The organism is Peribacillus sp. S4, assembly GCF_046715815.1.
In the GTDB taxonomy this organism is placed as follows: domain Bacteria; phylum Bacillota; class Bacilli; order Bacillales; family DSM-1321; genus Peribacillus; species Peribacillus frigoritolerans.
On sequence record NZ_CP175708.1, the window covers coordinates 3,183,575 to 3,298,917 of the forward strand.

At 38.1% G+C, this 115,343-nt stretch carries 114 protein-coding genes, 4 pseudogenes and 2 riboswitches (2 of these 120 running past the window's edge); of the genes and pseudogenes, 28 read left to right on the top strand and 90 right to left on the bottom strand.

What is annotated here, in order from left to right; genetic code table 11:
* Together mtnW and ACJ9PY_RS14990 are read right to left on the bottom strand one after the other, a co-directional pair.
* Positions 1–395: the 5' end (the start) of a 2,3-diketo-5-methylthiopentyl-1-phosphate enolase gene (gene mtnW / locus ACJ9PY_RS14985; protein ID WP_411738462.1), read on the bottom strand. 838 nt of this gene lie to the left of the window's left edge; only the first 395 of its 1,233 coding nucleotides appear in the window; its start codon is at positions 393–395; its stop codon lies beyond the left edge, outside the window.
* A gap of 108 nt (positions 396–503) precedes the next feature.
* A riboswitch (SAM riboswitch) is annotated at positions 504–657 on the bottom strand.
* Between the two features lie 118 nt (positions 658–775).
* Positions 776–1,948 (bottom strand): pyridoxal phosphate-dependent aminotransferase, encoded by a 1,173-nt coding sequence (locus tag ACJ9PY_RS14990; RefSeq protein WP_411738463.1) that lies wholly within the window; start codon positions 1,946–1,948, stop codon positions 776–778.
* A 99-nt stretch (positions 1,949–2,047) separates the two neighbouring features.
* Here ACJ9PY_RS14990 and ACJ9PY_RS14995 point away from each other — a divergent pair, with 99 nt between their 5' ends.
* The 3 genes from ACJ9PY_RS14995 (at position 2,048) to mtnA (ending at position 5,397) form a co-directional block, all read left to right on the top strand.
* Positions 2,048–2,830: a carbon-nitrogen family hydrolase gene (locus ACJ9PY_RS14995; RefSeq protein WP_411738464.1), complete on the top strand. Its 783-nt coding sequence runs from the start codon at positions 2,048–2,050 to the stop codon at positions 2,828–2,830.
* Between the two features lie 71 nt (positions 2,831–2,901).
* Positions 2,902–3,055: riboswitch (SAM riboswitch) on the top strand.
* Positions 3,056–3,133: 78 nt separating this feature from the next.
* A complete protein-coding gene (gene mtnK, locus ACJ9PY_RS15000) occupies positions 3,134–4,336 on the top strand; it encodes an S-methyl-5-thioribose kinase (RefSeq protein WP_411738465.1) in 1,203 nt (400 codons plus the stop codon).
* Between the two features lie 14 nt (positions 4,337–4,350).
* On the top strand, positions 4,351–5,397 hold the full coding sequence (gene mtnA, locus ACJ9PY_RS15005; protein ID WP_096337444.1) for an S-methyl-5-thioribose-1-phosphate isomerase: 1,047 nt from the start codon (positions 4,351–4,353) through the stop codon (positions 5,395–5,397).
* A 174-nt stretch (positions 5,398–5,571) separates the two neighbouring features.
* Here mtnA and ACJ9PY_RS15010 read toward each other — a convergent pair whose 3' ends face one another.
* From ACJ9PY_RS15010 to qoxA, 11 genes are all read right to left on the bottom strand, one after another.
* Complete coding sequence (locus ACJ9PY_RS15010) at positions 5,572–6,459, bottom strand: LCP family protein (RefSeq protein ID WP_411738466.1); 888 nt, start codon at positions 6,457–6,459, stop codon at positions 5,572–5,574.
* Between the two features lie 113 nt (positions 6,460–6,572).
* Positions 6,573–8,033 carry a S41 family peptidase gene (locus ACJ9PY_RS15015; RefSeq protein ID WP_411738467.1) on the bottom strand — a complete coding sequence of 487 codons (1,461 nt, stop codon included), beginning with the start codon at positions 8,031–8,033 and terminating at the stop codon, positions 6,573–6,575.
* Positions 8,034–8,313: 280 nt separating this feature from the next.
* Positions 8,314–9,018 (bottom strand): purine-nucleoside phosphorylase, encoded by a 705-nt coding sequence (deoD, locus tag ACJ9PY_RS15020; RefSeq protein ID WP_034307509.1) that lies wholly within the window; start codon positions 9,016–9,018, stop codon positions 8,314–8,316.
* A gap of 231 nt (positions 9,019–9,249) precedes the next feature.
* On the bottom strand, positions 9,250–9,420 hold the full coding sequence (locus tag ACJ9PY_RS15025) for a YozD family protein (protein WP_064505166.1): 171 nt from the start codon (positions 9,418–9,420) through the stop codon (positions 9,250–9,252).
* A 171-nt stretch (positions 9,421–9,591) separates the two neighbouring features.
* Positions 9,592–10,299, bottom strand: a complete 708-nt coding sequence (locus ACJ9PY_RS15030; RefSeq protein WP_411738468.1) for a hypothetical protein — start codon at positions 10,297–10,299, stop codon at positions 9,592–9,594.
* 150 nt (positions 10,300–10,449) lie between these two features.
* A complete protein-coding gene (locus tag ACJ9PY_RS15035; protein ID WP_106027680.1) occupies positions 10,450–12,216 on the bottom strand; it encodes an ATP-binding protein in 1,767 nt (588 codons plus the stop codon).
* Positions 12,217–12,230: 14 nt separating this feature from the next.
* Complete coding sequence (locus tag ACJ9PY_RS15040) at positions 12,231–12,473, bottom strand: YozE family protein (protein WP_034307512.1); 243 nt, start codon at positions 12,471–12,473, stop codon at positions 12,231–12,233.
* 944 nt (positions 12,474–13,417) lie between these two features.
* Positions 13,418–13,705 carry a cytochrome aa3 quinol oxidase subunit IV gene (gene qoxD / locus ACJ9PY_RS15045; protein ID WP_057277337.1) on the bottom strand — a complete coding sequence of 96 codons (288 nt, stop codon included), beginning with the start codon at positions 13,703–13,705 and terminating at the stop codon, positions 13,418–13,420.
* A gap of 2 nt (positions 13,706–13,707) precedes the next feature.
* Positions 13,708–14,304 (bottom strand): cytochrome aa3 quinol oxidase subunit III, encoded by a 597-nt coding sequence (gene qoxC, locus ACJ9PY_RS15050; RefSeq protein WP_063575880.1) that lies wholly within the window; start codon positions 14,302–14,304, stop codon positions 13,708–13,710.
* Positions 14,295–16,250 carry a cytochrome aa3 quinol oxidase subunit I gene (gene qoxB / locus ACJ9PY_RS15055; RefSeq protein ID WP_057277335.1) on the bottom strand — a complete coding sequence of 652 codons (1,956 nt, stop codon included), beginning with the start codon at positions 16,248–16,250 and terminating at the stop codon, positions 14,295–14,297. The genes qoxC and qoxB overlap by 10 nt, the downstream gene beginning before the upstream one ends.
* 50 nt (positions 16,251–16,300) lie before the next feature.
* Positions 16,301–17,242, bottom strand: a complete 942-nt coding sequence (qoxA, locus tag ACJ9PY_RS15060) for a cytochrome aa3 quinol oxidase subunit II (protein ID WP_411738469.1) — start codon at positions 17,240–17,242, stop codon at positions 16,301–16,303.
* Between the two features lie 279 nt (positions 17,243–17,521).
* On the opposite strand from qoxA, the pseudogene ACJ9PY_RS15065 reads away from it, so the two are divergent.
* Positions 17,522–17,631 (top strand): annotated as a pseudogene (locus ACJ9PY_RS15065) (hypothetical protein); the annotation flags it as partial.
* A gap of 326 nt (positions 17,632–17,957) precedes the next feature.
* On the opposite strand, the gene ACJ9PY_RS15070 reads toward ACJ9PY_RS15065, so the two are convergent.
* The 10 genes from ACJ9PY_RS15070 to ACJ9PY_RS15115 all read right to left on the bottom strand — a co-directional run bounded on the left by ACJ9PY_RS15070 (position 17,958) and on the right by ACJ9PY_RS15115 (position 27,843).
* Positions 17,958–18,239: a YokU family protein gene (locus ACJ9PY_RS15070; protein WP_063575878.1), complete on the bottom strand. Its 282-nt coding sequence runs from the start codon at positions 18,237–18,239 to the stop codon at positions 17,958–17,960.
* A gap of 1 nt (position 18,240) precedes the next feature.
* Positions 18,241–19,644 (bottom strand): lysine 2,3-aminomutase, encoded by a 1,404-nt coding sequence (gene ablA, locus ACJ9PY_RS15075; RefSeq protein ID WP_411738470.1) that lies wholly within the window; start codon positions 19,642–19,644, stop codon positions 18,241–18,243.
* A gap of 118 nt (positions 19,645–19,762) precedes the next feature.
* Positions 19,763–21,142 carry a sigma-54 interaction domain-containing protein gene (locus ACJ9PY_RS15080; protein WP_411738471.1) on the bottom strand — a complete coding sequence of 460 codons (1,380 nt, stop codon included), beginning with the start codon at positions 21,140–21,142 and terminating at the stop codon, positions 19,763–19,765.
* A gap of 82 nt (positions 21,143–21,224) precedes the next feature.
* Positions 21,225–22,073: a putative beta-lysine N-acetyltransferase gene (gene ablB / locus ACJ9PY_RS15085; RefSeq protein ID WP_098864281.1), complete on the bottom strand. Its 849-nt coding sequence runs from the start codon at positions 22,071–22,073 to the stop codon at positions 21,225–21,227.
* A gap of 77 nt (positions 22,074–22,150) precedes the next feature.
* The gene (locus ACJ9PY_RS15090) at positions 22,151–23,422 is read right to left on the bottom strand and encodes a peptidase (protein ID WP_411738472.1); all 1,272 of its coding nucleotides are present in this window, start codon (positions 23,420–23,422) and stop codon (positions 22,151–22,153) included.
* 9 nt (positions 23,423–23,431) lie between these two features.
* Positions 23,432–24,097, bottom strand: a complete 666-nt coding sequence (locus ACJ9PY_RS15095; protein ID WP_098185832.1) for a 3-oxoacid CoA-transferase subunit B — start codon at positions 24,095–24,097, stop codon at positions 23,432–23,434.
* Entirely contained in the window at positions 24,064–24,774 is a 711-nt protein-coding gene (locus tag ACJ9PY_RS15100) for a CoA transferase subunit A (protein ID WP_098185859.1), read from the bottom strand. The genes ACJ9PY_RS15095 and ACJ9PY_RS15100 overlap by 34 nt, the downstream gene beginning before the upstream one ends.
* A gap of 2 nt (positions 24,775–24,776) precedes the next feature.
* Positions 24,777–26,141 carry an aspartate aminotransferase family protein gene (locus tag ACJ9PY_RS15105; protein ID WP_264638832.1) on the bottom strand — a complete coding sequence of 455 codons (1,365 nt, stop codon included), beginning with the start codon at positions 26,139–26,141 and terminating at the stop codon, positions 24,777–24,779.
* A gap of 180 nt (positions 26,142–26,321) precedes the next feature.
* Positions 26,322–26,651 (bottom strand): hypothetical protein, encoded by a 330-nt coding sequence (locus ACJ9PY_RS15110; protein ID WP_034307530.1) that lies wholly within the window; start codon positions 26,649–26,651, stop codon positions 26,322–26,324.
* Between the two features lie 217 nt (positions 26,652–26,868).
* On the bottom strand, positions 26,869–27,843 hold the full coding sequence (locus tag ACJ9PY_RS15115; RefSeq protein WP_411738473.1) for a S66 peptidase family protein: 975 nt from the start codon (positions 27,841–27,843) through the stop codon (positions 26,869–26,871).
* Positions 27,844–27,999: 156 nt separating this feature from the next.
* Here ACJ9PY_RS15115 and ACJ9PY_RS15120 point away from each other — a divergent pair, with 156 nt between their 5' ends.
* Positions 28,000–28,149: a hypothetical protein gene (locus ACJ9PY_RS15120; RefSeq protein WP_230137084.1), complete on the top strand. Its 150-nt coding sequence runs from the start codon at positions 28,000–28,002 to the stop codon at positions 28,147–28,149.
* A 1-nt stretch (position 28,150) separates the two neighbouring features.
* Here ACJ9PY_RS15120 and ACJ9PY_RS15125 read toward each other — a convergent pair whose 3' ends face one another.
* Complete coding sequence (locus ACJ9PY_RS15125; protein WP_098185828.1) at positions 28,151–28,312, bottom strand: YjcZ family sporulation protein; 162 nt, start codon at positions 28,310–28,312, stop codon at positions 28,151–28,153.
* A gap of 294 nt (positions 28,313–28,606) precedes the next feature.
* On the opposite strand from ACJ9PY_RS15125, the gene ACJ9PY_RS15130 reads away from it, so the two are divergent.
* Positions 28,607–29,695: a GDSL-type esterase/lipase family protein gene (locus ACJ9PY_RS15130; protein WP_411738474.1), complete on the top strand. Its 1,089-nt coding sequence runs from the start codon at positions 28,607–28,609 to the stop codon at positions 29,693–29,695.
* Between the two features lie 51 nt (positions 29,696–29,746).
* Here ACJ9PY_RS15130 and msrB read toward each other — a convergent pair whose 3' ends face one another.
* Positions 29,747–30,175, bottom strand: coding sequence for a peptide-methionine (R)-S-oxide reductase MsrB (gene msrB / locus ACJ9PY_RS15135; RefSeq protein ID WP_057277324.1), 429 nt, complete (start codon positions 30,173–30,175; stop codon positions 29,747–29,749).
* Positions 30,165–30,707 (bottom strand): peptide-methionine (S)-S-oxide reductase MsrA, encoded by a 543-nt coding sequence (msrA, locus tag ACJ9PY_RS15140; protein WP_411738475.1) that lies wholly within the window; start codon positions 30,705–30,707, stop codon positions 30,165–30,167. Before msrA ends, msrB begins: the two co-directional genes overlap by 11 nt.
* Before the next feature lie 183 nt (positions 30,708–30,890).
* Here msrA and ACJ9PY_RS15145 point away from each other — a divergent pair, with 183 nt between their 5' ends.
* A complete protein-coding gene (locus tag ACJ9PY_RS15145; RefSeq protein ID WP_411738476.1) occupies positions 30,891–31,631 on the top strand; it encodes a DUF4397 domain-containing protein in 741 nt (246 codons plus the stop codon).
* Between the two features lie 54 nt (positions 31,632–31,685).
* On the opposite strand, the gene ACJ9PY_RS15150 is transcribed toward ACJ9PY_RS15145, so the two are convergent.
* The 11 genes from ACJ9PY_RS15150 to ACJ9PY_RS15200 form a co-directional block, all read right to left on the bottom strand.
* A complete protein-coding gene (locus tag ACJ9PY_RS15150) occupies positions 31,686–32,270 on the bottom strand; it encodes a YpmS family protein (RefSeq protein WP_057277322.1) in 585 nt (194 codons plus the stop codon).
* Positions 32,267–33,109 (bottom strand): SGNH/GDSL hydrolase family protein, encoded by an 843-nt coding sequence (locus ACJ9PY_RS15155; protein ID WP_411738477.1) that lies wholly within the window; start codon positions 33,107–33,109, stop codon positions 32,267–32,269. Before ACJ9PY_RS15155 ends, ACJ9PY_RS15150 begins: the two co-directional genes overlap by 4 nt.
* A gap of 278 nt (positions 33,110–33,387) precedes the next feature.
* Complete coding sequence (locus ACJ9PY_RS15160; protein ID WP_411738478.1) at positions 33,388–33,978, bottom strand: SCO family protein; 591 nt, start codon at positions 33,976–33,978, stop codon at positions 33,388–33,390.
* 153 nt (positions 33,979–34,131) lie between these two features.
* Positions 34,132–34,974, bottom strand: a complete 843-nt coding sequence (locus tag ACJ9PY_RS15165; protein ID WP_411740286.1) for a DegV family protein — start codon at positions 34,972–34,974, stop codon at positions 34,132–34,134.
* 226 nt (positions 34,975–35,200) lie between these two features.
* Positions 35,201–35,464 carry a DUF2535 family protein gene (locus ACJ9PY_RS15170; protein ID WP_306804680.1) on the bottom strand — a complete coding sequence of 88 codons (264 nt, stop codon included), beginning with the start codon at positions 35,462–35,464 and terminating at the stop codon, positions 35,201–35,203.
* 135 nt (positions 35,465–35,599) lie between these two features.
* On the bottom strand, positions 35,600–36,346 hold the full coding sequence (gene tatC, locus ACJ9PY_RS15175; protein WP_034307555.1) for a twin-arginine translocase subunit TatC: 747 nt from the start codon (positions 36,344–36,346) through the stop codon (positions 35,600–35,602).
* 85 nt (positions 36,347–36,431) lie between these two features.
* On the bottom strand, positions 36,432–36,623 hold the full coding sequence (gene tatA, locus ACJ9PY_RS15180; RefSeq protein ID WP_034307557.1) for a twin-arginine translocase TatA/TatE family subunit: 192 nt from the start codon (positions 36,621–36,623) through the stop codon (positions 36,432–36,434).
* A gap of 193 nt (positions 36,624–36,816) precedes the next feature.
* Positions 36,817–38,085 carry a threonine ammonia-lyase IlvA gene (ilvA, locus tag ACJ9PY_RS15185; RefSeq protein ID WP_411738480.1) on the bottom strand — a complete coding sequence of 423 codons (1,269 nt, stop codon included), beginning with the start codon at positions 38,083–38,085 and terminating at the stop codon, positions 36,817–36,819.
* Between the two features lie 150 nt (positions 38,086–38,235).
* A complete protein-coding gene (locus ACJ9PY_RS15190; protein ID WP_034307562.1) occupies positions 38,236–38,721 on the bottom strand; it encodes a dihydrofolate reductase in 486 nt (161 codons plus the stop codon).
* Entirely contained in the window at positions 38,718–39,512 is a 795-nt protein-coding gene (locus ACJ9PY_RS15195) for a thymidylate synthase (RefSeq protein WP_048686772.1), read from the bottom strand. The genes ACJ9PY_RS15190 and ACJ9PY_RS15195 overlap by 4 nt, the downstream gene beginning before the upstream one ends.
* A gap of 57 nt (positions 39,513–39,569) precedes the next feature.
* Positions 39,570–40,283 carry an anthrax toxin lethal factor-related metalloendopeptidase gene (locus ACJ9PY_RS15200; protein ID WP_411738481.1) on the bottom strand — a complete coding sequence of 238 codons (714 nt, stop codon included), beginning with the start codon at positions 40,281–40,283 and terminating at the stop codon, positions 39,570–39,572.
* A gap of 224 nt (positions 40,284–40,507) precedes the next feature.
* Between ACJ9PY_RS15200 and ACJ9PY_RS15205 the strand changes: the two genes are divergently transcribed.
* Positions 40,508–40,750, top strand: coding sequence for a hypothetical protein (locus ACJ9PY_RS15205; RefSeq protein WP_048686776.1), 243 nt, complete (start codon positions 40,508–40,510; stop codon positions 40,748–40,750).
* A 1,412-nt stretch (positions 40,751–42,162) separates the two neighbouring features.
* Here the strand turns inward: ACJ9PY_RS15205 and ACJ9PY_RS15210 are convergent.
* Together ACJ9PY_RS15210 and ACJ9PY_RS15215 are read right to left on the bottom strand one after the other, a co-directional pair.
* Positions 42,163–42,933, bottom strand: coding sequence for a TerC family protein (locus tag ACJ9PY_RS15210; RefSeq protein ID WP_057277316.1), 771 nt, complete (start codon positions 42,931–42,933; stop codon positions 42,163–42,165).
* 195 nt (positions 42,934–43,128) lie between these two features.
* Positions 43,129–43,746 (bottom strand): YpjP family protein, encoded by a 618-nt coding sequence (locus tag ACJ9PY_RS15215; RefSeq protein ID WP_411738482.1) that lies wholly within the window; start codon positions 43,744–43,746, stop codon positions 43,129–43,131.
* 436 nt (positions 43,747–44,182) lie between these two features.
* Here ACJ9PY_RS15215 and ggt point away from each other — a divergent pair, with 436 nt between their 5' ends.
* Positions 44,183–45,871, top strand: a complete 1,689-nt coding sequence (ggt, locus tag ACJ9PY_RS15220; protein ID WP_223255913.1) for a gamma-glutamyltransferase — start codon at positions 44,183–44,185, stop codon at positions 45,869–45,871.
* Here the strand turns inward: ggt and ACJ9PY_RS15225 are convergent, their stop codons facing one another.
* From ACJ9PY_RS15225 to ACJ9PY_RS15265, 9 genes are all read right to left on the bottom strand, one after another.
* Positions 45,872–46,651 (bottom strand): class I SAM-dependent methyltransferase, encoded by a 780-nt coding sequence (locus ACJ9PY_RS15225; RefSeq protein ID WP_369314926.1) that lies wholly within the window; start codon positions 46,649–46,651, stop codon positions 45,872–45,874.
* Positions 46,652–46,729: 78 nt separating this feature from the next.
* Positions 46,730–47,158, bottom strand: coding sequence for a BrxA/BrxB family bacilliredoxin (locus ACJ9PY_RS15230; protein WP_057277313.1), 429 nt, complete (start codon positions 47,156–47,158; stop codon positions 46,730–46,732).
* Positions 47,159–47,331: 173 nt separating this feature from the next.
* Positions 47,332–49,002 (bottom strand): dihydroxy-acid dehydratase, encoded by a 1,671-nt coding sequence (gene ilvD / locus ACJ9PY_RS15235; protein ID WP_034311212.1) that lies wholly within the window; start codon positions 49,000–49,002, stop codon positions 47,332–47,334.
* A gap of 281 nt (positions 49,003–49,283) precedes the next feature.
* Entirely contained in the window at positions 49,284–50,420 is a 1,137-nt protein-coding gene (locus ACJ9PY_RS15240; protein WP_400448155.1) for a conserved virulence factor C family protein, read from the bottom strand.
* Between the two features lie 130 nt (positions 50,421–50,550).
* The gene (locus tag ACJ9PY_RS15245) at positions 50,551–52,428 is read right to left on the bottom strand and encodes an ABC-F family ATP-binding cassette domain-containing protein (protein WP_411738483.1); all 1,878 of its coding nucleotides are present in this window, start codon (positions 52,426–52,428) and stop codon (positions 50,551–50,553) included.
* Positions 52,425–53,069, bottom strand: coding sequence for an HD domain-containing protein (locus ACJ9PY_RS15250; protein WP_145504780.1), 645 nt, complete (start codon positions 53,067–53,069; stop codon positions 52,425–52,427). The genes ACJ9PY_RS15245 and ACJ9PY_RS15250 overlap by 4 nt, the downstream gene beginning before the upstream one ends.
* Positions 53,070–53,122: 53 nt before the next feature.
* A complete protein-coding gene (locus ACJ9PY_RS15255) occupies positions 53,123–53,968 on the bottom strand; it encodes a DegV family protein (RefSeq protein ID WP_145504779.1) in 846 nt (281 codons plus the stop codon).
* Positions 53,969–54,109: 141 nt separating this feature from the next.
* Positions 54,110–54,586: a glutathione peroxidase gene (locus tag ACJ9PY_RS15260; protein WP_034307586.1), complete on the bottom strand. Its 477-nt coding sequence runs from the start codon at positions 54,584–54,586 to the stop codon at positions 54,110–54,112.
* A gap of 78 nt (positions 54,587–54,664) precedes the next feature.
* Positions 54,665–55,198: a hypothetical protein gene (locus ACJ9PY_RS15265; protein WP_098185915.1), complete on the bottom strand. Its 534-nt coding sequence runs from the start codon at positions 55,196–55,198 to the stop codon at positions 54,665–54,667.
* Positions 55,199–55,365: 167 nt separating this feature from the next.
* Between ACJ9PY_RS15265 and metA the strand changes: the two genes are divergently transcribed.
* On the top strand, positions 55,366–56,274 hold the full coding sequence (gene metA / locus ACJ9PY_RS15270; RefSeq protein ID WP_057277307.1) for a homoserine O-acetyltransferase MetA: 909 nt from the start codon (positions 55,366–55,368) through the stop codon (positions 56,272–56,274).
* A 108-nt stretch (positions 56,275–56,382) separates the two neighbouring features.
* Here the strand turns inward: metA and ACJ9PY_RS15275 are convergent, their stop codons facing one another.
* From ACJ9PY_RS15275 to ACJ9PY_RS15320, 10 genes are all read right to left on the bottom strand, one after another.
* Positions 56,383–57,078: an AIM24 family protein gene (locus tag ACJ9PY_RS15275; protein WP_411738484.1), complete on the bottom strand. Its 696-nt coding sequence runs from the start codon at positions 57,076–57,078 to the stop codon at positions 56,383–56,385.
* The gene (locus ACJ9PY_RS15280; protein ID WP_063575858.1) at positions 57,078–57,773 is read right to left on the bottom strand and encodes a class I SAM-dependent methyltransferase; all 696 of its coding nucleotides are present in this window, start codon (positions 57,771–57,773) and stop codon (positions 57,078–57,080) included. The genes ACJ9PY_RS15275 and ACJ9PY_RS15280 overlap by 1 nt, the downstream gene beginning before the upstream one ends.
* Positions 57,774–58,003: 230 nt before the next feature.
* Positions 58,004–58,432 carry a transcriptional regulator MntR gene (gene mntR / locus ACJ9PY_RS15285; RefSeq protein ID WP_048687667.1) on the bottom strand — a complete coding sequence of 143 codons (429 nt, stop codon included), beginning with the start codon at positions 58,430–58,432 and terminating at the stop codon, positions 58,004–58,006.
* A gap of 102 nt (positions 58,433–58,534) precedes the next feature.
* Complete coding sequence (locus ACJ9PY_RS15290; RefSeq protein ID WP_411738485.1) at positions 58,535–60,718, bottom strand: DNA topoisomerase III; 2,184 nt, start codon at positions 60,716–60,718, stop codon at positions 58,535–58,537.
* 147 nt (positions 60,719–60,865) lie between these two features.
* A complete protein-coding gene (locus ACJ9PY_RS15295) occupies positions 60,866–61,546 on the bottom strand; it encodes a hypothetical protein (protein ID WP_411738486.1) in 681 nt (226 codons plus the stop codon).
* 176 nt (positions 61,547–61,722) lie between these two features.
* The gene (locus tag ACJ9PY_RS15300; RefSeq protein WP_411738487.1) at positions 61,723–62,454 is read right to left on the bottom strand and encodes a hypothetical protein; all 732 of its coding nucleotides are present in this window, start codon (positions 62,452–62,454) and stop codon (positions 61,723–61,725) included.
* A complete protein-coding gene (locus tag ACJ9PY_RS15305; RefSeq protein WP_411738488.1) occupies positions 62,447–64,303 on the bottom strand; it encodes a hypothetical protein in 1,857 nt (618 codons plus the stop codon). Before ACJ9PY_RS15305 ends, ACJ9PY_RS15300 begins: the two co-directional genes overlap by 8 nt.
* A 5-nt stretch (positions 64,304–64,308) precedes the next feature.
* Positions 64,309–66,939: a DNA-binding protein gene (locus tag ACJ9PY_RS15310; protein WP_411738489.1), complete on the bottom strand. Its 2,631-nt coding sequence runs from the start codon at positions 66,937–66,939 to the stop codon at positions 64,309–64,311.
* Positions 66,917–68,272 (bottom strand): hypothetical protein, encoded by a 1,356-nt coding sequence (locus tag ACJ9PY_RS15315; RefSeq protein WP_411738490.1) that lies wholly within the window; start codon positions 68,270–68,272, stop codon positions 66,917–66,919. Before ACJ9PY_RS15315 ends, ACJ9PY_RS15310 begins: the two co-directional genes overlap by 23 nt.
* Positions 68,273–68,539: 267 nt before the next feature.
* Positions 68,540–68,890 carry a helix-turn-helix domain-containing protein gene (locus ACJ9PY_RS15320; protein ID WP_411738491.1) on the bottom strand — a complete coding sequence of 117 codons (351 nt, stop codon included), beginning with the start codon at positions 68,888–68,890 and terminating at the stop codon, positions 68,540–68,542.
* Between the two features lie 132 nt (positions 68,891–69,022).
* Between ACJ9PY_RS15320 and ACJ9PY_RS15325 the strand changes: the two genes are divergently transcribed.
* Positions 69,023–69,721 carry a DGQHR domain-containing protein gene (locus tag ACJ9PY_RS15325; RefSeq protein ID WP_411738492.1) on the top strand — a complete coding sequence of 233 codons (699 nt, stop codon included), beginning with the start codon at positions 69,023–69,025 and terminating at the stop codon, positions 69,719–69,721.
* A gap of 130 nt (positions 69,722–69,851) precedes the next feature.
* On the opposite strand, the gene ACJ9PY_RS15330 is transcribed toward ACJ9PY_RS15325, so the two are convergent.
* On the bottom strand, positions 69,852–70,076 hold the full coding sequence (locus ACJ9PY_RS15330) for a hypothetical protein (RefSeq protein ID WP_411738493.1): 225 nt from the start codon (positions 70,074–70,076) through the stop codon (positions 69,852–69,854).
* Positions 70,077–70,778: 702 nt separating this feature from the next.
* Between ACJ9PY_RS15330 and ACJ9PY_RS15335 the strand changes: the two genes are divergently transcribed.
* The 3 genes from ACJ9PY_RS15335 (at position 70,779) to hutH (ending at position 75,482) form a co-directional block, all read left to right on the top strand.
* Positions 70,779–72,275, top strand: coding sequence for a helix-turn-helix domain-containing protein (locus ACJ9PY_RS15335; protein ID WP_411738494.1), 1,497 nt, complete (start codon positions 70,779–70,781; stop codon positions 72,273–72,275).
* A gap of 172 nt (positions 72,276–72,447) precedes the next feature.
* Complete coding sequence (locus ACJ9PY_RS15340) at positions 72,448–73,818, top strand: MFS transporter (protein ID WP_411738495.1); 1,371 nt, start codon at positions 72,448–72,450, stop codon at positions 73,816–73,818.
* Between the two features lie 131 nt (positions 73,819–73,949).
* Positions 73,950–75,482 (top strand): histidine ammonia-lyase, encoded by a 1,533-nt coding sequence (gene hutH / locus ACJ9PY_RS15345; RefSeq protein WP_411738496.1) that lies wholly within the window; start codon positions 73,950–73,952, stop codon positions 75,480–75,482.
* Positions 75,483–75,743: 261 nt separating this feature from the next.
* Here hutH and ACJ9PY_RS15350 read toward each other — a convergent pair whose 3' ends face one another.
* Entirely contained in the window at positions 75,744–76,241 is a 498-nt protein-coding gene (locus ACJ9PY_RS15350) for a hypothetical protein (protein ID WP_230176865.1), read from the bottom strand.
* A 241-nt stretch (positions 76,242–76,482) separates the two neighbouring features.
* Complete coding sequence (locus tag ACJ9PY_RS15355; RefSeq protein ID WP_101226114.1) at positions 76,483–76,824, bottom strand: hypothetical protein; 342 nt, start codon at positions 76,822–76,824, stop codon at positions 76,483–76,485.
* Positions 76,825–77,208: 384 nt separating this feature from the next.
* Here ACJ9PY_RS15355 and ACJ9PY_RS15360 point away from each other — a divergent pair, with 384 nt between their 5' ends.
* From ACJ9PY_RS15360 to ACJ9PY_RS15370, 3 genes are all read left to right on the top strand, one after another.
* Positions 77,209–78,156: an IS110 family transposase gene (locus ACJ9PY_RS15360; RefSeq protein WP_411738497.1), complete on the top strand. Its 948-nt coding sequence runs from the start codon at positions 77,209–77,211 to the stop codon at positions 78,154–78,156.
* A 92-nt stretch (positions 78,157–78,248) separates the two neighbouring features.
* Positions 78,249–78,440, top strand: coding sequence for a hypothetical protein (locus ACJ9PY_RS15365; RefSeq protein WP_101226107.1), 192 nt, complete (start codon positions 78,249–78,251; stop codon positions 78,438–78,440).
* A gap of 302 nt (positions 78,441–78,742) precedes the next feature.
* Complete coding sequence (locus ACJ9PY_RS15370; protein WP_411738498.1) at positions 78,743–79,564, top strand: STAS domain-containing protein; 822 nt, start codon at positions 78,743–78,745, stop codon at positions 79,562–79,564.
* Positions 79,565–80,429: 865 nt separating this feature from the next.
* Here ACJ9PY_RS15370 and ACJ9PY_RS15375 read toward each other — a convergent pair.
* The 3 genes from ACJ9PY_RS15375 to ACJ9PY_RS15385 form a co-directional block, all read right to left on the bottom strand.
* Positions 80,430–81,203, bottom strand: coding sequence for an SDR family oxidoreductase (locus ACJ9PY_RS15375; protein WP_264640507.1), 774 nt, complete (start codon positions 81,201–81,203; stop codon positions 80,430–80,432).
* Positions 81,204–81,415: 212 nt separating this feature from the next.
* Complete coding sequence (locus ACJ9PY_RS15380) at positions 81,416–81,679, bottom strand: shikimate kinase (protein WP_411738499.1); 264 nt, start codon at positions 81,677–81,679, stop codon at positions 81,416–81,418.
* Between the two features lie 165 nt (positions 81,680–81,844).
* The gene (locus tag ACJ9PY_RS15385; RefSeq protein WP_411738500.1) at positions 81,845–82,354 is read right to left on the bottom strand and encodes an N-acetyltransferase family protein; all 510 of its coding nucleotides are present in this window, start codon (positions 82,352–82,354) and stop codon (positions 81,845–81,847) included.
* A 501-nt stretch (positions 82,355–82,855) separates the two neighbouring features.
* Here ACJ9PY_RS15385 and ACJ9PY_RS15390 point away from each other — a divergent pair.
* Positions 82,856–84,232 carry a DUF2254 domain-containing protein gene (locus tag ACJ9PY_RS15390; protein ID WP_411738501.1) on the top strand — a complete coding sequence of 459 codons (1,377 nt, stop codon included), beginning with the start codon at positions 82,856–82,858 and terminating at the stop codon, positions 84,230–84,232.
* Between the two features lie 337 nt (positions 84,233–84,569).
* On the opposite strand, the pseudogene ACJ9PY_RS15395 reads toward ACJ9PY_RS15390, so the two are convergent.
* The 3 genes and pseudogenes from ACJ9PY_RS15395 to ACJ9PY_RS15405 form a co-directional block, all read right to left on the bottom strand.
* Positions 84,570–85,030, bottom strand: a pseudogene (locus tag ACJ9PY_RS15395) (GNAT family N-acetyltransferase).
* A gap of 225 nt (positions 85,031–85,255) precedes the next feature.
* Positions 85,256–85,708 carry a hypothetical protein gene (locus ACJ9PY_RS15400; RefSeq protein WP_411738502.1) on the bottom strand — a complete coding sequence of 151 codons (453 nt, stop codon included), beginning with the start codon at positions 85,706–85,708 and terminating at the stop codon, positions 85,256–85,258.
* A 62-nt stretch (positions 85,709–85,770) separates the two neighbouring features.
* Positions 85,771–86,160 (bottom strand): VOC family protein, encoded by a 390-nt coding sequence (locus ACJ9PY_RS15405; protein WP_411740287.1) that lies wholly within the window; start codon positions 86,158–86,160, stop codon positions 85,771–85,773.
* Between the two features lie 492 nt (positions 86,161–86,652).
* Between ACJ9PY_RS15405 and ACJ9PY_RS15410 the strand changes: the two genes are divergently transcribed.
* From ACJ9PY_RS15410 to pcp, 3 genes are read left to right on the top strand one after another with little or no spacing between them, the layout of a single operon-like run.
* Complete coding sequence (locus ACJ9PY_RS15410) at positions 86,653–87,327, top strand: DUF969 domain-containing protein (protein ID WP_098178254.1); 675 nt, start codon at positions 86,653–86,655, stop codon at positions 87,325–87,327.
* A gap of 35 nt (positions 87,328–87,362) precedes the next feature.
* Positions 87,363–88,325 carry a DUF979 domain-containing protein gene (locus tag ACJ9PY_RS15415; protein ID WP_098178255.1) on the top strand — a complete coding sequence of 321 codons (963 nt, stop codon included), beginning with the start codon at positions 87,363–87,365 and terminating at the stop codon, positions 88,323–88,325.
* Positions 88,326–88,336: 11 nt separating this feature from the next.
* Positions 88,337–88,984 (top strand): pyroglutamyl-peptidase I, encoded by a 648-nt coding sequence (gene pcp / locus ACJ9PY_RS15420; protein ID WP_252434158.1) that lies wholly within the window; start codon positions 88,337–88,339, stop codon positions 88,982–88,984.
* 385 nt (positions 88,985–89,369) lie between these two features.
* Here pcp and ACJ9PY_RS15425 read toward each other — a convergent pair whose 3' ends face one another.
* The gene (locus ACJ9PY_RS15425; RefSeq protein WP_411738503.1) at positions 89,370–89,819 is read right to left on the bottom strand and encodes a CBO0543 family protein; all 450 of its coding nucleotides are present in this window, start codon (positions 89,817–89,819) and stop codon (positions 89,370–89,372) included.
* A gap of 898 nt (positions 89,820–90,717) precedes the next feature.
* Here ACJ9PY_RS15425 and ACJ9PY_RS15430 point away from each other — a divergent pair.
* Positions 90,718–90,942 carry a hypothetical protein gene (locus ACJ9PY_RS15430; RefSeq protein WP_411738504.1) on the top strand — a complete coding sequence of 75 codons (225 nt, stop codon included), beginning with the start codon at positions 90,718–90,720 and terminating at the stop codon, positions 90,940–90,942.
* A 302-nt stretch (positions 90,943–91,244) separates the two neighbouring features.
* On the opposite strand, the pseudogene ACJ9PY_RS15435 reads toward ACJ9PY_RS15430, so the two are convergent.
* Positions 91,245–91,820: pseudogene (locus ACJ9PY_RS15435) on the bottom strand (multicopper oxidase domain-containing protein); the annotation flags it as partial.
* 329 nt (positions 91,821–92,149) lie between these two features.
* Between ACJ9PY_RS15435 and ACJ9PY_RS15440 the strand changes: the two are divergent.
* Positions 92,150–92,500: pseudogene (locus tag ACJ9PY_RS15440) on the top strand (DDE-type integrase/transposase/recombinase); the annotation flags it as partial.
* Positions 92,501–92,678: 178 nt separating this feature from the next.
* Here ACJ9PY_RS15440 and ACJ9PY_RS15445 read toward each other — a convergent pair.
* The 3 genes from ACJ9PY_RS15445 to ACJ9PY_RS15455 are packed head-to-tail and all read right to left on the bottom strand — an operon-like array spanning position 92,679 to position 96,464.
* On the bottom strand, positions 92,679–93,782 hold the full coding sequence (locus ACJ9PY_RS15445) for a Ger(x)C family spore germination protein (protein WP_411738505.1): 1,104 nt from the start codon (positions 93,780–93,782) through the stop codon (positions 92,679–92,681).
* 5 nt (positions 93,783–93,787) lie between these two features.
* Positions 93,788–94,879, bottom strand: coding sequence for a GerAB/ArcD/ProY family transporter (locus ACJ9PY_RS15450; protein ID WP_411738506.1), 1,092 nt, complete (start codon positions 94,877–94,879; stop codon positions 93,788–93,790).
* A 10-nt stretch (positions 94,880–94,889) separates the two neighbouring features.
* Positions 94,890–96,464 (bottom strand): spore germination protein, encoded by a 1,575-nt coding sequence (locus tag ACJ9PY_RS15455; protein ID WP_411738507.1) that lies wholly within the window; start codon positions 96,462–96,464, stop codon positions 94,890–94,892.
* Positions 96,465–96,638: 174 nt separating this feature from the next.
* Between ACJ9PY_RS15455 and ACJ9PY_RS15460 the strand changes: the two genes are divergently transcribed.
* Positions 96,639–97,235, top strand: coding sequence for a hypothetical protein (locus ACJ9PY_RS15460; RefSeq protein ID WP_411738508.1), 597 nt, complete (start codon positions 96,639–96,641; stop codon positions 97,233–97,235).
* 312 nt (positions 97,236–97,547) lie between these two features.
* Here ACJ9PY_RS15460 and ACJ9PY_RS15465 read toward each other — a convergent pair whose 3' ends face one another.
* From ACJ9PY_RS15465 to ACJ9PY_RS15485, 5 genes are all read right to left on the bottom strand, one after another.
* On the bottom strand, positions 97,548–98,288 hold the full coding sequence (locus tag ACJ9PY_RS15465) for an SDR family oxidoreductase (protein WP_230162545.1): 741 nt from the start codon (positions 98,286–98,288) through the stop codon (positions 97,548–97,550).
* 62 nt (positions 98,289–98,350) lie between these two features.
* Entirely contained in the window at positions 98,351–99,484 is a 1,134-nt protein-coding gene (locus ACJ9PY_RS15470) for an NADH-dependent flavin oxidoreductase (RefSeq protein WP_411738509.1), read from the bottom strand.
* Positions 99,485–99,713: 229 nt separating this feature from the next.
* Positions 99,714–100,082 carry a MerR family transcriptional regulator gene (locus tag ACJ9PY_RS15475; protein WP_098371712.1) on the bottom strand — a complete coding sequence of 123 codons (369 nt, stop codon included), beginning with the start codon at positions 100,080–100,082 and terminating at the stop codon, positions 99,714–99,716.
* A 482-nt stretch (positions 100,083–100,564) separates the two neighbouring features.
* Positions 100,565–101,119, bottom strand: coding sequence for a GNAT family N-acetyltransferase (locus ACJ9PY_RS15480; RefSeq protein ID WP_411738510.1), 555 nt, complete (start codon positions 101,117–101,119; stop codon positions 100,565–100,567).
* A 345-nt stretch (positions 101,120–101,464) separates the two neighbouring features.
* Positions 101,465–101,959 carry a DinB family protein gene (locus ACJ9PY_RS15485; RefSeq protein WP_057276098.1) on the bottom strand — a complete coding sequence of 165 codons (495 nt, stop codon included), beginning with the start codon at positions 101,957–101,959 and terminating at the stop codon, positions 101,465–101,467.
* Between the two features lie 404 nt (positions 101,960–102,363).
* Here ACJ9PY_RS15485 and ACJ9PY_RS15490 point away from each other — a divergent pair, with 404 nt between their 5' ends.
* On the top strand, positions 102,364–103,311 hold the full coding sequence (locus tag ACJ9PY_RS15490; protein WP_411738497.1) for an IS110 family transposase: 948 nt from the start codon (positions 102,364–102,366) through the stop codon (positions 103,309–103,311).
* 92 nt (positions 103,312–103,403) lie between these two features.
* Positions 103,404–103,595 (top strand): hypothetical protein, encoded by a 192-nt coding sequence (locus ACJ9PY_RS15495; protein ID WP_101226107.1) that lies wholly within the window; start codon positions 103,404–103,406, stop codon positions 103,593–103,595.
* A gap of 262 nt (positions 103,596–103,857) precedes the next feature.
* Here ACJ9PY_RS15495 and ACJ9PY_RS15500 read toward each other — a convergent pair whose 3' ends face one another.
* Both ACJ9PY_RS15500 and ACJ9PY_RS15505 read right to left on the bottom strand, forming a co-directional pair.
* The gene (locus tag ACJ9PY_RS15500; RefSeq protein ID WP_411738511.1) at positions 103,858–105,093 is read right to left on the bottom strand and encodes an MFS transporter; all 1,236 of its coding nucleotides are present in this window, start codon (positions 105,091–105,093) and stop codon (positions 103,858–103,860) included.
* Positions 105,094–105,311: 218 nt separating this feature from the next.
* A complete protein-coding gene (locus ACJ9PY_RS15505; protein ID WP_411738512.1) occupies positions 105,312–106,574 on the bottom strand; it encodes an FAD-dependent oxidoreductase in 1,263 nt (420 codons plus the stop codon).
* A gap of 132 nt (positions 106,575–106,706) precedes the next feature.
* Here ACJ9PY_RS15505 and ACJ9PY_RS15510 point away from each other — a divergent pair, with 132 nt between their 5' ends.
* The gene (locus ACJ9PY_RS15510; protein ID WP_411738513.1) at positions 106,707–107,597 is read left to right on the top strand and encodes a LysR family transcriptional regulator; all 891 of its coding nucleotides are present in this window, start codon (positions 106,707–106,709) and stop codon (positions 107,595–107,597) included.
* Positions 107,598–107,966: 369 nt separating this feature from the next.
* Here ACJ9PY_RS15510 and ACJ9PY_RS15515 read toward each other — a convergent pair whose 3' ends face one another.
* The 7 genes from ACJ9PY_RS15515 to ACJ9PY_RS15545 form a co-directional block, all read right to left on the bottom strand.
* Entirely contained in the window at positions 107,967–108,104 is a 138-nt protein-coding gene (locus tag ACJ9PY_RS15515) for a hypothetical protein (RefSeq protein ID WP_167555975.1), read from the bottom strand.
* Positions 108,105–108,563: 459 nt separating this feature from the next.
* Complete coding sequence (locus ACJ9PY_RS15520; RefSeq protein WP_411738514.1) at positions 108,564–109,004, bottom strand: hypothetical protein; 441 nt, start codon at positions 109,002–109,004, stop codon at positions 108,564–108,566.
* Positions 109,005–109,177: 173 nt separating this feature from the next.
* Positions 109,178–109,528 (bottom strand): hypothetical protein, encoded by a 351-nt coding sequence (locus tag ACJ9PY_RS15525; RefSeq protein WP_411738515.1) that lies wholly within the window; start codon positions 109,526–109,528, stop codon positions 109,178–109,180.
* A 788-nt stretch (positions 109,529–110,316) separates the two neighbouring features.
* Positions 110,317–110,493 carry a DUF4083 family protein gene (locus tag ACJ9PY_RS15530; protein ID WP_230162682.1) on the bottom strand — a complete coding sequence of 59 codons (177 nt, stop codon included), beginning with the start codon at positions 110,491–110,493 and terminating at the stop codon, positions 110,317–110,319.
* 170 nt (positions 110,494–110,663) lie between these two features.
* Positions 110,664–110,933, bottom strand: coding sequence for a hypothetical protein (locus tag ACJ9PY_RS15535; RefSeq protein WP_411738516.1), 270 nt, complete (start codon positions 110,931–110,933; stop codon positions 110,664–110,666).
* A gap of 256 nt (positions 110,934–111,189) precedes the next feature.
* Entirely contained in the window at positions 111,190–111,981 is a 792-nt protein-coding gene (locus tag ACJ9PY_RS15540) for a putative protein N(5)-glutamine methyltransferase (protein WP_411738517.1), read from the bottom strand.
* A gap of 183 nt (positions 111,982–112,164) precedes the next feature.
* Positions 112,165–112,527 (bottom strand): YrdB family protein, encoded by a 363-nt coding sequence (locus ACJ9PY_RS15545; RefSeq protein ID WP_002144369.1) that lies wholly within the window; start codon positions 112,525–112,527, stop codon positions 112,165–112,167.
* Positions 112,528–112,891: 364 nt separating this feature from the next.
* Here ACJ9PY_RS15545 and ACJ9PY_RS15550 point away from each other — a divergent pair, with 364 nt between their 5' ends.
* Positions 112,892–113,329, top strand: a complete 438-nt coding sequence (locus tag ACJ9PY_RS15550) for a MarR family winged helix-turn-helix transcriptional regulator (RefSeq protein WP_411738518.1) — start codon at positions 112,892–112,894, stop codon at positions 113,327–113,329.
* Here the strand turns inward: ACJ9PY_RS15550 and ACJ9PY_RS15555 are convergent.
* The 4 genes from ACJ9PY_RS15555 to ACJ9PY_RS15570 all read right to left on the bottom strand — a co-directional run.
* Complete coding sequence (locus ACJ9PY_RS15555; RefSeq protein ID WP_411738519.1) at positions 113,248–113,631, bottom strand: aminoacyl-tRNA deacylase; 384 nt, start codon at positions 113,629–113,631, stop codon at positions 113,248–113,250. The genes ACJ9PY_RS15550 and ACJ9PY_RS15555 overlap by 82 nt on opposite strands.
* 107 nt (positions 113,632–113,738) lie before the next feature.
* A complete protein-coding gene (locus ACJ9PY_RS15560) occupies positions 113,739–114,113 on the bottom strand; it encodes a nuclear transport factor 2 family protein (protein WP_063590811.1) in 375 nt (124 codons plus the stop codon).
* 98 nt (positions 114,114–114,211) lie between these two features.
* On the bottom strand, positions 114,212–114,847 hold the full coding sequence (locus ACJ9PY_RS15565; protein WP_411738520.1) for an NAD(P)H-binding protein: 636 nt from the start codon (positions 114,845–114,847) through the stop codon (positions 114,212–114,214).
* A 190-nt stretch (positions 114,848–115,037) separates the two neighbouring features.
* Positions 115,038–115,343, bottom strand: partial view of an SDR family oxidoreductase gene (locus ACJ9PY_RS15570; protein WP_249598195.1) — the 3' end only. It continues 438 nt past the right edge of the window; the window shows 306 of its 744 coding nt (coding positions 439–744); its start codon lies off the right edge, out of view — the gene reads right to left on this strand; its stop codon occupies positions 115,038–115,040.

A 115,343-nucleotide genomic window follows, 5' to 3' on the forward strand; every position in this document is an offset into this window, starting at 1 on the left:
CTTATGCCTTCAATGCCAAATTGCGGCCCGGGAAAAGCTTTTTGAATATCACCGACAAAATCCAAGTCTATAAGTTTTATTTCACCGTCCAATGAAAGTTTGCCGAAGACCGTCGTAAGGATTGCAGGTAAATCATTGGAGAAATTCCTTGCCGGATAGGCAATTTTAATCAGCGAACGGTATACTTTCCGATTAAAGTAGCTGTTTGCCCTCTCTTCTTCAGATAGGGGGGTCACCGATACGACGCGTCCCTTATGTTTTTCCAGTTGTTTCTGTACCAAATGCGGCAAGTCCGTCCATGTCCCGACAGTCAGACCCAAGGCAATGCTCTCTGCTTTTTTCTCATGATTTCCAATAAGGTCATGAATTAAATAAGTAGCGACTATCTCGCTCATCTGATCACTCCTATAACACGTTAGTAAACTCTCGATGTCACTATTGGTCTGAGATGGTCTCAAAATGGCAAAAGCCCCTTCATAAAGAAGAGGCTTTAAAAAGCCATCTTCTTATCTCCCAGCCATCGGCTGCAAGAATTAGCACCGTGCCTTGTGGATTTCAAAAAAATCCGGCGGAAGGATTCCGCCCCATTTTACAATGGAATTACGGTCGGTTGCTGGGCTTCATCGGGCTAGTCCCTCCACCTGCTCAAAATAAGAAAACGCTGATATATAAGTTGCATCCAAGTATCGAAAGATTAAGAATTTATTTTGTATTCTGACAGGTAATTCCTACTTTGTCAATAAGTTTTAACTATTTAAAGGTGAACCTTATTGCATTAAAATAAGTTTAATGTCCGTATTCGTTCCACAGCCTCTTGCAGCCGTTCTTCCGAAGTCAGTAGCCCTACCCTGACATAACCTTCGCCAAATTCACCGAACCCATTCCCTGCGGCAACAGCTACATGGGCATGCGTTAATAAATAGTCCGCAAAACTCTCGGACGTAAAACCTCCAGGTACCTTGAGCCAGGCAAAAAACGATGCCGCTGGAGCTTTGACTTCCCATCCGATGGACCTCAATCCCTCAATGAAAACATTCCTTCGCCCCTCGTACATTTGCACTAACTGCTCTACACAGGTCTGTGAGTCAAGCAAAGCGCTTGCCGCAGCTTCTTGTATCGCCGGGAAAAGACTCACATAAAGATGGTCTTGTAATAGTTCAAGAGCTTCTATTACACTCTTATTGCCCACTGCGAAGCCGACTCTCCACCCTGCCATATTGTATGTTTTCGATAGAGTGTATATTTCAACTCCTACATCCTTCGCTCCCTCCGCCTGGAGAAAGCTTATCGGTTTTTTTCCGTCGAATCCGATCGCCCCATAGGCGAAATCATGGACCACACAAATTGAATGTTCTTTTGCAAAGGAGACGGTTTCATCAAAGAAACTTTCAGTTGCAGAAGCGCCTGTGGGATTATTCGGATAATTCAAGAACATCATTTTGGCTTTATCAAGAACTTCTTTATGTATGTCATCGTATTTCGGAAGAAAATCATTTTCTTCTGTCAAGGGCATCAGTTCGGTCTTTGCCTGGGCTAAAACAACACCGGATAGATAATCCGGATAGCCGGGATCTGGAACAAGGATTGTATCACCTGGATTCAATAAACACTGCGGAAGTTCGACAAGACCTGCCTTTCCCCCGAAGAGAATCGCCACTTCACTATTCGGATCCAGCTTGACACCGTATTCCCGTTCATAAAAGACGGCAGCAGCATCTTTTAAATATTGATGTCCCCGGAATGGCGAATATTTATGATTAATCGTTTTTTCAGCGGCAGTTTGCAAACTTTTGATGATATGTTCCGGCGTCGGCTGATCAGGGTTTCCCTGGCCTAAATTAATGACATCATGTCCTTGCTCCGTGATTGCATTGACTTTTGCGACCAGTGAAGCAAAAAACTGCTTGGGCAGGTCCTGAAGCAGTCCGGATTTTTCGAATTGCACCATTTATACACCTTCTCTGAAATTTCTTGAAATTCTAGTCACAAATGATATATGTTTATCGTAGTCTTGTAAAGCATTTTTTACATGTAGGGGGTTTAAACGATGAAGTGGAAAATAGCTTGTATTCAAATGGATATAGCTTTCGGGCAACCAGATATCAATTTTCAGGTTGCAGAACAATGGATGGAAAAAGCAGCTCGGTCCGAACCCGATATCGTCATATTACCAGAGCTTTGGACAACCGGATACGACTTGACCAGGCTGAATGATATTGCTGATCAAGAGGCAGAAAAAACGATTGAATTTCTTAACACACAGGCACAGAAACACCAGTTTCACATCATCGGCGGTTCCATTGCGAAAAAAACAAGCAAGGGAATCTATAACACCATGATCATCATCGATAAACACGGAAAGCTCATTAAAGAATATGATAAGCTTCACTTATTTCAATTAATGGATGAACATCATTTCCTGCAGCCAGGTGAAAAAGATGGTTTATTTACCCTTGATGAAAAAATATGTGCCGGGTTCGTTTGTTATGACATTCGTTTCCCTGAATGGCAGCGAGCCCATACCGTTCAAGGCGCGGAAGTTCTATTCGTTACGGCTGAATGGCCAAAGCCGAGACTCGATCACTGGAGAGCCTTATTGATAAGCCGTGCCATCGAGAACCAAGCCTATGTTGTAGCCGTTAATCGTACAGGTTCGGATGTCAATAATATATTTGCGGGCCATTCCTTGATTATTGATCCATGGGGGAATATCATAAGTGAAGCCGGAGAAGGAAACGAACTATTGACAGGCACTTTGGACTTCAACAAAGTTACGGAAGCACGTAACAAAATACCTGTATTCGAGGATCGCCGTCCTGACTTTTATTAATTTACCCATTGACAAACTATTTAAAAAGTTGATATTATTTTCCCGAAGATTAAAATTTCAGAAAACATTTACTCTTATCAAGAGCAGGCTGAGGGATAAAGGCCCTATGAAGCCCAGCAACCGACTGTAATACCATTGTGAAATGGGGCGGATCTTCCGCCGGATTATTAAATCCACAGAGCACGGTGCTAATTCCACCAGAATTCATTTTCTGGAAGATAAGAGGTCCGAAGTCAAAACTTCTGCCTCTTTCTATATGAAAGAGGCTTTTTTATTCTTATTTTGAATCTGGAGGGGAAAAGAATGACTCAAAACCATTCAAATTTTAAGAGATTGACAAACGAAACAGCTATAACCCTTGCAAAAAAACTTGGGTTGGTCAATGCGGATGCAAGTTTGAAATGTAATGAAATCGGCGATGGAAACTTAAATTATGTTTTTCATATTACAGACACGGTCACAAACAAAGGTCTAATAATCAAACAAGCGGTCCCTTATGCCAAGGTACTTGGTGAAAGCTGGCCGCTGACATTGAAAAGGGCAGCCATTGAAGCGAATGCGCTGATTCATTTCAGAAGTTATTGCCCCGAATTCGTACCGCAAGTCTACTATTCGGATGAACAGCTTGCCATCACAGTCATGGAGGATTTATCGCACTTGAAAATCGTTAGAAAAGGATTGATCGATGGCGATTCATATCCATTGCTTTCACAGCATATTGGTGAGTATGTTGCGAAGACGGCATTTTATACATCCGATTATCATTTAGAACCCTCTTCGAAAAAGGAGGTGGCCCGACACTTCACGAATCCCGAACTCTGCAAAATCACTGAGGTCTTTATTTTCACGGATCCATTTTTTGAGGAACTCCCTGGAGATTTCGAGGTGGAATTGAAAGATGCCGCCAAAAAAATATGGAATGATCAAGAAGTGATACTTGAGGTCGCCAAGCTGAAGCAAAGCTTTGAAACCGAGCAGGAAGCCTTGCTTCATGGAGATTTACATACTGGAAGTATATTTGCAAGTGTAACTGAAACAAAGGTTATTGACCCGGAATTCGCTTTTTATGGGCCAGTTGGTTTTGATCTTGGTCAATACACCGCCAATCTTCTCTTTCAGGCAGTCACACGCAATGGCGCTGGAAAGGAAGAGATTTTCACGCTCCTTCATGAATTTTGGAATGCCTTTGAAGAAACTTACACCAAATTATGGGAGGTCCAAAATAAAAGTCCATTCCGCCATGTGAAGGGTTATCTGCCTTATTTACTGACAAAATTCAAAAAAGATGCATTCGGCTTTGCCGGCTGCGAACTGATTCGGCGAACCATTGGCCTTTCCCATGTAGCCGATTTAAACGTCATTGAAGATAAAGAAACAAGGATCGCAGCCAAAACGGCAACATTGGAAATCGGTACTTTTTTAATTAAAAAACGGGGAGAATTGGATGTTCCAGCCGTCATTGAAGCGTTGAAGCAACGGACACTGCCATCTTACTCAACCATTTAAAAGGAGACCTGCACATGACTACACTAGCACCCTTACCATATTCGGTACATTGGGATGATACCCATATTACATTATTAAATCAACAAGCCCTTCCTTCCATAACTGAATTTATTGAACTTCATTCTGTTGATGATGTATATGACAGCATTTTGTCATTAAAAGTTCGCGGTGCCCCAGCAATTGGGCTGACGGCAGCATTTGGTGTTGCACTTGGCGCCAAGAAGGAAACAACCGCTGAATTAGGGGAATTCAAGAAAAATGTAACGAGGCATATTGAAAAACTCGCCTCTTCACGGCCTACTGCAGTCAACCTTTTTTGGGCGTTAAGGAGGATGGAGAACACCTTGCAGGCTGCTCAAAGCATTTCAACTGCCAAGGAAGCACTTGTATCGGAGGCTAAAGCCATCTTTGCTGAAGATGAAGAAATGTGCAGGAAAATCGGGGAACATGGTTTATCCCTATTCAATAGAGGAGATTCCATTCTTACTCATTGCAACGCTGGCGGAATCGCCACGGCTCGGTATGGCACAGCCTTGGCTCCCTTCCACCTGGCTAAAGAAAGGGACTTTCCGCTAAAAGTGTACGCATGTGAAACAAGGCCTGTCCTGCAAGGGGCGCGTTTGACGGCTTGGGAATTGATGCAAGCGGGAGTTGACGTCACTTTAATTTCTGATAATATGGCTGCCCATACGATTCACCAGAAAGGAATAAAGGGAATTATCGTCGGGGCCGACAGGATTGCGGCAAATGGAGATACTGCCAATAAAATCGGGACGTTGGGATTGGCCATATTAGCCAAGCACTTTGGTATCCCCTTTTATGTGGCCGCACCATCAAGCACATTCGACCTTTCTATCGAATCCGGCACATCCATCCCGATCGAAGAACGGAATGGAACGGAAATCACCTTCATTCAAGGTGTAAGGATCGCTCCGGAAAACGTGAAGACTTTCAATCCAGCCTTCGACGTTACACCGAATCATCTAATTACAAGCATCATTACCGAAAACGGCATCATAACACCGGATTTCTTCAAAAACATTCCGCATTTTGTTAATTGATCCAGGTTCCTTTTATGGTGTTAAAAAACGAGAAGGATTTTTTATCCCTCTCGTTTTTTAAAGGTGATCGTATTAAGATTATTCTTGCGAGGTCTATAATACAATATTTAAATTTGAACATCTTCAGTTAATATTAGGATGTCTTCGATAATAAAAGAGCATAGGACATTCTTATTATTTTGAAAAGAACTCCTGAAGTGCCTTTTTATTTTCGGTACAGTCCATTTCCAAAACGGCTCCGGACTGGGGATATATTTCATCTTTAAAGCTTCCTTTCACTGGAACCCTTAAGGTCTCGACCGTGTCCGGTGTATGGAAGACGGCTTTGGGACCCATTTCCATTATTGTTTTCAGTCCAATATCCGTATCCAAGTACGAGAGTCCTTGTTCGATTATACTAGGAAGGGCTGCCAAACCTTCGAAGGATGAGATTTGATTTATAAACGCTGTTTTTAATTGAACCATTACTTCTTGTTGACGCTCAACCCTGCCAAAATCACTTTCATCGTCATGTCTAAAACGGACATATTTCAATAATTCCTCACCATGTAAAACATTTTTACCGACGCTTGCTTGGATGCTCATATCATCTATGATTTCCTGATCCACATTCACCGCCACCCCCTCAGGGGCAAGTAAATCCACCATCTTCACAAATCCCTTAAAGTCGATTACCGCTACATGGTCGATCTTGACATCGAAGTTTTCCTGTATGGTTTTCTTGAGCAATTCCCTTCCACCATAATAATAAGCAGCATTTATTTTGTTATATCCTGATTTATTCCCGGGGATTTTCACATAACTATCACGCATAATCGAAGCCAGCTTCAGTTTCTCCTGCTCAGGAAAGTATTTTGCCAGGATAATCGCATCTGAACGAGATTTTTGCTCTCCCCTTGTGTCAACACCAATTAACAGAAATGTTTTATCGCTTTCCTTAGTCTCTTCATTGGTTAGTTTTTTTTCCGTACCTTCATTTCCATTTTGTTTGGGTAAAGGGGCATAGATGCAGCCTGCCAGAATCAAGACCAATAGATATATGAACAATACCTTTTCTTTCATTACCTCACCTCATCGGAAAATTACCCCTATTCTCTGCCTAATTTTGGAATTCTATGCATGAAACGAAAAAAAAGCCTGCCAACGATAACCGCTGACAGGCTTTTCAATCAAAATCATTTATTGATTTCTTTCTTTAATACTTCCACTGCCTTTTTCACTTGTGTGTCGTTCTTAAGGATTTTCTCCTGGATGACCTGCATCAATTTCACGGTAGTATCATCCTTAATGGTGCCGGTTTCTTTAATTTTTTGTTCCCTTTGGAATGCTGTGACCGCATTCTTGGTTGCTTCATCGAAGAATCCATCTATCTTCCCTGGATCATGGCCTGCTTCCTTCAGCATCTCTTCAGCTGCTTTCACTTCACTCGAAGAATCGGATGCTTTCAATTCCTTATCAGGCGAAATGTACGGAAGGCTGGCATAATCAGGAAGCTTCACAGTAATATCCGGCTTGATCCCTTTTTTATGAATCCAATTGCCTTCAGGAGTCAACCATTTAGCTACCGTATATTTGAAGTTAGATCCATCTTTAAAGTCTTTGGCTTGCTGCACTGTCCCTTTCCCAAATGACTTGACACCGATCAATGGAATGTCCGCAGACTCACTGACAGCCGCTGCAACGATCTCAGAAGCACTGGCACTTCCATCATCAATCAACACGACTACCGGGATTTTCAGTTCTCCATCATTCTCCGATTTATAGACATCTTTTTTCCCGCTGCGATCCTCAACTTGAAGGACCACTTTCCCATTAGGTATGAACAGGCTTGCCATTTCTATTGCTTGATCAAGAAGTCCTCCTGGGTTTCCTCGCAGATCCAATACGAGACCCTTCATGTCCTTCTTCGACATTTCTTCAAGCGCCGTTTTCAACTCTTGGACTGTATGTTCGGAAAAACTGGTCACTTGAATTTTTGCAACTCCATCATCAAGCATTTCCGCATATACCGTTTCAATCGGAATTGTGTCCCGTTTAATGGTGAGCTCAATCGGTTCCGACTCACCAGCTCTTGAGATGGATAAATCCACTTTCGTTCCCTTTTCGCCCCTGATTTTCAGGACAGCTTCAGAAGAGCTGAGTCCTTCAACACTTTTACCGTCCACACTTAATATGATGTCATTCGGTTTTACCCCTGCTTTTTCTGCTGGGGATCCTTTTATCGGTGAGACCACCATGATTTGTCCATCCTGCTCCTGAATCTCAGCACCGATTCCTTCAAAAGATGAAGAGATGCTCTCACGGAAACTCGATGCTTCCTTTTTATCCATATAAGCAGAATAGGGATCATCCAATGATTTGATCATTCCATTAATTGCGCCGTCAACCAGCTTTTCTTCATCAACCTCTTCATAATAGTCATCTTTTATCTTATCGTATGTAGAATACAGCTTTTCAAATTCCGCATGCTTATCCGGTGCTAATGACTCTACTTTTTTATCTCCAAAGGTCAAGGCTATTGTAGTAATCCCTGCAGTTAGAAATATGACTAAGAAAATCCCCATAATGAACGTAAACTTCTTTATTTTTATGAATTTCCCTGCCTCTTTTGTCTGTTTTTGATTTTCTTCTTCCACTGAAGCCTCACCACTTTCATTCTTCATGACGATATAAACGATTTCATTCCTATTTTATCAGCTTTCTTGCCAATCGAAAAATAATAGTTATCAAAAATAACAACTTATAGCCATATGTATTTTTTAAAAAACTTCAAATCATGGAGAATGCTCCAAGGACAACTGGCATCTCCTGATATTACAAAAATGCGGATACCTGGAACAAATGAGCCTGTATCCAACATGCTATTATACAGCATCACTTATTCCTGGTCACCCGCCTGTCATTTACATAAAATTATCAGTCCTGGATAGCTGCTTCCAATGCCACTTCAACCATTTCGTTAAAGGTTGACTGGCGCTCATCCGCCGACGTTTCCTCACCAGTTAAAATGTGATCGGAAATGGTCAATACGGATAAAGCTTGGCGTCCAAATTTAGCAGCAAGCGTGTAAAGGGCCGCTGATTCCATTTCTATCGCAAGTATTTGGTATTTTGCCCATTTTTCCAATTCACTATTATCGTTATAAAACTGATCGGCCGTAAATACATTACCGACCTTCAATTGCAAGCCCTTTGCCGTGCCGGCGTCATAAGCTTTTCTAAGTAATTCGAAATCCGCGGTCGGGGCAAAGTCCACCCCGCCGAAAGTCATGCGGTTCATTTGGGAATCGGTGGAAGCACTCATGGCAAGGATCACATCCCTGACTTTTACATCTTTTTGAATCGCTCCTGCAGTTCCCACACGAATCAACTTCTGGACATTATAGCTATTCATCAATTCATTCACGTAAATCGAAATGGATGGGACACCCATGCCTGTACCTTGTACAGAAATTCGTTTTCCTTTATATGTCCCTGTATATCCAAACATGTTACGAACTTCATTATAAAGTTTAGCATCCTCTAAAAATGTTTCAGCAATATATTTTGCACGCAACGGGTCCCCAGGAAGTAAGACCGTTTCCGCAATTTCATTCTCTTTTGCACCAATATGTACGCTCATACGACTATGTCCTCCTTAACTTGTGGTTGAAATGATATTCAAAAACTACTATACCATATCAACCACAAGTTAGGAAAATCGAACCTTATCTGGAACTTGAAAAACTGGAAATCACGAAACGACTTTTGGCACCCTTCCTAAATCGCAAACAAAACGGCGGAGGTCCGCCGTCTTTTTTTTAATGGTTAATAAAATTAAGGGAAAGGAAGCTGCTAACCGTCTTATGACAGGTTACTCATCGACTTCTTCATCAATTATGCATTTTTCAAGAAGATATTCGAATGTGATGTCAGCAAGATCTTCAACTTCAGCTTCTGTTGGAAGATAGCCCCGTCTTATCAATTCTTGAAAAAAGAATTCCGCTATCTCTTCTGTATCAATAAAAACCTCAATTTCTCGCAAATCATCGCCCCCTTATTTAAAGGTCTATGAATGTGTAGAGACAAATATACCAGTAAGGCATCCCTTAATGGAAAAACATATGAAGGGTCTATCGTTATCAAGTTCCATTCTTGTTCAATTTGAATGGATACTTCTATAGGGAATTTGGAAATTGCCCTTTATAGGTGTCTTTCACTTCGTTTGCTTCTTTTTATGATCTGGATAAATTTCCTCTGCCGCCTTTTCTATTTTAGCAAGGGCGATTTTCATGATGTGACGATATTCATCATCGCCAAAATGTTCGTAGAGCTTACAATAATCATTATATAAATCCAACAGGCCATCAATCATTTCCTTTTTTTCATCTTTTGTCATTGTCATTTCTCGCTCACCTTTACCAGGGTTGTTTTGTTTAGCAATGATAGCAAGCTCATTTTTCTTTTGAGGAAGGAGCAGACCCAACTTTTTAATGATTCCATCTGCACGTTTAGCATCGGCAATCAAAGTCAGTTCTTCTTCATGCGCTTCAAGCCATTCACTATCAGAGATTCTTGATAACTCATAGATTACATCCTCCCAGGCATTTTCCTTATAGCGCCAAATTTCCGTTCGATAGCCGATAATCTTGAAATAATCCTGTTCATATCCATCCACTTGGACCAAGTCACCTAATAAAAATTTATATTCAATATCGATTTGTTCTTTCGGATAAAGGATTTCTCCTTCATATTCATTTATCGATTGCAATGTTTTTTCGATATAAAGACCTTCACTATAGTTCACTTCATACACATAAGCACCATCGAGAAATTTTACATCGGTTATATTCCCGACTGTCCCATACATTGTTATTACGACTGTATCGCCTAATTTAAATTTCGGCTGTTTTTTTTTGCCCATAAGAGACATCCCCCAATATGGTCCTTATCGTTTGATTAGTAAATTATATGCACAAACAAACATGGAGGTTAATGGAATTAAGCGGGCATATTGCTCATTTAGCTAATTAACCGGCCCATTTATTTAAGGGCACTACAACCAAAAACCGCCTCATTTAATGAGACGGTTCGTAGTGGGGATAGTGAGCGTCACTTTCGTTCCTTCGTCGGGGACGCTCTCAATTTGGAATTTCCCTTTTAATTCCTCCATTATCTGAATGCATGTCGCTACACCTAATCCGTTTCCATCCGGTTTGGTGGTATAAAAGGGCATACCGATATTTTTTAAATTCTCGGGACTTATACCTTTTCCATCATCACTGATCACTAATCTTATATATTGGGAGATGGAATCGTGATGCAGTTCAATCTGCCCCCTTGCTTCGATGGCTTCACATGCATTATTCAAGACATTCAGAAGAACCTGCCTTAACCGGTTTCTGTCTGAATAAACAATGACGGATTGTGTCATGCCATTAATTATTCTTACATGAGAACTCGGAATTGAGGAAGTATAGGTATCCATAATTTCATCAAGGAAATCCTTTAAATCGATTTTCTCCCATTCCAGTTGATGCGGTTTTGCCAAATCAAGAAGTTGTGTTACAAATACATTGACCCGATCCACTTCATGAAGCATGACATCGCTATATTTTTCTATCAATGATTTATCATGATCCTGGCTCTTCAATAATTGGAAAAAACCCTTTATTGTCGTCAATGGGTTCCTGATTTCATGGGCGACACCGGCAGCAAGCTGGCCTACATACTTCAATTTTTCCGTACGGACGATTTCCTTCTCACGATCTTCTATCGTTTCCATCATTCTTAGAAAGGCAAGGTTCAATTTTTCCATTTCCTCGAAGCTTCTTTTATCGGAAATGATGAATTCCTTTCCTCCTATGAAATCCTCTGTTGCTTCGACAAGTTCTTGAACTGGCCGAACGAGGGTCTTTGTTAGTAAATAGACAGCCAGAATGATAGAAACAAAAACGATGCTGTAGATGGTCAGGTACCGTGTCAATAGGTCATTCAAAGGCTGAAACACCTGCTTCTTATCAGCACCCACAACAACAAACCATTTATTCTCTGTTTGGGCTATCGTATGGACAGGCTTGATGGAATATATTTTTTCCCCATTCTCTGCACTGTACAAATCATCCGATAACGAAGCTTCCATCAGCTTATCTTTTGTTAATCCCATTTCTCTCAAGGCAGAATCCTGCATAATGCCATGTGGGTCTTTTTTCGAAATCATGATGCCTTCCTGGTTGATCATGAAAAAGTTCACTGGGTATTTATCACTAATTTCATCAGCTTTTTTTTCCATCATCTCCCACAACCCTTCCAAACGGAAAGCTGTGGATACGACTCCGATCATTTCCCCTGCATGATCATATACCGGCGTACTCAGAGCTATAATCGGTTCTGAGAAAGCCCGGGTTTTATATACGTCTGAAAGGAACTCATGACCTTCTATTGCCTCTTTGAACCATATTCTCTTCGCGAGGTTATCCCCGATCATTTTATTGGATGTATCTGCAATGACATTGCCTTCCATATCCAAATGCATAACTCCGTAATAATTTCCTTTTGCATCGATAAACTTTTTTAGTTCATCTGACTTCTCTTCTTTTGAGTGGCCAGGATTGATGATTGCAGAATTTGCACTCATTAATTTCACATCACTGATCCGTTCGTTCAAATAGCTGTATGTTTCATTTACAATATTCAGTGAACCTGCATTCAGGGCATTTTTTGCTTCCTTCTCCAGAAGGGAGCGTTGTGATCCATAGGATATGATTCCCAAAATCAGAAGAGGAACACTTGCAATAAGTAAAGAATAAAGCAAAATTCGGGTTTGAAGGCTTTTTAACATCCTTCCAATCCTCCCTATTCCTGATCTCCCAATATGAGCCCTTCTTCTATTTGGACATACTGTTCCCACGCTTGATCGAATACTGACATACTTTCGAGATAGTCTGCATTCAATTCTAAATAACTGCTCAGTTCATTATAATCAGTCGATTGTTTTGGGAAGCCATGATCCTCATAGGCATAATTGGCAAATTTAGTGATTGCATCAATCTCCTTTGGTTGTCGAAATTTCATTAAATATAAATAAAATGGTCTCATGATGTCGAGCCCCCCTAAAATAACTATGATTTCTGCTTTAATATATCGGAAACTTTCGCTTCCGTCCACTTTTTTAAAAAACAATTTGGTTTTTTCTTCCTCACTTTATGAAATCCACGATTTTTCAACACAAAACGCATTCGTTTTATTACGGAATTACACTAAAATATCGTACTCTTTCCTTAAAACGGAAAATTTCTTTATTTTTTACGATATCGTTCTAAATATGTTCGATAAAGGAGACGAAGTTCTTCAACTGGTATCAATCAATGCCCAAGGCCTATAATAAACATGCGGTGCACGGTCTGTCATTCCGCATGAAGGGTGACGGAATGATTTCAAAAACCTTCAATTTCCCGCAGGCTATAGTTTTCTGAAAGGAAAAATCAAATCCCCTTCATCGATAGAAATAGTGGTTTACACTGTTCTGTCTAAAATGAGGGGATTTATTCATTCATATTATATGGAACAATTTATTGCTTTTGTTTGCTGTAAAAAATCCAGTCTTTTCACTATCGCCTTACACCTCTTACGAATAGTATGAAGAACATATTACTCACGAGTAGGATTTTCACGATGAAGTTCTTGATAATGATATGCTTTCATTGCATCTGGAGAAATAGGGAATTTCTTTTTGGTACTCTTCCCAGCCATCAAACACCTTGCTATTACTTTTCCCTAATAGTTTATAAAACATTTTTTTAGATGGCTATCTGAATCCGCACGATCAGTTGCTATTTCCCCCATTCTCATTGGGATTGGAAATAACCTTAAAAGGGAATTTCAATAGCCGTATCCCTTAAATGAAGGTCTTTTTAAAATTGGAATTTATCAGCAGTTATATTGTGATAGGGCTTTATAAGCTTTTCCCTATTCATAGCTCATTGTCCCTATTTCAACTTCAATTACTCATCATACGCCTTCTGTTCCCAAGCTGTATCATATCAATAACTCCAACCCCAGATCATACATAGTATTGTACCGAAGACAGTAATTAGAGCTAGGAATATAGCGCAATATAATGTCATAAAAATTGATTTGCTATCATCAGTTTCACGAGCATGCATAAACACAACTAGTTGAACAGCTGCTTGTATGAATGCTGTCAATATAAAAATCGTCATGCCTGTTGCTTTTGACATATTGAAGAAGTAAACCAAAATAGCTACAAACGTCAAAATCAATGAAAATACAAACCCCCATACTTGCTTAGCCGGGAATAATTCCTTCATGTTCATGTCATCCCTTTCATGTAGATAAAGGTGAAGATGAAGATCCAAACGATATCTAAGAAATGCCAGTAAAGAGAGAAAATGAAAGATTTATTGGCTGTTTCAGGTGTCAACCCGCGTTTTTTCACTTGAAGGATAATAAATAACCCCCAGAAAAGCCCTAATGTAACATGTGCTCCATGTGTCCCTAATGTTGTAAAAAGCATCGATGTAAATGCACTAGTTTGCAGTGTAGCTCCTTCGCGATAATAGGTAATGAACTCAGTAATTTCAAATCCTATAAATCCTAATCCAAGAAGGAGAGTGATTACGAAAAATGTCAACATAGCTTTCTTGTTGCCAATTCGCATGGCATGAATTCCAAGCCCGATGACAAAACTGCTTGTTAAGAGCAAGAATGTTTCAGCAAGTACTGGAGTGATTTCAAATAATTCTGCTCCTGCAGGTCCATTACCCGTACGATCAACTAATGTAAAGTATGATGCAAAGAGTGTTGCAAAAAGCATAATTTCGGCTCCAAGGAAAATCCAGAAGCCTAAAATATTTAGACGATTTTGTTCCGTACTATATTCAAGAGGTTGCGAGTGATCTATTTCCATTTATTAACACCTCCGAATTTTGCTTCTGTCTCTTTAATTTCTTCTACAGAAATGTAATGCCCATGATCAATTTCGAATGAACGATGAGCCATGCAAACAAAGATACCGATTAACCCAATAATCGCAAGAAACCATATGCTGAATACTAACGCAAATCCAAAGACAAAGAAGATACAGGACAGGATAAACGGTCCCCCGCTGTTATTGGGCATATGAATTTTTTCATAGTCACCCTTGAATAATTCATGACCATTATATTTAGCATCCCAAAACGTTTCCCTTGAGTTCACTTGTGGAATAATAGCAAAGTTATATTCTGGTACTGGATTATGAGTAGCCCATTCAAGGGAACGTGCATCCCACGGATCATCACTAACATCTCTTGGAGCATGGCGAATGCTATAGTAAATCGTATATACGATTAATACAAAGCTGATTGCCATTAAAGCTGCCCCGATAAACGAAATCATATTCAATGGTCCAAATCCAGTCGATTCAGAGTATGTGTACATACGACGTGCTTGACCATCTAAACCCGTAATATACATAGGGAAGAATGCTAAGCAAAAACCAATGGTTAGAAACCAGAACGCCCATTTCCCAATCCTTTCATTCAACATGAAACCAAACATTTTCGGCCAGTAGTAAGTTCCGGCACCAAGCACAGCAAATACTACACCCGGAATAATGACATTGTGGAAGTGAGCTACTAAAAACATTGTATTATGGTATTGATAATCCGCCGCTGACATCGCAAGCATAACCCCGGTAACTCCACCGATTGTGAAAAGAGGTATGAAACCTATTGAATAAAGCATAGGTACGGTAAATCTGATTCTGCCTTTCCACATCGTGAACAACCAGTTAAAGATCTTGATTCCAGTCGGGATAGCGATTACCATCGTTGTAATCGAGAAAATACTATTAACATATGCTGCTTGCCCCATTGTAAAGAAATGGTGCGTCCAAACGAAGAATGAATATATAGAGATAAATACCATTGAAGCAACCATTGATCGATATCCATATAGGTTACGTCGTGAAAAGGTTGGGATAATCTCACTAAAAAGACCAAATGCAGGCAAAATTAAGATATAAACTTCAGGATGTCCCCAAACCCAGAACAGGTTAGCCCAAAGCATATCCATACCCCCATCAGTCATTGTGAAAAACTTGGTTGCAAATAGTCGATCCATTGTTCCCATGATCAGCGCCACTGTTAATACAGGGAATGCGAAAATGATAATAATGCTTGTGACTAAAGCAGACCATGTAAACATTGGCATTTTCATTAATGTCATACCGGGTGCTCTCATTTTAAGAATAGTCGTCAAAAAGTTAATCCCCGTCATTAATGTACCTATTCCGGCTATCTGAATACCAATCATATAATAATTCGTTCCAACATGCGGGCTAAATTCATTACCTGCAAGCGGGAAATAAGATGTCCACCCTGCATCAGGCGAACCACCAATTACAAAAGAGATGTTGAATAGCATCGCACCCATAAAAAATAACCAGAAACTTACGGCATTTAGACGTGGGAATGCTACATCTCGGGCTCCAATTTGTAATGGCACTACGAAATTCATTAAGGCCATAATGTACGGCATCGCCATAAAGAGAATCATCACAACCCCATGTGTTGAAAAAATTTCATTATAGTGCTGTGAATCTAATAATTTGTTATCCGGTACGGCAAGTTGCGCACGCATCATCACAGCATCTACCCCGCCACGAAATAGCATTAGCAAAGCAGATATTAGATACATAATACCTATTCTTTTATGATCGACGGTTGTTAGCCAGCCACTCCATAAAAAAAACCATTTTTTAAAGTGGGTTAAACCAACAATGATCAAGAGAACAGTAACACCAATGGCCACCATTGATGAGTAAATGACGGGACTAGGATTAGGTATAAGAAATCTAGAAAAAAAACCCATACTTTTGTGTTTCCTTTCTGAAAATATTTTTCTCGAGATAGACTAAGCAATTATTCATGATTGTGTACTGGTTTTTCTTTACTATTACTTGACTTATGATCATGTTCCATATGTTCGCCTTTTGAATTCGCGTTAGAGTCACTTGAGCCATGATGATGTCCAGCATTTTCACCTTCTGGAGCTGGTGAGAAGTCTAAATGAGTTCCAGTAAACGTTAACTGTCCTTCATGACCCGGTTTTAATAATTCATTGAATCTTACTTCAGTAATGGGTTTCGCAGTTTCTTTAACTTCCTTTACCCATTCATCAAACTTATCTTGAGACATCGCTTCGACGTTGAACATATTTTCAGCGAATCCTTTCCCACTAAAGTTTGCATTTCGTCCCATCATTTCCCCTGATTCGTCCGCTGCTAAGTGTAATGTGGTCACCATGTTAGACATGGCATATTTTTGACCGCCAAGTTGTGGAATCCAGAAACTCGTGATAGGCCCGAATGAATAAAGTTTAAATTCAAGTGGTCGATTTGTTGGAATATACAAGTAGTTAACTGTCTCGATATCGTTTTCTGGATAACTAAAATGCCACTTCCAGTCTGATGACGAAGCGTAAATAACTAATGGATCTTGACCCTTGTACCCTTCCGGAGTGGCTTCCACTTTATTGTTGGAAATTACAGAAACAACGGAGAAGAAAATGACGATTAAAATTGGGACCCCAACAATAATCGTTTCAACAACATGATTCCCTTCAATGTAGGGTGGTTCATAATCTTTAGGTAGTTTAGAGTCACGGTATTTCGTTAACACAAAGACTAAAATAGCACAAACAACTATAACAATAACCGCCATGATCGCAATTGATAGCCAAATCACATTGGCCTGCGTTTGGGCTTGAGGTCCTTTAGGGTCTAAGACCGCTAATGATTCACAGCCAGAAAGCACATTGACGATGGTAGAAAGAATAGCTAATGTAACCCATTTTATTTTCATATATGTACCCTTTCTTTTAAGATTCATTTCTAAGTTATCCACAAAAAATGAAGTTATCCCAAAAAATGCTTATTAAGAATGGTAATTTCTCACAATCATACTTATAGGCGGGATATATATATGAATTCATTTGGGGGATGTTCAGAGAAACAGGTAATCTAAATACCTACTTGCTTTGAAAAGAAATTTGAATATGTGAGGAGGAGATACTGCATGGATTTTTTTATTCCTAGTGGTCAAAGTACGGGAGTGAAGATGAAGATTTAAAATGGTTGAGAATTGTCCTTGATAGGGGTTGGCTGCACTATTGGTACTGGATTTTTTCTTGGACCGGCCATTGATGATATAAAATAACAGGCCCTTCAATTTTCCTTTCCTTTACAACAGCCGCAGGGATTTTAATTTTGTACGATTGGTCTTTCATTATTATTTCTGCTCTTCGTATTTTGAAAATAAAATTTAGTTGTTTTAACAGTGCTTTTTCATCTACCCTAATACCCTTTGAAGAAATTTAAAAAGACCCCTCCAAAAGAGGCCTCCAAAATAATATATCTCAATATACCGCTTGCTTCCTTCAGAATTCCGCGTCACTACGGAAAGCAACCGCTAATAATGCCTTCACTGTTCGAGATGTGCACCCTATCGACTGCACCGCCGGGCGCACAGAAAAACCTCACCAAAAAAAGTAGATGATGAGGTAACTTCTAATTATTTTTTATTTCCCAAAATCAAAATAATTCCGCTTTAACAACCGCTTCATCTTCAATAACTCGTCATACGTCGTCTGTTTCCCTAACTCTTTCGTATCAATTAAAAACAGCTGGTCTTCAATCTCTTTAGTCGTTTCATCACTCTGAAATAGCGCATGGCAATTATCACAATAGAACGATGGCGTTTCATCAATTTCAACCGCTCTCGATCCATCTGGCAACTCCCAAAACACTGTATCGGTTACCGATTGTAATGTTCCGACCTCACACCATGGACACGTCTCCATGCTATTCATCCCCCTTAGGAGTGCTCTTTTTTTGCTGTGCCTGGAATTTCTTTTCTTTTAACAAATCTCGCTTTTCACGTTTGTTCTTCAATGAAGCATGCTCTGGATTGGTCACGTAATTTTCCCGACGGTTCATTCGCTTCAGCCCTTCAGGCACTAAATTGAATTGCTTGTCGTTCATTAAACCAGATACACCTATATCTGACTGTTTTTCTTCCATATCAGGATATACCCCTTTGAAATAATCATCTGCAAGTCCTGGTGTATATTGCTCAGGTTCAGGATATGTGGTTATCACACCTTCAAAATTGCGCAGCACCGTTTTTGTTGGAGATTGTGAAAGGATATAATTCGGCTGCAGGGTGATTTTCCCTCCCCCTCCTGGAGCATCGACGACGAAGGTAGGCACTGCATACCCGGATGTATGGCCCCGGAGCCCTTCGATGATTTCAATTCCTTTTGAAATGGGTGCCCTGAAATGACCGATTCCTTCAGAGAGGTCGCACTGATAGATATAGTAAGGGCGGACACGGATCTTAACAAGATCATGCATCAGCTTTTTCATGATTGCGACACTGTCATTTATCCCCGCTAAAATAACTGCCTGGTTACCTACAGGTACACCCGCATCGGCAAGCATCTCACATGCTTTCTTTGACTCTTCGGTAATTTCTATCGAGGTATTGAAATGAGTATTCAGCCAAACCGGGTGATATTTTTTTAAAATGGCACATAAATTTTCAGTGATTCTTTGAGGAAAAACAACCGGTGCCCGTGTACCTATCCTGATTATTTCAACATGAGGAATTTCCCTTAAGTTTTTGAGGATATATTCAAGGATCGTGTCATTGATCAATAATCCGTCCCCGCCGGAAATAAGGACATCCCGAACTGCCGGTGTGTCACGTATATAACCGATTGCTGCGTCCAATTGTTTTTTTGGCACGCCCATGCCAATTTGGCCTGAAAAACGTCTTCGCGTACAATAACGGCAGTACATGGAACATTGATTCGTCACCAAAAAAAGAACGCGATCCGGATATCTATGGGTCAATCCCGGTACAGGGGAGTCCTCATCCTCATGCAGGGGGTCTTCCATGTCATATTTGGTTTTATGCATTTCTTCCGAGATTGGGACCGATTGCATTCTGATTGGACACCTTGGGTCATCTTTATTCATTAACGAAGCATAGTATGGGGTGATATTCAATGGAATGGTTTTCGTGGAAATCCTCACGCCTTCCTCTTCATCCGGAGTCAGGTTTATCACTTTTTTCAAATCATCAACTGTTCGGATCGTATTTGTAAGCTGCCACAGCCAGTTGTTCCATTGTTCTTCGGTTACATCTTCCCATAGCTCTATATCTTTCCAATTGCGGTCTGGCTTATATAAGTCAAATAACATGGTTATACCTCCTGAGTTATGATAGTAGTATTAAATGCAAGAAGGATGCCAAAATGACCCAAAAATTCGAATGCCCATAAAAAAAACCGGACTGCAGGCTGCATCCGGATTTTTTCCATCAAATATGTTTTTTTATTTTATATTGCAAGGTCTGTCTTGGAATTTGCAATAGCTTCGATGCTTGGAAAACGTTACCGTTCGTTTGAAGAAGGGCCTCGGTAATCAATTTTGTTTCCATCTCAATCATGGCCTCACGAAGCGGAAGTATTTTAGCGGATGGGTTGCGCTTCTTTAAAAACTGGGGCAAATCTTCAAGGTTCAATACATCATTCTCCGTATGGTTCATCATGAATTCTATCGTATGTTTAAGTTCCCTTACATTTCCAGGCCAGTCATATTTCCGAAAAAAATCCTTTGTCTTCTCATCCATGCCTTTTATGGACAGTCCTAATTTACTGTTAAATATTGATATGAAATGTTCAGAAAGAAGCTCTATATCATCAATCCGCTCCCTTAGCGGAGGCAGCTCGTAGCTCAATACGTTCAATCGGTAAAATAAATCCGGCCTTAGCCTATTTTCCGATACGGCCTTTTTCGGATCAATATTCATCGCTGCCATGATCCTGACATTCACCTGTACACTTTTTGTGCCACCTATCCTCCTGATGAACCCATCTTCAAGCACGCGCAGAAGCTTTGCCTGCAAGTCAATCGGCATCGATTGCAATTCATCCAAAAACAAGGTTCCGCCGTTGGCCAATTCAAACAATCCCTGTCGCTCCACAGCACCAGTGTAGCTTCCTTTTGCCGTACCGAATAGAAGCGATTCCAATAAACTTTCTGGTAAGGCCGCACAATTTTGAGCGATGAAAGGTTCATTACTGCGGCTCGATTCCTGGTGGATGCTTTGAACAAAAAGCTCTTTTCCTACACCGCTTTCCCCATAAACCAATACCGATGAGGTGGAGCGGGCAGCCTTTTTACCTTGGGATATCAAACTTTTAAACCCCTTATCACTTGTCAGGATTTCAGTGAAAGAATACAATCCGCCGTTCCCAGTCGTTTTCCTTTGAGGACTTTTGATTGTCTTGAGCGAGCTTTCCAGATCAGCTAACCTTTCCGATAATTGCTTCAAGCTTGAATAATCCTTTGCAATCTCGATTGCACCTATCATAAACCCATCTACATATATGGGTAGAGTAGTATTTAGCGTCTCAATGATACGCCCATGAGCATTTACATACGATTGACTATAGTTATAGATTGGTTTTTCAGATTTAATGACCCGGAGTAACGTCGATGATTTGTGATTCAAAGAAGGGAACGCTTCAAGCAACGGTTTCCCGAGCACTTCACTTCTTTTCATCCCATCATGATTGGCGGCCACTTCGTTATAAAAGATGGTCTGTCCTTTTGGATCTATCACATGAATGCCTTCATCAATGGTTTCTAATATCGCTTCCAACACTTCACTTGTATTAAAAAATTCACTAGGCAAGCTATCCCTCCTCAATACCTTCTTGCTAGATGTATATGAGGAAATGCCAAAAACTTGTCATGAACCGCCTAAAAATGAGCATTCAACTAAAGTTTTTCACCCAAAGATTCATATCTTCCAGCTTATCAAAGATATAACAATTATTGGCCAAACGTCCGCGGTACGAGTATCCATGCTGATGCAATGCAGCATTCATGCCGAACGAGAGCGACCGGGCAATCGAATAGATACAATAAATGCCGTGTGAAATAAGATAGTCTTCAAGCGCGGAAATCAAGTGTTTCATCAAGCCGTACTGCCGATGTTCCGGCAATGTCGCACAGTCAGTGATTTCTGCATTATGGTAAAAGGAATTAATTTCTGCGGAAGCAGCACTGACGATCCTCTCTTCATGGACATAAATATAAAAAACCGTTCCCATTTCCATGCACTTTTTCACATAAACCGGATCATTCATGGGTGTGGGATACACCTCGAAAACCTTCCCATACAGTTGGGCCAGCTGAAGTGCATCTGCCACTTCAGCTTTACGTCCTTGATAGGCTGACGGCGGTTCATCCAGTCCGGATTTAATCGGCAGCATCTGAACATCGGTAAGGATTTGATCTTCCCTTTCCCATTCAGCACTATTGCGCCTTTCATTCCGGTTATATTTAACAAGGAAGAAACAATCGCTTCCCAAAAAGAATTTATCGATGCTTCCTTCATATAGGAAGCCCTGAGCAAGCAATGCCATAACGTTTTCCTTGCGGGACTTGAAGATGATTTTTTCTGCTGATATGCTTTTAGCCACCTTCAAGGTTTCCTCCACGCATTCTTTAAAATGCCCTAGATAATCATCAACCCTGATTCGCTTATTAAAATGGTCGATCGTAATATGTATGGTGCACATTGGCTTTCGAATTCTTTTTTCGATGATTCCAGCCTCCATTTGTCCCGCTCCTTTCACATCTTCGAAAATTGTTGCGAAAGGCCTGACCCTTCCCGGATCAGACCTTGGAAAAATGATTATTCCTGGTCCACCCCACACCATTCAATAATGGTCAAAGCGATGATTTCCGCAACTTCCAACATTTTATCCACCTCTATATATTCGTTCGAATCATGGGCCATCTTCGTTTCCCCTGGTCCAAACACAACGACGGGGGTAGAACCAACCGATGAAAGATACCCTCCATCCGTCGCCCATGGTGAAGCTTCGACAAGCGGTTCTTCCCCGACCACTTTTTCATAGTATGTGCCAATTGTCTTCATGAGCGGGTGATTGATTTCGAGATTGCCAGGCAGCCATCTGGCCCCAAACCATTCTAATTCAATAGGTCTTTCTTTGAACCATGCATCACTCTCGTTTAAAGCATCTATTCGCTCCTTCAGCGATTCTTGTGCATCTTCCATGGTTTCTGTAGGGGCGATGCCGAATCTTCCTTCCAGGACGGCTGTATCCGGCACGGAGGAAGGCCAATTCCCGCTTTGAATGCTACCAATATTGATTGGAATGGGGATAGGGACATTTTTATAGAGTGAATGACGGAGTGACTCATTCCGTTCTTGTTCAAGCATCTTGATTTCTTTCATTACAACAACTGCTTTATCAATTGCACTGACTCCTTCATACCTAGTGCCTCCATGTGCAGACTTGCCTTTTATTCTCAGTCGAAACCACATCGAACCTTGCTGTAATGGGAATAGTTTCATATTTGTAGGTTCCGGAATGATTGCACCATCAGCTTTATACCCGCGTATGACTGCCGCAAGTGTGCCGGCACCACCGCTTTCCTCTTCAATCACACTCTGAAATATCAAATCCCCCTTCAATTGGATTCCAGATTCGACGATCGCTTCAATGGCCAGCAATAAAGATACATTGCCGCCTTTCATATCCGTCGTTCCCCGCCCGAAAACTTTCCCGTCCATCAACTTGCCGCTATAGGGTTCATCATGCCATGCTGCATGATCACCTTCAGGAACTACATCAATATGTCCGTTTAAAATAAGGGATTTCCCCTTGCCTGTTCCTCTTCTAATGGCCACAAGGTTCGGATTTCCTTTAAAATCCCTGCGGTCGCAATAAAAATGGGGATGTTTTCTTAATTGTTCATCCCCGATTTCCCATAGGTCTATTTCCAGACCAAGTTGTCTGCACTTTTCGACCACTATTGCTTGTGCACTTCCTTCTTGGCCCCTTTTGCTCGGTTCCTGAACCAGTTTTTGCAAAAGCTGAACCCCATTCATCCGATGTTCATTCAGCCATGTTCTTATTTTTTCCTCATACATATCCATTCTCCTCTCTCATTCTTTTAATTTGTGGATGTTTTCAGAGACGGTAAACAAGGCTTCGGTCCGATTCCTGATTTCCTCAATGCTGGACGTATCAAATACATCAGTTAATAGAAGGCCCTCCGAAGTTACGGAAAACACGCCTAATTCGGTGATGATCATATGTACGCATTTTTGGGCTGTTAACGGCAACGTACATGTTTTGACTAATTTAGACATGCCCGCTTTATCGTTATGTTCCATCAAGACAATGACCTTTTTTGCCTTTGCAGCCAGTTCCATTGCACCGCCCATGCCTGGTACCCGCTTTCCCGGAACAATCCAATTTGCGAGATCCCCAGCTTGACTTACTTGAAGGGCTCCTAGAATCGTGATATCCACCCTGCCGCGGCGTATCATTCCAAATGCAACAGTACTGTCGCAGTAAGAAGCCCCGGCTCTAATGGTGATCGGCAATCCCCCAGCATTGCAAAGATGCGCATCTTCCTTCCCCGTTTCAGGAGTACTGCCAATTCCCACAAGGCCATTTTCTGCATGAAACATCACTTTATGATCATCCCAAAGATGATTCGGTACAAGTGATGGAATGCCAATTCCCAAATTGACCAGCATCCCATCGCTTATTTCTGCTGCTGCCCGTTTCGCTATTCTGTTTCTATCCCCTGTTCCCAAACCCATTTCCAATCGACTCCTTTTGATGGAATGATATAATCCACAAAGGCCCCCGGTACAATGATGTTCTCTGGATCCAAAGTGCCCAGCGGAACGATTTGCCTGACTTCGACTATAGTGATCTGTCCGGCCGCAGCAACGATTGGATTCGTATTCCTGGCACTTTTATCGAATAGAAGATTTCCATAAGGATCAGCCATTTCTGCGTAAACAATGGCGATGTCTGCAGTTAATGCCGATTCCACCAGATAATTTTTCTTGCCTAGCTTAACGGTTTGCTTGCCGTCCCGGACGATATCGGCTTCCATTCCAATATCGGTCAATATCCCGCCGAGTCCCATCCCTCCGGCCCGGATGCGTTCGACAAGTGTCCCTTGCGGACAGAACTCCACTTCGAGTTCACCATTGTTCATTAATAGTCCTGCATTGGGATTGGAACCGATATGGGAAACGATGACTTTTTTCGCTCGGCGCTGGGTGACCAGTTTTCCGATTCCGATATTTGGGAAACCTGTATCGTTCCCAATCAAGGTTAAATCCTTAATACCTGATTCCAAAATCACATTGATCAATCCCGGAGGCGTCCCTATGCCACCGAATCCCCCAAATAGGATGGACTGTTTATCTTTAAAGTGATGGCGGACATCTTCCAAACGACAAATCTTCTGGAATGTATTTTCCACCACTATGACTCACTTCCTTGTTGTGATGATCGTTTACCTATCGATTCATTAAATTGCCCAAAGGTTATATCGACCCTCATTAACAATTCAGCACACTCCTCTTCCGATATCGTTAGCGGCGGGGAGATGATGAGGGCTGCCCCGGTTACACCGTCAAGGCCTGCAGCTGCGGGATAAAGAAGGATTCCGTTCCTCATTCCCAATTCAATGATTTCATTGGTCACATCTGCATCCTTCGGAAATGGGGCCTTCGTTGCTTTATCCAGGACAAATTCGATGCCAATCAATAAACCTCTCCCGCGTATATCACCGATAAAGGAATACTTCCCTGCCAACTTTTTCAAGCCCCTAATCAGGTAATTCCCCCTGTCGGCTGATTTTTCGACAAGTTCATTCCTTTCGACATAGTCTAAAACCGCCAAAGATACCGCACACGATAACGGATTTGCACTTAAAGTATGACCTCCTATAATTGACTTCGATCCTTTCATTATGGGTTCCATCACGTTTTTGGTCATTACTGCCGCCGCTATTGGGGTATACCCCCCACTCATACCTTTTCCTAATGTCACGATATCAGGTTCCACATCCCAATATTCGGAAGCAAGCATCTTACCGGTACGTCCAAATCCGGTCATTACTTCATCCGCAATGAATAAAATATCATTCTCTTCGCAAATTTTCTTGAGTTTTTGAAAATAACCGTCAGGAGGAACAATGGCCCCTCCGGCTGCGCCGATAACAGGTTCTGCAATGAACGCCGCTATATTTTCACTGCCAATGCGCCGGATTGATGCTTCCAATTCCGAAGCACAGGCCATTCCGCAAGTATGTTGGTCAAGTTGAAGTGGACATCGGTAACAATATGGAGGAGATACAGAAGGATATGATTCAAGCAAAGGAGTAAAGCGTTCCCGGCGAATCGGATGTCCAGACATTGAAAGAGCTCCCATCGTGATGCCATGGTAGCTCATCCATCTCGATATGATTTTCTGTTTCTTTGGCTTCCCTTTTTCCTGCCAATGCTGAATGGCAATTTTCAATGCCGTTTCAGTCGCCTCGGAGCCGCTGTTTACAAAAAAGCTGTATGTCAGTTCCCCTTTGGTCAATTCTGCAATTTTTCCGGCGAGTTTCTCTGCAGCATCGCTGGTAAATTGGGAACGATATACAAACGAAACCTGTTTAGCCTGTTTTACCATAGCCTCAATAATTTCCTGGACTCCATGGCCAATATTGGCTGTAACGGCACCGGAAGAAGCATCGAGGTAATCCTTTCCATTTTTATCGTATAAAAACACTCCCTGACCATGACTGATAGTCGGGTAGGCTCCTCCCAGGACCGGTTTGATCAATGAAGACTGCTCCATAAGCCCACACACTCCTTCTCTTTAAAAACAAATGCCATATAGTAAAGTGTATGTCCAGATGAAGGCAATCTTGCTAAGGAAATTGGCCTAAGCATGTATACGGATAATTTCTTGGTTTCATGGGTGATTGTCCAAAAATGGCGACAAAAAAAGTGTATCCGCGAGAGATACACTTTTTTCTTACAATACGCTATTTAGTTTTTCTTCACGAATGGATTCCAAAAAACTTTCATCCTTTAAAACAGCCAACACATTTTTATAAAAAGCCGTTTTATCGATATTTGAAGTATGTACATATTCATACTCTTTTAAAGAAGGATGACGCAAAACATTTTTCATGCAGGAATGACAAACTTTTTTAGTTCCTAACTTATAGTAGTTCAAGTTACTTGCATCCCCGTTAGAAGTGTCTTCGTTACAAACGGAACATGTATGGCTCACACGGCCTTTTTTATTATACTCGGCCAAAGCCCCTTCTAAACGAATGGATGCTGGAATTGTTAATAACACATAATCACCTTTTCTATTTTAAATCTCTTAGTATTATATCAGAAAAATAAAGAATTTGAACTATTAGACTCATATTCCCTAATAATGCTTATAAAATAGGACAATTTCCAGGGCTGACAAGAGGAAAGACTCCTAATATACACCATAATGAAAACCATATACATACACCTAACAGATGAAAACACCGTCCATTTTTTGAACGGCGTCTTCAAACTGTTCATGGATGGATCTGGATCGTCGCTTTTCCGTTCTTCACCTTCATTACTGCTTTTGAACCAACCGGCACAGTTACAAAAGGATGAACATGACCAAAGTTGGCATTAGCGATCACGGGTATGCCACTTATCTCCTTTTTGGAGGCGATGATTTCCTGCAAAGCATATTCAGTCATTCCTGAATCCTTTTGGAAACGGCCGATGACTATTCCTTTAATCCCGCTTGCACCTGGCTGATGGAGCAAGGATTGTAAATACCGGTCAAAACTGAATGGATGGCTTTCTTCGTCATCTTCTATGAAAAGGATACTGTCCTTTAAAGATGGCATGTACTCTGTACCTTGTAATAGATTGAGTGTACAAAGATTTCCCCCAATGATTGTCCCGGCAGCTTCACCTTCCTGAATGACCATGTATCCAGCATTCGGGTGGAAAGTTCTGTCATCCTGTTCCAAATGCCAAGAATCATCACTCCACGTTTCACTTGGTTCAAGATAAAAGCCTTCACTTTCAATTACAGCCTTTTTAAAATATTCCATCGTATATTCCAGACCAGCCTTCATCCCGAACGTCGAGAAATGAGGACCTGAATATGTAGTTAAGCCTGTTTTATTATAAATGGCCAATAAAATGGCGGTTATATCACTATACCCCATCAACACTTTTGGATTTTCCTTAATCAAATCATAATCGATATACCGTAACAATTGGTTAGCGTTATACCCCCCGATGCTTGTGAAAATCCCCTTAACATTCGGATCCCTGAACGCATCATGCAAATCCTCGATCCGGTCTTCGATCGAATTCGAGAAAAAGTCATCATGGAACAAAACCGTTTTACCATATGTCACTTTAAAACCAAGCTCAGTCAATCTTTCTTCTGCCAATCTGCGTTGTTCCCCTTTGACAATCGCCAAGCTTCTAGAAGGAGCAATTACGCGAATTTCATCCCCTGCTTGTAAACGGGAAGGTTTCATATCTTTATCCCCCTAAATTAATTACATTCTGTCGTTATTTTAGCAGAAATGGTTTACAAAGAAAACTAAGTCCCTTATCGTATGTCATTCACCGAGCTATTTTCTTTGAATTCTTACGTCATTCCCTATGTACTGAAATCAGGATTTAAAAAAGGAATGGCTGTGTATCGCCTGTCCCATTATCACCTGGATTTATCCATGACGATTCAGTCAGCAACCATGGAATTGGAAAAGTCCACCGTCAAACCACCAATTTCCATACATAAAGAAAAGACCAGCTTTATCAACTGGTCTTTGGGTTATTGAATTAGCAGCAGAATGAAGCACCGATGATAATCAATAGAATGAACAAGACAACGATTAATGCGAAGCCTGATCCAAATCCGCAGCCACCGCAGCCACCGCCGCCGTATCCACCTCCACCATAACCGTACCCTGGTCCTGCAGCATTTCCACCATATCCGTACATTAAGTTTCACTCCTTTTAGAATTCTGTTTTCTCTTTACACCTTACCATATGTCGATACGCCCGCCTTGGTCTGTGCATTTGCCTATTTTTTTGGATTTAAGAAAAAACTTCAATCAACACCATCTTAAGCGTTATTCATTCAATGGCTGAAATCCCACGAGTAACCATGAAAATTGTCACAAATTTATTGTGTTACTTTAAAATTGGGATATAATAAGGAAAAAACAATTCTTAGCCTCTTTAAGCTATCTCATACCTACATGGATACATAAAAGGCAATACGGGGGAACATAATTGAAAACGAACGTAAAATCCTTCATTCCTTTCGCTGCAATCGCCACGATCCTTCTAATCAGCTATATCCTTCAAAAAGTTCCTAAAACATATGGATCAGATGATTCGATAAATGTTTATCAAAAATTCCAATCAGGCCAGCCCATACAGTATCTCGTCATTGGTGACAGTATCGGAAGAGGATCGGGAGCTGAAAATCCTAATCTAACATGGTTCAAACAGCTAGAAAATAAGATGAATGATGCCAATGATATTCCGTTACACGGTGACTACGTGATCCAAAGCGGATCAACTGCTTTTGAGGGTCTATTCAAGCTTTCCCAAAGAAGGAAGCATGATCATAAAGATCTGATTTTCTTCGTTTTTGGTGAAAATGACCGCAAATATATGAATGTCGATGATTTTACCATGACATATGAAGCGTTAATGAGAAAGGCAAAACGGCTCCACCCTAATGCTGAGTTATTCACAATAACAGAGAGTTCCTTGAAATATGAGGAATTTGCGTCAGCCATTGGACTTTTATCCAAACATTATGGTGCTACAAATGTGGATATGCGGCCGATATTCAAAAATTCAGGATATACGGAAAAACAGCTGACCAAAGATTTGGTACATCCAAATGGGCTGGGGTATAAATTATATGCCGATGCCATTTATAAACAGTTCCTGGATAACATCAAACAAGAGAAGGCTGTAGCGGGTCTTCCAACTAAGCTGCATGCCCGTTCCGGTTTTGAATTATCGGAAATTGACCACTATGAAAAAATGAGCGGTTTCCGGCCAATGGGCGGCTATTTCACTAGTAGTGAAAAGGGCAGTGTGATTCAATATACCTTCAAAGGGAGTATGCTTGGTGTGAAACTGCTTAGAAGTCCTGATGGCGGGGAAGTGAATGTCTGGATCGACGGAAATGAAATCACGACTTTGAATACATGGTGGCCATTTGCCCGTGAAAGATATTTATTTGTCACTAATGGGCTTCGCCCCGGTTCACATACTGTCCGTTTTGAGGTGACTGGCAGGACTAAAGCAATGGACCTGACCGACATTCCATATGTCCGGATCGCGTCAATCATCACAGATTGAATATTACTCAATAAATAACCCCCTATCATAATCTGATAGGGGGTTTTCCAATCACTCAAAAAGCTTTTTATATTCCCCGTATCCCTCTTTTTCAAGATCTTGGAGCGGGATGAACCTTAAAGATGCAGAATTGATGCAATAGCGTAATCCTGACGGTCCCGGCCCGTCATTGAAAACATGTCCCAGATGAGAATCGGCAGTTTTTGAGCGGACCTCGATCCTTCTCATGCCATAACTCGTATCGAGGTTTTCCACCACTTCCTCTTCTTTAAGCGGTTTAGTGAAGCTTGGCCAACCGCAGCCTGAATCGAACTTTTCCTTTGAAGTGAAAAGAGGATTGCCTGAAACGATATCCACATATAATCCTTCCTCCTTCAAATTCCAATATTCATTGTTAAAGGCTGGTTCCGTTCCATTATTTTGCGTGACTTCATATTGAATCGGAGTGAGCTTCTTTTTTAATTCTTCTTTACTTTTCATTTTTTTCCCCCCAGTGATGTTGTATAAATGCTTTACGTCCTGAGCCAATCGAATATCTTTCATAATGTTCAGGTTGCTTTTTATAGTAATGCTGGTGGTATGTCTCGGCTGGATAAAACGTTTTGGCCGGTATAATCGGGGTTACGATCGGTCCGGAAAACTTCCCGCTCGCCTGCAGCTTAGCTTTGGATGCTTCTGCAATTTCACATTGGTTTTCGTCATGATAAAAAATGGCCGTTTGATAAGAACTTCCCCGGTCATAAAATTGCCCTCCAGGATCTGTCGGATCAATTTGCTGCCAAAATAACTCAATTATCTTCTCATATGGATATACGTTTGGATCAAAGGTGATCTGAACAGCTTCATAATGTCCCGTGGTTTCAGAACAAACCTCTTTGTACGTGGGATTTTCCGTAGTCCCGCCTGTATAGCCCGAGATAACGGATTCGATGCCGGGCTGTTCATCGAACGGTTTCACCATGCACCAGAAACATCCACCTGCGAATGTTGCTTTCTCTAATTGCTTTGTCAATGAAAATCCTCCTTTTTTACAAACCATCCATTGAATGCATTTTAACGTTTTTATATACCCCTGTAAAATAATATGCCGAGAGCCTTTTCACGAAAATGTTACCTTTCTTTTTAAAAAGGAGACACACGCCCAAGCATGATTACATATGTTAACAACATGATGGAAAAATGAGAGGTGTTGGAAATGAGCGATAAACAATCATATCCACAAAAATCGGAAACATATGATTTACTATCGTCTTATAAAAACAGCGATTCGGAATTTCATGATTATTATTACCATAAACATTTGAAAAGTCTCGAAAATTCAACATACAGAAATGAACAAATAACTGTCCTACTGCCTGCACAAGTCCGCTTCTTACATGCTGCCCCAACAGCTCACCCATTTGATGTTCATGTAAATGAAATGAGTATCCTCAAAAATTTCTCGTATAAAGAGTGCAATGGTTATTCACCACTGCCCCCTGGCAAGTACCAATTGGATATATACCGCAGTGGGCAAAACACCTCACCTCTATTAAGCTGTAAAGTGGCTCTCGAAATCGGAGGTTCCTATACCATTGCTCTAGCACCTACCGTGGCTAACGAATCGTTGAAAATTTTACCTTTCGAGGATAACCCATCTGTTCCTCCAAATGAAGCAAAGGTCCGATTCATCCAGCTTTCACATGAATTACCCTCGGTGGACATTGCGGTCAAAGGCGGAGATGTCGTCTTTGATCAACTCCATTTCAGGAAAGCAAGCGAATATCTCAATATTCATCCCATGATAGTTGACTTCGAAGTGAGGAAAGCTGGAACAAAAGAAATCGCACTCCCTTTGCCAAACAAAGCATTTCAAGAAAATACTTCCTCTACCATTTATATAATCGGATCGAATCGGGAATCATCCTCACTAGAAACCCTAACGCTCTCCCCATAAATGAATAAAAAACCAGGATGCATCGATCCTGGTTTTTTATTCATTTATTCACGATCACTGTAATGATGATGGGATGGTCAATAAAAATGAAATATCATCATTTTTCAGATCGAATTCTTTCGCCTTCACCCTTATATCGCTTTTCAGTTCCATATCCTGTAATGACACATAAATACTTTTATCATTGGGGCTTATGCTAACCCATTCAGGCATATTATATCGCTCATTAATCAAATTCATTACATATGAAACAGGAAGGTTCATTTTACCGACTGCAATTGATTTTTGCTTAAGAATCAAATCCCCATTCTTTTGGGCAATTGGTTCAAAAGTCAATTTCATTTCCACTTCACGGTTGAAAAATGGCATTGTTCCGTATAGCTCCACCTCATCCGTTAAATACACTTCATAGTGAATGGATCCCGTTAACCCCTCTTTATCCAGATACTGGTTGATTAACCTTGTCAAATCTTCCCGATTCGTGTGAATTTGAAATTGGATATCTTCTTCGCGGCTTACTTTGGGTATCAGCTCTTTATCTTTAGTCGGCAGATTAACTAAAATCGTTACAAACAGGATGACCAGGATGTTTAAGGCTAATAGGGAAATAAACAAAGTCTTCCATTTGACATTTGTCATTCTTGGTCATCATCTCCTTTGGCACTCGCTTCCAATGTATCCTTTCCGATAGTGGTAATATCCATATCATTATAGATTCTTGTCGCGATTAATTCATATCCGCGGTCATTTGGGTGAAAATAATCCTCGGCATAAAGCAAATCTTCTTTGGGATTCTCGAAAATGTCTGCTATTTCAATAAAATATGCTGAATCATATTCTTCAATGATCTCTTTTCCACTTTCATTCCAATCATTCATGATCATATCAAGTTCATAAAAATCTCCGAACCATTTGGAAAATGGATTATAGACGCCTACAAGGTATATTTGCGCAGAATCATTTTCGGAGCGAACCTTATCAAGTATCTGCCTTAATCTTTTTTCATACCCTATTTTTGCCGAATCAAACTGATTCAGTTCCAGATTGGAGAAATTCTGTTTAAAGACCTTCATGATATCATTTCCACCGATTGTAACGACAATCGAGTCAGCTTGCTTTATGTCCTCTTTAATCCTAGTCTTATCCAGTCTTTTCAATAGTTGGTCGGTCCTATTTCCACGTATGCCATGATTAATCATCTCAACGGAAGTAATCGATGGTTCTTTTTCCAGCTTATTTTGTAAATAAGGCAGATACCCGCCATTATCTTTACTATCACCGACACCTTGAGTCAAGGAGTCGCCAATTGACACGATTTTCACAGGGTCCGGAAAAAAGCTGGCAGGAATGGTATCCTTTTTACTCAGCTCAACTATGCTTTTCTGCTGAACAGATGGCTGATTTGAGGCTGTTTCATTTTGACTGCAGCCTGAAATCCAAACTAGGCATATGAAAAGACAGGTGATTTTGTACCTCATGACCCTCACCTTCCTACCCATATATTATATCATGCAGAAAACGAAAAATTGCAAACAATATACCTTCATTGTACTTCCAAAATTGAGCATTCCTTACTATACAATATGAAAAACGCTGTGAATTAAAGCTAGTCCTATAAAAATTAGCATGTTACTTAGCATGTAAAATCATTCTTCACTACCGCTGTTTCTTCAAAAACTTATTGCTCATTTTCACCATCGATAAAGCCCGGTAATTAAGATGGATGAAAACAGAAAGAACAGGTCATTTAACCTGTTCAATAATTCTGTAAAATTTTAATATGCTTAATGATTTCATCAAACGGAATATCCTGCAGACCTGTATAATCCATGATGATCTTTCCTTCTTGATCAATCAGAAAAAAACTGGTCCCATGAATCACCTGATCTTCCGCTTCTGGTTTTTTGACGATCATTTTAAAGTTATCCAATACAAACTGCTCGATTTCTTCCTGTCCATAACCGGTCAGAAAATGCCAGTTGCCGTAATCCACATTAAATTGGTCACCAAATTTTTTTAAAACATCAGGTTTATCAATTTCCGGATCCACGGAAAATGAAACGAACTCTACATCCTTAATCCCTTCATCCTTCAATTGCTGCTGCAGCTTCGTCATATTCGAAGTCATGGGGAGACAGACCGTCTCACAGCTCGTGAATATAAAATCCGCTACCCAAACCTTTCCTTTAAGATCGCTTTTTGAGAAAGGCTTCCCCTCCTGATCGATATAACTGAAGTCTTCAAGGTCCCAATTTTTAGCATCAGGTACACCATTGGAACCGCATGCTGTCAACAGCAATAAAATTGACGCTCCCATAGCTGCCATAAGCAATTGCAGCTTTCTCATCCCTACCCCGTCCTTTATGTATAAAATATTCTGTTACTTCATTTATTCTAACAGACCATCCGGAATGAGGACAGCAACTATTTCTACGAATTAAAGACAATTGTAAAAGTGACGAAACCGCCGCCAAACGCAGTTTCATATGGTATATCCTTATCAGTCCCAATAATACATGATCGCCATGGCGCCTTCACCTGTATGGGTACTGACAACGGCAGTCGTTGCTTCTATCTTTATGTCTTGATATCCTGTTAAGTCTGCAATGGCCTGGCGGACCTTATCCGCTATTTCAAGGCCATTCGCATGTACAAAACCGATGCCTCTAATCTTTTTGCCTTGAGTCTCTTCTTTGAATTTCTTGATGATGAACTTGACGACCTGTGACTGGCTCCTGGCTTTGGATACAGGGTTCAGTACACCATCATCAAGAAGTGCAATCGGCTTTATGTGCAGCAATGAACCGATAAAAGCAGAAACTTTGCCAATCCTTCCACCCTTAACGAGGTTATCAAGTGTTTCTATGACAATGATTAAACTTGACTGCTTTTTAATATGTTCCAATCGTTCAATTATCTCGGCTACGGACTTCCCTTCCTTCGCCATCTTCGCTGCCTCGATCACCTGAAATGACATCGCTTTTGAAATGAATTTCGAGTCAAGAACGGTAACCTTCGTTTCAGACATGCTAGCTGCGCTTTCCGCTGAACGAACAGTACCGCTCATGCCACCTGTCATATGTATGGAAATAATCTCGCTGCCGTCTTTTCCGAGTGCATCATATACCTCCACAAAGGTACCTACGGCCGGTTGTGAGCTTTTTGGCAGTTCTTTTGACTGGTTCATCCTTTTCAGGAATTCTTCTTGTTCGATTTCGACCTTATCCAAAAAAGTCTCCCCATCTATAAAGATCGATAAAGGGACCATTGTAATATCATAAAATTCCAATTCCTCTGGTGTCATATCTACTGTCGAGTCTGTTACTATCTTTACTTTATTCATCATTACACATCCCTAAATTAACATATCTATTGTATTATACCTATTCAAGATAAGCATTCAAACCAAAGGTTTCATTTTTCGGCTGAAGTGATACTTATCTTTTGAAATGAATACACAAAAAAAGACCGTTCCATGAGCTAACCTGAACACATGCCGATACATTCGATATTGCATGGCATTCGTGTCATCTCTTTTAACGGAGATGTTAGCTATGGAACAATCCGCATTAAGCATTATTGAGTAAACTTCCAAAAAAAAGCTTGTTGTAAACGGGCCATTTGAGTACGGATGCTAAATAATGCTTAAATGAGTAATTTTCTTTATGATCTTTATTGGCAAAAACCTTCTTAACAAATACTTCCAAACGCACGGTCAACATAAAAAAATTCGGATCACTAGGCAGTAAGACAGGTATTTCTGAAATGGTGACCTTATGTCCAAAACAATCTTTGAATTCCAAGCATTTGAACATCAAAATATCAATCCTCATTTTTAACCGATTGCTTACATTATACACAATAAATCCAAAAGTATAAATATTCAAATGTGTAAAAAAACAGAGAAATCAGATTGATAATCATAAAAAAAAGACCCATAAGGGCAAAATGCCATTATGGGCTTCTTCTTATAAACCTTCCTCGTAGGTGTCTTCCCGCAAGCTTTCACGTCTCACCCTTCGTTTATAGACGACTTTAGATAATGAAATACTGATTTCGTATAATAACAGCAATGGAACCATCACCATAAAGTCTGACATAAAGTCAGGCGGCGTAATCGATATCGCTATGACAACCAGTACAAAGTATGCATACTTCCTTAATTTTTGAAGCACATAAGGATTTATTATGCCAAGGGAGGTCAAAAACATGGTAACGACAGGAAGCTCGAATAAAACAGCAAAAGGTATCGTCATATTAAATACGAATGAAAAGTACTTATCAGCTGTAAAACTGGTTATGAACATCCCATCACCCAATTCAATCAAAAATTGAAGAATGGTCGGGAAGATGACAAAATAACCGAAAGCAAGCCCTCCGATAAAAAGCAGGAAAAGTGCTGGAATATAGGCAAGGGTCGCCCTCACTTCATTTGGCATCAAAGCGGGTTTAACGAATAACCAGATTTGCAGGGCAATTACCGGTATCGTTGCCGCAATGGCTACGACACCTGCAAGCATGAAGTAAATCCAGATAATATCACTCGGTCCCAATACCATCAGGTCAAAATCGAGATCTTTCACGAACCAATTATAAATCTCCTCAACATAAATAAAGCTGGCGATAAAAAAGATGACAAAAGCAACAGCTGTAATGATGAGCCGTTTTCTCAATTCATCGAGATGATCGATGATATTTAATTCCTTATCTTCCAAAGTTGATCACGCCTTCATCTGAAAATCCGTATCTTTGTTACAGCGTAAAGGCGCAAGACGATTCCATCTTACGCCCAGCATTCAATCATTCATGATTTTTTTGTTGTAGCTTCTTATCTTCTTCATAATCACCTTTTGTTAAATCACTTGTGGATTTTTTAAACTCACGAAGCGTTTGTCCAAAAGCACGGCCAATTTCTGGAAGTTTCTTCGGACCAAAGATAATTAATGCCAAAATTAAGATTAGAATTAGACCAGGTACTCCAATGTTCGACATGGATACATCCCCTTTGGTGTTGTAATTAGACCTACTCCGATTATAATACCATTTCCAACCAATTGAAAGGGAACTGGCAATTCGTCATAGAATGGTAACAATTATCGACAGTATGCCCATATACGACTGGGCCGGCAGATAAAATGTAAAAACATAGGTATTATTCTATCCTAATTTAACATTTTATCCATGTTTAAATCAACAAGTGAAATAAATTACTGTCTTTATTGACCTCTACGAAAGAGAATCCTTTCTTGTTCATCCTTTGGATGAGCCCTTCATAATCATTTTTATCTTTTAGCTCTATACCAACCAGGGCCGGCCCGCTTTCTTTATTATTTTTCTTCGTATATTCAAAACGGCTTATATCTTCATTCGGTCCTAACACTTCATCAAGGAATTCCCTTAAAGCGCCAGCACGTTGTGGGAAATTCACGATAAAATAATAAAGCAGCCCTTCATATAATAAGGATTTCTCTTTAATTTCCTGCATGCGCCCAATGTCGTTATTCCCTCCGCTGACCATGCAAACAACCGTTTTTCCTTTGATTTGTTCTTTATATGAATCCAACGCGGCTACAGATATAGCACCTGCCGGTTCAGCGACAATCGCATGCTGATTATACAAATCGAGAATCGTCGTACAGATTTGGCCTGAAGGTACGACAACGATATCTTCCAAGTTTTCCTTACAAAGCTGATATGTTAACTGTCCCACACACTTGACAGCTGCTCCATCAACGAATGTATCTATTTTTTCGAGTTCAGATACTTTTCCTTCCTTGAAGGAGTATTCCATCGAAGCAGCACCTTGCGGCTCAACTCCAATGCATTTCGTATTTGGGGAAACCGATTTGAAATAACTCGATACTCCGGCCATTAACCCGCCGCCGCCCATAGCGGCAAATACATAGTCGATTCCATCTTCACAATCGTTCAGGATTTCTACAGCCGTTGTACCTTGCCCGGCGATTACCTTTTCATCGTCAAATGGATGGATAAAGGAACGCTCTTCTTTTTCACAGCATTCCATCGCCATGGCAAATGCATCATCGAATGTATCCCCTATTAGGATGATCTCCACATTATCCCTGCCGAATAGCTGAACTTGATCGACTTTTTGCCTTGGAGTTGTAGCAGGCATATAAATTTTCCCGTGAATGCCCAATTGGCTGCAGGAAAAAGCAACACCCTGTGCATGGTTTCCTGCACTGGCACAAACGACTCCGTTCTTCGTCTCTTCCTCGGTCAGGCTTTTCATTTTATAGTAAGCCCCTCTTAATTTAAAGGAACGTACGTGTTGTAAGTCCTCGCGTTTTAAATAAACATTACAATCATATTTTTCAGAGAGCCTCTGATTTTTTTGTAAAGGTGTATGTAAAACGATTTCTTTCAGTTCTCTATAGGCAATTAGAATGTCTTCCAATTGAATCCCCCTATTCTTAGATGCAGTCTGATTCATAACAATCCCTCATTTCCTTTCTGATGAATTCAATCATTATAGCACTTTACTGTTATTAATGTAATTGATTTTTCTAAAAATTCATTCTTTTGGTTGTCCCATACCAAAAAAATCCGATTATGGTCATTTCCCCATAATCGGATTAGCACTTTATTTTTTTTGTAGAATAATAAAATCATGTGCAAATCGATTTTTTTCATCGATGTTGCCTGGGTTTGAGGAAATTTCATCCCATTCATTTTCATCAATCTCGGGAAAGAAAGTATCCCCTTCGAAAGTTTCATGAATTTCCGTAATATACAGGCGGTCGGTAAAAGGAAGGATTTCCTTGAAGATTTCGGCTCCGCCAATTACGAAGACTTCCTCTTCATGGTTATCTGCGAACATTTTGATTTGTGCAATATCATGTAATACTACGCAGCCTTCCGCTTTAAATTCCTGATTGCGGGTGACGATGACATTTTCGCGGCCAGGCAGGACCCTGCCGATCGATTCAAATGTTTTTCGCCCCATGACGATTGGATGGCCCATCGTCACTTTTTTAAAGTACTGCAGATCTGCTGGTAAATGCCATGGCAGTTTATTGTTTTTACCTATCACACGATTTTGATCCATAGCCACTATCAACGATATCATATGCTAACCTCACCTTTTATATGGGGATGGGCTTCGTAATTTTCCAAAACGAAGTCCTCGAAGCTAAAATCAAAGATATTTTTCACATCTGGATTGATTTTCATGATTGGCAATGGTTTCGGGTCACGAGTCAACTGCAGTTCCACTTGTTCAAGGTGGTTAGAGTAGATGTGGACATCCCCGAAAGTATGTACAAATTCGCCAACTTCCAAATCACACACCTGGGCGATCATCATCGTTAAAAGCGCATACGAAGCTATATTAAAAGGAACACCTAAGAAGACGTCCGCTGAACGTTGGTATAGCTGACATGAAAGCTTGCCATCAGCAACATAGAATTGAAAGAAAGCATGGCAAGGCGGCAAGGCCATTTCATCCAGTTCTCCAACATTCCAAGCACTGACTATCAATCTTCTTGAATTTGGATTCGTCTTGATTTGTTCGATCAATTCACTGATTTGGTCGATTTGCCTTCCATCGGCCGTTCCCCAGGAACGCCATTGATGACCATAAATCGGACCTAATTCCCCCTTTTCATCCGCCCATTCATTCCAGATGCGCACACTGTTTTCCTGAAGGTACCCAACGTTTGTATCACCCTTCAAAAACCATAATAGTTCATGGATAATCGCTTTTAAACTAACCTTTTTCGTTGTAAGTACAGGGAATCCATCTTTTAAATTGAATCTCATTTGATATCCAAAGGTACTGATCGTTCCTGTCCCCGTACGATCACCTTTTTGCGTTCCATTTTCGAGTACATGCTTACATAAATCTAAATATTGCTTCATGATAAACCACCTTTTCTACTTTCATTCTCCTTATTTTAACGTATTATTGCCCAATGTTTAATCTAATTGTTTAATAAAATTATAAGTCTCGGGTGCTTTTTGTCTAAGCAATTGATTTTGTTCATGGTTCACATAAAACATGGCGAACGTTTCTGCAAAATATTCCTCAGGGTAGTTGGAAAAATACGTAATCCCTGGAAACAGCCCATCCACTTCCTTACCCCAAATCTTCAAATAATCCATGTCATCACGGATTCCATCAAACACTATATTATCAATGGAGTGCCCCAGCTCATGCAGTTCCAAATTAACCGAGCCATGCCCGTTGCCCTTGTCACTCGCCCCGATTTTAACCAATACCGTATGTGATCCGCCCATACCAGGCACATCATCCCAAGTTGTTTCTTTATTCAAATAACCACGCGGAGTTTTCCCCTTTAATTTGGCCGCGGATTGATTTTCCGTTATATCGCCATCGAATAGTTTGATCCTCACACCACTTTCCGCTGTTTTCACCAAAAGTGAATGAGGCAATTTATTAATGGTTCCAGCAATTTTCAGTGCTTCCCCTTGATCGTACTCCTCTTCTGGAAATAAAAATATTCTTTGCAATTCTTTATTTCCCTTAAAAAGTTCAGCTTGTCTTAAAATATTATCTTTGGGTAAATTCCGCCATTTTACCCCATCATCTTTCGCTAATGAATAGGAGAGCATTGAGAGTAAAAAGACAAACAATGCAAGTATGGATAACCACCATTTCTTCCTTTTCATACTCTTCTCCCCTTTCTTCATTCTTCATGTATCGTTAGGAAAATATATGTTATTTAAAATCTCTAAATCTTACATACTATTATATTAGTATAACATATTGCCTGAATGTAAAAGTTCTATGTTTTTTTGGTAATTTTGGTTGCACATTCATCCTGAGAAGAACCATTGATCCGCGGTTTTCATATATCAAATATATATAATCGTAAAAGGTTTAAGGTGATCGCATGGAAACCAATAATAAAAAAGCCATCTTGAATGAGCAACATGAACTTGCTGAAGAAGTCCTTGATATTTACAGTTTAAAAGTGTTTATCATTCTCGACCTTTTTCTGTTCTCCATTTTCTTTGGCATACTGCTGCATCCGCTACTATCTTCTCTATGGCTTAACTTTTTATTGCCTTTGCTTTTTTTCACTACATTTACCGCTCTTCTTCAAATACTTGATATTTTCCATAAAAAAAGCTGACATCATATTTGATGTCAGCTTTAAACTGTAGGTGATTTCGAAGAAAAAGCATTTCACCTCCAAATTTTACTTTGTATTAAAATTTCGGTTGATTTCAGAAATCCGCTCCCTTTCCGCCGACTGACTGCCAAGCCTCCTCGACGCAAGCGTCTGTGGGGTCTCGGCTAGCCAGTTTTTCGGCAGGAGTGTTGCAAATTTCTTCAATTCTATGAGGGTTTCGTCCATATAAAAAAGTAAAAACATGAAGAAAAATTCTTAAATCATATTAGGGTGGGACCCTTTCGGACCAAGTTTATTGACAGATTGAGACAACCGCAAAGCTGATGATTTCGAAGAAAAAGCATTTCACCTCCAAATTTTACTTTGTATTAAAATTTCGGTTGATTTCAGAAATCCGCTCCCTTTCCGCCGACTGACTGTCAAGCCTCCTCGACGCAAGCGTCTGCGGGGTCTCGGCTAGTCAGTTTTTCGGCAGGAGTGTCGCAAATTTCTTCAATTCTATGAGGGTTTCGTCCATATAAAAAAGTAAAAACGTGAAGAAAAATTCTTAAATCATATTAGGGGGGACCCTTTCGGACCAAGTTTATTGACAGATTGAGACAACCGCAAAGCTGATGAATTCGAAGAAAAAGCCTTTCACCTTCAATTTTTTCTTTGTATTAACATTTCAGTTGATTTCAGAAATCCGCTCCCTTTCCGTCGACTGTCTGCCAAGCCTCCTCGACGCAAGCGTCTGTGGGGTCTCGGCTAGTCAGTTATTCGGCAGGAGTGTCGCAAATTTCTTCAATCCTATGAGGGTTTCGTCCATAAAAAAGCAAGACAAAGTTTGTTTTAAAATTATGGTTAGGGTTGAGACCATTCAAATCGCCAGACTGAAGACAATTTAGAAGAAAAGCGAGTTACCCTGTAGTTTTCATTTAAAAAACATTCCAGTTGATTGGAACGTAAGGTACGAGACTCCTGCGGGAAAAGCGTGGCCAAGGGAGACCCCGCAGGCGAGCGCCGAGGAGGCTCCCGGACCGCCCGCGGAAAGCGAGTGCCTGGAGTGGAAATCAACGCTCAGATTTACTAACCCTCAAAAAAACGTTCCAGTTGATCGGAAGAGGTGTACGAGACTCCTGCGGGCGAAGAGAGTGATTATTTTTTAATATAATGAATTGTTTTTTCATCAATCTACAGATCCCTCTCGGAACATAAACTTGATATTTCTTCATTTAAACCATCTTGTCATCCCATTGATACTTCCTCAAGGGAAAATACAATTACTAACAAGAATAATTCTTCACTTAATTTGATTCTTAAACAATGAACTTTTTTATGAAAAATCGGGAAAGGGCTTCGGGATGAGACCATTCCGAAGCTTTGGCGAAAAAAAGCTGACATCATTTTGATGACAGCTTTTTAAATGGCGCTCAGCCATGTTCCTTGACCTTTTTCCCTTTCTTCAAATGATAGACGATTGTAGTGCCGAAAATCAGTAATATAAAGACAAAAAAGATCGCAGGCGGGATTTCGATCCCTGCAACTGCCATTAACATTTTTATTGCTATGAATCCGATAAGGACATAAGCGGCAGTTTCCAATTCTGGAACCTTATCTATCAATTTTAGAAATACTCCGGCCACTCCCCGCATCATCAAGACACCAATCATTCCGCCTGTCAAAAGGACCCAGACTTTTTCACTCACTCCGAAAGCGGCCAAGACACTATCGACAGAAAATGCTATATCCATCAATTCCACTGCCGCAACCGTTCCCCATAAAGTACCAAACATTCGGATCAGTATGCTGTTTTTACTCATTCCCTGGATATCTTCGTCGATCCCAGCTTGTTTTTTTCTTTTATCCCTAAAGTATTTAAACGAGAGCCAACCAAGGTAGGCGGCTCCAATCACCTTCACCCACCAAAGCTTTATGAGGAAAACGCCGATTCCAATCGCTATAAATCTAAAAGCATAAGCACCAAACAAACCGTAAAATAATGCTTTTTTCCGTTGTTTTTGAGGAAGGTGCCTGACCATCACAGCTAATACCAGTGCGTTATCCGCTGATAGCAATCCTTCCATTAAGACGAGCGTTCCGATCAACCCCCAGCTCACAGGGTCGGATAAAACCTCCACCCACATATGCCAGTCAAAAAATTGAGCATACGTTTGCACGATGTTATTTAACAACTCTGACATGATAAAGACTCCTCTGTTCCTATAACAGCAAAATTAGAAAACCTTTTAAAATAACATTGTTCCCAGTTATGATAAAAACTTTACTTTAAGTTTTAACACAAAATAAATACGTTGCAGGACAACGTATCATTCGATGCTTATTAAGTTTCATTTCATCATACTCTTCCACTTAAATAAAATCAACGAAATCCACCACTATGAGAGCTTTTGTTTACCTGTCCACTCTGGCGGCGTATTTTTATCCCAATATATTTTCCCTATATTATAATGGGTGGCAAATGAATCATGATGAGTATGATAGTGAAAATCGAACCAATGTCCTTCCAATGGGGGATTTTCCTGCCTTACATGGAATCTGATGATATCCTTGCCGCTGATTGAATCATAAATATGGAATATCTTCTCGGCCCTGCCGGCACTCGGCTGCTCAGTGATGGTCAATTGCTGTAATTTTTCATCCGGAAATTGTGCAGCCATTTCTGTAATGGCTTCTTCCATTTTTGGTAATATGACCATTTTGAATTCATCGCCAATTTTTGGATTGATCTTATCGCCAAATTTCATAAATGCGTTTTCCTCTGCCTTATTCAGGATGTCCGATAAAAATTCTTCCCGGTTGAATTCTTCCTCAATTTCAGTTGAATTCTGCGAAGGAAGATAGGCTAATCCCTCTTCTTCCACTATTCCCTTTTTAGTATCCTTTAACGAATCGGCTTCCGCTAACCACGCCAGATCTGAAGGAGTGACAAGACCAAACGTCAAAACGGATACTAAAATGACGAGACTTTTCCTGAACCAAACCGCTGCTTTCAACTCACACTCCCCCTCCTTTTTTGTATTGTCTTTATATTTAGTATACTTTTATTTTTTGGTAATTACGAATATATAGTTACCCATGTTTTAAAAATCAAAAAAAAGGATAAATACCTATATAAAGTTTAATGAACTCGAACTTTTTAATAAATATCAATAAATTTACATTTAAATGAAGGATTTTGACGATTTTTGGAGAAATTAATTAGATTCAAGTCTTTTTAAGGAGGGGTCTTATATGGCTTCGACTGCCATGGTGGCTTTATGTCTTGTTACATTAGCATTTTTCGTATATTTATCATTTGCTGATTAAGAATAAATGAATACCTACGAAAAATCTCCTTGTCATTTTTCTACAATGACAAGGTTTTCTTTTCACTCAAACATAAGTTTACCTTATTGGCAGATAAAAGGACTAAATAATGGAGGAATCATTTTGGAAAACAACAATGAGAAGATAAAAGATAAGGATTACAAAAGGGAAACTGCGAAAGGGAGCTCCGGAATGGTCGTTACAGCTCATCCTGTCGCAACTTCAATAGGGGAAAAAATATTACGTGAAGGTGGAAATGCTGTCGATGCGGCCGTCGCCATCCAATTTGCCCTAAATGTTGTTGAACCAATGATGACTGGTATCGGCGGAAGTGGTTTTCTTATGGTATATAATGCAAAAGATAAGGAAACTAAAATATACGACGGCCATGTAAGGGCACCTAAAGCCGCACATCGAGACATGTTTCTTGATGAAAAAGGGGAAGTCATCCCTTTTAAAGAGAGATCTATCAAAGCAACAGCGGTTGGCATTCCTGGAATACTGAAAGCTATGGATGAAGCACTCGCCGAAAATGGCAGCAAGCCATTGGCAGAACTTATCGAGCCATCCATTGAATTTGCTGAAAAAGGAGTTCCCGTCAATTGGGTTCTATGCGATGCTCTTAAAAACTTTGAATATCGATTGGGCGATGAAGCGCGTAAGTTCTTCATACCAAACGGAAAACCCTATCAGGATGGCGATTTGCTGATTAAAGAAAAATTGGCGAATACCTATCGGATATTACAACGTGAAGGAATTTCCGCTTTTTATGAAGGTGAAATCGGAGAGGGCATCATTTCCTGCATACAAGAACTTGGAGGGTTCATGGAGCTTTCTGATTTAAAGGGCTATAAAGCTACTATCGATGTACCAATGTATGGGACTTATAAGGATTATTTAATTGCTTCATCAAATGCGCCAAGTGCCGGCGGATTCACGGTCATTCAAATCCTGAAAATTTTGGAAAGCTTCCAAATCGAACAATATGACGCCCGTTCTTGGGAAAAATATTATTTAATCGCAGAAGCGATGCGTCTGGCATTTACAGATAAAAAAGCATTTCTCGCTGATCCCGAATTTGCCGAATTGCCATTGGCGGGCCTCATGCATGATGAGTATATAGCTAAACGCCGCTCATTCATTAATTTCAAGTCAAGAAATAATGCCATTGACTTCGGAAACCCTTGGATTTATGATTCCGTGCAACAAAGGGAAGTCATTCCGCAACCTAATGAAGAAGAGATCAGTGAAACGACGCACTTCACTGTCCGTGACAGATGGGGTAATATCGCAGCATGCACTTCTACAGTGGAACATCCATTCGGATCAGGCATCATGGTTTCCGACTATGGTTTCATGCTGAATAACGAACTGACTGATTTTGATTCCATTCCTGGCGGCATGAATGAAGTGCAGCCCAATAAACGCCCAGTCAGCTGTAAAAGCCCGACCATCATCTTTAAGGACGGCGAGCCGATCTTGACGTTAGGGTCACCAGGAGGACCAACCATCATCAGTTCAGTCGTACAAACGATCATTAATGTACTCGATTTAAAAATGGATTTGAAAGCAGCCATCGAAGAACCTAGAATTTTCACTCCGATGGGGCCTCATATTGAATGGGAGCCTGGAATGGATATGACTAGCAAAGGCCACTTGGAAGCAATGGGCTTCGCCTTTAATGAAGTTCCCCACTCAATAGGGAATGTCCAAGCGATTCAAATCAACCCCGATGGCTCGAACTATGGTGCTGCCGATTCAAGCCGGGAAGGCTGTGCCATGGGTCTGGACGAAACAGATTATAAATCGTGATCACTGGATGGAAATGAAGCCAAAATGGAATTTGGATGTTTTTCTTTTTAGTACCTCAAATCCAAATTCCTCAAAGCGGGAGCTGCGGTAATGGTCTTTCAACACGACTCTATTGCGCGCAACCCGCTTGGCTTCTTTCATTATTTCAACCGATAGATCCTTACCATCCGCAAAATGAGTCAGTCCCCTGATACCATTCGATTCCTGAATCGTTTCTTCAAACATGGGATCGAAATATACGACATCAAAATGATTATCCGGCATTGTTTTCAATATTTCGTAATGGTCACCCTGCCTGACCTCTATTCTTCTCATCGCAGAAATCATTTTTTCTTCTGCATCCTCCCATGTTTTCATTCCACGGTCCACGAGCAAGGCCAAATATTGATTTCCTTCCAATCCGACAACCCGTCCATGTTCACCCACCGCGAAACTTGCGACAATCGCATCAGAGCCCAATCCCAAGGTACAATCAAGCACAGTGTTCCCTTCATTTATATCTCCGGCAATGAGAAATGGATCACTCTCTCCGCGCATTATTCTTTTTATACGGATCATCGCCAGGTTCGGATGAAAAAAGAATGGTTCTTTTTCCTGATATCGATATAACTCCATCCGCTTTTTACCAAAAACAAGGCAATCATCTTCATTATGTTCCGCTTGGATATCACTCACCGATCGTTTTCTTCTTGCTATAAAGGGGATTTGCAATTCTTCAGCTAACCTTTTGGCTAATATCATCGTTTCTTTATCGGCTCTTCCTACTGTTGTGACAAACATGAATCCTACCCCTTCATACTCTCTTAAAATTTGAAAAGAATGCCCTGTTTTACCAGGACATTCCGCTTCATCACTTATTTACTTACTGAACGCTGCCAATAAATTTTCCATGATGGCTTCCATTGGCTGTCCTTCTATATCATGGCGAGGAATGAAATGTACGACCTCTTTGCCCTTTAAAAGAGCCATGGATGGTGAAGAAGGTTCTATTCCATCGAAGTATTCGCGCATTTTAGCTGTCGCTTCCTTATCTTGGCCTGCGAATACAGTTACCAAATGATCTGGCTTATTGTCCGCTTGGAGTACGGCTTGAGTAGCAGCTGGACGGGCTAACCCGGCAGCACAGCCGCAAACTGAATTCACGACCACAAGTGTCGTACCTTCCACCGATTCCATAAAGTTTTCAACCGCTTCAGCGGATTCCAACTCATCAAAACCTGCCTGCACCAGTTCCGCACGCATTGGTTTCACCATTTGTTTCATATATTCATCATATGCCATCGACATAAAAAAACCTCCTTGGTTACAATTCTTCAATTAGTATAATGATACTATATTCTTCAGTACATATGCAAAAATGACGCTTAAAGCTTTGTAAAATTTCATTTTTCTTCACAAAGAAACATGGTGACAGAAATCCAGTTTCCTTCTGCCACCATGTTTTAGTCTTCCCTTTAAACTTAAACTTTCATCACTCCGCCTGAGCTGGCATTCGTCACAAGTTTGGAATACCGTGCTAAATAGCCAGTCCTGACCTTTGACTCGAAGCCTTTCCAATTGGCTTTGCGTTTTTCGAATTCTTCATCGGAAATTTCCAATTGGATTTTACGATTATTCAAATCCAATTCGATGATATCTCCATCTTCAACAAAGGCGATCGGGCCTCCCTCAGCTGCTTCGGGGGAAATATGACCAATGCTGATGCCTCGCGATGCTCCTGAAAAGCGGCCATCAGTGATCAAACCGACTTTCGCTCCAAGTCCCCTCCCGACGATTTGGGAAGTGGGTGCCAACATTTCCGGCATTCCCGGCCCACCTTTAGGCCCTTCGTAACGAATGACCACTACATCCCCTTCTTTAACCTTTCCGGTAATGATTCCGGAAAGTGCATCTTCCTGGGAATCGAAACAAATGGCCGGACCCCTGTGATAGCCACCAACTGATGCGTCAACGGCGCCCACTTTTACGATGGAGCCTTGAGGAGCAAGGTTACCGAACAATACCGCAAGCCCGCCACGCTCAGAATGCGGATTATCCAATGGATGGATTACATCCTTGTCCAATATTTCACAACCGGCAACATTTTCGCGGAGCGTCTTACCTGAGACAGAAAGGCAATCTCCATTAAACGCACCTGGTTTTTTGAGCAACTCATTAATGACGGCACTTACACCACCGGCATTATGTACATCTTCAATATGGTAATCGGATGCCGGTGCAATTTTCGCTAGATGCGGTACGCGGTTAGCTATTTCATTTATGCGTTCCATCGGATATTCAAAACCTGCTTCATGTGCCAATGCAAGCGTATGAAGCACGGTGTTCGTCGAACCGCCCATCGCCATATCCAAGGCAAATGCGTTATCAATTGCATCAATCGTCACGATATCACGAGGCTTGATATCCTGTTTGATTATCTCCATCAACTGTTTAGCGGATTTCTTAACGAATTCCTTACGTTCTTCTGCTACCGCCAAAATCGTTCCATTTCCCGGTAGCGCAAGTCCCAATCCTTCAGCCAGGCAGTTCATGGAGTTTGCTGTGAACATTCCTGAACAAGAACCGCAAGTAGGGCATGCAACTTGCTCGATCTCCTGCAAATCCTCTTCATTGATATTACCTGCTTGATAAGCACCCACCCCTTCAAAAACGGATGTTAATGAAAGAGATTTACCATTTTTATCTTTACCTGCTTTCATGGGTCCGCCGCTTACGAATATTGTAGGAATATTGACACGAAGTGCTCCCATCATCATTCCCGGCGTTATCTTGTCACAGTTTGGAATGCACACCATACCGTCAAACCAATGTGCCGATACAACAGTTTCCACGGAATCTGCGATGATTTCACGGCTTGGCAAGGAATAGCGCATACCAATATGACCCATTGCAATTCCATCGTCTACCCCGATCGTATTAAATTCGAAAGGAACACCGCCCGCTTCGCGAATCGCTTCCTTCACAATTTTTCCGAATTCCTGAAGGTGGACATGACCTGGAACGATATCGATGTATGAATTACAAACCGCGATGAACGGTTTACCGAAATCTTCTTCTTTAACCCCTGCTGCCCGCAACAGACTTCTATGTGGAGCTCGATCGACCCCTTTTGTAATCATGTCACTTCTCATATTTGATGTAGACATTTGTTGTACCCCCAATTTCCGCTAAATGTTTAATGATTCAGAATAATATAATTTTTAGTATACTCTAAAAATTCTAACATATTTATAGACAAATGCAACCATTCTTCACTAAATATCTACAAAAATCATTTTACTAAAATAATAGAGTTCCAATTTATAGATTCGACCTCAGGGGAACCCCTTTCAAACGATTGGAAATGATCCTAAAAAAATAATAAGGCATGCGGGTTATATCAGCCGCATGCCTTTTTCCGGGTCATTTCAAATCACTTGTCATTCGCTTGTCTTGATTCTGTCATTTGCTTCCAAACCGAACCTTTTGCTTCTTCGCCATTTTCTATACGGTCTATGGCCATCTTGACCTGCAGGGCAACTTCGAATTCAGGATCCTGTTCCGCTTGTTTAAGATAAGGGAGGGTCGTTTCATTTCCCACTTCGTATAAAAACATCGCGGCCCGCCATCTAACCAATTTATTTTTATCCGAAAGTGATTGAGACATTTCTCCCATCGCTTCTTCAAAGCCAAGATCTGATAAACAATCACCAGCAGTACGTCTTACGGCCGCGCTTTTATCTTTCAAGGCTTTATACAAGCTCGGAAGCACTTTTCTATCTTCAATCATACCCAAGTATACTACCGCGAGCCTTCGAATGGAGACTTTACTGTCGGAGAGTGCCATATCCAATACTGGAATATCATCAACCGTAGGATCTTCCATTTGTTCTAAAGCCTGATAACGCTTTTCCCAACTTTCATCATTCAGCATTTCTGCAGTCAGTTTAATTTTTGGACGTTTCAAAATTGCTTCCTTCGTATCGACCATTTCTTGTGCAGCTGCAACTAGCCGATTAATTCGATCTTCCGGATAAGCTGCGATCAGTTCATCCGATACTTCCTTCACGATATCTTCCATATCACCATATCTTACGCCATAATCCTTCCATTTTCGAAGCAGGACTACATTATCATCTTCTTTTTGGGCAGCGGCAATGCCCTTTATGAAATATTCCGGTAAGGCAAAACGTTTTTCGTGTTGACTATCACTTGCTTTAATTTGCATCGGAATGCCCTTGAATTGTTGAATGGCAACAGTTACTTCACCGTAATGTTCATTTAATGCCCCTTGTTGATTTTTTTCCTCGGTTTTTTCTCCAAAGACCTGACGGATTTGGACCAAGATATCTTTCCAATCATATTTCGCGTTTCGCTCAACGGCTAAGAAGTCCGCAACATGATATACCCCTTTCACTCCCTCGATCGTAAATAAATCCCTTATCAGCTTGGGTGCCTGGTCAGCTTGATCTTTCTTATAATTATTGCTTTTACCAGCTAATAGCTCTTCTGTTAAATTGATTTTCATTGTATTCGGACTTGGTGTAGGTTCTATCGACTTTATTTTCAATGCATTTCTCTCCTTTTACAAGACGTTTCCATGTACTAGATATTATCACATCGCAAACAGATTCTCATGCAATTGAGATTGGCAAAAAAAAGACTGATCCAAGTTTACATCCTTGGACCAGTCACCACGCTCATTCTTCTTCCAATTTTTCCGCTAAATACGCCCATCTTTCCATCAAATGGTCTAATTTATCCGTTAGTTCCTTTTCTTCTTCAAGAAGCAGGCGGACTTTTTCAAAATCGCTTCCCGCTGCTGACATTTCTGATGTTATGTCTTTCAAGCGCAGCTCGGCCCGCTCCATGTTCCCTTCTATCTCTTCCCATTCCTTACTTTCCGCATAGGTCAGTTTTTTCTTTTTCTTTTCGGTCCGGTTCATCTGTGGCTCTGTTGCTTTTACTGGCACAGCCTCTTCCGTCTTGTCTTCCAAGAACTCTGAATATGAGCCGTAATAAAAGTCAATGTCACCTTTATTCTTGAAAACAAGAAGCTGGTGGCACGTTTTATCCAAGAAATACCTATCATGTGAGACAGTAATGACTACACCTGAAAATGTTTCTAAATAATCCTCAAGAACGGTCAAGGTTTGCGTGTCCAAATCATTCGTCGGTTCATCCAAAAGCAGGACATTAGGTGCCGACATCAATATGTTAAGGAGATATAATCGCCTTTTCTCCCCACCGGACAGCTTACGAATTGGTGTCCCATGCGATCCCATTGGAAATAAGAACCTTTCAAGCATCTGCGCAGCCGATATGAAACTACCATCTTTAAGGGCGATTGAATCCGCCGTTTCCCGAATATACTCTATCATGCGCAAATTCTCATCCATATCGACGCTTTCTTGCGTATAGTACCCTATTTTCACGGTTTGCCCTTTTTCCAGGTTTCCTTCATCTATGGATTCCCTACCTGCCAGGATATTCAACAAGGTTGACTTTCCGCTGCCATTATTACCGACGATCCCAATTCGATCACCTGGTTTGAAGAGGAAGGAAAAATGGTTGATGATGGTTCGATCACCGAAGGATTTAGATACATCCTGCATCTCAAGTACTTTTTTCCCAAGACGGGCACCGCTTAATTCCATTTCCAGGTTCTCGGTTTTCTGCTTATCCTTTACACCTGATTCCAATGTTTCGAAGCGTTGGATCCTGGCCTTTTGTTTCGTTGTCCGGGCCTTTGCACCCTTACGGATCCAGGCCAGTTCTTTTTTGAATAGACTTTCCTTTTTCGTTCTTTCAGCCGATTCATTCTCTTCACGAATGGCCTTTGATTCTAAATAATCCGCATAGTTTCCTTTGTATTCGAAAAGCTGGGTCTGGGCGATTTCCCAAATCTTATTGGACACACGATCAAGGAAATATCGATCATGGGTTACAAATAAAACGGATTTTTGATATTTACCTAAATATTCTTCAAGCCAAGTAATGCTTTCAAAATCGAGATGGTTCGTAGGCTCATCCAAAATCAATAAATCAGGGGTCTCAATCAAGGTTTTTGCCAGGGCCGCACGTTTTTTTTGGCCGCCTGACAGTTCCCCCAGTCTCCTTGAATGATCAGGAAGTCCAAGCTTGGTCAGTATCGTTCTGGCATTGGCACTTGTATCCCAGGCGCCTAGCGTGTCCATATCCTGCTGCTGTTTTAACAAACGATCCTGTATTGCGCTATTCTGCGGGTCCACTTGAAGTTCAATGAGCGTCTTTTCATACTCTTTAATCAACGAAAATACAGGAGTTGAACTTTCATACATATATTCCATGATAGTCAATTTCTCATCAAAATGCGGATCTTGGGACAGATAGGAAATCGTATAATCATTCGGATGATCCTTCGTTCCTAAATCACTGTCTTCCAGCCCTGCGATGATATTCAATAATGTCGATTTACCGGTGCCGTTTATCCCAACGATCCCGATTTTTTCCCCTTCGGTAATGGAAAAAGAGACATCTTTAAAAAGCAGCTTTTCCCCTTGGGTTTTCATTACATGTTCCATGCTAAAAACTTTCATAATCGTACATCCCATTCCTTATTAAATTCCTCTAAAAATCCTACCATATATTCATGCCTTTCACTAGCAATCTTCTTGGCTGTACAAGTATTAAGCATGTCTTGCAAGCGCAATAATTTTTCATGAAAGTGATGAATGGAAGAGCTTTTTCCATTCCTGTATTCCTTCTTGGTCATGTTTTCCCTAATGGGCAATGAAGGATCATACATAAGCTGTCCCTTCTTTCCGCCAAATGCAAATGTCCTGGCTATGCCAATGGCACCAATTGCATCCAAGCGGTCCGCATCCTGAACAATTTCAGCCTCTATCGAAGGTAGCCTCATCTGCCCTGCACTAAATGAAATTGTATTGATGATCTGTTTGATGGCATCAACACTATCAATATCCAACTTTATTTCATCAAACCAAGCATCAAGCTTTTTCCAGCCCCCATCGGCTTCCTGGTTTAGTTTATCATCAGGGATATCATGAAGCAGAGCCGCCATTTCAATGATGAACTCATTTCCTACTCGTTCTTCTTTTGCAATATGTAAAGCCAGCTTACGAACACGATCGATATGGAACCAATCATGGCCGCTGGCATCAGAATTCAATTGGTCATATACATACTTCTCCGTTAACTCAATCATCGTTTGTTTCATTTCACCACTCCATGTCCTTTCTATTTTACCATGGTTCTCAATAATGGTGTGCTTTAATCTTCATTGAACCAACTGAGCCCAATCGTCTGTTCACCGGTATGCACCCCGATGGCGCTCCCCAGTGGGGATACATGGATCAACACATGAGGGAATTCTTCGGAAATCATCTTTTTCCATTTTTGTGCCTGCTCCGACACTCCACCATATAATATGGTGCATTCCTTTACTGTTCCCGCTTCGACTGATCTGCGAAAATCAGTGAAGATCTGTTTTTCCGCTTTTTTAATGTTCCGAGGTTTAGATTTAGTATGGAGCACACCATTTTCAATTGAAATGATGGGTTTAAAGCTCAATAGGCTTCCTAGAATATACTGTGCGTTTGTTAACCTGCCGCTCCGATGCAGCTGATCTAAAGAGCCTATCATTACATAGGTCTCATGGTTATCCGCATACATTCTCGTTTTGACGAATGCTTCATTGATGGAATCGCCATTTTCAATATAATGCATGAGCCGTTTCAAGATTAATAGCATTGGAAAGGAAATAAGTAAAGTATCAAAAACATCAACAGGGATCGTAACCATTTGTGCAGCTTGCCTGCTCGCAGAAACCGTCCCGCTCAATTCACTGGAAAGATGTACGGCTATGATTCGATCATAGCGTTTTTCAAGCTCCTTATATAATTCCTGGAATCGGCCGACCGAGGGCTGTGACGTGGTTGCCGTGATTTTTTCCTCACTCATCCGCCGGTATAATTCCTCAGGTAATAGGTCGACGCCATCTTCATATTCCTTCCCATCGATGATGACGACCATCGGAACGATGTATACATGTTCATTCAATGATAATTCTTCATCTAAAGTTCCCGTACTATCTGTTACCCATGCAATTCGTTCCATGGTTTCCCCCCTCATTTGTGTCTTCTATTATATTCAATATCCCAACCATCTGTCCCCTTTTAAAAACGGATGCATGCAATAAATATCTCACCTCAAGAAAAGAGCCCAACAGAAACTTTCCGTTGGACTCGATTTCATAGTTCATATTAATTTTTTTATATCTTCTTCCATTTCCAGAGGTTTTGTTTTAGGTGCAAACCGGCTGACGATATTTCCATTACGATCAATCAAGAACTTTGTAAAATTCCATTTTATCGATTTGGACCCCATCACCCCAGGAGCATTTTCAGTCAGATAGCTGAATAAGGGATGGGCTTCCTTGCCTTTGACATTCACTTTTGCAAACATCGGGAAGGTTACACCATGATTCAATTTGCAATATGAATCGATTTCCAGATCATCACCAGGCTCCTGATTCAAAAACTGATTACACGGAAAACCAAGCACGACTACCCCATCCTCTTTATATTGCACATACAGACTTTGCAAATCATCATACTGTGGCGAAAAACCGCATTTGCTTGCGGTATTCACTATAATCATCACTTTCCCTTTATATTCCTCAAGCGAGATGGTTTCGCCATTGATTTTATTGACTTCAAATTCGTAAATGGACATGAATGATCTCTCCCTTTAGTATGATGATTCATTTTACCGTATTTAAAGGTAGGTTTACCAACTTTAATCCTTTTCCTATCATCCAGGAATCTTCACTGCTTGAATGGATTGAATCAAATACTCTACCATGTCTTCCAAATCATCCATTTGCTCTTCTCTTACAAGCCTTCCAAATGAAATTTTATATATAGAAGAAGTAATGGGTTGCTTTTTTTTACTGACCGTTTCGCTGGTCGTCACTGATATGATTCTCTGATCTCCCCAGATTTTTTCCAGGTCACTCATAAATTGCTCAGCATTCACATCATCAAGCTTTTTAGGAAAAGAAATGAATATATTGACCGTGCAGCCTGAATGCGTATCATCAATAGCTGCATCGAGTAACTCCGAACTTAGGTTATGTAGGGAAGCGTGTAGCTCAATGGCACCGCTAATGGAAATGGGCGCGTTTGTTTTTTTCAATTCCATCTCGATCTTATATGATCTGGACATGGTTGAGAGATTCACTATATCATCACGGTTTATGACCAATATATCCCCAATGAAGTCACGATCGTAAACCGCTCCTTCCAATACCACTTTCATGTTTTCAAATGCTGTAGGATCAAACAATCTCCAAACACCTCTCCAACTTCATAGTTAATGTATTCCGATCTTCCCATTTTACCATTCCCAGGCCATTTCCTTCGGGATTTACAAGAAATTATTAAAATAGCTTTTCTATTCAATAATTTTCTATATAATTAAAATATTATGATTTTTGAAGAAGGAGGCTAATCATGCCAATCAGAATTCCGGAACAACTGCCAGCAAGGGAAATTTTAGAACAGGAAAATATCTTCGTAATGGATGAGCAAAGAGCTACCAATCAGGAAATCCGTCCATTGAATATATTAATTTTAAACCTAATGCCAGAAAAAGAAAAAACGGAGGCCCAGTTATTGCGCTTTCTTGGCAATACTCCCATTCAAGTAAATATATCATTCCTGCGCTTAAGCACACATGAATCAAAGAACACAAGTAAATTTCATTTAGATCAGTTTTATAAATCATTTAATGATATTCGCACAAAGAAATATGACGGCTTGATCATTACAGGCGCTCCAGTGGAAAAGCTGGAGTTTTCAGACGTTAATTATTGGGAAGAACTGCAGAGCATCATGAACTGGTCAAGTGAAAATGTCACTTCCACCCTACATATCTGTTGGGGGGCACAAGCTGCCCTGTACCATCATTATGGAATAGGCAAGTACGAACTTCCAGAGAAATGCTTCGGGGTATACACTCATGAGGTCCTTGAACCGAATGAAAATCTAGTCCGCGGATTCGATGATTATTTTATGGCCCCTCATTCACGCTATACGGATATTGATTATCAAAAATTAGTTAACCATCCTGAATTGAAGGTTCTCGCACAGTCCGATCAAGCTGGTGTATTGATGGCTGCTTCAGTTGATGGAAAAAGAATTATGGTTACCGGCCATTTCGAGTATGATGCCGATACCCTCGGTGAAGAATACAAGCGCGATAGGGAACGCGGGATCAATACGCAACTCCCAGAAAATTACTTTCCTGATAACGATCCGACCAGGATACCTCTTCACCGCTGGAAGAGCCATTGCAGCCTGATGTTCTCGAATTGGCTGAACTATTATGTCTACCAATCAACCCCTTATGAGTGGGATTGAAAGGGTAAGAAAAAAGAAGCTTTCACTTTGAAATGAATCGCTTTTTTATGGCAGACACATCCGATCATCATGGGAAACAACCTGAGTATCTGACTCAGGTTGTTTGTTTCATGATTCCTTATTACCGAAATATACCTCTTCAAAAGGTTGGACCACCACAAATCCTTGTCCTTCGAATTTCATTTGAACGGATTCGCCGCTTCCCCTTCCAAAAAACGACTTCAATGAAACATCCGTTACGAATTCAGGCTGCAATTCCCCTGACCATGCTACTGTGGCATTCGGGTCGGTATAAACCGGATTCCCAGGTTCCACAATTAAAGTAAGAGGCTCATAATGGGAAGTGAATGCGACCATGCCTCTCCCCTCGAGCCTTACGTTGAACAATCCGCCCGCCAATAACCCGGCAATGCGCCGCATCATTTTTATATCCCATGAAATCCCCGGCTCAAATGCGAGTAAATCATTTCCGTTAACACAGATCGATTCACCATTTAACTGTAAAATGGAAATCTTCTTCCCTTGATCCGCGACGTATAGCTTGCCGCTTCCGGTCGCTTTCATCAGGGATGCCCCCTCACCAGTTAAGGCTTTTTTAAAGAGTTTACCAAGACCATGCTCCAAGATGCCTTCCCGCTCGAATTTAACATGACCTCGATAAGAAACCATCGTCCCCATTTTTGCCCAGATCTGCTTTTCCAAATTAATCTCCAAGATTCGTTCCGTTTCAAGTTCGAATAATCCTTGCCCTTTATCCTGCTGCTTCGTCTTTTCAACGAATTGATCGATTTGATACTTCCCCATCACTGCCCCACCTCTTTTTGCAGGAGGAAAAGCCACATGAACGATACAGCTTGCTTTAATTCCTTTGAAAAATGTCCCAGCTTTGCATAGTCCACCCCTCTCTTTGCAACGCCGGTATCAGCCACTGCCTTCCATCCCGTTTCTAAAGCCATTTTTTCAAATTCCCACGGCTGCATGGTATTCATGATGACTTCATCTCCCAATAACCGGTGGAAGCTGAATTTTTTTCGCGGCTCAGCTGTTGGACCAAGTATTCCAAAACAGACATAACCTCCAGGCTTTATTACCCGTTGGATTTCCTTCATCACCGTTAATGGTTCGCCCGTATATTCCAAAGAATTAATGACCATTGCTGCATCCATTTCTTCATCTTTGAATGGAAGATTATAAAAATCTCCTTGCAGGAAAGAAAGTCCTGGTTGTTGAGCGGTTTTCCCCTTTGCAAATTCAATCATCACATTGGATAAATCAACTCCAGTTACTTCATATCCCGCTTCGGCCAATTTCAAGGAACCAACTCCATCTCCACAGCCTATGTCAGCCACCTTCAATCCCGAAGGCACATATTCAGAAAAGAAGGGAATGATGTTTTTCCGACTCCCCGTTTCCCACATTTCTTGCGAATTCTTCACCCACATAGGTGCAAAAACATCCCATTCCTTTTCCGACTCTTTATGCCATGTATGTATATTCATAAGAAATTCACCCTCCCATTTAACCCCTAATCAATAAGTTACTGAAAAACACAAAAACACTTCGTTTTCCCGAATCAAAATACCGGGGCCTCTTTATAGCTATTCTGTTCATAATTAAAAAATCCTCTTTTAAAACGTTACTCCCCTTTAGACCTTATTTGTAAAATGAACCATGCCCGGCTCAAGAAGACAGATGATATTAAAACATAAAAAAAACTGCCAGCGGCAGCTTATTTTGAATTTTCTTCATTTCTTTTTTGTATCTTTCGTAAATCCTCGACACGGTCTGGAGATTCTTCAAAGAATTCAACCAGGTCTCCAATCCTATCGATGGCATTCCAACTAAGGTGGTGTTCAATCCCCTCTACATCCTGATAAATATTTTCTTCCTTGACCCCAATCAACCTTAGCATCTGTTCTAAAAGTTCATGGCGGTATACGAGCCTTTTACCAACTTTTTTCCCATTTGCGGTTAAGACCAGACCCCGGTACTTTTCATATATCAAGTATTTTTCCTGATCAAGTTTTTGAACCATTTTTGTAACAGAAGATGGGTGGACGGAAAGATTTTCAGCAATATCGGAAACCCTTGCATATCCTTTTTCTTCAATAAGTAAATAAATTTGTTCTATGTAATCCTCCATGCTCGGTGTAGGCATTCGGAATCCTCCCATTCAAACGCATATCTAAAAATTTTACTATATATACGACCCCGAAACAAGAAGATATAAGTCTCGGGGCGCCTTTAATGAAGTCTTTCCTTAAGTTTGCTTGACGTTTTGTTCTGTTGGGAAAGTAAAACTGATCTTCTTTTCAGAGTCGGACCAAGATAAAATGGCATCAAAGGTCTTTTCCCCTTTCTTAAAACCGCTTATCAAATCCGTTTCACCGCTCGCCAACAGCTTTTTTATATTTGCTTGACTGATTTTCTTATTAAGGATTTTTTTGGAGATGGTGAAGTTACACTTTGTTTTTTGATAACTTACACATCCATAGAATTCCCCTTTATCGACAATCTTAGAACCGCATAGTTTACAGCTGCCCACAGATGCCGAGCTTCTTTTTTTAGAGCCGCTCCGTTGAATCGACTCGGTATCCAGCCCTTGAAAATCCCAGTTTTCCGATGATTCCACGGCATCACTGATGATTTTTGCTGACATCTTTTTAACAGCTTCCATAAAGCCTCCAGCTGAAGCCTTTCCTTCACCGATTTCCCTCAAACGCTGTTCCCATTTGGCTGTCATTTCAGGTGAAGCCAGGATTTTCTCCCCGATGGCAGTAATCAGCACTTTTCCTTTATCTGTCGCAAACACCTGGTTTTTTTTCACATTGATGTATTTACGGTCCTTGAGCATGGTAATGATGCCAGCCCGAGTTGCTTCGGTACCGAGACCCTCGGTTTTCATCAGTACTTTTTCTAACTCTTCATTATCCAGATGCTTTCCGGCTGTTTTCATCAAAGTGATCAGCTGACCTTCTGTATAGCGCTTAGGAGGTTGGGTTTTTCCTTCTTTCACCTTTATATTGGCTACCTTCCCGGAATCCCCTTTTGAAACGGACGGCAAAATGATATCATCATCATCCTTATCATTATTTTGGAAAATCACTTTGCGCCATCCCTCTTGAATCTGCTGCTTGCCTTTAGAAATGAATTCGGCCCGCTTATCGACGAGCGTTTTAATGGTGGTGTAATCGAAAATCGCTTTCTCATAATGAGCCGCAATCAACCGGCGAACAACCAAGTCATATATATTCCGTTCTTCGGCGGAAAGCCGCTTCGGGTCGGTTACCTGCTCCGTCGGAATAATGGCATAGTGATCAGTCACTTTTTTTTCATTTACAAACCGTTTATTATTCATGATGTTCGGTTGTGGCAAAGGAAACAGGGATTCATATTCTGAAAATCCGCTTAGTTTTTGCAAAATATCAGGAAATGTTTCGGCTTCCCCTTCCGTTACATAATTGGAATCTGAACGCGGATAAGAAACGATCCCTTTTTGATATAAACTTTGTACGATATCAAGCGTCTGTTTCGGTGAATATTTATAAATCTTGTTCACTGTCGCTTGCAATGATGATAGATTAAATAACAAAGGCGGCTGAAATTCTTTCCTTTCAGTATCCATTTCCGCTATTTCAGCTTCCTTACCCTTACAAAAGGCGGCAATTTTATCAGCCATTTCTTTTGTTTTGATTCTCGGATCATTATTCAGCTGCCATTTACCCTGATATTTCTTACCGTCCATCTTGAAGTCAGCGAACACTTCCCAGAACGGCTCAGACTTGAATTGCTCAATTTCCATTTCCCGCTTCACTATCAAAGCAAGAGTCGGTGTCTGAACCCTTCCAGCTGAAAACACATCCGAAACGCCCCTTTGTTTCAACAAAATACTATACGCTCTCGACGCATTCATTCCAACAACCCAGTCCGCGCAAGCTCTCGTATACGCTTCATAATAAAGCGGCCTGGTTTTTTCTTCGCTCTTCAAATTTTGAAATCCCTCATAAATCGCTTTCGGGGTCAAAGAGGATATCCATAAACGTTTCATCGGTTTATTGACATTGCATAGATTAACGATGTTGCGTACAATCAATTCTCCTTCACGCCCGGCATCACCTGCATGAATGATTTCATCGACTTCCGTTTTCCTAAGCAAAGTCTTCACAACATTGAATTGCTTTGCCTTTTGCCGGGTCACTTCATATTGAAATTTCTCAGGAATCATCGGCAACGTTTCCATCGACCATTTTTTCCATTTTGAATGATAGGTTTCCGGCGAAACAAGTTGACATAAATGTCCGACGGCCCAAGTTACATAAGCTCCATCGGGGAAAAGTTCATTCGGCATGATTTCTATATAGCCTTGCTGTTTTTTCGTTTTAAATTGAGCCGCTAGCGTTGAACCTTGATCTGGTTTCTCCGCAAGAATTAATACGTATCCCATTTATAGGACAATCTCCTTTACTCTATATTTGATAAGGTATAAGTCTTGTTCGACTTTATTAATAAGTCAAACAATATAATATCACGTCCTGAAATGCGAACATTATATGACGTTTTTTAATTTTACTTCTTTAAAAGGCTATAACTTCTAACGTTCTAATTCTACTATTTCTTCTAATTCCGCATAGTAATTTTTAATAGTCATTTCCATACAAGCTTTTCTATTTTCAGGTGTACGTTGTGATAGATGTTTTTTGTTGTAATATAATGTGAAGTCATGAATTGTTGCAAAAATATTTGAGTAATCTTGCATCAAATCATGTAAATCATTAGGTGCGAGTTTTGATTCTGTACTTGCCATGAAAAATTCTTCAATTTTAGAAAGTGCAGGCTCTATTTGCTCAACCAAACTTTGTTCAGAAATTATACTGTTCGTATATTCATTATAAAGACTAATTATTTCTTCAGCTGATTTTAACATTGTTCTAGAAATTTCTTTTACAGCTAACATTAGTTCTTCTTTGTTAGCTGTGTTTTCCTGATTAAGAGTTTTGACGCTTTCATAATAAGCATGCACATAAAAATGTGTGTCTTTTATCATAAACTTGTTTGAACTATCTACATTATACCACCAATCTTTGTTCTGATTATCATCACACCAAGTCGTATGGCATATGAAATTACCTCTTTTCATGTCACTTTCATCAAAGCCAAAATATATCCACACTATATTGGCTAATTTACCTTTCCATCTTTCAGAACTCCGTTGATTTTTATATACTTCAGCTGTTTTAATTTTATCCCTTATCCAAATGGAAAGTTTAGACATTCCTTCGAAGATTTTTCTATTCTTTTTGTAAACTTGTGATTCAGTCTGAGCAACATATAACTTTAGTAACGTCCGATTGTTTATGAAAGTTGGTTATCAAAGCAATGAAAGAATTTTTTATTAGTTTTTCTGGATTACTGGTTATTTATTTGATGCTCTTTTTTAGAAGCAAGATATTAGTAATCATAATCATCCTCTTCCACAGTTTCATTCTTGGGTTGAAACTTTACGACATTATCTTTTTTATCATCTATCATAAGAATACCTATCTCTATACGCTTACTAAAATCATCAATATAAGCAGCAGGGTTTCCGAAAGCCTCCGTTAAAGCATAGTTCACTATATCCGATTTGGTACTTCCTCTTTTCATTACCTTATCTAACTCTTTTTCCGATCCTATAGTTGTGTAGAATAACCCATCCAATAAAGCTTGTTGATTCTGGATTGTTTGTTCTAAGATTTGTATGCGCTCATCCTTTTTTTCAATTTGTTCTAATAAGCTTTGGAAATTATCTTGGAGTTTATTAATTTTATTTACGAGCCTGTCCAATAAATCATTATATGGGAGGAGGTACTTAACTAAAGACTCTTTATTTCCATAATGTTTTTCCACTACATCAAGAACGTCAAATACGTCTAATTCTTCTGTCTCTGACAATTTAATAGTTCTTTTCTTTACTATATTGTATTCGTCTACTAAATATTTTCCTTTTGTTTTCCACCATGTATACCCAGGATAAAAATCAGCGTTACCTTTATCGTATTGCGATTTTACAAAATCATAGATATCTTTGTATGTGATTTTAGATTTGATATTATGGTTTTCATCATATTCAACAATTAGTTTCCTCAATGCTGTCTCTTTTGCTATATCATCCAAAATACCTTTTGTACCAATTTTATTCATAATCTAAAACCCCTAACATAGACTTTAATTTTGCGATTCGTTTAATCTCTAATTGAATTTCTTTTGACGTTGAAGATAAGTCTTGTTTTGTATTATTGTTTACGTTTTCGGAGCTATCGAATTGTAGTTTAAATAAGGACTGTATGAACTGAATTTTCCCTCTAGTTTCTTCATATAGTAAATTCAAGTCAGAAGCTATGTGATTTCTTTTCTCCTCTAATTCTTGATTGGAGATGGACCAATGTTTACAAAAATAACAACCACGGTGTTTCCAATTGAAACTAGGACAGGGCATAGTCTCATCCATACAGGAGCCCAAATCCAATTTTAAATAGTTCTTTTGTTCATTTTCATGTGTATTATTGTTGATGTAATTCTTTTTGCTTTGATTCTCAAAAAAAGCTTGGACATTGGGGTGTGAAAATGACAATTCGTTTTCATAAAAAGTAGAGTTTGTCGGTTTATATTTACTGAATTCTTTCTCCATTTTTTGTATTTCAATATCCATCCAATTTTCCATATGATTGAAATAGCTATATTGAATATCTTCTGTGATATGCCCTGCTAACCGTTGAATCTCAACTTTGTCATAACCTTGCATCATCATATTAATAATTGCGATATGTCTTAAATCACCAAGGTTAATCATTGTATCTATACTTCCAATTGCTGAATCAGAGATAAAAGCTTCTTTTAATCTTGTAGAGTAATTTGTACGGTAATGCTTATTTATAGAAATAATATTGATTTTATACTTTTCGTGTATTATTTCTTTGAAAAAACTTGCTAGTGTACTGTTAAAATTGTGATAGTTAAACAAGGAGTCCTCATTGTATGTTTTTTTATCATAGCTAAAATAATGGCGATACACTTTATGTGAAATTAGATAATTCGATAGTCCATACTGTTCCGAGAGTATTAGATAGTTTTGAAAAAGGTCGTACAACTCTTTAGGAATAGGTAACGTGTCGTACTCAATGTTAGTTCGATGTGTTCCAATTCGATCGTACTTCATTCTTGGAAAGGTTATGGAATGATTCCCGTCCTTTAATGAAAAGCAATTTCTCTTAATGTGACAGAACTCTATTATTCTCATTGGAATAATAGATGTTAGATTCCACCATAAAACGAGTGGGAAATATTTGAGTAATTCTTCACTTTCATTGTTCATTGCTTCTTCGTGCCAACTGTCTAAACATTGTTTTATTGTTAAAATATCTTTAAAAGAAGGCAATTTCCTGTATGTTTTCTTTAATTTTATTTTAGTTTTTAACTCACTTAAATCAGTTATAAAACCGACAAATTCATCCCGGTTATAGAATTCTAAAAAATCAACAAGATCCATAATAAATTTATATATAACATTATTAGAAACTTTATGGGTTTTGTATTGATTCTTTGAACACCTACGAATGAGATTCGATTCCTGTATCATTTCTAGTAATTCACTATAATTTCTAAGGTTTTTTGTCGATAAAAAAGCAGAAACGAGATTTAAAAGTTTAGCTTTTGTAACCGTTATAGAATTTTCATTAAGTTTTTTGGCTATCCAACATTTCATCGCGATTAATAATTCCTCTTTATTTTCAGTTTTACTAAACCTTAAAGAGTCGGAAATTATCGTATAATCAAAAACCACGTCACTTCGTGTGAACTCCTCGTTAAAAATCCACTTATTATCTTCAAATTTCACACGGATCTTTTTCACTCTATTATCATCATAGGCTTCTAATAATTTCTTTGCCTCTTCTACATTCTTACTAATATCAAATCCAGCACCCTTTATATCCTCTGGATTAATACTAATGAAATCAAGTGTTAACGAACCTACATTTCTTTTTCGCGCCACATATATCACCCCCTTAGTATTCCTGATGTTCTAAATGCCTTTAATCCTTTTGTTGATAACTCAAGACCTAGGTTCTTTATTCGCTCTGTCTTCCCTTCTACAAATCTATCTACGACTTCTCTTCCGAACTTTCTTCTTGCTTGATTTACAATGTTATGCAGTAGAAAGAATTGATTTGCAAGTTTTTGTTTTTCTCCGAGAGTCGCACCACTAAACTCTTTCGAAATTTTTTCCATCATAAAAATATAATTATCCATAATATTTTCTAGGGCATAAACATTAATCATTGAAGCAGCACACGAATCACATGATGGTCTTTCGCCGTATTCATTCTCATACTTACATTCAGAATAGATACACTGGTAATACCTCTGTTTTGAAGGACGAGACCCCGTCATGGATTGGTAAAAAAGATTTCTAAGTCCTTCTAAGTCAAATTCTTCGAGATATTTTAATACATGATCTCTTTCTGTTGATATTCTATTGATTAAACCTGCGGTAGCTTCAATTTTAAAAACATCACCGAACTTCTTATTGACCTCTATCATTCTTTCTGTTTCGATATGTTTATTTGTTTCTGTACCAAAAAGAATATTTGTTAATGTTTGTGTCACAAATCCAAATTGATTTCTATCAAATATTTCATCTACAAGATTTTTTACCTGTTCGTCAGAAAGCTTAATATAGTGAGTAATAGTTGTTTGATCTTGTAAGTGACTTCGCGAGACTTGAGATTCTTTTAACCCATTCCCCATATGTCTAAGAACTGACCAGATTAGAGTGCTAAGTGTTCCATTCATCTTCCTATTTTCAAATTTAAAGCCATCAATAAAATCAATAAAAAATTCTTTATGGGGATTATATTTAACCACTAAATGACCCGGTAAATCTATCAATGTTGAACTGCTATCCAAAGTTGCTCTTCTACGAATTTCACAAATGCTTATTGCAGTTGCAAAAGCAATTTTAAGTGGTTCACTAATTGTAAAAATTCCTTCTGCACTAACATCTGTTTTGTTTATTTTTGTTACATATCTACCAATCTGATATATAATATTGTTCGCATCTTCTATAGAAGGATCATTTTTCTTTAACCACTCTAAGCTTTCAATTGAAGTGGTAGATAGATCAACCCTTGGAATTTGAGATAATATCGTACTGTGTCTCCAATTATTTGTTAATTGAACTAAGATATATAACCAACAACAGTCATAACGTTTATATTTTGTATAATCCTTTGTTTGAATTAGATTAGCAACATCTTGAATTGCCTTTTCTTTATGGAATGTTACACGATTGGTATGATTATATAACTCATGGTATTCCTCTAACGAATAAATATCGGTAGCTACTTCCTTAATCCTTTTAAAATTTCTTGGATCACATAATTCATCAATGTTATACGGTAATGGGAGTCCTTCTATAGAAAAGGTTTCCAGCATTTTTTTTAGGAATGTATAAAAATCCCTCTGATAACTTCTTCTAATATTGATACTTTCGTTTAGAAACCTTTTATTAATTTCACTTCCTGAATATGAATATATTTCTTGATTGAAAATGTTAAATATTAACTCCGTACATCTTGCAAATTGGTTAGCCTGAAATATAATCCTAGACTTATCAGACATTCTAGTATTAATAAGAAATTTTTCAACATACTGGTACCATAATAATTTTGTGTTCTGTTGGTTCGTAGTGAATTTAATATTTAACACTTGTTCTACCTTATAAATGAAATCATCAAAAGGCTCTTCAAGTAACCCAGAATTCATGTCCAAATAAAGCTTATAATCTTCCCACAAATTATCAATTTCATCTTTTTTATACAGTTTCATCTGAACACCAAAGTATGAAATCAACAGCAGTGGGGGATCAACCTTTGTTATTTTTCTTCGGACTTTATCTTCTGATCCTTTAATATAATGAGCAAAAGAGTCACTATATTTCTCTTGAATTTGCTTCGCTGAGTAATAATTTCTCTTATACTTTTTAATAAGTCTTTCTTGTTCGGTATGTAATTCGTGTATATGCTCTTTATCAAAAAGCTTTCTATCTCCATATTCATCTGAGACTACTAACAACTTTTCATTGATTAATCTTTGGGTAGTCGCAAAACTACAATTTAATTTCTTCATAACTTCTTCAAAGGATAAATAGCTATTACTTTTTTTGTATTTTTCAAAGGTATAGGTTCTCCACCCCCATCCCCCTTTACCTGCTACTTCCTTTATTATTTCATTTAGTTTTTTTGAAGTTTCTTGCGATACAAAGATATCTATATTACCACCGAGTATTATTTCAATTGGCTTTAGGTTGTTATAATATTTATAAATTGAGTGGTGGCTAACAAATTTTTTTAAATTATTAATGAGAGATTTCTTGGATATATAGTTGCTAAAAAAATGATCAATATCTTCTTTTAAATACAATTCTTTAACAAATTGATCATATTTTTCATCATAATATTTTCCCTCTAAATTAATCATTGTTATTTTAAATTCATTTGGTAACTCTAGAATGGATTTTTTTAATTTACTAATAAAATATTGATTATTTGAGTCTTTATTGAATTTCTCTTCAGCTATCCGATATATCGTCATATAGTCTTTGAAATCAAGTTCTAAGCCCTGCTCCATATTCTTGTACTTCCTTCCACATTCTATGATTAGTTGGCATGTTTAAATCAGCTACATTTGCTGATTGATCTGGAGAAAGTAAACTTAAAGCCTTGCGAATGTTATAAGTAGCAGTTATGATGTCAAAATAGGATTCCATAGATTGAGTAGACCTATCACCCCGTAATACTGCCGTCTGTTTTTCATTAAATCCAACGTCCAAACACATATTAGTAAATACTCCTCTACCAATATGTGAACGCCACTTCGTTTGTGAAAAGTCTAAATAATCCTGATATCTACCTTGTGTTCCTAGTAACATTCCTAAGTAAGTATTCTTTAATTTTAAAAATCTCTTATCATATGTATCTGCTGACATAGGATTTCCTTCCGTATCATAAAACAATGCATTGGGATGCTTAGTTTTTTTTATCTTTTTAAGTACCACTTCCAAATGATGTTTATATAGATAATTTAAAATTGGATCAATAAGACAGGATTGGTCTCTTGGACTTTTGACTTGCATTGTTGAAAGATCTACAAACCTATTAAATAAATCATTTTGACGATCCCTTACGAGTACAACTAATCCTTCCACTCCGTATTTTTGCCCATTTTGTGGCTTTAAAGCAGTTCTAGTCAAGTTTACTACTTCTCCTTTACGCAACCCTCCAAAAATTTGCAAAGCCACTCCAAATGCAATATCAGGCGTTTCATGCTTTGCAACGTACAGTATTTCACGAATATATTGCAAACGAATAAAAGTTCTATTTTCGTTGGAGTCATGATTTTGAGGGACTATATCTTTTCTTTTTATTCTTTCACGCAGAAGAGTTTCATCTGTCTTCTTATAAGTGAAATCAATTTTATATACTTTTCTAACTTCTTTTCCCTTTCTGACCGAGACTAACTTAAATTTTGGTTTATGCTTTAGTACTTTTTCATCCCATAAATAATTATAAAACTTAGATAAATAATTCTCTTTCATTTCTAAAGTCTTATTTTTATTTGATTTCTCATCTACACAATATTGTAAAAATGCATTTGCATGACTCTCTCGTAGATCTTCCAATCCTTTGATTTCTGTATATTCACTCAATTCAAGATTCACTTTATCCAATACAAAGTTTAAAAATGGTACAATAATTTGTGCTACGTTTAGCTCATAATTGATGGAACCAGAATTTCTATGGTATTTCTTATACAAAAAATGGCTAATGGGATGGGGGAATACTTCTTTAGTGGTCATGTTCTCTAGACCAATAATGATCGAGGGTGTGTTTACAATTTCCCCTCCTTGTTTCCTATAGTATCTTATCGCCTTCCATACATATCTATAGTTTCCAGTTTTCATTTAGTAACCTCCAAAACTCATACAAGAATTACTTTTCTTTTTTATAAACTTGTATGATTTAATTGATAAGTAACAAATATTCTTAAATTTTAAAATTCTTTATTTTAAATTATTACAATTAATAGCAATTTATTACAATATTATCTACTATTGTCTAACAGATTAATCGTCTCTTCAACCAATAAGTTATTACAAATGCGTTTAAAAATTTTAGTAAGTAAAAAAAATGGTTAGGCAAACAAATTTTAATTGTTTACCTAACCATTTTTATTTATTATATACTTCGAAAATCGCGCTAACTATTGAGTAAATTAGCCTTATTTCCTTTTCAGACTTCCCCACAAGTAGGGAATCAATTAGGGCGATTATTTCTTTTTTATTTTGATAATCTTCGGTTATTTTAATATTTGAAAATGTGAAAAGTTCCTGTGGTTCCACTTCTAAACCATCAATAATTCTCTCTAATGTTTGTAGAGTAATATTTCTATCTCCTCGTTCTATACCTGCTAAGAAAGATGTTTGCAAACCACACATTTCAGACAGTTCCTCTTGAGTTAAGTTCTTTTGTTTTCTAATAGTTTTTATATTTTTACCAATTAGTGTTATTAATGTGGACACTCAAATCACCTCTAAATTAAGAGTAGGTAATAAAAATGAGTGTTCACAGATACATATGATATAACTTCCATTGATTATTGTACTTATAAGTACTATATTTTTAATTATATCTATTCTAGGAGTTGGAAATTCTTGAACAATTTATTTCAAAATATCGCTATAGAAAATGTCTTACAATTTAAAATGAGAGGACGTGTCGCATACCAAGGTATTGTTACATCAAATAATGCAATAAAACTTTCTTTTTCAAAACCTTATAATGATCCTTCTGGAAAGGGGTATCAACGTCCTATAAACAAAAAAAGAACACAGGATTTTGCAAAATACTTATCAACGGGAGATGACTCACTATTCACACCAATATTATTAAATGCAGGTGGACACTGGGAATTTCAGTGTTATGATAAATCTCGACCTAATGTTGGTAGGTTAATTTGTAAAAAACAAGCTTCATTAATGGATGGACAACATAGATTAGGAGGAATTGAGCTATATACAAAAACAACAAATTCAATGTTAAATGTTCCTTTTCTTGCCTTCCATTGGTTAGATGAAGATGAGGAAATTAAATTTTTTGATATTATTAATACAAAAGCTAAAGGTATAGGTACTTCGTTAAGTAGATTTTTAAAAAGAGAAAGTGATAATCTTAGTTGGATTGCAACACAGCTAATTATTGACCCTAACAGCCCCTTGTATAATAAAGGAACGTTAATTGGCAAAAGAACTAAAGAAAAGCATATTACTTTACAAAATGTATATAACTTTCTTTTGTTATTAATCAAAAATACAAAGATAGCCGAATTACCTAAGGAAAAATACTTAATTTAACTCTTACTTATTTTAATTGTATAAAAGAGTTGTTACCTGTTGAATGGAGTGATTATAAGCAATATAGACTAACTCATATAGTCTGTTTAAATGCTTTTGCTATAGCCGGCAATAAAATTATTCCTTCAAATTATAATTTTGTTTCTAACCAGTTAAACATTAAAGAAATAAATAAAAGAATGAGCAGTATAAAGATATTTGATTGGTCTAGTGAAGGAACATTGAAATATCTAAAAGGTGCTAGTGGTTCTAAACTCTTAGCTGATGACATCATTGCATCTGTAGAAATATAATTCTTAAATCCCCCATTTTCAAATATTAAAATGGCCGAAAAATCAAATTGATTTTCGGCCATTCTTATTCCTTATTATTTGGAGGGAACTTTCCAGCTCAGTTCATGTATGTATTGTGTTAAAGCATCTGTTAAAAAAAGCATCCACTGTAGCTTTGAAATAAAGATTGTTCAAAAGGTCCTCCTGAACCCTCATATTCGTAAATAAATACAATCCATTTTGAAAAGAGATTGATCAATAAGGGTTCATTTCTAGTGATTTAGTATACAATTTTTATAAAATAGTTGATTATTTTTATAGTGATCATTATAGAACTAACGCACCCGTTAGTTTAAGTACATTTCTTCACAAACTTTTTAGTATTTAAAGTTAATACAGGAATGCTGCCCCGTTAGTTCCGTAAGAAAAAGGTTGCCGCAGCAACCTCCCTGCCCCGTTCGTATTATAAGGTCAGCCAGTTATTTCCCGTTGAACAATTCTTATATCGATATATGATAACGGTAGCCGGGGTAGAACTTACCTGCCCGTGGGACATGATCTGAAAATTTTAGAGAAAGATATTGACATCCTATTAGCTGGTATCGTTTCATTAAGTAGCGTGTGCGTTAATGGATGTAAAATTCATACATAAGTTGTTTAGAATTTCATCATAATCAGTTTTTTTTGCACCAGAACCCTTAATCTGATAGACACTGGAGTGATGAAAATAAGCTTGATTTGGCGATAATTAATAAGAAAAAATCTATTATTAAGGGAGTACCTGTATGGTTAAATTGTTAATTGCTGATCGCGATCAAAATGAACGAACAGGGATTGGCTGGCTAGTTTCTTCGTTTTCGATTCCATTTGATCACATTCTATTAGCAGGCTCAGTATCTGAGGTATTTCATCTAATAGAGGCCGAAGTACCAGATGTTGTTTGCATTGAACTCGATATGATTCCAAAGGATGCGTGGGACAGCTTTAAGGAGCTGACCAAACGGTACATACAAAAGGTCATCGTCATGACGGCTGAAGCCACATTTGAACGTGCGCTTCAAGGCATCGAGCTTCATGCCTATGATCTATGGGTAAAACCTCAGTCGCCTGACCATATCAAACGAGTATTAACCCAGTGCTGCAAGGCCGTTTCAAAAACTGAGGAGAAACAAGAGCCATCGGCTCAAATTGAGGTACCTTCCGTATCTTACAGTTCTCTATTCGTGCATCAAGAAACGTTAGGCGCCAATTTCCGATTAATGCTGATGCAGTTGGAAAATTCGAAGAAACAACCTATACTGCTATCTTTTTTACAAGAATATCCATTTAAGAACCGACCGGTTGTATTGCCGCTAAGCGACATGATAGTTTCTGTTTTTTCATTCGATAACCAGCAGCCACAGCCACTCAAACAATTAAAGCACATAGGCAATCGGATTCTAACCGAATGGGAAGAGCAGTTTTCGGAGCCCATGTCACTAGTTTTATATGATACTAATGACCCGTTGCTTTCGTTAAATGAAAAATATCTTCATGCGAAGCAAGCGCTAGAAATTCGTTTTTTCAAAGGATATCGGCAGCTTTCGGTCATCGAGGATAAGGTGAACTGGGTTATGATCGATCCGTTTTTAACCCCGTCTGAACAGCGCGAATGGATTGACATGCTGAACGAAGGTGACAGGGACAAAATTAAGCTGTGGATGTATAAAGAATTTTTGAATAAGGCAGATCCCTATCCCGAGCCAGGTTTATTGCGAACCCGGTTAACAAGCTTATTAGCCCAAGTCCGACGCTTCATGAAGTCATTTTACCTTGACGAAGGGATGCTTGAGAGACGTTATCATCAAGTATTTGAATCCATCCTATACAATCCGATTCTATATCGGATCGTCCAGGAGTTATTGCTGTTCTTATATGAAGTTCTTGATCGGGCAAATAACAATCAAGAAAACGCTCGTACAAATGTGATTGAGCAGGCCATCCGGTACATTGAGGAGAATTTTACTAACCCTAAGCTAAGGCTTGAGGACGTTGCGAACCAAGTAAACAGAAGCCCAGCGTATTTTAGCTCGCTCTTAACAAAAAAACAAGGAAGCTCGTTCCGACAGCTATTAACAAAGACACGGATAAACGAAGCGCAGCGTCTATTGATAGATACAAAACTCTCGATTCAAGATGTAGCAGATAAAACAGGATTTATAAATGCAAATTACTTTAGCAAAATTTTCAAGGAAAAAACCGGTACAACCCCTCGTTCATTTAGAAATCGTAAAAAAGTATAGAAATCTAAAATAATTATAGTTTTCAAATGTAAGCGTTTTACATTACACTTTAATTTCGAAAAAAATTAGAAAAATTCAAAAAATAGACGTCTGTTTTCAATCGCTTTCCTTCTCTAAACTAGAGAAGGAGGAAGTGTCCCAAAAATCAAATATTGAAAAGGGGAAGACGCTTATGACCGAACAAAAATTTAAGATGGATGACGCTCCACTTAACAAGTTCCATATGAAAATTACAGCGCTTACTTTTGGCTCTAATTTCTCTGATGGGTATGCTCTTGGGATTATTGGAGTGGCTCTTACTCTCCTTAGCCCACAAATGGAACTCAATTCGATGTGGGTAGGACTAATTGGAAGTTCTGCTTTGGTCGGACTCTTTTTCGGTAGTCTAGTACTTGGAGGGTTATCTGACCGCATAGGCAGACAGAAAATATACCTGCTTAACTTCTTATTGGTCACTATAGCTTCGTTGCTGCAACTATTTGTGGATGGGCCCGTAGAGTTGTTAATTTTGCGTTTACTGATAGGTTTTGCTCTCGGAGGCGATTATGCAGTCGGATCGACTTTACTTGCCGAGTTCGCGCCTAGAAAGTATAGGGGATTCTTACTGGCTTCTCTAAATGTGCTCTGGACGGTAGGTTACGTCTCTGCAACCATTGTCGGATATTATTTAGGTCAAGCTGGTCCGGAATCATGGCGTTGGATGCTTGCTAGTGCTGCAATCCCTGCATTCATTGTGCTGCTACTGCGAATCGGAACACCTGAATCCCCACAATGGCTCATCAGCATGGGACGTATTGATGAAGCACGCCATATCGTAAAGAAGTATATCGGGCCTAATGCGGAAATCGACGAAACTGTTATTGAGACTCAAAATAAAAATGGCTTTCGTGCTCTTTTTAACAAAAGATTTCGGAAGCGAACAGCTTTTGGAAGTCTATTTTATGTCTGTATTGTCATTCCGTACTTTGCCATCTACACATTCCTACCGTCTATCTTAAATAGTATGGGTTTAGCAGAAAACTTCACTGTAGACTTGTGGTTAAACATATTCCTAATCTTGGGTTCGATTGCTGGTCTTTGGCTTATGGAGAAATTTTCTCGCAGAGGTTTCACGATTAGTACGTTTGCAATCCTAACCGTCTGCTTGCTTATGCTTAGCATTTTTCACGAACCTAAACTTTTAGTAGTTCCGATTTTTCTGGCTTTTACTTTTATATTATCAGCAAATTCAAATCTTACGCTAACATATCCGGCCGAACTTTTCCCAACCGAAATTCGCGCATCTGGGGTTGGTTTTGTGACAGCGTTCAGCCGAATTGGTTCTGCTATCGGGACATTCCTCCTGCCCCTTAGTATGAACACTATAGGGTTGGATGCCTCGATGATTGGAATGACGGCTATTCTGTTAATTGGTACTATCATTTCGATTGCCTGGGCACCGGAGACAAAGTCACTCTCTTTAAGCGAGGCAAGTAATCCTTTTAATGAAGCAAGTAATTCAAATTCAAACTTAAACCCCTTGAACCATAAGAAGATAAATTGACATGAAAAAAGGAGTACTTCTCCAATTCTCGAAAGAGAGTTCTCGTTGCGAAATTTTACTAATCCAAAGGCTTAAACATTATAAAAGTTAATGTTTTGTCAAGCTGCACAATATTAGGAGATGATTTTATTATGAAAACACAAGTAAAAGTAATGATAACTGAAGATGATTTTAGTATCGGGGATTTGATTTCAGTAGCAAGGCATCATGCACCTTTGGAGCTGTCTATGAGTGTAAAGAAAAGGATTAGCCAAGGAAGGGATATAGTCGAGCGTTTTGTCGAGGAAGAGCGAGTCATATACGGAATTACGACCGGAGTAGGAGAGAATTCAAAAATAAAAATTTCAGCTTCTGATTCGAGAGCATTGCAAAAAAATATAATTATGAGTCATGCTTGCGGTATGGGCGATCCGTTTGAGAAGGAAATAGTAAGGGCAATTATGGTGATGATGATCAAAAATTTATCCCTTGGTTATTCTGGAGTAAGACTTGAAACGGTAGAGAGATTAGCAGAGATGGTGAATAAAGATGTCATACCATTCGTCCCTCGAGAAGGTTCCCTAGGTTACTTAAATCATCAGGCACATATCAGTTTGGTCCTTTTAGGTATGGGTGAGGCCTATAATCAGGGCGTACTAACAGATGGAGAGACGGCTTTGAAGAAGGCCGGAATCAAGCCAATCGAACTGCATGAAAAGGAAGGGCTTTCTTTGATTAATGGCACGGTAGATATGACTGCAATTGGCGCTCTGGCCGTTTATGATGCCATTAATGTTCTTAAGGCGGCAGACATTGTTTCGATAATCAGTTTTGAGGCGCTGAAAGGAACATACTATGCCTTTGATCCCAAAATTAGTAAAGTAAAACGTCATCCTGGACAAAAAAAGACAACTGATAATATTCATAAGCTGATAGAAAACAGTGAGATCACGGAAAAATTTAAAGATTACCGCACACAAGATGCTCTTAGTATTAGGTCCATTCCACAAGTGCATGGAGCTTGTAAAGACGCTGTTGATTACGTTCGGACGATTGTGGAGAGAGAAATGAATTCAGCCTCAGATAATCCGTTGGTGTTTGATGATCAAGAGGGTGCAAGAGCGATATCCTCTTCCAATTGTCATGGAGAAGCGATAGCCTTAGCCATGGACTTTCTGGCAATCTCTCTATCTGAATTAGCTAATATTTCTGAACGAAGGATTTTTAGACTCGTGTCGCCTCAGTATAGCGAGCTGCCCCCGTATTTGATCGAGCAAAGTGGGCTTAACTCGGGCTATATGATTCCGCAATATGTCGCGGCGTCATTGGTTTCTAACAATAAGGTTTATTCACATCCGTCGTCTGTGGATTCCATTCCGACAACAGGGGGACAGGAAGATCATGTAAGCATGGGGACATCTGCAGCTTTAAAGGCACTGAAAGTAATCGCCAATACTGAAAAAGTGATTGGGATCGAATGGATGTGCAGCTGCCAGGGGATCGAATTCCTTCAGCCGTTACAGCCTGGAACAGGAACGACTGCAGCCTGCGATTTGTTTAGAAAATATGTGCCTCGCCTTGAGCAGGACAGAATTTTATACAAAGACATGCGTACAGCTGCGGAACTGGTTCATTCAGCAGAAATTGTAAAGCATGTAGAAGCAAAAATCGGTCCTTTGCAGTAGCTTTGAAACAAAGTTTGATCAAACTAATATAAGAAACCTTGATAAGTGAATAAATAGAAAGGGCATGTTTTGAAAAAAGATTAATCAAAACATGCCCTTATTTAATTGGATCATTCTTTTATAAAAAAGATTGATTATTTTTGTGTTCATTAATAAACTAACGCACCCGTTAGTTTAAGTAGATTTCTTCACAAACTTTTTAGTATTTCAGTTAATACAGGAATGCTACCCCGTTACTTGAAGAAGAACATGTATATAAAACTACCACAGTGCACTTCCCAACAAAATCATGCCAATAAATCCATATACAACAGTAACTCCCAAACCATACAAAAATAAGTTATCCTTTTTAAATAGTCTGATCAGTTCAAAGAAAGAAATTACAATCCGTATAACCAACAACAGTCCAAATATACTTAAAAATGACATTCCAATAGTCATTGGAATCTCTGTCACTAACCTCATACCATCTGACTTATCATTTGAGACTACCCCAATCCCCATTCCAATATAAATCCACAAAAATGACCTCAATATCAATGTAAAGAATAAAATGTAATAACGATGAACAGTAGGTGCCAAAGAAGAATCCACAGACGTTATCCATTTTATAAAATACTTGATACATAACCTACACGAAATAATAGGATGTAACCACGCAAATATAAAATCTGTTTCATCGTCCTTAACATAAGAATTCTTTCCAAATGTCATTTTAATTATATTTGATTCGTTTTTCTTCTTTTTCTTCCTTTTCATCTTCAACAACCAATCTAATAGTCATAGTATAATTCGATATTATTCAATCGAAATTATATCATAAACGAGAGTAAAACTTTTTCTGTGTTAGCGAACGAGTCATTTATGTATAAAACTACATTAAATCACTTGTTTCCTTCTTCCACTAACCTGCCCCGTTAGCTCCATAAGAAAAAGAGCTGCAAAAGCAACTCCCTTATTAGAAGTAAAGTACCTTGTTATCTGAATAAGTAGTTACCTTTTATTTCTCGTTTAATTGCTCTAACCACTCTATAAACCAATCTTGAGGTAACTTTACTTTTGAGAGGTCTAAGTTCAGCAATTCTTTTAATGAGTAAGTATTTACCAAAAATAAATCCCATTGACATTCAATATCTCGTGCTATTCCAAAAGCTATTTCATCAAATTCATTAAATTCTCCAGCTTCATCTTCCTCAAAAGCCATTGTGAGGTTATCACACCACTTAATTAACTCATATTGTGAAAATCTGTTTTCTTTTCTACATACGGTATTTAACAAGTTCTTTAAGTTTTTGGACGAGAATGGAAAATCTATAGTGGTTTCATTCCAGTTCCAATTCATATAAACATCCCCTATATCAACTGAATTACTTACTATCCGCATCACCTTTCAACTCTCTATTTTATAACATTTTCTTATTCAACTAAACTGCCCCGTTAGTTCCATAAGAAACTCCTATGGCGGCGCTCCTCGCCGCCACCATCTACTACGAAAATCTAAACTCAAAATAGAGTCTAACCCATTAACCCCTTGACAATAATGGAAAATAACAATACAACCAGGCTGAACTTTTTTTGGTGGATCTTAAGGAAGATACCCTGTATAAGAAACTGGTTGTGACAGTATGGAAGAACCATTTAGTGTACTGCTAGTACGTATACAAAAATTTTTGTAACAAATCTCCTGTCATATGTATTGTTAATCTTTTTTGAGGTGATTTCTCCTATGGAAGCAATGATTGAACGGTGTGCTGGCCTAGATGTACACCAAGAAACAGTAGTAGCCTGTGTATTATTTGGTCCATTAAATAAAAAGCCAAAGACCTCTATTGAAACTTTTTCCACTACAACAACGGGACTCTTGGCTTTAAGTGATTGGCTCGCTACCCTTCAGGTATCCGATGTTGTGATGGAAAGTACCGGAGTCTACTGGAAACCAATATGGAATATACTCGAAGGTTCTTTTCACCTTGTTCTTGCCAATGCCAGACATGTCAAAAATGTTCCAGGGCGTAAAACTGATGTGAAAGATGCCGAATGGCTTGCCAAGCTTCTAAGATGCGGACTTATTGAAAACAATTTTGTCCCACCAGAGGATATTCGTGATTTACGAGATCTTACTCGTTATCGAAAAAAATTGATTCATCATCGCACATCAGAGCAGAATCGCATTCACAAAATCCTTCAAGATGCTAATATCAAGCTAACATCCGTTCTATCAGACATTTTTGGTTTATCGGGACGTCGTATCCTTGAAGCGATTCTAAATGGTGAAAAAATAGAGACCGATGGTCTTCGAAAAATGGTGGATTGGCGAACAAAAGCAAGTATAACTGACATTGCCAGTGCAATTAATGGTCGTATTCGCCGTCATCATCGTGATATGTTGCGTTACCATTGGGATCATATGGGTTATTTAGAACAAACCATAGAAGAATTGGAAAAACAAATCGATCAACTCCTGTCCCCCTATCGTAAGGAAGTAGAATTATTGGATGGTATACCTGGTGTGAACAAAGCTGCCGCAGCCACTTTTATTGCGGAGATGGGTGTTGATATGTCCGTATTTAAGTCAGCTAAACATCTTGCCTCTTGGGCTGGTGTGAGTCCTGGAAATTACGAAAGTGCTGGTAAAAAAAAACGAGTAAAACCACACAAGGAAATAAAGCTTTAAAAACAATGGCCGTAGAATGTGTATTAGCAACATCAAGGCAAAATAATCGAATTGCTTCACATCGAAAAAGGATTACTAAACGACAGGGGAAAATGAAGGGACGAATCGCATCTGCCCATTTACTATTAACAATTACTTACAACATCTTAAAAACAGGAGAACCTTATCATGAACTAGGCTCAAATTACCTTGAAGAAAAACAAAATAACAAAGAATTAAAAATGATCGAATACCTAAAAAAGAAAGGCTATACAATCGCTCCATCTGAACAACAAACTGCATAACCAGTTAAATAACGACATAGTACATTTACCCCCATCAAAAAAATGAGAATATGGAGGGTTTATTTTAGCATGGCTTTTTTACTATTGTGTTTTCATACAAAAAAGCTGCCTTAAAGACAGCTCCGATCTTCAGCTAACGCACCTTATAGTTTAAGTAGAAATCTTTAATCTTTACAATATTAATTAACAAAAATACATCCATTTTCTCTTTAAATTAGAAGCTTATAGTGTAAACAGGTTTAGTAATTATAATAACCGGGTAATAGTATTTTTGGCATACAAAAAAACAGGGGGATTAATTTATGAATGGGTCACTAGATGCATATAAATTGCTGGAATTCATCCAAGGAAATAAAGCAGATTTTGAAGATTCATTATTAAACGAAGCATCTAATGTGAAAGAAAAAATCGAAGAAATTTTAACGATTGGTAATATTGACCTGATAAATAATGCCCATATTCTGATTCAATACATTATTGAGGGTAAAGAACAAGAACTTCAAACATTTGCTAAACAAGAAGGAATAGCTTGGGCCACACACTCAATACCATTATTTTTCAAATTAGAGTGGGTGCAAGCCATTCGAAGAACCTTGTGGAAGTTCCTACAAGAATTTAACGAGGTAACAAATAAGGCTTTAACTGAAGAATTTTTTTCGGTAGAAAAACAAGTAAATAATCAAGTAGACAGGTTTTTAAATGTTTTTTTTATCACCTATTCTCAATACAAAGATTCATTGATAATGGCTCAAAAAGAATTGGTTGAAAATCTTTCGGTGCCTATAATACCAATAACACCCACTATATGTATTTTGCCTTTAATTGGTGCGGTTGATCTTTACCGAACGAATATTCTCGAGGAAAAAGTTTTAACAGAGATTGGGAAATTACGTATTCAAACATTGATTATGGACTTATCTGGAATTATGGAAATGGAGGTTGAAGTAATTGATCATTTAATGAAGATTATTGACGGCACTTCATTAATGGGATGTACCACTGTGATCACCGGGTTAAGAGCTGAAGTGGTTAGAAAAATGATAAACGTAGGAATAAGATTAAATGAAAAAGCACAAACATTGGGTACTTTACAACAAGCATTGAATAAATACTTATTAAGTTAAACACGGAGAATCCTAGAGGTGGGTCGCTTTGCCGACTCTTTTTTTAATTGGCTATATTCTGACCAACTGGCTAAAAATTTGTTCCTGCCTAGCAGTTACATCTTGGTATAAAAAATATAGTTAGGGTATTTAGTATTTAATTCAACACCAATCAATTCGTTTTGATCTTCAACTAAAATGCCCGGTTAGTAGCATAAAGAAAGAGCTGCCCTAAAACAGCTCCAATTTTAAGCTACCGCACCCGTTAGTTGAAGAAGAGAGCTACAAAAAAAATGTGAAACAAAAAAAACCTCTATTAATTAGAGGTTTTTTTAGAACTATCTTGCATAACTTTATCAATAGCTGAGATAGTAGATTCTATATCTTCACAGGTTTCGATAATTTGTGTATCCAAATGTGTTAGTTCATAACAATTATTGTCATAGCATACAGACAATAACGGTATACTATTTTTGTTTTTGAAAGTTAATGTTATATCACAGTTATTATACTGTTTTAAGGTTTCTAACATTGTTTTAATGTGGTCTAAGGACATATCGTCTTAGTCTCCCTTCTATTACAGAGGGAAGATGACTAAGAGAAGTCAGGAGGTGCCCCATATAAATCTAATTTTAACTCTAATTAACTATAACATACTAATGATTAAAAGTATTGTTATTCGGTGTAGCTACACAGTACGAACACACTTCACTTGTAACAAACCGCCCCTTTAGTTTTAGTGCCATAAGAAAAAGGCTACCTCAGCAACCTTCCTTATTGAAGTAAAGCACCTGTTAGTTTAAGTACAATCTTTCACAAATTGATATCTATCCTTGGAATTTAATACAACAAAAAGGTTCTGGAACCAAAGCCTTTTTTGTTTAATTTACCTTTTAAATCCACCTTCTGAATGAATAATCTGACCTGTAATCCAATCTGCTTCATCGCTCACTAGAAATTTAATAGTTTTTGCAACATCTCTCGGTTTTCCTATTCTACCGAAAGGAAACATCGGTGTTAATTCATTTTTAATTTCCTCTGTCATCCACCCTGTATCAGTTGGACCTGGATTTAATGCATTAACCGTTATTCCTAAAGGGGCTAGTTCAGCCGACAATGTAATAGTTAGAGCATCAACTGCTCCTTTTGTTGTTGCATATGCTAATTCGCCAGGCATTGGTCCTTGAAACTGACCTGAAGTAATATTGACTATTCTTCCACCTGATTTCTTATCAAACCTTTGAGCAAATTTACTACTTAATAGTGTCGTTGCACGAACATTTACCATGTAATGTTTATCTAATTCTTCGGCAGTTAAATTAGAAAAATCGTTGTTAGTTGAGTAGGCTGCGTTATTAATCAAGATATCCGGATAACCAAGTTGTTCAGAAACTTTATTTATAAGTTGTTCAGGTGCATCATATTGAGTTAAATCCAACTCCATACACGATACCTTAATACCTTTTTTTGTTAATTCTTCTTTTAATTTCATGGGCTCATCTAATTCAATGCTCCAAGGCATTTTTTTATCATATTCCGTCCAATAAGTAAAAAATATATGATAACCCGATTCAGCTAACTCCTTACAAATAGCAGCTCCAATCCCTTTCAGACGGCTTACACCCGTAATAATTGCAATTTTCCCTTTTAATTGGTCCATTATAATATTCCTCCATTCCAAAAGTAAATTTAAGTCTTAATATTTCACTAACCTGTCCCTTTAGTTGCATAAAGAAAAAGCTGCCTTAAAGACAACTCCGATCTTCAGCTAACGCACCTGTTAGTTGAAGTAATTTTTAATTTCGTTCTTATTTGTCACAACTAATATCTTGTTATCGTATATCCCAAATCTATTATAGAAATTTGGTTTCCCTACTTCTTCAAAGTATCTATTCCACTTAAACAGTCATTATGAACCCCCTCTACAATCCATGTTTCAGAATGAATAATAGTATTAAAATATTCTTCTCTTTCTTCTTCAGTTCTTCTAATATCCCCAGATTCATACCTTTTCCAAATAACATTATCCAATTCATAAAGTGGGATATTTAACTTAGAGGATAACTCTCTTGCTAAAGTTGTTTTTCCACTACCAACTGAACCTATAATATGTATTTTATTTGGAATGTTTTTCAATAAGACCACCACCGTCATCAAAGTTCTCTATTCAAATTTATTCTATTTATTTATTGAAATCTCCTCTTCCAGCTTCCACTATCCTGCCCCTTTAGCTCCATAAGAGAAGGGCTACATCATCAGCAGCCCTTATTACCTTTTAGTCTAATATCTAAATATCCTAGTTTAAAGTAGTGTTCTAATATTATCCCATCCGTATACAAGTTCATTGAGTTTCTTCCCAGAAATGTTAACCTCAATGGTGTCTATTTTTTTACCCCCAAGAGTCTCATAAAAAAGACGAGAACTATTATCTTCAAGCACTAAAACTATCATTGAAAAAAAATTTTTTTGTTGTAGTTCTTCAATTATTGGTTTAACCAATAATTTCCCTAACCCATTTCCTTGATACTCTTTTAAAATATAAATAGCATATAATTCACCAGTGTAATCAGGATATTTACCAGATCTTTCTTTACCACCAGAAGAAAATCCAACAATTTTCCCTTCCTCGTTTTCTGCTACAAATACATCGCTATTAGGAATGTTCCCTTTCCATAATTGCTCTCGTCCTTCATAAATCAAATTATTTAAGTATTCGTCCGGAATGATATTTGCATATGTGGTTTTCCAACTATCAACGTGTACTTTAGCTATCCCTTTGGCATCGGTTAACACAGCTTTTCTTATCCTCATTAAACCACCTCTGTTTTTCTATATTTTAACATTTGGTTGACGCACCCCCTATTTCATTAAGGAGAAATTAAAAATATCCGTTTCTATCATCCATTTTAATCGTCTAATCCATTCCTTGACCTTATGTAAAACTTTCCACAACTTATATACAAAGTAAGCCCTTAATACTTCAGGAGAGAAGTGTATTGAATTATTAATTTTATATTCTTTAATAAATACGATTTAATTTTCGCATATTCAGGGGGATGAAGTTTTGTAAAACAGCAGACACCTTTAATAAATTAAGATATTGCATTCTTGCTGGAACTTCGCCTTTTGCTCAGACTATACCTTCTGTTGAGAAAAACGCGAGAGGATTGAGTTTATTAATCAATTAAAGGATTTTAGAATAAACGGTTTAAAGATGGGGAGGATTAGGTAATACATAGATGGTGTTCCTTTGAACTTGTTGGAAAACAAGCTCCATGCTTTTGATTTTTTACTGAAAGGAGATATATAAATATGGGTAAAATTAATTATTTTGATAAGATAAAGAAATATAGCAGGATGTCAGATAGGGAATTATCTCATATTATTCAATCTAATTTATGGTATACGCCTGTTATATATGTATTTTTCTCCTTTCTTTTAGTAGGTGTTGCATTAACAGCAGACTTTCAATATGAGTTAGGAAAAAATATGAGCCCTTTTTTTGCGGTGGATTATAGTCTTACTCAAGCACTTGTCGGTACGCTTACAGCAGCCACTTTGACATTAACTACGTTTACATTTAACTTGGTTCTGGTAGTTTTTACGACATTCTCCGGACAATTTTCGCCACGAATGTTGAAAAATTTCATTGCAAGTAAAGCCACCCAACGTGTGCTCGGGATTTTCACAGCGAGTTTTTTCTATATGCTATTATGTTTTCTGTTCCTGAATAAGGAAATTGCACAATATTATTTTGCAGTACCTGTTTTAGCCACAATAATAGCTGCATTATCTATAGGAACGTTTGTCTTTTTCATTAATCATGCGGTCAATTGGTTGCAAGTTAACCAAATGACTTATGACTTGAAAAAAGAAGCGTTAAGCATTGTAAAAAGTACGTTAGAAGATGAACTAGATCCATATAAAGTAAAAGATATAAGTACTATTAAGGGCCAACTATTCAAGAGTAAGGAATTTACTATTACTGCAAGGAAATCTGGTTATATTCAACTCGTGGATTATATTACTATGGTTAATGAAGCTCAAAAAGATGGCATCGTTATTCGGTTGGAATATACAATTGGAAGTTATGTTTTTGCATCAACGCCTATCGTAACATATTGGAAAAAAAACGCGATGGAAATAGACGAGCTAAAGTATCTTTCGCTTTTTAGTATAAAAAGGAGGCAATCTGAAGTTCAAGATATTGAATTCAGTATAAACAAACTGGTAGAAGTTGCGATTAGATCCATAGGAAATTATGATCCTAAAACAGCTACAAATGCTATCTATCAACTTGGTGAGGTACTTGCTTCAATTTCACGCAAATCCATATTTTCTAATTATTTAATAGATGAAAGTAATAATCTGCGAGTGATTTTACAGGAAAGGGATTTTAATCATTATCTTTATCATGGTTTTGGTTATATCAGACATTATGCTAAAGAAAATGTAATTGTGGCTACTGAAATTTTAAAAGTGTTAGCTTTAATGGCTAAATCCCTTAATACACGTGACTATAAAGCCATTTGGGAGTTTGGCGTGTTTACTGCAAGTGGATTCGAAAAACATTTTTTATTTAAACTAGACTACCAACAATTTCACTATGCGCTATCTAATCTTGCTGTTTCGACAAAGCATGAAAAAGAGTATGAAGAGTTCTTGAAACAAAGAAAAGAGTATGATTAAATACCAATTTAATTAAACCGGAGTAATGTATACTCGAGAGAAATGCAACTAATTGAATAGTGGTTAGGTAAAGGGTATTTAGAAAAAGTTGCCCATGCTTCTGGATTTATAGTTGTTAAAGCTCAAAAGGTATAGATTACGTTGAAAGTATATAAGCACACAGCAGGAAACACCACCAGTTCACTCAGCTTGGTGGTATTTTTAATTTACATATAATTATATAGGAATCCCTTTGGCGCTAACGCACCCGTTAGTTCAACAAGAGACTTACTTTGTGTTCCTTTTATGTAATTTAAATTTAAGATGCACACCCCTTTTTTGAACCTTTCAGTATGATCTATAATCCTTCTGAGTTGATAATTCCACAATATACTAGATCTTCATATCGATTTTCTTTCCTCACATGGTCAATTAATATCCCTTCTTTTTTCATGCCTAATTTTTGCATCACTCTTCCTGAAGCTGGATTTGAATTAAAGTAACGAGCAAATACTTTATGGTATTGACTTTCATCAAATGCAAATTGTATTATAGCTTGCGCTGCCTCTGTTGCATATCCATTCCCCAAAATTTTTCACCAATCCAATAGGCTATTTCACCATTATCGACCTCTGACCAGATGGGCAGTCGTGAACTGTCCAATCCTCGTAATCTAGTCATCCATACTTTTTCTGCAAGTAGGATATGGGAAAACAAACGGCTCACCTCTTGATTTTTATCTTCAATACTTTGCAATGTTTCAAGAATACGTTGATTAGCCCAATTTAAATGCTCATACATCTTTTGGATATTTTCCAATGAGAATCTCACCACCAATGATTGAATTTTCCAATAGGATTTCCCCTTTTAAAAACCAATTTTCTTTCATTTTTAAACTTACTATATAATTCCATTTATTCGAGTGAAATAAAAGGATTCTTATTCAACTAAACTGCCCCATAAGTTCCGTAAGAAAAAGGTTGCCGCAGCAACCTCCATTAATGAAGTAAAGCACCCATTTGTTGAATAATGAAATTTGAAATTTCACTCCGTCCAATCATAATAATTATCTACCAATATTGTACTTGTGTTTTCCGCCTCATCTTCATCAAAATCTCTATCCTCAATCCATTGTTGATAATGAATAATTTCGTGAGCCATACTATTTAAAATAGCAAAGACAGCATCCTCTTCTCCTCGTTCAGATACTAATTCTTCATAATCCCCTGTTGCAACTCTAATGTAAGGCTCCACATCCTTATCGTAAGGAGCAAAAAACGTCGCACTTACCATCTCTTTAGCATCTAAAGTTTTAATTTGATAATCTTTCTTAATGTACACAACACACCTTATTGGAAATTTCTTATTTATTCGTAACCAAATAGCAAAATTTATACAGGCTTGTCTTACTCTTGAATTAACACCTTGTTCGCATCTTACTCTTAACCCTGAACGTAGGTACTGTATATTAGACATCATATCTTTACCCTTCTTCAACTAATCTGCCCCGTTACTTCAATAAGAAAATAGCCAGTAATGGAGCCTTTATCTTTGCCTACTTATAGATCTTTTTGATTAACATTTAGTTCAATCAAATTACCATCTGGGTCGGCACAAAAAATTTGTGCAAATCCACTTTTTCCGTATGGTTTTTCAAGTATTTCAACTTTATTCTGTTTTAACCAATTAAGAGTATCATAGTGGTTCTCGACTCTAAGGGCAAAGTGACCTTCTCTGCTGGATAAGCTTTTATCCTTACGAATTGTCTGTGAAGAGGGATCGACTATCAAGTGAAGTTGATGTCCCTCTATTTCATACCAGGCACCTGGAAAATCAAAATCAGGACGCTGTATTTCTTTTAAACATAAAATTTTACCATAGAATTCTTTTGCTCTTTCCAAATCTGTCACAGTAAGACTTACATGATGGAGGCATTTATATTTAATCAAAACCTTCACTTCTTTCATTGCAACTATTTTTTTTACCTTAGTCATTTTGTGGCTAAGATGACCCCTTGCACCGCATCTGGAGCTGGATCGGTTAATTTAAACTATTCGGCAGCTAGAATCAATAATCCTTCTTCAACTAAACTGCGCTCGATAGATGAATAAAGAAAAAGCTAACTTAAAGTCAGCTTAGATCTTCGCACCCGTTAGTTAAATAGACTATATAACAATCCTATTTCTGGTGATATTATTCTTGAATCTCTTTAATGCTTCTTCCACAGAAATAGGCGTGTCCCATTTTTAGTTTTTCTACTGTTGTAAATAAGTATTTTTGATGCATTTTTTCTATTCTTTCATTATAAAAGACTTTGATTTTCACATAATTAGTCACTTGGATTAATAAAAAATTTATTTCAAAAATTCTTACTTTAATGTACAATAACATGAAGTTTATATTTTTGCAGAATAGTTTTAATAATAAGAAAGGGGATATGTATGGTTCTAATTGGTGTTCTTTTAATCATGATTGGCTTCGTACTTAGATTCAATTCGGCAGTTGTGGTAACGATTTCAGCACTCGTTACGGGGATGATTGCAGGTATTCCCATTACCAGTATTATTACGCAATTTGGCGAAGCATTTACAACTAACAGGTACATGTCTATTCTCATAGTCACGCTTCCCGTTATTGGGCTGCTTGAAAAAAATGGTCTCCAGCAGCAAGCTTCAAAGGTTGTATCAAAAATTAAAGCCATCACAGTTGGCCGGGTATTGACCATGTATTTATTGATCAGGGAAGTCGGAGCTGCTCTTGGTTTAAACAGTCTTGGTGGTCATCCGCAGACTGTACGTCCGCTGATTGCCCCAATGGCAGAAGGGGCTGCTCTAACAAAATATGGTAAGCTACCTGAGAAAGAGCAACAGGAAATCCGTGCACACGCTGCCGCTACCGATAATATCGGCTTGTTTTTCGGGGAAGATATTTTCGTGGCGGTTGGTGCAATTCTATTGATGAATGGATTTTTTGAACAGAACAATATCCCTGCTGACCCAATATCAATGGCGTTATGGGGAATTCCTACTGCCATCTTTGCTTTTATTGTACACGCCATTCGCCTCCGTATGTTTGATAAAAAGCTGGATAAACGTTTGGGCAGTCGTGGCCAATAATGATAAACACTCCAAAGAGAAAGTGAGCATCTATTATGATATTCTCAGTTGAAATGATTTACGTATTGATGGGCATCATTGTTCTAGGCTGCTCCCTATATATTTTCACTGATCGGACGAACAGCCGCCGGTTGACTACGGGAAGCTTTTACTTGATTTATTCAATTACATTAATGTTCGGCAAAATTATTCCGCCATTTTACATTGGGCTTATGGTTATTATTATGGTTTTAATCATTGCAGGTGGCGGGTTAAAGAAAAGCGAACATGTTGAAGAAAGCATTACTGTAAAGGAAGAGCGAAGAAAACGGCTTGGCGGCCGTCTTTTCCTACCCGCCATCTTGATTCCTATTTTAACCTTAGCTGGTTCTAAGCTGCTAGACGGTGTTAAAATTGGCGGAAAGGCTTTGCTGGATCCATCTAATGTAACGATGGTTGCTTTAGGTCTGGCGTGTTTGACTGCCATTATTTTTGCGATGGTGATGACACGCGGAACACCTACAGGCGCTGTGAAAGAATCACGTCGCCTGCTAGAATCTATTGGTTGGGCTGTATTGCTGCCACAGCTACTTGCAACATTGGGAACCATTTACACAAATGCAGGGGTTGGTACAGTCGTTTCCAAAGCTGTGACAGCAATCATTCCAGAAGGTTCGCTATTTTGGGTTGTGGTCATTTTCTGTCTCGGCATGGCTATATTCACTATGATCATGGGGAACGCCTTTGCTGCCTTCCCGGTTATGGCTGCAGGTATCGCCATTCCTTTTCTGATTAACCAATTTGACGCTAATCCAAATCATATAGCTGCCATATCTATGTTTGCGGGTTATTGTGGAACATTAATGACGCCAATGGCTGCCAACTTTAATATTGTGCCGGCAGCCTTGCTGGACTTGAAAGATAAAAACCATGTCATAAAAGTTCAAGTTCCAACAGCTTTGGCAGTATTAGCTTTCAATATCGTACTTATGTACTTACTTGTTTCATTAGGAGTATAGGAGGGATCTTCATGAAGCAAAAAGTGTTATTAACCGGGTTTGAGCCCTTTGGCGGAGAAAGAGTAAACCCTTCCTGGGAAGCAGTAAAACAGTTACATGGAGAAGTTATTGATGATGTGACTCTAGTTGCTGAACAAATCCCAACTGTATTCGGGAAATCAGTTGCAGTAATGGAGCAGCTTATCCAGCAGCATAATCCTGACATCGTTATCTGTGTAGGACAAGCCGGGGGTCGGCTACACATCACACCTGAACGGGTGGCAATCAATATGGATGATGCTAGAATCCCAGACAATCAGGGAAACCAGCCTATTGATGAGCCTATTGCAGACAAAGGGCCAGTAGCCTATTGGTCTACGATCCCCATCAAAAGAATTGTCGAAAACATGAAGGAAAGCAACATTCCTGCATCGGTATCCCATACCGCCGGAACATTTGTATGCAACCATATCTTCTATGGATTAATGGACTATATCACCCGAACCTCATCAAGCATCCGGGGTGGATTTATCCATATTCCTTTCATTCCGGAGCAAACTATTAATAAAGAAGCGCCTAGCTTAAGCCTTGAGACAATTGTTAAGGGCATAAAAATAGCTGCTGTCACAGCTGCTAAATATGAATCGGATATTCATACAATAGGCGGGACGACCCATTAATTGTACCGTTTTTTTAAAATTTGACCGATTTACTTGTTTTGGTTATAATTCATGATTGGCCTCATGTGTATGATGAAAGTGTCCCTTTCGCTTGCGAGCTTGGGACACTTTCATCATATCAAGAGGTCTTTTTTGTGCTCAAATCTCATTCATTAATAATTCCCATAATAAAAGGAGCTGCTGATCAGCTCCTGATAATGAAGTAAAGCACCTGTTAGTTTAAGTACATTTTTTCACAATCTTATGGTTTGAACATTAAACATTTAAGAAACACTCTAAAAATATATTTACCATATTTAGCGACATGTGTTCTTGAACTAAACTGCCCCTTTAGTTCCATAAGAAAAGGAGCTGCTGATCAGCTCCTAGTAATGAAAAGCACCCATTAATTTAATAAAATAAACCTACGAACTAATTTATAATAAACATAAAAAATTGAATAAGCCAATAAATAACTAACTCCAGTCCAAATGATATTCCATTCATTTCTGTATACTATTTTATTTAGATACACTAGTATGTACTCTCCAAAAGTTGTCACTAAAGTAAAAACTAAAAATGTAATAAGAATGGGCATTCTTTTATAATGTATAACGCAAATAAATAAACAACCAAGTATAGGATAAAGACCTAAATCATACGGAATTCCAGTTAAAGATGATTCTTGAAATACTATATCCATCTTCCAAAAGTAGTTAAAACCAATTTCATTTAATAAAATACTTATTGCTACACCAATTGGATAAAAAATTATAAATAGCTTTGTCTGATTTCTAACCAAATAAGCACCTAAAAGCCAAGGAAAAATAAACCCAACGATAATGTGAAAAAGCATATTTAACCTTCCTTTTTTAGAATCGCATTATATATCTATTCTGCCCCGTTAGTTCCATAAAACTTATATGTATCAGAAGAAACAATCTTTTAGTACAAAGATTTTTTTCCTTTATATTTCCATTCATAGGATTCAAAGTTAAAATATTCATCATTTTGCATTCTAAGTCTTGTAATCTTTATATCTTCGTCAAGTAATGACCTTACATTTTTAACCTGAGTTCGATTTGTATTTAATCCAAAATAAATTCTTGTTGGTTTAATCGGAAAATCTTCTAACCCTCCTTTTCCATCGTCACCCAAGTTTAGGGGTGTCTATACATTTTTTTTGAAAAGGGCATATCATAAACAGAACAATCTAAATAAAAAGGAGTTGCTCAAATGTATAATATAAATGTAAGAAGACCTCAACGTCATGCTATTATTGGATTCTTAAGTGAACTTGGTGCGACACAAATCCCACACTATCATTTGAATGGTTTCGTTTATTATCCATACTATAGTGGATATGGTTATTACTATCCGTACTACAGTTACTATGGATAATGTTCTTAATTTCAACAAAACAAAAATCACCCATTACTGGATGCCCATAAAAGATTTAATATGGTAAATTTCTATCTTGATTCGTTTCTTCAATGATTTTTTTTAGGTTCACGGAAAAAAATTTTAACCTTCTTAGGACACGATTCAACAACAGGTTTCCCCTTTGAAGAAATTGAAGCTGAGTACATTAATGAAATAGAATGAATTTTTATTGGGTGCCTATACTTATACAGTTTCGTTAAGCTTCACTTGATTAAAGAGTTAAGCCTTTTCTTATTGAAGTAACTAAGCCGTTTAAATCAATAAAAAAAGTCAGAAAGAGGATACACTGAGAGAGGTTGAGCATTAATATAATGGGAATTATAAAAATAGACAGGTATATGGGGATGTGTATGACGTTTAAGTCTGAGATTATTAAAATCTGTATTGCAATTGTTATAACGTTCCTCCTCGGAAGAACCGTTTCCCAAGGAATTCAAATAGAGTTACTAAGGGATATTGTTGTTGGAATAACAGTTGCAGTGGTTTATTTATTACTTAATATACGATTTTTAAAAAGAAGCGATGATGACGAATAGAAAAATTCCTTCTTCAACTAACAGAGGCGTTAGTTGACTAATACAGCGATCTGCCTTTGCAGGTCGTTTTTATTTTTGTTATGCAGCTAACGGAGCAGGTTAGCTTTATATGTAAAAAACATTGGGTGTTAAATCCCAATGTTCTTTATAGATTAATTTTGTTATTCGGAAAAATCTAATTATCGGATAACTATATATGGTCTCATCATTTCGTAATCCTCGTGTTCTAATATATGTCAGTGCCAAACATACAAACCTGTATAAGGACCAAACTTCATGATAATTCGAGTTACTTGATTAGGAAGAGGGATCTCATATTGCTCACTTGGTAAATTCAATAAACGTTCGTGTTGATCTCTGATTAGATAAAATCCAGCCAACCCTGCATAAACATTAAGCCTAGTGATACCAAGGGCATGGTCATGATACCAGAGGGTGGAATCATGACCGCAATTATCATATCGATATACTTGCTTTCTAAAATATCGACCGACTTGTTTGAATTCTTTTGTAAACCAAGCCTCTGGGTAGCCATCACTTTCCGATTCAACACATGCACCGTGTACATGAACCACCGTTCGTACTTCAGGTACATCCTCCATATGGGCTCCATGCACCGTATAGTCTACTGGAAACAGATGCTTATCTGGAAGATTGTTGATCCATTTGATAAACACGATTTCTCCTCTTTCTACTTCAATGGTAGGTCCTGGATAGCTACCTTCGTATCCCCAAACAGTTGTATCATTTAACTCACGATGGAGTGATTGCTTAAATTCCGTCATATTCACTTTATAATAAGTAAAGACCTGATCTTTCCATCGAGGTTTTAAAATAGGGGGAATAGGGAGTTCATCTACAAATTTAGAGAGAATCATATTTCCTCTCCTTTCTGCTAATTATAATTACCTTCTTTCTAAAGGTTATAAATATTATAAGCTCTGTATGACAAATTCAAATGGTGATTGCAGTTGACAAAATGAATAAAAGTGCGTGATATATTCTATGCACGCTTGTGTAACTAACGGAGGCGTAGTTGATAAAGAACAATTGAAGACTGCAATTTAAGGCAGTCTTTTTAATCAATAATGAAATTTAACAGATCCAAATAAAAAGAAAACACCTCATTTATTAAATAAGGAAGTGTTTTCTTTTTTGTATGGAGTTGATGGGAATTGAACCCACGACCCTTTGCCTGCCAGGCAAATTTAAGAAAGCTTTGCGGTCTTTTCATGTTTCTAAGCCTCGTGTCATGACGGTCGATAAGAATCCGGCTTATCCTATAGCAATTGAAGAGTTGAAAAAAGAGAAAAGCATACCTGATGGTATGCAACTTAGACAACAGAAGTACTTGAATAACATAGTGGAGCAAGATCATCGCTTTATAAAGAAGCGAGTCCGTTCTATGCTAGGATTAAAAACGTTTCGAACAGCCAAACAAATCATCTGTGGGGTGGAGGTGATGCATATGCTGAAAAAAGGACAACTTCAACAAGGGGTGAAGTCTGTCCAAAGTGAGATTGAATTTATACATGAATTATTTGGAGTAGCCTCATAATTCATAGATGAAAAGGATATTGAGATTCTACGTTTCTAACAGGTCATATTTGCACCAGAACCTTTTTACATGACTTTCCGATAATGCCAAAGAAAATTCAAAAACAGAACGAACTTCAGAATCTTTAACAGGAATCGGTTCTCAGCATCCCCTCATTATGAAAGCTTTTGTCCTATTATTAATTCGTTGTTCCTATGCCCTTAATTTTTGTTTTAACATGTATGTTTATTTTGGATTTTGCTAGATTTTCCCCCCAGTCATCTTGTACTTTTTTCCACTCTTGATAGGTGTAGGCTCTTGCATACAGACCCAGCCCTAGAGGATCAATTTGAGCTTTTTGTATTTTCTGAATTAATCGGTTGAATTCATTCTCGAGCTCATTTGCAATACTTTTTTCAAGCTTTGCATAATCTTTTTCGACATCGAATGGAAAGAGTAGTTCGGATATCGAGGTTTGTAAATTTACATTTATATCAAATACAAAGCGTCCATTGAACTTTACTTTCTTCTTTACTTTCAAATCCGAAATGGAGAAGCTGATGTATGGTTTGCCTTTACTGGCGGATTCCATAGAAACCGGAATAGTTATGGAATAATCACCTTTTTGTTTACCTTCTAAAATATTTAATAATTGATTTTCATCAGGTGTTATTGTTATTTTATACTGGCCTGACTGTGCTAGCAGTGCGGAGCCTGTTAGCTCGATTCTTTTTTTCTTTTTGATTTGGGTGATCCACGCCGTTCTCCCTTTGTCCTTCATTTGTTTGTGAAAATCCTGGAGGGTCGTTTTTTTCACAATATTTCTCTCGGCGGCAGCATCAATTAAACTTGTTAAATATAGAGATAGTCGCGGTTTATCTGTTGGTTTATTGAAAATAACATCTGCAACTGATCCATCTACAGCGACAACACGCGCGGTTACTGTATTTTTAGGATCTCTGAAGAAAGGATCGAGATAGTCAAACCAATCCTTCTTTTTAAGCAGTCGTTTCCCCACCAAAAACATTTGCGTTTTACTTCCTGATGTTAATCCTATTACCCTCGCATCAAATTTTTCTCTTGAATGTCGGAGGGTGTATGATTTAACTTCATACACTTCTTCCTTATCTTTTGCCTCTTTACTAAATATCGGGCTTGACATATACACTAATAAATTATCCTCTTCATCTAAATCGAGGCCTAAAATAAGTGAGGCGCTAACTTCCTCTATTGGTGTTGCATCCATACACCCAGAGAGTATCATTTCAAGGATCAAAAGACACAATCCTATTTTTCGGCTCATGAAAATCACCTCCGTGAAAATCTCTCATATCCCCAACTGTAAACCCATAAAAAAACGGGAAACACATATGCTACCACAATCCCGGCATTCGAAATCCATTTTTGCCAGGTTGTTACTTGCATCCATGTTGGTTGAACTAAAAATGTGGCCACGACGAATAAACCTAACAACACGGGCACATATAAACTATGATCCTGCTTATTCATTAATTGACTGAAACTAAAGACCGTACAGTACATGTACAAGATCCAGGATCTTGAGGAAAAAAGGATCAAAATATTCAATATAACCATGTCAAGACGCTCAATAAACGGGAATTCAATCACTTTGAGCATACTTAGGACAGGCTGATTAAAATCGGTAATGCTATCCGGACTAAAGAACACAAAACAGCAAATGGTTACAAAGAGATAAAAGAACATCGATATGGTGTTGGCAATAATAATTCCATGAATGGCATATTGCTTTTTCTGTAAAAAAGGATAAAAGAAAAAGGCAAGCTCAAACCCTAGGAACGAATAAATGACCGGCAGCATGGTAGCTGAAATTGACTTCCAACTAACTTTAAACAATGGAAGTAAATTCAAGAAACTTCCATCTTTTAATGGAAACAAAAAAATAACCGGGAGCCACATCGTCATATAGAAAATCAATTCATTATATCTTCCAATAACACGGAGACCATTCCTGACTATAAATAATACCGGGAGTGAAAATAACAACACAATTAAGTAGTCAGGTGTATTGGGAAGAAACCATGCTTTTATATAAAGCAAAGTGTTAATAAATATGATCAAAGATAAGCATAAAGTGTATCCAAGAATAATGAAAATAGCCACTTTACCTAGTATTTTTCCAAAAAATCGGATAAGAAGATCGTAAAGCGTGTCATTTGGGTACTTCTCAGCCGTTTTCACCATAATAATACTGGCAGCAACGCTTAATATCCAACCAATGATGAGGCCCATCCAGCCGTCTGTTCCAGCCTTTTCGGCAACAACTCTTGGAAGCGACAAAAAACCGACCCCCATCTGGGTCCCAACAATCAAAAAAATGTATTGCAGTAGGGTGATTTCATTATAGGTGTATTTTTTCATTTTCCTCACCTTATCTTTTAGGCTTTCCCTGACGATTGGATTGAATGGTCCTTACACTTTTTGGTCTTGTAATCATTTTCCATAAAGGAAACCGAATAAATGAGTCCTTCATATCAGCAAACCGGAAAGGAGCTAATGGGCTTGCATACGGAGTTCCCAGTGATTCAAGACTAATTAAATGGGCAATCAACGCCATGGCACCAATCATGATTCCAGTACTTCCAAACATGACTGCTAATAACATCATTGGAAATCGCAGCATTCGGATAGCCGTCCCCATGTCATAACTTGGAATAATAAATGAGCCGATTGCCGTTGCAGAAACGATAATCACCATGATATTGCTTACTATCCCTGCCTGAACAGCTGCCTGTCCGATCACAATCCCTCCCACAATTCCAACCGTTTGGCCTATTGGAGCCGGAAGACGAACGCCTGCTTCTCTCATCATTTCAATGGTAACCTCCATCAGGAGTGCTTCTATGATTGGCGGAAAGGGCACAACCACCCGTGATTCTGCGATGGATAAAAAAAGCTTTAAAGGAATGACTTCGTAATTATAGGATATAATGGCTACATATGTTGAAGGTAGAAATAATGTGATCATAAAGGCGAAAAAGCGCAGCAACCGTATCAATGATGCTGCTAACCAGCGTGTGCTGTAATCATCAACACTCTGAAGAAAAGACATTAATGTTACCGGAGCAATTAAAACAGATGGCGAACGATCGACGATAACGGCAAATCGACCTTGAAGAATTTGTGAAGCTGCTGAGTCCGGCCTCTCGGTTAATATAAACTGAGGAAACGGGGAATATGGGTTATCTTCAATTAATTCAGATAGTTCACCAGTATTAATTATTACGTCCATTTGAATCTGTTTGATTCTGTCTTCAAGTTCCTGCAGTACTTCTTCGCTAGCAACATCTCCCAAATAAACGATAAAGACCTTTGACTTTCCGCGAACACCGACTGTAAGTTCCTTTATGATCAATTCTCGGTTAGGAATATACCTTCGCAACATTGCTACATTCTGACTTCCGGTCTCTACAAATCCCTGGTGGGCACCTTTCAGTGATGTTTCAAGCTTCGGATCTTCAATCGCTCTTTGAGGCCATCCTTTTGTATCCAAAAGAAACGCTTTCGTTTCCCCTTGGATGAATAAGGCGCTGTCACCTGCAAAAAGTGCATTTTCAACGGATTTCCATGAATGGACGTCTTCAACATCCCCTACAGTTGTAGGCAATCCCTTCTTTGGGTCGAAAGAGGATTGCATCACGGCACTTAGAACGTTATTGCTTATTGAATTTTTATCTGTTAAACCATCTACGTATACTAAAGCTGCCTTTGTTCCCTTTCCGGCGAATTCGAAGTGGCGAATCACCAAATCCGGAGCATGGTGAAACATCTGCTGAAGTACTTGTATATTCATCGATAAATCAGGATACAGCGGAGAATGATCTATCGAACTAAGTTTTTCTGAATAAACATTTTGGTTTGTTTGCTGGTATTTTGAATAACGTTTCCTTTTAAATAAACCGGAGAAAAAAATATGGAACGCCCCCCTTTCTCTCAGATTTATCATTTCTCGCATTAAAATGAAATATACTCTATGCTGTAAAAAGTCAGGAAAATGCGGATTTACAACGTTAAGGAAATTACTCATAATCAAAACGACCCGTGTTGAACTGCAAAAAGAGCATCTGCTTTCAAGCAGATGCTCTTTTTTTGAAGAGTTTCTTCTATTGATATTTTGTATTTGAATGGTGCATCTCTTATAAACAAACCTTTATCTGAACGCTTAGATACCTTAAACACCATTGTAGAAAACACTCCGTATATATCTACTTGTCCTACTTATTCAGACCGTGATGAACTTTATAACAGAGTAGAGCATTTAGGACTGGAAGGTGTGGTTTCTAAGAATTTAAATAGACCTTATACATTGGATTCAAGACCACAAGACGTATTTCTCAAAATAAAGAACTATCAATATAATTCGGTAAAAATAGGAGCAATTCGCAAGAAAAAATTTGGTTGGTTAATGTTAGATCAGGATAATCAATACAGAGGTATATTGGAATTTGTTCCTCCAAAAGAAAGAAAAGCCTTTTACGAAATATCTAAGCAGCTAATCACTAACGAGGATGAAAACTATTTTTATCTTGATCCATTAATAAAGTGTGAAGTGAAATTCCAATGCTTGTCTAAAAAGGGACTTATGAGAAGCGCAAGTTTTCAAAAATTTATCATTCAAAAATGCTGTCCATATTTTTTGTACAGCATTTCATTTTTTTGTCCAAGAGTACAACCTCTTTTATGCACAATTTACATTCACAGTTTGTGTCTGATATAAAAACCCACCAAATTGGGAGCCATTTTAATCAACTAACGCACCCGTTAGTTTAAGTACAATGCTTCACAAACTTAAAATTTAATCTCTTTTTTAATTTTATTAATGAATTAATTTCCATTTAAACATTAAACGTTCAAATAAAAGTATATTGTTCAGAGGAAGCATGTTATCTAATCACGTACAATGGGAATAAGTCCTATTGCAAATGTATCTGAATATAGCATTTTCTCAACCTTTCATTATTTGCAAAGTATAAGGTAATAAACAAGCAGCCCCAAAAAAAGTGGGGCTGCCTCATTACAAAAGTTTCTTTTAGAGTTCTTGAATGGTTGGACGAACAATCATTTCATTAATCGCTACATCTGATGGTTGTTCAATTGCAAATGCAATCGCACGAGCAATGCTAGCAGGCTCAATTCCAATTTTGCTATCTTCAACAATTGCAGATTTTAATTCTAAATCTGTAATGGTTTCTAGTAATTCTGTAGTAATAGTTCCTGGGGAGATTATAGTTGTACGAATATTGTTGCTAGCCTCTTCTATACGGAGACCTTCTGTAATGGCACGTACAGCAAACTTTGTACCACTATAAACTGCACTAGCAGGGAATACTAAGTGACCAGCTATTGAGGAAACGTTAATAATATGCCCTTTTTTTCTTTCTCTCATGGACGGAAGAACAGCAGCAATACCATAAAGTACACCCTTGATGTTTACATCAATCATCGTATCCCATTCATTGATTTTTTTCTCATAAACAGGTGATAACGGCATTACTCCTGCATTATTGACCATTACATCAATTTTTCCAAACTCTTTAAGAGCAAAATCAGCTAACTCTTCCATTTGTTCATGTGAGGCAACATCCGTCACTTTATAAATAGCTTGCCCGCCATTATTTTGAATCTCTTCTTGTAATTTCTTTAATCGATCTTCGCGCCGAGCCGCCAGTACCAACTTCGCATCTTTAGATGCAAGTTCTTTTGCAGTAGCTTCTCCAATCCCACTAGAGGCACCCGTAATAATTACAACCTTATCTTGAATATTCGACATATATATGACATCCTCTCTTAATAAAAACGTGATAAAAAACAGTAAACTTTTCTATTACGATGTTAGTCTTCGATCTTAAACCATGGACCTGAAGCTTGAATTACATTCCAAAGTTTTCCTGGAAGCTCAAGCTCGCTTACTTTTGAAGTCTTAATTGCTGTCTTAATTTCAGCTTCTTTTCCACTCTGAACCTTTTCAACCCATTCTGGATTCATGATTAACGCGTGGCCAATTGCAGCTAGGGTAAGTCCCTTATCTAATGCTTTGGCGACATCATCCGGAGTTACCATAGAACCAGCAGCCAGTACAGGAACTCGTCCGTTTACATGGTCAACAACTAACTCAAGATATGTCTTTTCATCTTGACTGTCGACTGGCTTTGAAGAAAGAGCATCAGCCAATGAAGCATGCACATAATCGACATCCTCTTCAATTAGGCCTTCAATCAATGCATAGGTATCCTTCATTCTCAAACCGCCTTCTTCATGTTCGTCAGGAGATATTCTGTATCCTAACATAAACGGTTTTGTTGCATGCTTTTCAATGACATTTTTCACTTCCTGAACGATTGCCAGTGGAAAACGCATGCGATTTTCTAATGATCCTCCCCATTGATCTTCTCGTCTGTTGAAGAAAGGTGAGAAGAAGTTTTGCATTAAAAAACCATGAGCACCATGAAGTTCAACGCCGTCAAAACCTGCTTCAATTGCTCTTCTTGTTGTTTCTCCAAATGCATGGATGATATCTAAAATTTCCTCGTGTGAAAGTTCTCTAGGCAAAACTGAAGGAGCAAATCCAGTAGCTTCAGTCTCTAAAGCGCTGGAACTAACAACCTCACCATTTGGAACAAGATCTGGTAGGGCTTTGTTACCTGCATGGAAAATTTGAAGGATAGCAGGAGCTCCGCCACTTTTCGCGGCTTCAGCTAATTTACGTAAGCCCGGCGTAAATGTATCGTCATAAGCTGCAAATTCATTTGTAAAACCGATCCCGTTTGGAGTCACATGTGTACAACCTGTAATCACAAGTCCTACTCCGTTAACTCTTTTTTTGTAATAGGTTAATTCCTCATCTGAAACCGTGTAATCATCATTACTGGACCAAGTTGTCATTGGTGCCATAACTACTCTATTATTAATGGTAATCCCGTTTTTAAATGTAAAAGATTTAAATAAGTTGCTATATTTTTCGTTCATTTTTTAACCTCTTTCTGAATAGTATTGATCTAACATTGTTAGTTTGTCGTATTTTATAAAGGTTGATTAACCCTTCATGTACTAAATGGTGCAAGATTAGGTTAATCCCTAGAGAGCACTCTAACGCAAGTGTTTTTTTATTATTTTCGATAAAACACGATGTAGAAAGCTGTCTGTACGAGGGTTATCCAAAAGATGCAAATGGAAAAAACAACTAGCTGCTTAATTTCTAAGAGAAACAGTCTCCTACTTCATTTTCATAAAAATTTATTTTATTATCCAGATGCTCTAAACTTTGACGAATCTTCTCCAATTCTTCCACTACTTTTTTGCGATGCTTTTTAAGCAGAGCTAATCTTTCTTCCATTGTTTTATCCCCCATATGCCCCCACATGGCAAATCGTTTCATGTCTTTTAGTGACATCCCTGTATTTTTTAGGTGGAGCAAGGATTCAATCCATAATTTATTTTCATCCGAGTAAATTCTGACATTGTTATCGTCTCTATTTACTTTTATTAACCCTTCTTTTTCATAAAACCTCAATGTATGTTCGCTTAGCCCAACTATTTTAGAAAATTCTCCAATAGAATATGTCAATATAACCGCCTCCATTAAATCTGATATGTCTATTTCTTCTTTCTTTTTTAATTTGTGTTATAAAGAAAGAATAATACTTAGAGTTTACTCTAAGTCAAGAAGTTGTAATTCTTCTGCATATGATGATTAACGATCTTTTAGATTTATTTCGTTAGAAAAATTTTAAAAAGGAGACATAAAGAGTAGAATAAAAAAAGTCACTTATTTGACTTCGTTATTTTCAAATAAAAAAGCAAACTCGCCGCAGTTTTGGCGAGTTTGCTTTTTTATAGCTATCACGTTCCTTATGCAACTAAACTGCCCCTTTAGTTGCATAAAGAAAAAGCTGCCATAATGACAGCTCTGATCTTCAGCTAACGCACCCGTTAGTTCATTAAGAAAAGCAATTCTTAAAGAATCGCGCCCTTTAATGGAATAAGAAGGGACTATATTTTATTGAAATTATCGTCAACAAACCTCTTCATTTTATCTGTACAAGAACTCTAAGTTTCCAGGTTAGGAATTTTGCCGAAAAGTAATGCATCATAATACTTATCCTCTATAAAATAGTGGTCTTTTAATCGTCCTTCTAACTCATACCTGTTCTTTTCAAGTATCCGTGCAGAGCCAATATTGGCATGCACTACCATTGCATGAAGCTTATGAAGATTAAGTGATTTAAATGCAAAATCACTCATCAATGCAACAATCTCTGTGCCATACCCCTTGCCCCAATGATGTTTATGCAACACATAACCAATTTCAGCATGGTTTGCTTCTTGGTCAAAATTGAAAATTATGGCTGTTCCTATAATTGCTTGAGTTAATTTTTCAACAATAGAGGAATATAAATGAGTTCCTGCAGACTCGCGTTTTAACATTAGTTCAATGAACTGACGAGTTTCCTCCAAAGTACTCATCAAATTCCAGCCAATAAATCGTGAAACCTCTTGATCTGACGCATAATGATGTATTTCTTGAACATCCTCTATCCTTAGTGCTTTGAAGTAGATTTTTTCACCCTCTAATGAATGAAATAAAACAGCCTGCTTCTCCATTTTAACCTCCTCTAACTACGCTTTGTTAATGAACCACCGATGGTAGCGAAAATGTCCCCAATTAAGGTTAATATCATCACACTCATCTTAGTACATCCTTTCAAATAATTTTCCATATATATGTTTCAACTGTTTACTCAACAATCTGGACCTTTAATGGAATAACATGACTGACATTTTTAAACAACTTTATTTTATTTTATTTTAAACAACTTTAATGTGACTTAACAGTTCCTTAATGAACTATCCTGCCCCGTTAGTGCCATAAGAAAAAGGCTGCCTCAGCAACCTTCCTTATTGAAGTAAGCACCCGATAGTTCAAGTAGGCACTAGTGCAACTTTTATTCATTTATCTACTCCTGCATCTATTTTCCAGCTATTTTGCAACTTCCTGATATAAATGATCTGTCCAATGTGATATGCGTTATGAGTTGACACATTTCCGAGTATTGCCCACCATTTCACGTGTCCAGGATAACCATTAACTTCTCTCTCAACTTTTTCTTCAGATAATAACTCTTGCCAACGTAAAAGCACCTCTAATAGTTGTTTTTTTAAGTCAGCAAAAGTATGATTTTCAGGAATAATAAAGCTGTTATTATTATTTCCTATTGAAGGCACAGCATCAACGTGAGATTTTTGGTACCTTGTTTGCCATGTTTGATTCCAATATAGTAGATGCTGCACAATTTCAGCAATACTATTACTTTCTTCGTTTGGCTTCCAAAATGCATGTTCCTCAGACAATCTTTCTATTGAATCTGAAAATGGTAGGTACCAACTTGGGTCATTAGCATTTGCCAACAACTGATCCGATAAAACATCTTTTGCATGAACCATAACAAACACTCCTAATTTTTATATACTGTTTTTTCTAAATCTTTAAACAATATCATCTTATTATATACTACATAGTATATTGATTGTCCTGTTTTTATTAAACTATCCTGCCCGGATAGTTCCATAAGAAACTCCTATGGCGGCGCTCCTCGCCGCCACCATCTACTACGAAAATCTAAACTCAAAATAGAGTCTAACCCATTAACCCCTTGACAATAATGGAAAATAACAATACAACCAGGCTGAACTTTTTTTGGTGGATCTTAAGGAAGATACCCTGTATAAGAAACTGGTTGTGACAGTATGGAAGAACCATTTAGTGTACTGCTAGTACGTATACAAAAATTTTTGTAACAAATCTCCTGTCATATGTATTGTTAATCTTTTTTGAGGTGATTTCTCCTATGGAAGCAATGATTGAACGGTGTGCTGGCCTAGATGTACACCAAGAAACAGTAGTAGCCTGTGTATTATTTGGTCCATTAAATAAAAAGCCAAAGACCTCTATTGAAACTTTTTCCACTACAACAACGGGACTCTTGGCTTTAAGTGATTGGCTCGCTACCCTTCAGGTATCCGATGTTGTGATGGAAAGTACCGGAGTCTACTGGAAACCAATATGGAATATACTCGAAGGTTCTTTTCACCTTGTTCTTGCCAATGCCAGACATGTCAAAAATGTTCCAGGGCGTAAAACTGATGTGAAAGATGCCGAATGGCTTGCCAAGCTTCTAAGATGCGGACTTATTGAAAACAATTTTGTCCCACCAGAGGATATTCGTGATTTACGAGATCTTACTCGTTATCGAAAAAAATTGATTCATCATCGCACATCAGAGCAGAATCGCATTCACAAAATCCTTCAAGATGCTAATATCAAGCTAACATCCGTTCTATCAGACATTTTTGGTTTATCGGGACGTCGTATCCTTGAAGCGATTCTAAATGGTGAAAAAATAGAGACCGATGGTCTTCGAAAAATGGTGGATTGGCGAACAAAAGCAAGTATAACTGACATTGCCAGTGCAATTAATGGTCGTATTCGCCGTCATCATCGTGATATGTTGCGTTACCATTGGGATCATATGGGTTATTTAGAACAAACCATAGAAGAATTGGAAAAACAAATCGATCAACTCCTGTCCCCCTATCGTAAGGAAGTAGAATTATTGGATGGTATACCTGGTGTGAACAAAGCTGCCGCAGCCACTTTTATTGCGGAGATGGGTGTTGATATGTCCGTATTTAAGTCAGCTAAACATCTTGCCTCTTGGGCTGGTGTGAGTCCTGGAAATTACGAAAGTGCTGGTAAAAAAAAACGAGTAAAACCACACAAGGAAATAAAGCTTTAAAAACAATGGCCGTAGAATGTGTATTAGCAACATCAAGGCAAAATAATCGAATTGCTTCACATCGAAAAAGGATTACTAAACGACAGGGGAAAATGAAGGGACGAATCGCATCTGCCCATTTACTATTAACAATTACTTACAACATCTTAAAAACAGGAGAACCTTATCATGAACTAGGCTCAAATTACCTTGAAGAAAAACAAAATAACAAAGAATTAAAAATGATCGAATACCTAAAAAAGAAAGGCTATACAATCGCTCCATCTGAACAACAAACTGCATAACCAGTTAAATAACGACATAGTACATTTACCCCCATCAAAAAAATGAGAATATGGAGGGTTTATTTTAGCATGGCTTTTTTACTATTGTGTTTTCATACAAAAAAGCTGCCTTAAAGACAGCTCCGATCTTCAGCTAACGCACCCGTTAGTTCTATAAGAAAAAATTCTAACATAAAACAGTAACAATAGCCCTTACCAATTTGGTTCAGGCTGCTATAGAATCTAGGCAAACGGGGTCCACTTTACAATTTCTGCAATAGATTTAACTGGATAACTTACTCTGCTCTGTTTCTTGATTGATAACGGTTTCACTTTTCTCCATTTTAATAAATGAAATGATGATTGCAGCTAAGGCTGGACCTGCAGCCAACATAGCAAAACCTAAAAAATAATTAGATGTTGCATCAATTACAGCACCTACAGCTAATGGTGATAATAGAGAACCTAATTGCCAAATTGTATTTACAAAACCTGTTGCCGTTCCTACAAGTCTCTTATCTACAAGTTGACCTATTAATGTATTCATAACAGGACTGTATACAAATGCCGTAACGCCAAGAACTGGAGTTAAGAAATATAAAAGTGAGACATTTTGATTTAATCCAAACCATAATAAGGTAGGAGCAAATAGCAAGAAAGCACAAAATAAAATAGTTGTACGATTAACATAATCAGAAATGATACCAATGATAGGCTTACACAGTAAACCTGCTACGCCATAGAGGGACATAATTGCCCCTGCTTGTACAAGAGGCAATTCCAATGATTGATTCAAATACGTATTTGCCCATGTTGCCGTTCCCCAAGTACCCCAAAGGGCACAAAAACCTGCTAAACCAGCTATCATGAGATTCCGATTTTTAAATAGTGATAGTGTGTCTTGAAAAACATTTACCCTACTTTTCTCTTTCAACCGTTGACTAACTGGTGTACGTTCCTTCAAGAAAAAATAGGCGAATATTAGTGCTATTAACGGAAGTGTACCTGAAACATAAAAGGCAGCTCGCCAACCATATTCTTCTGCCACAGTTGGAACAAATAAATTTACTACAAAAACACCTAAGGAGGTAGAGGTCATGAATAAACCCATTGCTGTCCCACGTCTATTCTCAGGAAACCAGTCAAATATTGCTGAGACAGAAGAAGAAAAAATAGCTCCTGAACCAATCCCAACCAGAACTCTGACTAAAAATGCTTGCTCATAACTATGAGCAAAACCAGTGAAAAGGGTAAATGAACCCATTGCTAAAAAGGAAGTTAGTAACACTTTCCGATAACCATATCGATCTACTAAAAGACCGCCTGGAAACTGAGTAATAACATAACCAATATAGAAAGCTGTCATGAGACCTCCAGCTTGAGTGGAGTTAATCGCAAGGTCTTTTGATGCTAATGGCATAATTGGTGGCCATGATAATCTATCTATAAAAGACAGTAAATATGCCATCCATGCAATGAATAAAGCAGTAAGAGCTTTTAAACTGACTCTTTCTCTCATTTTTAATCCCCTCTTCTTTAGGTAATTGCATTAATCATACAATTGTTTTTGGATTAGACTTGCTTGTTTTTGTATTTTTCTACTAAAATGTCTTATTTATCAAGTAGCGCACATGTAGTTTTTAAACGTGATTAAAAGATATATATGGATTACCACCTCTTTTTTTGAAAGCGTTCACATAAATGGTTAGAGATTTTTCACTTTTCAGGCTAGGCAAATTAAATGATTGCCTGTTGCCTTCTCAATTCTTTTTGGACAGAGCGTGCCTTTACTTCTCCATTTAAAACATATTCTGTAGCTGCAATACCAGCTGCATGTCCCGTAGCAAAAGAAGTACCCATAACCCTTGCAGAGGCAAAAGCAATCGAGTCACAAGATAAGATTCTTCCAGCCCCCCATAAATTTTTAAGACTTTTCTCCTTTAGGGATCTCAACGGTATTTCATAATGAGATTGATTTCGAATTGATTGATATATAGCTGGTTCACCAGGACCTTGATGAATTTCCATTGGCCATCCTCCCAAGGCAATCACATCTTCATGTTTCCTTCCTTCAATAGCATCGTCGCCTGTTAAGGTATATTCACCAATTAGGTGTCTTGTTTCACGAATACCAATTGATGGGCCAGTTTGAACTAAATAGGCATTTTCAAAACCTGGAACATATTTTTTAAAAGCGTTAATGTATTCCCACGCCTGTGCTCTGGTAGAAATCTCCGCATTGGTGATACTGGATGAATCAAGTCCATTTACCTCAGCATCTGCAAAAATAGCAAGAAAATCTCGAGAACCTGGCATTTGAATGATTGGCCCCTTCTCTTTCGTAAGTAAAACTCCATCATTCTTTGCTTTTTTGACACCTTCATACATTTTCTTTCGAACTAAATTGATATCCTCGGATATCCCACCTATTCTCATTACTAATGTTCCAGTTTGAAATTGTCCAGTTTCATTTCCAACTTTAATTTCTCCACCTGCAAAGGCAGTTAAATCAGCCTCACCACTAGCGTCAACAAAGGCACCTGCTTCCACTGTAAAAAAACCGTTATGATCGAAGCATTCTAATTCTTGAATGATTCCATCGGAAGCCATAGCCTTTGTTACATGACAATGGAGTAAAGGGGTGACACCTGATTCTATAATAATTTTATCAAAGGCGTATTTTATAGCTTCGGGATCTACAATAACAGCCACATTGCCCGTAGTAGGATTTCGATATGGACCATCACTCATCCCCATTTTTCTCACAATTTCTAATATTTCTCCTCCAACCCCGCCAACTACTTGTTCTAACGGGTCTTTCATACTGTAAAAACCACATATTGTAAAAACAGAACTGTGCGTAAGTGCCCCACCGAAATATGGATTTTTATCAATTAGTAATGTTCGAGCACCTGCCTTGGCCGATCCAACTGCGGCAGCAATGCCTGCTGATCCCCCGCCAACTACTACTACATCATAGATAAGCTTTCGTTTATTCATCTTTGTCCTCCTATTTCATTCAGTAAATTTATTATCCTAATTAAAATATTAGAATTTTCTTTTTATTGTTTCAATCGATATTTATAATAAGATTAATTAGTTATACCGATTAATAGAAGGGGGATATGGAATATGGAGATCCATCAGTTACACTATGTAGTTGAGGTAGCAAAACATCAACACTTTACACGTGCAGCAGAGGAAATTTGTGTATCTCAGTCCACATTGTCTCAACAAATTACAAAATTAGAGGGGGAACTTCAAGTAAAACTATTTAATCGAACAACGCGCGTGGTCCGCCCAACTTCTGCCGGCCATGAATTTATACTTTACGCTAAGCGAATATTATCTGAAATCGAGAGAGCAAAGCAGTGTATGCAAGAATATGTAGGACTTTCTAGAGGAAAGGTTAAAATTGGGGCTATTAATTCTATAGGAGATACAAATCTTCCATCTCTGATTGTTTCTTTTCAAAAAATCTACCCAGGATTGAACCTTTCAATTGTGGAAGAAGGTAGTTATAAACTATTAGAAATGCTAGAGACTTCGGAAATTGATTTGGCAATTTTGACGCCTCCATTAGATAGAAATATAAAAGACGTAATTGATACTTACCCGTTAATCGATGATGAACTAGTACTTATCATGGCTAAGGATCATCATTTAGCTAACAAAGAAAAATGTGATTTGAAAGATGTAGCTAGCGAAAAATTCATTTTTCCTAGTCGTAATCATAGTGCATTTAATGTCGCTTTTGAAGCCTGCCGTGATGCTGGGTTTGAGCCTGAAATAGTTTGTGAAAGCAGCCATTTATATGCTAGATTTAGTTTTGTTAGCCAAGGAATGGGAGTTGCACTTGTTTCATCAAAGGTCGTAAATTCTAGCATCAAGAACAGTATATCTGTTATCAGATTAACAAAAGCTATTAAAAAACCTACTGTTGTGGCTTTACTCAAACATCCGCATCATTCACCACCGGTTATTGCTTTTCGAGATTTTGTACTCAATTCAGTACATATATAAGAATAAACCAATTATAACAAATAGAAATTATTTACCTATACTACTACCGTTAATGTACGAAGACAAAAAGATAAGTACATTGGGGACGTGAATTTGAGTACATAGAGTTATTAATCCACTCAAAACCGCACCAATTCAATCACTAAACTGTTTTGAGATACAAAATCGAGTACATTATAAACAATACAGTCATACAAATTTATCTGTAAACACAAAGGGGAAGGCAATATCTATACCCTCCCCTTTTTCGAACAACATATATTTTTAATCTTCTTGATTACTTTATAAAAAGATTGATTATTTTTGTGATCCTTATAGAACTAACGCACCCTTTAGTTAATTAAGGGAAAACTGTTAGTTAAAGATCCTTTATTTCTTATCTCTAATTTCTTCTAAAATTTCTATTACACGATTGTTTTGTTTTTCTATATTCTTTAATCTTTTTTCTATAATACTTGAAGAAAAAAATACAATAAGTATAAGAGCTATGCCAACAAATAGTTCCATATTTATCCTCCGATGAATTCAGTTTATGTTTAAGAGTATAAATTTTATAGCCTATATTTGCCAGAACTATTATGCAACTAACCTGCCCCGAAATAAGAAAACGGCATCTTGTTGAGGGAAAAGTGTTAATTTTTATTTTTGTTTAATAAATTTAAAGTAAAAATTAAGTTAACAATAGCTAATACCACAAGGATTCTTTTAACAATTCTGGCAACATTTAAATTATCTATAAAACTCGACGAAAAGACCCCAATTAGAATAATGATACCTAAAAAAATGCTTAAACTTAGCTTTTTATTCATTTCAATCTCCCTCTCAACTAAATTTTACCATATACCGCCTTAATTAAAGGATAATTCTTGTTAAACTAAACTGCCCCTTTAGTTGCATAAGAAAAGGAGCTGCTGATCAGCTCCTGTTTAATGAAGTTAAGCACCCGTTAGTTCATTAAGGAATGATTCAATATTCAACTATATTTAGCCATTGACCATCAGGACCAATGGTTATGTGAGGGATTTTATTTGATTCAAATATGTTGTAAATATCAATGTTTTTCTTGTTTAGTATATTTAAATGTTGAGATACATCAGTCTCTGAAAACACTAACAAATCCATTGTTGTAGACCGTAAGTAAAATTTATATATATTTTGTTTCTTTCTATCCTTTACATATCCTAAAAACCCTATTGTTTTTGGAAAAATGCGTGTTAGAGGGAACGGAAATTTATTAATTATAATAAAATCATTTGAAAGTTCGTTAAATAATTCTTCTTCCCATTCAGGAATAACGGCATAGATATAACAGTCTTGCTTATAAATGCCATTGATTATACCAACAAACTCCTGTTCATCTATTTCTTCGTCAAGCAATATTTCCCTTACCTTCGGAACACTTTTCAAACAAATCACCCCTTAGTCTAGATTATACAATTTGATTTGGGAGTTTTCCTTCTTCAACTAAACTGCCCCGTTAGTTGCCTAAGAAAAGGCTGCCTTAAAGGAAAGGGAAAAGACAAAAAGAAGAGTAGCTTTCGCTACCCTTCCTCTACAATTGCGCCCGATTGTGGAAATAATTACACAACAGCAAAAAACAATAGTGAGAATAAAACAAGAACAACCAAAATTACCAAAATTAACGATAAATTTTCACCTGTTTTTGCTCCCCAATCATTTTTGAATTTATAACCTACCATCAATCCTGGTATATAAAAAATAAGCGCATAAAATATCGTATAATGTAAACCTGTATCGCCATTTGACCAAGGATCTATCCCTATAAAACGCAATATATGATCGCCAAAAGCTCCGTATTTGCCAAACGAAAAGGAAAATAATAATCCTAGTAAAAATAGTAATAGAGACAATGAACCCAATCCCAATTTCTTATGAGTTTTAACGTTTTCAAGACTATTGCCAACCACCATTTCTTCCCTCCCTTTGTATTTCAATAAAGTATTAAATGACCCGTTTGCTGACTACTGCTTTAAAAAATAATTTCTACGTTCCCAATTCCAATAAGTCATAATGCTATAAGCGTCTTGGGACTATGTATTAGTGATCGGCTTTTTTCTTATCAAAATCTCCAAATAACCAACTTAAAAGTGAATGAAATGCTACGAAACAAAATGCGTATGCTAAATTCCCTAACCAATTTATCGTTTGCCCCCTGAAGTATTGCAGACCAGAGCTTGCAATATACATGAGTATGAAACCCACTATATAACTAATGAAGAATCTTTTCTTTGTTATTGCCATAAATACAAACCACTCCTATTCTTTGTCAGGCAATCCAACTAACCTGCCCCGTTAGTTGCATAAAGAAAAAGCTGCCTTAAAGACAGCTCCGATTAATCTTCAACTAACGCATCCGATAGTGAACATTAATTATAGACTCATTAAATTCACAGTAACGATTATTGCTAATGAAGCCCATACAAGAAAAAGGATTGCAGTAAGATGAGGGGATACTTCCTCTTGGATAGCTTTTATTAATGTAAATATAAAACTATATCCAAAAATGAAAAATAAAATTGCATATATTAAAAACAAAATATACATTCCTTTCGTACATTTAAGCTATTGAACTTTGTACTTACTATCCAGAATATTTTACCATATAATTTTCGACTAACCTGCCCCGTTAGTTCTTTAAGATTTATTGTAGAGTTGAAATAAATAGTGCAGTAAGGATTAATGCCAAAAGAGAAAAAGATTACTTTTTCTTATCCTTTTCAAGTAAATCAATAATTCTATCAAGCTTTTGTTCGATATTTTCTGACTTGCTTGGTTGTTTAGTAACGAGAGAACGAACAAGAAAAAACACACCAGAAAATATTCCAAATATAAAAATAAGGAAAACTAGTTGAAATAACATATCACCAATATTCATATTAATTCCTACCTTTACAAGTACTGGTGTTAGAGTACCATATTTTTACTGCACAGTTCTTTAACACTTCGCTTAATGAACTATCCTGCCCCGTTAGTTGCATAAAGAAAAAGCTGCCTTAAAGACAGCTCCGATCTTCAGCTAACGCACCTGTTTGTTGAATAAACAATTTAAAATCCATTACCCTGGAATACTATTCTCATTAATTCGACGGCTATAAAGTAAATTAAACCAACAAATATACTAAGACCTAAAGCTAATTTTCTCCAAAGTCCTTTCTCACTTAGAAAAGAAAAAGAGAAAGATATAATGATTCCACATATCATTAATACACGAAAAGTTGTTACTCCAGGATCAATTACTTGTGTTATATTCGCAGCAAAGAAACAAATAACCAAGATAATTAAAGTAAACGAAATAACCCCTAAATATTTTTTCATGATTCCCCACCCTTCTCCTCTAATCTATTTTACCAAATTGTAGTAAATATATATTTTTTTATCGAGTTTTCTTGCCCTTTAATTTCATAAAAAAAGAGCTGTTCATCACAGCTCTCTAAAGAACTAACGCACCCGTTAGTTCATTAAGAAAAGCGATTCTTTTTAAAGAATCGCGCCCTATTCTGGAATAAGGAAATTTTGGTTATTAGTACAGTGCCAAGAAATTATCATTTTATTTGTGATTAGAACTAACTGTTTATTTACCATGAAAGCTAAAATTTGATCCGACAACTATAGTAGCATCCAATTCCTCGTCTCTGATCACTTTCGTAGTCAGCCCAACACTATCAAAGATTTCAAAGGTTTGGGGTGTCTGCATTTCGCTCGTTTCTATCAAAAGATGTCCTCCCGGTGCTAGCCAAAGTAATGCTTCTTCAGCTACTCTTCGCTGAATGTCAAGTCCATCCTCTCCTCCGTCAAGCGCCACCTTCGGTTCATATAGGCGAGCCTCCTGGGGAAGTAGCTTGATTGCCTTGGTGGGAACGTAAGGTACATTTGCAACTAGGATGTTCACATGGCCCTTAAGTGAGTCGGGTAAGGCCTTATACAGGTCACCTTCAAAAACGTGACCATCGAAAATCGTTACGTTGCGTTCAGCACATCGTACTGCGACAGGGTCAATGTCAACAGAGTACAACACAACCCGTCCCAAAGCTGTAGCCAGTGCTACACCCACAGCACCTGACCCACAACATAGGTCAACGACGATATCATCAGAACATGACAGGGCTTCTGCCTGGCGAACAAGAAACTCGGTACGTTTGCGTGGAACGAAAACGCCCTGATCCACTTCTATCCGCAGACCACAGAAATCTGTGCATCCAACAACGTATTCAAGAGGTAAACCGTTGGCTCGCATTTCTACCATTTTATCGAGGTCCTCTTGAGTCCTTGCCTCTGAGATAATTAACCGGGTCTCATCTTCTGCGAAAACACAACCGGCGCTTCGAAGTCTGTTAATAATATGTTTTTCCGTTTTACAGTCCAAAAAGAAATTAACTTTTTTTTCTATCTACCTCACCACTTTTGATAAGTTTATTTTAATTCTGTATTCGTTAAAAATAGGAAATATCCCTTCTTCTACAAAATGGCCCTAAAAAGGAAAATGAGCGCTTATCCTTGTTCCAGGATAGCGCCCGATTATCGAAGTTCGGTTTTAGACTAATCCACTTCACATATTTACTTTATGAAGCTTCAAGATGAAGACTGCTGCCACGATAAGAAGGGACACCGTCAGAAAAGTAACTGCGAACGCGCTTTGCCCACTTGCGTACAAAGCTGCGGAAGCAACAATGAACACAACCAGCTTAAGCGTAGTTCGTATGGGGAAGGAGAAGATGGGGAGCGACGCCTTCGGGGAGAGAAACATACCCCATAGAGTGGCTATGACTAGTGGCGTGGCAACCGCGAGTATAATTTTGACCGCTGCCCCTGTCTTGATATGATAACCCCAGTAACTGAACGCAGCCATTGCACCAAGCTCCAGTAGAAAGAATCCGGTGAGGACGCTAACACCTATCCATTTTATTTCCATCCGACTCTTCCTCCCAATAAAAAGAATTAAGAAACTAATGTTAATTTTTTTATATACAATATGTTTCGGCCATATTCTAAAATCCGCCCTTTAACTTAATAACAATTATTTCAAAATTCCGTAATTTGAGCAATCGCTTTATTCCAGAAAATGGCCCAATTGTTGAACAAAGATTAAACAACACTCTTCAACTATCCTGCCCCGTTAGTTCCATAAGAAACTCCTATGGCGGCGCTCCTCGCCGCCACCATCTACTACGAAAATCTAAACTCAAAATAGAGTCTAACCCATTAACCCCTTGACAATAATGGAAAATAACAATACAACCAGGCTGAACTTTTTTTGGTGGATAGGTGGAATGCGTATGAAAAGTAATCAAGAAAACGAACTTTTAAATACTTGGTTATCTATTACGAATATTCAAACGAATATTAACCATGAGTTAGAAAAGGTTTTGCAGGAAAATCATAATTTATCGTTAAGAGAATTCTATGTTCTTTACTTTTTATCTCAAACAAATGATAAAGAATTAAGGTTGCAGCAATTGCAAGAGATGGTAGGGTTAAGTCAAAGTGCGATTTCAAGACTTGTGGATAGAATGGAAGCAAAAAGCTGTGGAGCTTTACAAAGACATATATGTGAAGAGGATCGTAGAGGTATCTACACACGCTTAACACCATTAGGTGAAGCAAAGTTACAGATAGCCTTGAGTACTTTTCATCATGTTCTTAACTCAGTTGCGGTACTGTTAATGAAGGTTCGAAACTGCTTTTTCATTCCTATAGGTGAACAACCGCCGTGAATGTAGCCTGTAACGGACAGAAGCTCCTTTTGAGGAATCATCTCTAATGATTTTTCTCCTGCTACCTTTGCAGCTTTCTTTAAATGAAGCTCGTTTTCCATTGGCACCATAAAGACATAATACTCTTTAGATTTCCCCACAGTAACAAGTGTCTTAAACACCGTAGCAAGATCCTGACCAAGAGAATTATTTACTTCAATAAAATTAAGCTTTGTACTGTCGTAGGAATAGTAGTTATACGTAATCTTCTTTTTGTCCAGGATTCTCATTACGTTGGTTTTATCTACTCTTTTACCCATCATTATCACCGATCTGACTGTTTAAAAGGTTTTAATTCCCGTCTCAAAAACAGTGGAAGAAGGTCCTCTATTTTTGAGACGAGCTTATGATTCTATTTAGAAATTATTTTTTACGAATGCAGATGGAATAACTTCGAAATAATAATCCATTCACCGTCCAGTTTAAGTAATTGCTGAAAATCAGTGTATGATTCGTCATATGCATCATTTTCTAAACTTACACGAACGGAAGCAATCGTTCCTTCAACATCTAAAATATCCACTCTCGATTTAAGATTCTTTGCAGGACCAGCTTTATCCATGAAGTCCCATAAGTTATCAATAGGTCCACCTAAAAAGCCATCAGTTGTGTTGTAACCATACATCGTTGCATCTTTATGAAAAGCTTGCTTTGCTACTTCTTTATCACCTGAAATAAGGCCTTCAATATACTTATTCACTACTTTAATAATCTCATCGTAATCTTTTATTGGTGTTTTACTCATTTTTCCCTCAAACTCCTTTAAGTTATAAATAATTTAACGATAATAAAGTTTTCTAACTCAGGCTCGTTTTATTTGATTAGAACTTGGAAAAGCTACTCTTATAAATTTCGCAAAGCATCTGATATAGGAGTTTTACCATCTTTCATTGTGATGACTTTTCCAATGGTATTACGATCGTGCACACTTTGAACTAACGTGTCCACTACATTTTCGATAGCATTTTCACCAGGATAATCAATATTGACATCTATTTTTCCAGATCCAGGCTCTTCTTTTAAAACGCCAGGCTGTACGATTGTATAGTCTAGCTTGGTATTATGAATCAGCCAATGATCAGCAAAATGTTTAGCAATATTATAATTTGTTAAATCTTTTAGAAAAGACTCATTCCATTTGTCTTGATTTAGGGCAAAAACTGAACTAAGCATGATAAATCTTTTTATCTTCTTGTGCTCGGCAGCGCGCATCACTTTAACAGCACCATTTAAGTCAATCTTCAATAAATCTTTTCCTCCGGAACCAGCAACAAAAAAAACAGCCCCTGCATCATACATATTCTCAGCTATTGCTTCAGTGCTTGCTAATAAATCTATATGAACAAAGCGAACATTGTTCGAATTGCTTGTGAGGTTATCTCTTCGAGTTCCTGCGTAAACAAAATGTCCGTTCTCAACTAATTTATCAACCAGATGTGAACCTACTCGACCATTAGCTCCTACTACTAACACCTTCATGAAAAAACCTCCCAAAAATGAATTTAAATAAGTATTTATCTAATTGCGATAAATACGATATTATTATGGTCTGACCATATTAATACCGTATTACCCTATTCAATTTAAACCAAACTATAAGTATCAAACTCGTCTCATTCTTATAGACAAAATCAAGTGTGGTTAATTGTCTTTCTTTCAAATTACCTCATTACCATTCTTGTGCTGTAGGTGTGACAATGACATCATTAATCATGACGTTCGCAGGCTTATCCACCACAAATCCAATGGTTTCAGCTACATAGTCTACGTCAATAGCTACCTCATTCAATCCTTCTAGCACATCTTTTACATCTTTATCTGTCACTGTATCCTGCCAGTTAGTTGCAATGACACCTGGTGAGACTAAAACAGCTTGAATATTATGTTTGACCGATACCTCTTTACGTAGGCTTTCGGTAATCGCTCTTACTGCATACTTCGTAGAACTATATACGCCATGACCTTCACCAATCGC

What these genes read in the sequence shown, in the direction of transcription:
- ACJ9PY_RS15245 (WP_411738483.1), bottom strand. Translation starts at nt 52,428, where the DNA reads ATGAAAGTTTTTAGCATGGAACATGTAATGAAAACCCAAGGGGAAAAG.
- ACJ9PY_RS15450 (WP_411738506.1), bottom strand. Translation starts at nt 94,879, where the DNA reads ATGAAAAAATACACCTATAATGAAATCACCCTACTGCAATACATTTTT.
- ACJ9PY_RS15515 (WP_167555975.1), bottom strand. Translation starts at nt 108,104, where the DNA reads ATGGAACTATTTGTTGGCATAGCTCTTATACTTATTGTATTTTTTTCT.
- deoD (WP_034307509.1), bottom strand. Translation starts at nt 9,018, where the DNA reads ATGAGCGTACATATTGGTGCAAAAGAGAATGAAATTGCGGAAACGGTC.
- ACJ9PY_RS15295 (WP_411738486.1), bottom strand. Translation starts at nt 61,546, where the DNA reads ATGTCTAAACTTTCCATTTGGATAAGGGATAAAATTAAAACAGCTGAA.
- ACJ9PY_RS15290 (WP_411738485.1), bottom strand. Translation starts at nt 60,718, where the DNA reads ATGGGATACGTATTAATTCTTGCGGAGAAACCAGATCAAGGTTCAACG.
- hutH (WP_411738496.1), top strand. Translation starts at nt 73,950, where the DNA reads ATGAAAACACAAGTAAAAGTAATGATAACTGAAGATGATTTTAGTATC.
- ACJ9PY_RS15415 (WP_098178255.1), top strand. Translation starts at nt 87,363, where the DNA reads ATGATATTCTCAGTTGAAATGATTTACGTATTGATGGGCATCATTGTT.
- qoxB (WP_057277335.1), bottom strand. Translation starts at nt 16,250, where the DNA reads ATGGGTTTTTTTTCTAGATTTCTTATACCTAATCCTAGTCCCGTCATT.
- ACJ9PY_RS15360 (WP_411738497.1), top strand. Translation starts at nt 77,209, where the DNA reads ATGGAAGCAATGATTGAACGGTGTGCTGGCCTAGATGTACACCAAGAA.
- ACJ9PY_RS15330 (WP_411738493.1), bottom strand. Translation starts at nt 70,076, where the DNA reads ATGGCCGAAAATCAATTTGATTTTTCGGCCATTTTAATATTTGAAAAT.
- ACJ9PY_RS15375 (WP_264640507.1), bottom strand. Translation starts at nt 81,203, where the DNA reads ATGGACCAATTAAAAGGGAAAATTGCAATTATTACGGGTGTAAGCCGT.
- ACJ9PY_RS15035 (WP_106027680.1), bottom strand. Translation starts at nt 12,216, where the DNA reads ATGTTAAAAAGCCTTCAAACCCGAATTTTGCTTTATTCTTTACTTATT.
- ACJ9PY_RS15125 (WP_098185828.1), bottom strand. Translation starts at nt 28,312, where the DNA reads ATGTACGGATATGGTGGAAATGCTGCAGGACCAGGGTACGGTTATGGT.
- ACJ9PY_RS15555 (WP_411738519.1), bottom strand. Translation starts at nt 113,631, where the DNA reads ATGATGGGTAAAAGAGTAGATAAAACCAACGTAATGAGAATCCTGGAC.
- ilvD (WP_034311212.1), bottom strand. Translation starts at nt 49,002, where the DNA reads ATGAGAAGTGACATGATTACAAAAGGGGTCGATCGAGCTCCACATAGA.
- ACJ9PY_RS15560 (WP_063590811.1), bottom strand. Translation starts at nt 114,113, where the DNA reads ATGAGTAAAACACCAATAAAAGATTACGATGAGATTATTAAAGTAGTG.
- ACJ9PY_RS15430 (WP_411738504.1), top strand. Translation starts at nt 90,718, where the DNA reads ATGGGAATTATAAAAATAGACAGGTATATGGGGATGTGTATGACGTTT.
- ACJ9PY_RS15495 (WP_101226107.1), top strand. Translation starts at nt 103,404, where the DNA reads ATGAAGGGACGAATCGCATCTGCCCATTTACTATTAACAATTACTTAC.
- ACJ9PY_RS15550 (WP_411738518.1), top strand. Translation starts at nt 112,892, where the DNA reads ATGAAAAGTAATCAAGAAAACGAACTTTTAAATACTTGGTTATCTATT.
- ACJ9PY_RS14990 (WP_411738463.1), bottom strand. Translation starts at nt 1,948, where the DNA reads ATGGTGCAATTCGAAAAATCCGGACTGCTTCAGGACCTGCCCAAGCAG.
- qoxD (WP_057277337.1), bottom strand. Translation starts at nt 13,705, where the DNA reads ATGAAGGAATTATTCCCGGCTAAGCAAGTATGGGGGTTTGTATTTTCA.
- metA (WP_057277307.1), top strand. Translation starts at nt 55,366, where the DNA reads ATGCCAATCAGAATTCCGGAACAACTGCCAGCAAGGGAAATTTTAGAA.
- ACJ9PY_RS15115 (WP_411738473.1), bottom strand. Translation starts at nt 27,843, where the DNA reads ATGAAACCTTCCCGTTTACAAGCAGGGGATGAAATTCGCGTAATTGCT.
- ACJ9PY_RS15095 (WP_098185832.1), bottom strand. Translation starts at nt 24,097, where the DNA reads ATGGGTTTGGGAACAGGGGATAGAAACAGAATAGCGAAACGGGCAGCA.
- ACJ9PY_RS15470 (WP_411738509.1), bottom strand. Translation starts at nt 99,484, where the DNA reads ATGAACGAAAAATATAGCAACTTATTTAAATCTTTTACATTTAAAAAC.
- ACJ9PY_RS15105 (WP_264638832.1), bottom strand. Translation starts at nt 26,141, where the DNA reads ATGGAGCAGTCTTCATTGATCAAACCGGTCCTGGGAGGAGCCTACCCG.
- ACJ9PY_RS15225 (WP_369314926.1), bottom strand. Translation starts at nt 46,651, where the DNA reads ATGTTTGTCACAACAGTAGGAAGAGCCGATAAAGAAACGATGATATTA.
- ACJ9PY_RS15530 (WP_230162682.1), bottom strand. Translation starts at nt 110,493, where the DNA reads ATGAATATTGGTGATATGTTATTTCAACTAGTTTTCCTTATTTTTATA.
- msrB (WP_057277324.1), bottom strand. Translation starts at nt 30,175, where the DNA reads ATGAAAAGTAAAGAAGAATTAAAAAAGAAGCTCACTCCGATTCAATAT.
- ACJ9PY_RS15145 (WP_411738476.1), top strand. Translation starts at nt 30,891, where the DNA reads ATGAGCGATAAACAATCATATCCACAAAAATCGGAAACATATGATTTA.
- ACJ9PY_RS14995 (WP_411738464.1), top strand. Translation starts at nt 2,048, where the DNA reads ATGAAGTGGAAAATAGCTTGTATTCAAATGGATATAGCTTTCGGGCAA.
- ACJ9PY_RS15210 (WP_057277316.1), bottom strand. Translation starts at nt 42,933, where the DNA reads ATGTCAGAGTTGTTAAATAACATCGTGCAAACGTATGCTCAATTTTTT.
- mtnK (WP_411738465.1), top strand. Translation starts at nt 3,134, where the DNA reads ATGACTCAAAACCATTCAAATTTTAAGAGATTGACAAACGAAACAGCT.
- ACJ9PY_RS15165 (WP_411740286.1), bottom strand. Translation starts at nt 34,974, where the DNA reads ATGAATAAAGTAAAGATAGTAACAGACTCGACAGTAGATATGACACCA.
- ACJ9PY_RS15350 (WP_230176865.1), bottom strand. Translation starts at nt 76,241, where the DNA reads ATGAAAAGGAAGAAAAAGAAGAAAAACGAATCAAATATAATTAAAATG.
- ACJ9PY_RS15255 (WP_145504779.1), bottom strand. Translation starts at nt 53,968, where the DNA reads ATGGAACGAATTGCATGGGTAACAGATAGTACGGGAACTTTAGATGAA.
- ACJ9PY_RS15040 (WP_034307512.1), bottom strand. Translation starts at nt 12,473, where the DNA reads ATGAGACCATTTTATTTATATTTAATGAAATTTCGACAACCAAAGGAG.
- ACJ9PY_RS15565 (WP_411738520.1), bottom strand. Translation starts at nt 114,847, where the DNA reads ATGAAGGTGTTAGTAGTAGGAGCTAATGGTCGAGTAGGTTCACATCTG.
- ACJ9PY_RS15510 (WP_411738513.1), top strand. Translation starts at nt 106,707, where the DNA reads ATGGAGATCCATCAGTTACACTATGTAGTTGAGGTAGCAAAACATCAA.
- ACJ9PY_RS15455 (WP_411738507.1), bottom strand. Translation starts at nt 96,464, where the DNA reads ATGATAAATCTGAGAGAAAGGGGGGCGTTCCATATTTTTTTCTCCGGT.
- ACJ9PY_RS15365 (WP_101226107.1), top strand. Translation starts at nt 78,249, where the DNA reads ATGAAGGGACGAATCGCATCTGCCCATTTACTATTAACAATTACTTAC.
- ACJ9PY_RS15280 (WP_063575858.1), bottom strand. Translation starts at nt 57,773, where the DNA reads ATGAATATACATACATGGCATAAAGAGTCGGAAAAGGAATGGGATGTT.
- ACJ9PY_RS15030 (WP_411738468.1), bottom strand. Translation starts at nt 10,299, where the DNA reads ATGGGCAAAAAAAAACAGCCGAAATTTAAATTAGGCGATACAGTCGTA.
- ACJ9PY_RS15465 (WP_230162545.1), bottom strand. Translation starts at nt 98,288, where the DNA reads ATGTCGAATATTCAAGATAAGGTTGTAATTATTACGGGTGCCTCTAGT.
- ACJ9PY_RS15010 (WP_411738466.1), bottom strand. Translation starts at nt 6,459, where the DNA reads ATGAAAGAAAAGGTATTGTTCATATATCTATTGGTCTTGATTCTGGCA.
- ACJ9PY_RS15260 (WP_034307586.1), bottom strand. Translation starts at nt 54,586, where the DNA reads ATGTCCATTTACGAATTTGAAGTCAATAAAATCAATGGCGAAACCATC.
- ACJ9PY_RS15370 (WP_411738498.1), top strand. Translation starts at nt 78,743, where the DNA reads ATGAATGGGTCACTAGATGCATATAAATTGCTGGAATTCATCCAAGGA.
- ACJ9PY_RS15300 (WP_411738487.1), bottom strand. Translation starts at nt 62,454, where the DNA reads ATGAATAAAATTGGTACAAAAGGTATTTTGGATGATATAGCAAAAGAG.
- ACJ9PY_RS15480 (WP_411738510.1), bottom strand. Translation starts at nt 101,119, where the DNA reads ATGGAGAAGCAGGCTGTTTTATTTCATTCATTAGAGGGTGAAAAAATC.
- ablB (WP_098864281.1), bottom strand. Translation starts at nt 22,073, where the DNA reads ATGGAGGCTGGAATCATCGAAAAAAGAATTCGAAAGCCAATGTGCACC.
- qoxA (WP_411738469.1), bottom strand. Translation starts at nt 17,242, where the DNA reads ATGAAAATAAAATGGGTTACATTAGCTATTCTTTCTACCATCGTCAAT.
- pcp (WP_252434158.1), top strand. Translation starts at nt 88,337, where the DNA reads ATGAAGCAAAAAGTGTTATTAACCGGGTTTGAGCCCTTTGGCGGAGAA.
- ablA (WP_411738470.1), bottom strand. Translation starts at nt 19,644, where the DNA reads ATGTTATTTGACTTATATAAGCCAGACCGCAATTGGAAAGATATAGAG.
- ACJ9PY_RS15200 (WP_411738481.1), bottom strand. Translation starts at nt 40,283, where the DNA reads ATGAAAAGGAAGAAATGGTGGTTATCCATACTTGCATTGTTTGTCTTT.
- ACJ9PY_RS15545 (WP_002144369.1), bottom strand. Translation starts at nt 112,527, where the DNA reads ATGGAAATAAAATGGATAGGTGTTAGCGTCCTCACCGGATTCTTTCTA.
- ACJ9PY_RS15410 (WP_098178254.1), top strand. Translation starts at nt 86,653, where the DNA reads ATGGTTCTAATTGGTGTTCTTTTAATCATGATTGGCTTCGTACTTAGA.
- ACJ9PY_RS15195 (WP_048686772.1), bottom strand. Translation starts at nt 39,512, where the DNA reads ATGAAGCAATATTTAGATTTATGTAAGCATGTACTCGAAAATGGAACG.
- ACJ9PY_RS15335 (WP_411738494.1), top strand. Translation starts at nt 70,779, where the DNA reads ATGGTTAAATTGTTAATTGCTGATCGCGATCAAAATGAACGAACAGGG.
- ACJ9PY_RS15170 (WP_306804680.1), bottom strand. Translation starts at nt 35,464, where the DNA reads ATGAGGATTGATATTTTGATGTTCAAATGCTTGGAATTCAAAGATTGT.
- ACJ9PY_RS15535 (WP_411738516.1), bottom strand. Translation starts at nt 110,933, where the DNA reads ATGAAAAAATATTTAGGGGTTATTTCGTTTACTTTAATTATCTTGGTT.
- ACJ9PY_RS15275 (WP_411738484.1), bottom strand. Translation starts at nt 57,078, where the DNA reads ATGGGGAAGTATCAAATCGATCAATTCGTTGAAAAGACGAAGCAGCAG.
- ACJ9PY_RS15120 (WP_230137084.1), top strand. Translation starts at nt 28,000, where the DNA reads ATGGCTGTGTATCGCCTGTCCCATTATCACCTGGATTTATCCATGACG.
- ACJ9PY_RS15190 (WP_034307562.1), bottom strand. Translation starts at nt 38,721, where the DNA reads ATGATATCGTTGATAGTGGCTATGGATCAAAATCGTGTGATAGGTAAA.
- ACJ9PY_RS15500 (WP_411738511.1), bottom strand. Translation starts at nt 105,093, where the DNA reads ATGAGAGAAAGAGTCAGTTTAAAAGCTCTTACTGCTTTATTCATTGCA.
- ACJ9PY_RS15315 (WP_411738490.1), bottom strand. Translation starts at nt 68,272, where the DNA reads ATGAAAACTGGAAACTATAGATATGTATGGAAGGCGATAAGATACTAT.
- ACJ9PY_RS15390 (WP_411738501.1), top strand. Translation starts at nt 82,856, where the DNA reads ATGGGTAAAATTAATTATTTTGATAAGATAAAGAAATATAGCAGGATG.
- ACJ9PY_RS15150 (WP_057277322.1), bottom strand. Translation starts at nt 32,270, where the DNA reads ATGACAAATGTCAAATGGAAGACTTTGTTTATTTCCCTATTAGCCTTA.
- ACJ9PY_RS15230 (WP_057277313.1), bottom strand. Translation starts at nt 47,158, where the DNA reads ATGTCGATGGCATATGATGAATATATGAAACAAATGGTGAAACCAATG.
- ACJ9PY_RS15445 (WP_411738505.1), bottom strand. Translation starts at nt 93,782, where the DNA reads ATGAGCCGAAAAATAGGATTGTGTCTTTTGATCCTTGAAATGATACTC.
- ACJ9PY_RS15205 (WP_048686776.1), top strand. Translation starts at nt 40,508, where the DNA reads ATGGAAACCAATAATAAAAAAGCCATCTTGAATGAGCAACATGAACTT.
- ACJ9PY_RS15385 (WP_411738500.1), bottom strand. Translation starts at nt 82,354, where the DNA reads ATGAGGATAAGAAAAGCTGTGTTAACCGATGCCAAAGGGATAGCTAAA.
- ACJ9PY_RS15355 (WP_101226114.1), bottom strand. Translation starts at nt 76,824, where the DNA reads ATGAATTGGAACTGGAATGAAACCACTATAGATTTTCCATTCTCGTCC.
- ACJ9PY_RS15505 (WP_411738512.1), bottom strand. Translation starts at nt 106,574, where the DNA reads ATGAATAAACGAAAGCTTATCTATGATGTAGTAGTAGTTGGCGGGGGA.
- ACJ9PY_RS15525 (WP_411738515.1), bottom strand. Translation starts at nt 109,528, where the DNA reads ATGGTGGTTGGCAATAGTCTTGAAAACGTTAAAACTCATAAGAAATTG.
- qoxC (WP_063575880.1), bottom strand. Translation starts at nt 14,304, where the DNA reads ATGGAAATAGATCACTCGCAACCTCTTGAATATAGTACGGAACAAAAT.
- tatA (WP_034307557.1), bottom strand. Translation starts at nt 36,623, where the DNA reads ATGTCGAACATTGGAGTACCTGGTCTAATTCTAATCTTAATTTTGGCA.
- ACJ9PY_RS15310 (WP_411738489.1), bottom strand. Translation starts at nt 66,939, where the DNA reads ATGGAGCAGGGCTTAGAACTTGATTTCAAAGACTATATGACGATATAT.
- ACJ9PY_RS15070 (WP_063575878.1), bottom strand. Translation starts at nt 18,239, where the DNA reads ATGGAGACGTGTCCATGGTGTGAGGTCGGAACATTACAATCGGTAACC.
- ACJ9PY_RS15160 (WP_411738478.1), bottom strand. Translation starts at nt 33,978, where the DNA reads ATGAGAAAGCTGCAATTGCTTATGGCAGCTATGGGAGCGTCAATTTTA.
- ACJ9PY_RS15425 (WP_411738503.1), bottom strand. Translation starts at nt 89,819, where the DNA reads ATGCTTTTTCACATTATCGTTGGGTTTATTTTTCCTTGGCTTTTAGGT.
- mtnA (WP_096337444.1), top strand. Translation starts at nt 4,351, where the DNA reads ATGACTACACTAGCACCCTTACCATATTCGGTACATTGGGATGATACC.
- ACJ9PY_RS15340 (WP_411738495.1), top strand. Translation starts at nt 72,448, where the DNA reads ATGACCGAACAAAAATTTAAGATGGATGACGCTCCACTTAACAAGTTC.
- ACJ9PY_RS15155 (WP_411738477.1), bottom strand. Translation starts at nt 33,109, where the DNA reads ATGAGGTACAAAATCACCTGTCTTTTCATATGCCTAGTTTGGATTTCA.
- ACJ9PY_RS15485 (WP_057276098.1), bottom strand. Translation starts at nt 101,959, where the DNA reads ATGGTTCATGCAAAAGATGTTTTATCGGATCAGTTGTTGGCAAATGCT.
- mntR (WP_048687667.1), bottom strand. Translation starts at nt 58,432, where the DNA reads ATGCCTACACCGAGCATGGAGGATTACATAGAACAAATTTATTTACTT.
- ilvA (WP_411738480.1), bottom strand. Translation starts at nt 38,085, where the DNA reads ATGAATCAGACTGCATCTAAGAATAGGGGGATTCAATTGGAAGACATT.
- ACJ9PY_RS15490 (WP_411738497.1), top strand. Translation starts at nt 102,364, where the DNA reads ATGGAAGCAATGATTGAACGGTGTGCTGGCCTAGATGTACACCAAGAA.
- ACJ9PY_RS15090 (WP_411738472.1), bottom strand. Translation starts at nt 23,422, where the DNA reads ATGGATATGTATGAGGAAAAAATAAGAACATGGCTGAATGAACATCGG.
- ACJ9PY_RS15250 (WP_145504780.1), bottom strand. Translation starts at nt 53,069, where the DNA reads ATGAAACAAACGATGATTGAGTTAACGGAGAAGTATGTATATGACCAA.